The organism is Nocardioides sp. Z24_21 (genome assembly GCF_058134345.1).
Genome location: NZ_JBYTTH010000006.1, coordinates 1 through 111227 on the forward strand (window position 1 = coordinate 1; position 111227 = coordinate 111227).

Sequence of the window (111227 nt, forward strand, 5' to 3'; positions counted from 1 at the left end):
GGGCAGACCGCAGCCCGGCCCCACCCGGAGCGACAACCTCGCCGCGCTGTGCCGGTCGCATCACCGCCTCAAGACCCGCACCGCCTGGCGCTACGAGACCACCGGCCCCGGCGCGTTCGAATGGACCAGCCCCCACGGCCACCACTACCGCCGCGACACATCCGGCACCACCCGGATCGACGAGCCGGACCCACACGGCCCACCCGGCATCCCACGCCCCCGCCGACCATGACCCCGCCCCACACCCCGCCACCCACCCGGTAGCGGGGCCACCTGCACGCACGGGGGCGCCGCACGCCCAGCGGCCCGAAGACTCACCCAGCCCTACGAAGCGTCCGCGCTCACAGCCGCCCGGCCGCGACGTCGATGGCGTGCAGGATGCTCGACAGGCTGCCCGGGTGGGCGAGCGTCAGGTCGGCGAGCTCGTCCGGTCGGAACCAGCGAAGGTCGTCGTGCTCCAGGGGAGCAGCGTTGACGGGTGCGCCTTCCCAGCGCGTGACGAGGAACGCGTGCACGTCGAGTGCGGGGTCGCTGACGGTCAGCGGTATGGGTCGGGGCTCGTGGACGTGGACCCCGAGCTCTTCGAGACACTCCCGCGTGACGGCCTCATGAGGCAGCTCGCCCGGCTCGACATGCCCGCCGGCGAGGTCCCAGCAGTTCGGATACCGCCGACGTGAGGGGTGGCGGTGCACCAGGAGCACCGAGCCGTCGCGCACGAGTGCAGCGAGCGAGATCGCGATCGGTGCGGCCATGGGCGGGACGCTAGCGGCGGGGGCCGACACGCCCGCGCACGGCGATTCTCGTGCCGGACGACATCGGTCCGCCGGGGAGCGGACCACGCGTCGCTCGACTAGGGTCGGCACATGGAACGACGCCACGATGGTCCCGGCGACGAGACCCTCTCACCCGGCGTGCGGCTCGACGAGACGGTCGCCAGCGTCGACACGGATCCGGTGCCGGGCCCGGACGCGGGGCGGAACGTCGACCAGCACCGAGCGCTGCGCGACGACTGACCCGTCCGGCTGACGCACGGACCCGGTGCACGCACTGCGGGGCTTCGCGGGAGACGGTCAGGTCATCCTCGACGGTGCGCCGATCGACGACGGCCGCGCGTCGCGCAACGTCGCGGCATGGCTGGTGGAGGAGTGGGTACGGCTGGACCATGGACGATCGCGAGCGCCCGACCACCAACCAGCCCCTCAACGCCCCCGGTCCACGACCCAAGGTGACGCCGATCCTGGCCGTCATCGGGGTGATCGCGCTGATCGCGCTGATCTTCGTCGTGATCACCCTGGTGCGCTACAACTCCTGACCCGACGCGGGCACGGCCTCAGGGGCCCTCGGGCGCCCAGCGGACGACCAGCAGGGCGATGTCGTCCTCCTGCTCGTCGCTCGCCATGGACTCCAGCAGCCGGTCGGACAGCTCGTCGAGGTCGGACGTGGTGGGGCAGACGTCGGCCAGCAGCCGCATGAGCGACTGGATGCCGTCGTCGATGTCGCGGTCGCGTCGCTCGACGAGGCCGTCGGTGTAGAGGACCAGCGTCGCCCCGGGCTGCAGGGCCACGGCCCCCTCGTGGCGGTCGGCCGCGGGGTCGAAGCCGAGCAGCAGGTCGTTGGCGTCGTCGTCGACCAGCCGGGTGACGGTCCCGTCGGGGTCGACCAGCAGGCCCGGCGGGTGCCCGGCGTGGGACCAGCGCAGCAGCGCGCGTCCCGTCCGGCCGCGCGTCGCCGGCGCCTGCTCGAAGCGCGCCACCACGGCGGTGGCCGTCGTCTCGAGCTGGAGGGACTCCATGACGGTGTCGAGGCCCGAGAGGATCGCGGCGGGAGCGTCGCCGCTGTGGACCGCGATGCCGCGGAGCAGCCCGCGGACCTGCCCCATCGCGGCGGCCGCCTCGACGTCGTGGCCGACCACGTCGCCGACCACGACCACCACGTCCTGCGCCCCGTCGCTCGCGTCGCCCTGGAGGAACGCGTCGTACCAGTCGCCACCGATGCGGGCCACGTCGCCGGCGGGCGTGTAGCGGGTGACCACCTGCAGGCCCTCGCGCCGGGGCGGCGCGGTCAGGATGCTGCGTTGCAGCGCCTCGGCGACGTCGCGCTGCGACTCGTAGAGGCGGGCGTTGTCCAGTGCCAGCGCGGCCCGGGCGCCGATGTCCTCGAGGAGGGACACGTCCTCCGCTGCGAACGCCGTGCGATGGATGCCGCGGAACGCGCTCACCACGCCGACCGTGCGCCCGCGGGCCCGCAACGGCACGATCACCGCGGAGAACGGGGCGAGCTCGCGCAGCCGGTCGCGCGCCACCCCGGGCACGAGGACGGCGGCGACGGCCTCGGTGGCCGAGGACCCCATCAGCACGGGCGTCATCTCGCGGATCGCCTCGGCGAGGTAGGACGAGTCGGTCATGGCCTGCAGCCGCCGCCCGGCGTAGTCACGCAGCGTCTGCGCCATGTCGGGGTCGCGGTGCGACCAGCCGACATCGCGCAGCCCGCGTCGCCAGTCGGTGGCGTTGGGGTCCTCGACCAGCGTGACCAGGCACCAGTCGGCCAGCTCGGGCACCAGCTGGGTGGCCAGCCTGCTGACCCCCTCGGTGGGGTCGAGCGTGGCCGTGAGCGCCTCGGACACCGAGGCCAGCAGCGCCAGGCGGTGCGCGGAGCGGTCGAGCTCGGCGCGCGCCTCCCGACGCGCGGTGATGTCGACGAAGTAGACGGCGAGGCCCTCCGGCGAGGGCCAGGCCCGCACCTCGTACCAGGCGCGCAGCGGCGCGGGGTGGTAGGCCTCGAAGGTCACCGGCTCACCCGACTCAACCGCGCTGCGGTAGTGCGTCTCGAAGCTGCTGCCGACCGACGAGGGGAAGGCCTCCCAGATGGCGGTGCCGATCAGGTGCACACGGCTCGAGCCCAGCAGCCTCTCGGCCTCGGAGTTGACGTAGGTGAAGTGCCAGTCGCGGTCGAGCTGGAAGAAGGCCGAGGGCATCGCCTCCAGCACGCGTCCGACCCGGGCGTCGCCCTCGCGCGCGTCGGTCGTGTCGTACGACGCGCCGACGAGCCGCACCGGCAGCCCGTCGGGCTCGTCGGCGAACGCATGACCGCGCGCCTCGATCCACCGGAGGCGGCCGTCGGGGAGCACCACGCGGTACTCCGCGGCGTAGTCGCCGCAGGTGGCGATGGCGCGCTGGAGGGCGTCGGAGACGCGGCCGAGGTCGTCGGGGTGCAGGCGGCGGTTGAACGCCTCGATGGTCCCGCCGAAGTCGTCCTCGGCGAGACCGAAGAGCTCGAACATCCGGTCGTCCCACCGCAGCTCACCGGTGACGAGGTCCCACACGAAGACACCGACACCCGCGGCGTCCACGGCGAGCCGCCACGCGAGGCGGTCGCTCTCGGCGTCGAGGGGGGACCGGGTCGTGGGCGGAGGGAAGTGGTCGTCGATCACAGGTCCTTCTCACGCACCGATGGCCCACGCTGCTCGAGGCCCCTCCACAGCGTGCCACAGGCCCGGACCGGGCGGCGGCGAACGGCGAAATGTCAGCGCTGACCGCCGGCACGAGCGGCGGGCGGCAGCTCGTGAACGGCGGCAGCCGACGCCGACGCGGGGTCGGCCGGCAGCTGGGCGACCTGCTCGCGACACCACACCGACACGGTCCGGCTGCCGTCGAGCACCGACCGGCGGAACGGCTGCCACGGCTCCCAGCGCGCCTCCGCGACCTCGTCGGGGTCGGGCCGGACGGGACCGACGAGCGACCCCACGAACACCGGGCACATCTCGTACTCCACCACGCCCTCCTGCTCGGCGCGGTAGCGGAAGCGCGGCAGCACCAGGCGCAGGCCGGCGACGGGGACGCCGAGCTCCTGCTCGACGCGCCGGCGCACCGCCTCCTCGATCGGCTCGCCGGGAGCGGGGTGCCCGCAGCAGCTGTTGGTCCACACCCCCGGGAACGTGCGCTTGTGCAGCGCCCGCCGGGTGATCAGCACGTTGCCGTCGTCGTCGAAGAGGTAGCACGAGAACGCGAGGTGCAGCGGCGTCTCGGCGTGGTGGACCCCGGCCTTGTCGGCGGTGCCGACGGCCCGCCCGTCCTCGTCGAGCAGCACCACGAGCTCGGCCGTGCCGGGGGCGCTGTCGGGGGTGTCGAACGTCGGGCTGTCGGTCGTCGGGCTGTCGGTCATGAGGGCCTCCCCACGGGTCGGGCGAGCTGGTTGACGGCGGTGTCGAAGAGCCAGGGCAGCCGCGACGCGGCGGGCACGAGGCGCCTGCGGACGGTGGCGTGCGCGGTGGCCCGCAGCAGGGCGTGGGTGAGGAGCTCGTGGCGGGCGCCGAGCCGGCGGGCCAGGCCGTCGTAGCGCCCGGCCCGGCCCGCGGCGAGGCACGCGACGGCCACGCGGGCCTGCGCGAGCCCGAGGGCGAGGCCCTCGCCGGTGAGGGCGTCGACGTAGCCGCCGGCGTCCCCGACGAGCAGCACGCGGCCCGCCGAGCGCGCCCGGGCCCGCTGGCGCAGCGGCCCCGCGCCCATCACCCGCGTGCGTGGGCCCACCAGGCGCTGCTGGAGGACCGGGAAGTCGTCGATCAGGTCCTCGAAGCGCGAGCCGGCGTCGCCCAGCACGGCGACCCCGACGAGGTCGTCGTCGACGGGCGTCACGTAGGCCTCGGCGCGCGGCGACCAGTGCACCTCGACGTACGACGTCCACGGCGCCTGCCGCACGTGGCAGCGCAGCCCGAACCGGCGGCGCCCGGCGACCGGGGCGTCGAGGCCCACGAGGCGGCGCACCGGGGAGTGCAGGCCGTCGGCGGCGACGAGGTGGCGCGCGGGCTCGCCGTCGACGAGGAGGTGGTCGCCGGCGTCGGCGACGGTCGTCACCGCGCTCGGCTCGACCGGGATGCCTGCCGCGGCGACCCGCTCGGCGAGCGCCTCGTGGAGCACCGTGCGGCGTACGCCCCGGCCGGGGCCGTGGGCGAACCGCGCGGTCGCGACGGGACCCCCCGCGCGGCCGTCGAGGTAGCGGATGCCGGTCAGCTCGCGTCCGTGCGGGTGCACGCCGAGGGCGGCGAGCTCGGCGACGGCGCCGGGCATCAGCCCCTCGCCGCACGCCTTGTCGATCGGGCCGGTGCGCGGCTCGCGCACCACGACGGACAGGCCGGCGCGGTGTGCGTGCAGGGCTGTGGCGAGACCCACCGGCCCGCCGCCGGCCACCACGAGGTCACGCACCTGCGGCCTCCGTGGAGCTCGTGGGGGAGCCGGCGGGTGGGGCCGGGAGGGTGGCGAGCGCGGCGTCCTCCACCCGGATGCGGACGACGAGCAGCGCGGCGTTGAGGACGGTGAAGACGAGCGCGGTGATCCAGGCGGCGTGGACCAGCGGCAGTGCGATGCCCTCGACCACCACGGCGACGTAGTTGGGGTGGCGCAGGAAGCGGTAGGGACCCGACGTCACGGGTGGCATGCCGGGCACCACGATCACGCGGGTGTTCCAGCGGGGGCCGAGGGTGGCGATGCACCACCAGCGCAGCGCCTGGGAGGCGACGACGAGGGCGAGCATCGACCACGCCAGCAGCGACGGCACCTGGGGCTGGCGGATCCATGCCTCTGCCAACGCGCCGACCAGCAGGGCGGTGTGCAGCACGACCATGAACGGGAAGTGGCCGAGCCCGTGCTCGACGCCGCCGCGCTCGCGGCTCCAGCGCGCGTTGCGGGTGGACACGACGAGCTCGGCGATCCGTTCGAGCCCGACGAGCGCCACCAGCACGGTGAACGCGACGAGCCCGGTCATGACGCGGCCCGCAGCAGCACGAGCTCGGAGCAGAAGCCCGGCCCCATCGCCATCAGCACCCCGGGCGAGCCCGGCACGGGCGGCCGCTCGCGCAGCGTGTCCTCCAGGACGTGCAGCACCGAGACCGAGGACAGGTTGCCGACCCGGGCCAGCGACTCCCAGGTGAGCCGGACGGCGTCGCGGGGCACCTCGAGCGCCTCCTCCAGCGCCTCGATGACCTTCGGCCCGCCGGGGTGGCACACCCACCACCCGATGTCGGCGCGGGTGAGCCCGTGGTCGGCGAGGAAGGCGTCGACGTCGCCGCGCACGAAGCGGCCCACCAGCGTCGGCACCTCGGCGTCGAGCACGATCCGCAGACCGTTGCCGGTGACGTCGAAGCCCATGGTGCGCTCGCTGTCGGGATAGAGGCGGCTGCGCGAGTCGAGCACCTCGACCGGCCCCGTACGCCCGGCGCGTCCGGTCGCGACCACCGCAGCGGCGCCGTCGCCGAAGAGCCCGCTCGCCACCAGGTTGGGCACCGACGCGTCGTCGCGCTGCACGGTGAGCGAGCACAGCTCCACCGCCACCAGGACGGCCGTGTGGTCGGGGTGGCCGAGCAGGTAGTCGTGCACGCGGCCGATCCCGGCGGCGCCCGCCACGCAGCCCAGCCCCACCAGCGGCATCCTGCGGACGTCCTCGCGCAGGCCGACCTGCGCCGCGATCCGGGCGTCGAGCGAGGGCACGGCCAGGCCGGTGACGGTCGCGGTGACCACCAGGTCGACGTCGGACGGCGTCAGGTCGGCGGCCTTGAGCGCGTCGACCAGTGCCCGCGAGCCCAGCTCGACGGCGTGCTCGATGAAGAGGTCGTTGGCGTGCCCGAAGTCCCCGATGCCGGCGTACTCCTCGAGCGGCAGGACGGTGTGGCGCCGCTCGACGCCGGCGTTGGCGTGGAGGCGCCGCATCAGCGAGCGGTCGAGGCTGCGCTCGGAGATGAACTCGCCGAAGGCCTCGGTGATGTCAGCCTGCGGATGTGAGTGGGGCGGCAGCGCGCCTCGGACGGAGAGGATCCTCATGTCAGCCACCTCGGGTCTGTGTGGAGGGTTCGGGGGACGGGTCGGGCGGGCGGAGAAGGGCCCGGAGCAGCCCTCCCGCCAGGCGGGTGTCGATGCGGCCGTCGCCGAGACCGAGCTCGACGAGGGTGTCGAAGGCGTGGCGCTCGCGACCCGCGGCGCGGATCCCGGCGTCGACGATCCGCGGCGACTGCGCGAGCCGGGAGGCCGCCCAGGTGTGGCGCAGGTGGGTGCCGAGCAGGTCGCGGACCACCCGTCGGTGCCGGGCGCCGGCCGCGTGCGGCCGCCCGGCGCGCACCGCCTGGGCCGCGGTGCGCCCCGCCGCGATGCCGGTGGCGACGGCGTAGTAGATCCCCTCGCCGGTCATCGGGTTGACCAGCCCCGCGGCGTCGCCGGCGAGCAGCACCGGGCCGTCGGGCTGGTCCCAGCGCCAGCTGCTCAGCGGCAGGTGGTGGCCGCGCCAGTCGTCGCCCGTGCGGGCGGCGCCCGGCACGAGCTCCTCGAGCTGCTCGAGCAGCAGCCGGCGGCTCGGCGCGCGGTCGCCGGTGCGCTCGCCGGGGAGGAGCTCGCCGTAGCCGACGTTGGCCAGCCCGTCACCCCGGTCGAAGGCCCAGGCGTACGACGGCTGGCGGCGGCTGCCGTAGCGGATGACCTGGCGCCCGGCCATCTCGGGCGTGGTGGGCGCGTAGCCGCGGATCGCGATGGCTCGCGGATCGCGCCGCTTGCCCAGCAGCGTCGTGCGCACGACCGAGTGCGCCCCGTCGGCTCCGACCACGACGTCGGCGGAGACGGTGCCCGACACCACGGGGGTGCCGGTGGAGGTGAGGGAGGTGACGCGGTGGGTGCGCAGGACGGCTCCGGCCGCGACGGCGCGCTCGACGAGCCGGGCGTCGAGGACCCGGCGCGGCACGACGTGGACCTCCCGGCGCATCGGCCCGGAGACCGACACGTCGCCGTGGGCGAGCTCGAGGTGGCGCAGCGGGGTCCAGTCGTCCACGACGTCGGCGGCGCCGACGGGCGCCAGCGCGTCGAGGACGTGCGGCGCGATGCCGTCGCCGCACGACTTGTCGCGGGGGAAGTCGCTGCGGTCGACGAGGAGGACCCGCAGCCCGGGCTGCTCGGCGAGCGCGCCGAGGGCCGTGGCCGAGCCCGCCGGTCCGGCGCCGACCACGACGAGGTCCCAGTGCTCAGTGGCGGGTGCGCGGCTCATCGGGCCACCACCAGGAGGAGGGCGTCGACCAGCGCGATGGCGACCGCTGCGGCGAAGGGCGCCCGGCCGGTGCGCGACACGACGACCGCGGCGAGGCCCAGCACGACGACCGCGACGGTGAGCGAGGCGGGGACCGGGGGAGCGGACCCGGCGAGCACGACGCCGGTCGCGACCACCAGGACCGCGGCGGCGACGGGCGCGATGAGCCGAGGCCCGAGCCGGTGGGGCAGCCCGCGTACCCCCGTCGCGGCGTCGTCGGCCAGGTCGGGCAGCACGTTGAGCAGGTGCGCCCCGACGCCGAGGAGGGCCGCGCCCACGGGCCACCACCACGGCGGCGCCTCACCGTCGGCCAGCGTGACCACGGCCGTGAGGCCGCCGAACGACAGGGCGTAGGGCAGCCACGACCACACGGTCGCCTTCAGGCCGAGGTTGTAGCACCACGCCGAGGCCACGCAGCCCAGGTGGACCAGCCCGGCTGCCGGGCCGAGGGACAGCGACAGCGCCACACACACCACGACCGCGGCGGCGCACGCGGCACGGACGAGCGCGACCGCGCCGTCGTCGGCGGCCAGCGGCTTGTCGGCGCGTCCGGCCGCGCGGTCGCGCGTGCGGTCGAGCAGGTCGTTGCTCCAGCCCACGCTCAGCTGGCCGGTCAGCACCGCGGCCACGAGCAGCGCCGTCGTCCCGGGCCTGAGCCCCTGCGCGAGCGCGAGCAGCCCCAGGAGGACGGTGACCGCCAGCGTGGGCCCCGCGTGGGCGGCGTGCAGCAGCACACGAGCGGACGAGCCGACCGTCGCCTCGCTGGGACCGGGGAGGTGTGCCGGGCGCGTGCTCATCGGGCGTCCCCCGGCGCCGCGGCGGTGCCCGACCGGCGCCGGGCCAGGCGCGCCGCACCCACCCCGAGCACCGCGACCAGCCATCCAGCGAGCACGTCGACGACGTAGTGCTCGCCGGTGTAGACGAGCGTGACGGCCATGGCGAGGGGGTAGACGACGAGCAGCATCCGGGACACGCGCGACACCGACGGCCAGAGGAACAGCGCCGCCAGGAGCGCGGCCGCCGCGTGCAGCGACGGCATCGCGGCGACCGGGTTGCTGCCCGACTGGCCGAGCTCCACCAGCCGGCCGACCGGGTCGAGGCCCAGCACCTGCCAGCCCACGTGCGAGATCCGCTCGACGGCACCGATGTCGCCGCGCTCGGCGGCGAGCCACGGCGGGGCGGCGGGGTAGGCCAGGTAGCCCACGATGCCGAGCAGCGACAGGGACAGGACGGCGGTGAGCCACTCACCGAACCGGTCGCGCAGGCGGAACCAGACGACCGCGGTGATGAGCGGGATCGTGAGGAAGTGGGTGACGTAGACCGACGCGGCGAGGGCGTCGTACCAGTGGGCGGACCCGTCGACCAGCCGGGCCTGCAGCCAGACGGTGGGCATCGTGCCCAGCAGCGCCTCGTCGGCGCGGGCCGGGCCGAGCACGTGCAGGCCGGCGCCGAGCCGGTTGGTGTCGTCGCCGTCGCCCACCCCGAGCGGCGCGGTGATCCACTGCGCCAGCCAGTAGGTCAGCAGGATCGCGCTGAGAGGCGAACAGGCGATCAGCAGCTGGGCGATCGGGCCGTGGCGCGACTCCTGGCCCGGCGCGGCCGCGCGGGCCTCCGGCTCGGCGACCGGGGTGCCGAGACGCGAGCGCGAGGCCGCGGGACTCGTCATGTCGCGCTCGTCCTGCGCGACAGGCGCGCGAGGAGCGCCTGCGTCCGGAAGCGGTTGTAGCGCTGGATCGCGATGAACGGCAGGTTGACCAGCACCCCGTAGGCGCCCAGCAGGGCGGCCGCGAGGGGCGGGTTCCACAGCATGAAGAGCGGGCTGCAGCACAGCGCCCACCAGTGCGCCAGCTCGGCGCGACGGGTCTCGCGCACGAAGATCGCCAGCCCGTCGGCGTCCAACGCGGGCAGCTCGCGCTTGCTGACCCCGCCCTCGAAGAGCGCGCCGGCCTCCGGCACGCGGTCCTTCCAGCGGTGGATGCGCAACCGGCGGCGATACCAGCGCCCGCCGTCCTCGAACGCCCGCGCCCGCAGCAGCCATCCGTCGCGGGCGAGCCGGTCGTCGCCCAGGCGGTGGGCCGCGTAGCCGGTCGCGGCGTGGAAGACGCCCCACGCGATCACGTCGACCACGATCGTGAGGCCCTGCGGCATGACGAGGCGCAGCATCAGGCGACCCCCTGCCTCGACCCGCGGTCGGCGAGGGACACCTCGCGGCCGCGCCACGGCACGGAGCGGCGGACGACGGTGAGCGCGAGGGAGCGGGCGAAGACGAGGTCGAAGGCGAGCAGCGTCGCGGGGAACAGCGCCCACGCCCACCACCGGAAGGAGCCCGCGCGGCGCAGCACCCAGCGCAGCTGCAGCGCCGCGCCGACGTAGGCGAGCGCCCAGAGCACGGGGCTGCCCGTGAGCAGGGACGCCCCCTGCCCGGTCGTGGCGGTCACCAGGGACAGCACGGCCCCCACGGCGACGGCGTGGTGCGCGCTGATCCACGCCACTGTCGTCGCGCCGGCCGACGGCGCGGCGGCCGTCGCACCCGAGGCGATGTTCTTGGTCCAGCCGGCCACGAGCTGGCGCACCCCGCCGGGATAGCTGCGCATCCGCACCTCGTCGCCGCCGACCGCGCACCACACGGGCAGCCCGGCTCGCGCGTAGGCGGCCGCCAGCGCGGCGTCGTCGAGGATCGCGGACCTGACCGCCTCGTGCCCGCCCGCGGCGGCGAGGTCGGCGCGCGAGGTCAGCAGGCACGGTCCGAAGGCCATCGGCGGATGGGCCGGGCGCGCCTGACGCCTCCGGCCCGCCCGGGTCGGGGTGAAGGCGCCGCTGGCCATGAGCGCCACGGCGTTGAAGTAGGCCGACAGCTGCTCGTAGGGGCGCACGACGTCGTGGTGCGGCTGCACCGAGACCAGGCCGCCGTGGCGTCGGTGCGCCGTCAGCAGGCCCGCGAGGGCCCCCGGAGCCAGCACCGTGTCGGCGTCGAGGAAGAGGATCAGGTCGCCCGTGGTGGCCGCGGCACCGGTGTGGCAGGCCCAGGCCTTGCCGGTCCACCCGGTGGGCGGGGCTCCGGCGGGAACGACGCGGGCGCCGCCGGCGCGGGCGACCTCGGCGGTCGAGTCGCGGGAGGCGTCGTCGACCACGACGACCTCCGCCACCGCGGGGACCTGCGCGTGCACGGACCGCAGCAGCGCGGGCAGCGTGTGCTCCTCGTCGCGCGCGGGCACGATCACCGACACGGACGCCGCCGGTCGGTCGGCCGGGGGAGCGGTGGGCGAGGGCAGCGTCCGGAGGTCGGCGACCAGGCGCTGCGCGCACAGCGCCGCCGCCAGCAGCAGCACGGCGAGGACGAGGTCGAGCGGGCCGAGGCCCAGGGCGCTCACGGGGCGCGCACGCGTCGTACGACGAGCGGCATGCCGCCGCGGGGGTGGACGGCGGCCTTCGCCTCGGCGACGGGGCGCGACCACGCGCGCGGGTCGCCGGGGAGCTCGAGGCGGTGCTCGGCCAGCAGCTCGGCGAGCACGACGACCATCTCGCCCAGCGCGAACTCGCGCCCGATGCACAGCCGCGGCCCGAGGCCGAAGGGGAGGTAGCCGGTGCGGGCGGTGCCGTCGAGGAAGCGCTCGGGCCGGAATGCCTCGGGGTCGGGCCAGAGGTCGGGGCGCCGGTGGACCAGCCACGGGCTGATGATCGCCAGGGTGCCCACGGGGACGGTGCGCCCGGCCACCTCGTCCTCGCGGACCGAGCGGCGCGAGATGGCCCAGGCCGGCGGGAAGAGGCGCAGCGCCTCGTCGACCACGGCACGCGTCCAGGGCAGCCGGTCGCGGTGCCCGACCAGCGCGACCGGCCCGGGGTGGGCCGCGAGCTCGGCCCGGGCGCGGTCCTGCGCCTCGGGGTGCTCGGCGAGCAGCATCAGGGTCCAGGCGAGCGCGGCAGCGACCGTCTCGTGCCCGGCGATGACCATCGTGACGAGCTCGTCGCGGATCTCCTCGTCGCGCATGCCGCTGTCGAGCAGCAGGCCGAGGAGGTCGTCGCCGTGCGCGGCGGGCGCCCCTGCCGGCGGGTGCGCATTGCGGGCGCGCCGCTCGGCGATGATCGCCGCGGTGGCCTCGTCGAGGCGCCGGCGGGCCGCCCGGAGCCGGAGGTTGGTGCGCGTCGGGGTCCACTCGGCCCGCGGGAGGATCGAGCGCCCGAGCCGCACCACGAGGTCGGCCGACTCGCTCGTCGCGGCCAGCAGGTCGTGGGCGTGGCCGGACAGGTCGGTGCTGAAGAGCGCCCGGCCGACCGCGTCGAGGCCGATCGTGTGCGTGAGCGCTGCCACGTCGACGACCTCGCCGTCGTCGCCCACGCGCCCCAGCCGGGCGGAGATGGCGGTGCGGGCGGCCGCGCGGACCTCGTCGCCGACGGCCCCGAGACGCTGGTGGTGGAACGCCGGGGCGGCCAGGCGGCGGTGCTCGATCCAGTTGGGCTCGGCCGAGGCGAGCAGGCCCGGACCGGTGACGCGCGCGAGCGCGGCGTACTGCACGGTGTCCTTGGTCCAGCTGCGTGCCGAGGTCTGCAGCACGTGCTTGACGTCGGCGGGGTCGGTGAGCAGCAGCGCCGGCGGGCCGGGCACCGGGAACGACACGGTGTCGCCGAAGCGCTGTGACACCTGGCCGAGGAAGCTCAGCGGGTCGGCGCGCACGGAGCGGAAGACCCGCGCCATGTCGAGCGAGGAGGGTCCGGGCACGCCGATGTCGGTGGGCTGCATCGCCTGCAGGCGGGTCGCGACGCTCATGCGCTCGCCTCCCCACGCCGGCGTCCCAGCCAGGTCCAGGCCACGCAGCTGCACAGCACCAGCCCGAAGCCGAACATCAGGTCCTCGACCGGGGCGTAGACCAGCCGCCCGTCGCCCAGGAAGGTGACCTCGCCGCTGCCGAGGATGGCGTCGCCGGAGTAGCGCACGATGCCGCGGCCGGTGAGCCAGCCGTTGGAGAGCAGCTGGAAGAACACGATGATCGCGTAGGCGAGCCACCAGTCGCGGGTCGAGGTGACGCGGGTGCGGACGACCCAGCGGTCGAGCGCCACGGCGAGCACCACGCAGGCGACGGCGATGGTGGTGTAGGTCATCGGGCCTCCTCCCGACGGCGCCCCGACCCGGGTCGTACGCCGCGCCGGGCGGCGCGCACGCCCTCAAGCGTCAGGACCGAGACGAGGGGGATGACGACGAAGAACGCGATCTCCTCCAGCGGCAGGCCCTTGATGCGCCACGGCAGCGTCTGGCCCTCGTCGAACCACCAGTGGCCGGTGTGCGTGGCCCACAGGTCCCACAGCAGGAACGGGGTGCCGGCGAGGCCGATGGTGAGCAGCAGGCGCCCCGGCTGCCGCAGCACGGTCAGCCGGAACGCCGGCACCAGGGGCAGCGTGCCGGCGAGGCAGAACGCGAGCATGGCGACGTAGGCCCAGTGGGGCAGGCTCATGCGCGCACCGGCTGGCTCGAACGGTCGCCGGAGAGCCGCTTGAGGACGAGCTCGGCGCTGATCAGGCACATCGGCAGGCCGACGCCGGGCACGGTGCTGGCGCCGGCGTAGAGCAGCCCGTCGACCTTGGCCGAGGCGTTGCCGGGGCGCAGGAACGCGCTCTGGCGCAGGGTGTGCTCGAGGCCGAGGGCGCCTCCGCGCCAGGCGTGGTAGCGCGTGGCGAAGTCGTCTGGACCGACCGTGTGGCGCACCCGGATCCGCTCGCGCAGGTCGGGCACGCCCGCCCACGACGCGATCTGCTCGATCGCCGCATCGGCGGTGCGCTCGACCGTCTCGGAGCCCGCGCCGTCGTCGCCGCCCCCGCCGATGGCCGTGTCGGCAGGGACGGGGACCAGCACGAACAGGTTCTCCGACCCCTCGGGCGCCACCGTGGGGTCGCTCTCGGACGGTTTGCAGACGTAGATCGAGGCGGGGTCGGGCACCTTGGCATTCTCCCCGAAGATGTCGCGGAAGTTCTGCCCCCAGTCGCGGGTGAAGAAGAGCGAGTGGTGCGGCAGTTGCGGCAGCCGGCCCTCGACGCCCAGCATCGCGAGCACCGCGCCGGTGCCGGGGGAGCGGCCGCGCCACGCGGGCTCGGGGTGGGTCTGCAGCGCGGGCGGGAGCAGCGCGGTCTCGAGGTGGTGCAGGTCGGCGGCGCCCACGACGACGTCGGCGTCGACGGTGCGCAGGCCGTCGGCCGAGTCGTGCTCGACGCCGGTGACGGCGGGTCGGCCGGTGCCGGGGCGGGAGGTGAGGATGCGGGTGACGGGGGCGCCGGTGTGCAGCCGTGCGCCGTGCTTCTCCGCCAGCCCGGCGACGACCCGCACCAGCTCGGTGAAGCCGCCCTGCGGGTAGAGCACCCGGTCGCCGAGGTCGAGGCGGCTCATCAGGTGGTACATGCTCGGCGCGCGGCTCGGGGAGGAGCCCAGGAAGACCGCGGGGTAGCCGAGCACCTGGCGCAGCCTGGTGTCGGTGAACGACCCGGCGACGTGGCTCTCCAGCGACCGCGTGAGGAGCCGGCCCAGGGCAGGCGTGCGGCGTACGACGTCGGGGTGCGCGAACGCGCCGGGGGAGTCGAAGCTGGTGTAGAGGAAGCGCCGCAGCGCCATGTCGTAGGTGTCCTCGGCCGAGCGGAGGTAGGCGTCGAACCGCTCACCGGCCCCCGGCTCCAGCGACTCGAACAGGGCGCGGTTGTGGGCGCGGTCGGGGCGCAGGTCCATCGGCTCGGGGTGCCCCTCGAAGAACACCCGGTAGCTCGGGTCGAGCACGGTGAGGTCGAGCTCGGCGTCGGCCGAGGTGCCGAGGAGGGCGAAGAAGTGCTCGAAGACCTCGGGCATGAGGTACCACGAGGCCCCGGTGTCGAACCGGAAGCCGTCGCGCTCGAGGCTGCCGACCCGGCCGCCGAGGTCGTCGTTCTTCTCCAGCAGGTCGACCGAGTGGCCACGGGAGGCGAGCAGGGCGGCGGTGGCCAGCCCGGCGATCCCGCCGCCGACGACGACCACGCGCCGTGGCGTGCCGTCGGTGTGGCGAGACGTCGGGACCAACCGGCTGAGGCGTTCGGGCAGGCGCAGCGTCACGAGCGGCCTCCGCGCAGCGCGCCGACGGCGAGCCGCAGCTTGACCGGCGCCGGGACTTGGACCCGGGTGGCGCGGATCTCTTCGGCGGAGGCGGCGTGCAGGCGCTCCGCGAGCTCGGCGAAGGTGGCGTGGGCCGCCCACACGGCGCGCCGGCTGCTGGGCGGAAGGTCGGGCACGACCGCCGCGGCGGCGCGCAGGTCGGCGTCGACGTCGTCGAGGATCCGGTCGCGGTCGGCGTCGCAGAACGAGTCGGCCTCGACCCCGGGGAAGTAGTCGCGCCGCAGCAGGTCGTGGTCGTCGGACAGGTCGCGCAGGAAGTTGAGCTTCTGGAAGGCGGCCCCGAGGCAGCGGGCGCCCGCGGCGAGCCGGTCGTACTGCGCGTCGCGGTCCGCGCGGGCGTCGGGCGCGGCGAGGAAGGCGCGCAGGCACATCAGCCCCACGACCTCCGCCGAGCCGTAGACGTAGCGGTCGAAGCTCTCCTGGGTGTGGGTGGCGGTGTCGAGGTCGGTGCGCATCGAGGAGAAGAACGGGGTCACGATGTCGTGCTGGATGCCCACGGCGACGGCCGTGCGCGCGAACGCGTGCACCACCAGGTTGCCGCTGTAGCCGGCCCGCAGCGCGTGGGTCACGTCGGCCTCGAGCCAGTCGAGCATCGTGGCGCGGGCGTCGCGGCCGAGTGCGGGGTCGGGGTTGTCGACGATCTCGTCGGCGACCCGCACGAGCGCGTAGATGTTGCGGACCTGGGTGCGCACCGGCTCGGCCAGCAGCCGCGAGGCGAGCCCGAACGAGCTGGAGTACTCGCGGATGACGACCGCGGCGCTGGCCTCGGCGACCGCGTCGTAGAGGCTGCGGGGGGTGCCGCGCCCGACGAACATCGTCATGCCGCGACCTCGCTGTCGTCGATCAGCACGGGCGGCATCACGGTGACGCCGTCGAGCAGGTCGCCGGGGATGCCCAGGCCGTCGAGCACGGTGCGGGCCTGGGCGAGGTGACGCTCGGCGAGGTCGGCCACGAACCGGCGCGACCCCGACTCGACCAGCAGTGCGCGGGCCTCGTCGAGCTCGGCGTCGGTGAGGTCGTGGCCGACGTAGCCGCTCACCTGCTTCCACTGCGGCGTCGTGCGGGCGTGGACGAGGAGGGGCGTCTGCTTGCGGGTGCGCAGGTCGCCCGTCGAGCTCTTGCCGGAGCGGGCCGGGTCGCCGAACACGCCGATGAGGTCGTCGACGAGCTGGAACGCGATGCCGAGCGCGCGCCCGGCGTCGTCGAGCCGGGCGGTGGTCGCGGCGTCGGCGCCGGCCAGGACCGCGCCGGCCTGGAGGGGCAGCGAGAACGAGTACGCGCTGGTCTTCTGCGCCTCCATCTCCAGGCTCTGCGCGAGGGTGGCGGGGGCGAGGCCCAGGGCGAGGCGGACGTCGGCGAGCTCGCCCGATGCGGTGCGGTGGAGCGCACCGTCGAAGAGGTCGAGCAGGCGCCCCACGACCGGGGCCGGGGCGCCGCTCAGCGCGACCGTCCGGACGGCGGCGGCCAGGGCGAGGTCACCGGCCAGGATCGCGGCGGTCAGGCCGTAGCCGGCGGCGACGTCGGACGTGGCGCCGTCGACACCGGCGAGGGCGCGGAAGGTGCCGCTGACGTTGGGCCGGCCGCGGCGCACGTGGTCGTCGTCGATCACGTCGTCGTGGATGACCAACGCGGTGTGGAGGAGCTCGACGGCGGCGCCGACCTCGACGGCGGCGTCGTGGCACTCACCGCCCAGCGCGTCGTGGGCGGCGACGACCAGCGCGGGACGGAAGCGCTTGCCGCCCTCGGTCGAGGCGCACAGCGCCTCCCAGAGCAGCGCGTGGTGGGCGTCGATGGCGCTCGCGCGACGGCGGCCGTCGTCGAGGACCCGTGCCAGTGCCTCGTCCGTGCCTGTGCCGGTCATCTGGTGCCTCCCGCGGTTGGACAATCCTTACCCAGCAAAATCTATGCAACACTTCCAAGTAGATCTAGGCACGGTGCGAAGGAGTGCAGGACGTGGACGCCAGCCCTCGCGATTCCCTCTCCATCGGGGACCTGGCCCACAGGAGTGGAGTACCCATTTCCACGCTCCGCAGCTGGGAGAAGCGCTACGGATTTCCCCGGCCGAGCCGGCAGGGCGGTGGGCACCGCCGCTACACCGAGGCCGACGTCGACGCCGTCCTCGACGTCCTGGCCCGTCGGCGCGGAGGGCTCTCGCTCGCGGCCGCCATCCGGCGCGCGGAGGTCCCGCCCCTGCGCTCGGGCTCCGTCTTCGCCGAGCTGCGCCGCCTGCACCCGGCGCTCGCGCCGCAGGTGCTCACGCGGCGCACGCTCGTGTCGATGAGCCGCGCCATCGAGGACGAGTGCTGCGCCCGTGCCGCCGACCCGGTCCTCTTCGGCTCGTTCCAGCGCGAGCAGTTCCTGCGCCCCTCCTACGACCGGTGGCGCGAGCTGGCGCGCACGGCCCTGTGCACGGTCGTGTTCGCCGACTTCGCCGAGCCGGCGCCGCCGCGCCCCGGCGAGCCCGTCGAGGTGGCCGTCCCGCCCGACTCCCCGCTCACCCGGGAGTGGCTGGTGGTGTGCGACGCCGTCGACCTGCCGGCGTGTCTGGCGGCCGTCCAGCGTCCGGGCCAGCTCGCCCACCCGCCGAAGGAGCGCACCTTCGAGGCCTTCTGGTCGGTCGACCCGCAGGTCGTGCGCGACGCCGGCCGCATCGCCGCGTCGCTGGCCGACGAGCTGCGCCCCGGCTGGCGCGAACTGGTCGACCTGGCCCCCCAGCCCGACCCCCGCGGCGCGTCGGAGGACCTGCACCGGGCCTCGCTGCTCTTCGACCGGATGGTCGGTTACATCGACGCCGCCCGATGAACCCCGGACACGACCGAAGGACCCGGTCGCCGTGGGGCGACCGGGTCCTTCTCGGGGTCCTTCTCGGGGTCCTTCTCGGGGTGCGGGGGAGTCAGACGGTGACCGTCTGCCGCTCCGTCGCGGTGCCCTCCTCGGCGGTGCGCTTCGCGTGCCGCAGGCCGAGCAGTGCGAGCGCCAGGAGGGCGATGCCCCCGGCGAAGGCGGCGATCGCGGCGTATCCGGCGATGGTGCCGATGGTGGCGAACGCGTAGCCGTAGAGGAGCAGGCCGCGGAGCGTGTTGCCCATGAAGAGCGACTGGCGCAGGCCGCCGAGCGCCTGGCCCTCGGCGCTGGCCTTGCCCTCGTCGTCGAGCGCGAGGTACTCGCCGCTCACCTCCTGGTAGGTGCGACCGTCGCTCGAGGAGTTCATGTGCGCCAGGATGTAGTGGTCGGCGTAGGCGCGGGCCTCCGGGCCGGTGTCCATCACGCTGCCGGCGTACTTCTCGAGGGCGCTCACGTCCTCGTCGGACAGGCCGCCGAGGGCGTCGCCTTCCGGCATCACGATGTCCTGCATCGTGAGCTGGTCGTTGACCTGGTCGCCGATGAACGAGCTGGCCCACGTCAGGAGACCGCCAGCGACAAGGAGAACGACGGCGAGGGCCACGCCCGTCCAGGAGACGAGCCGGTCGAGAAACGCGCGCATGTTGTGCCTTCCGTCAGGGCGGGTACTGGGTCGTCCCCGCCTCGTGTCCGAGGTTAGGGACGAGCGAGGTGCGCCCGCATGGGGCGAAGGCACCCAACCCGGGAGGACCTAGGTCCCGTCGGGTCCTGCGGATGTCGTCCTGAAGTCGGGGTCGTGCCTCTCCGGCGCCGTTGCTCGCGCGCCGACGGGGGTACCTGCTGGCATGCCCGCACGCCCCCGCGCCCCCCGCGTCGTCATGGTCACCGGTGCCTCCAGCGGCATCGGCGAGGCGGCCGCGCGCCAGGCCGCGCGCCGTGGCGACCACCTCGTCCTGCTGGCCCGCGGCCGCGAGGCGCTCGAGCGGGTGGCGCTTGACTGCGACGGGCTCGGCGCGGCGTCCACGATGGTCGCGCCGGCCGACATCAGCGACGACGCGCAGGTCGAGGCCGCCGTCGCCGCCGCGCTCGCGCGGCACCTCGCCGTCGATGTCGTGATCGGCAGTGCGGGCGTGGTCGCCTACGGCCGGGTGGACGAGGTGCCGGCCGAGGTCTTCGACCAGGTGGTGGCGACCAACCTGCTCGGCTCGGTCAACCTCGCGCGCCACGTGCTGCCGGTGCTGCGCGCCCAGGGCACCGGCGACCTGGTGTTCGTCGGGTCCGTCATCGGCCACATCGCGGTGCCCGACATGGCCGCCTACGTCCTCAGCAAGTGGGGGGTGCGCGCCCTGGTGCGCCAGCTCCGCGTCGACAACCGCGACCGCCCCGGGGTGCGCATCGGCTACGTCGCCCCCGGCGGCGTCGACACGCCGATCTACGGGCAGGCGGCGACGTACGGCCGGGCGGCCGGGAGGCCACCCTTCCCGGTCACGACCCCCGAGCGCGTCGCCGCGCGCGCCCTCGGCGTGGTCGACGGAGGCCGCGGCGGCCAGGTCGGCCTCGCCAACCAGGTGATCCGCCTCGGCTTCACGGCCGTGCCGTGGGCCTACGACCGGCTCGTCGGCCCGTTGTTCGCCCTCGCGGCCCAGGACCAGACGGTCGACGTGACGCCCGGTCCGGGCAACGTGCTGGGCTCGCGCCAGGAGCACAACCGCCTGCGCGGCGGTCACGGCAGCGCGCTGCTCGCCATCGGCGCCAACGCGGTGGCGCTGGCCCGCCGGCGGATCAAGGGCGGCTGATCGCGGTCGGGTCGTGATCGGACCGCGGTCGGGCGCATGGACCCCCACCTCGGGGGAACAGGAAGCACCAGCCCCACCGACCCCAGGAGAGTGCATGAACGCCAGCAAGCCCGTGGCCGCCGCGAAGAAGGCGGCAGGTGAGGTCGTCGACGCCGTCGCCGAGGCCGTCTCGCTCACCGACAAGCCCGTCCCCGGTGCCCCCGGCAGCGAGCCGCCGACGCTTGAGGAGCCCACCGAGCCGCGCGAGGTCCCGCCGCCGAAGCCGGACCAGCAGCAGCCCACGCCCCTCTCGCCCACCGGCGCCCCGAGCGCGGACCCGGCCACCGCCAGCGCGCAGCAGGGTGCCTACCTCACCACCGCGACCGGCGTGCGGATCGGCGACAGCGACCACTCGCTCAAGGCCGGACCGCGCGGCCCGACCCTCCTCTCGGACCACCACCTCCGCGAGAAGATCATGCACTTCGACCACGAGCGCATCCCCGAGCGCGTCGTCCACGCCCGCGGCGCGGGAGCCCACGGCGTCTTCGTCGCGAACGGCGCGGCGTCGCAGGTCTCGCGTGCGGGCGTCTTCGAGAAGGGTGAGGAGACCCGCGTCTTCGTGCGCTTCTCGACGGTCCTCGGGTCCCGCGGGTCGGCCGACACCGTGCGCGACACCCGCGGCTTCGCGACGAAGTTCTACACCCGCGAGGGCAACTGGGACCTGGTCGCCAACAACATCCCGGTCTTCTTCATCCAGGACGGGATCAAGTTCCCCGACGTCATCCACGCGGGCAAGCCGCACCCCGACCGGGAGATCCCGCAGGCGCAGAGCGCCCACGACACGTTCTGGGACTTCGTGTCGCTGCACACCGAGGCCCAGCACCACGCGCTCTGGAACATGTCGGACCGCGGCATCCCGCGCAGCTACCGGATGATGGAGGGCTTCGGCGTCCATACGTTCCGGCTCGTCGACGCCGAGGGCGGCACGACGCTCGTGAAGTTCCACTGGAAGCCCCGGCTCGGGGTGCACTCCCTCACGTGGGAGGAGGCGCAGCTCGCGGGCGGGGTCGACCCCGACTTCCACCGCCGCGACCTCTATGACGCCATCGAGGCGGGCGCGTTCCCCTCGTGGGACCTCGGCATCCAGACCTTCCCGGACACCCCCGACCAGATGTTCGAGGGGATCGACCTGCTCGACTCGACCAAGCTCGTGCCCGAGGAGCTGGCGCCCGTGCAGGTCATCGGCACCCTGACCCTCAACGGGAACCCGACGAACTTCTTCGCCGAGACCGAGCAGGTCGCCTTCCACACCGGCCACCTCGTGCCGGGCATCGACGGCACGGACGACCCGCTGCTGATGGCCCGCAACTTCTCCTACCTCGACACCCAGCTCACCCGGCTGGCGGGGCCGAACTTCAACCAGATCCCGATCAACCGCCCGCACGCGCCGGTCAACGACAACCACCGCGACGGCTTCCACCAGCAGGCGGTGCACGGCGGGGTCGCGCCCTACAAGCCCAACTCGCTCGACGCGGGCTGCCCGTTCTTCGCGGGTGCCGACGAGGGGGCGTTCGTCGACGTGCCGGTGACGGTGCCCGAGGGCTCGAAGGTCCGCGAGAACCCGGCGTCGTACGACGACCACTTCAGCCAGGCGCGACTGTTCTGGCTGAGCATGAGCGCGGTCGAGCAGGAGCACATCGTCAACGCCTACTCCTTCGAGCTGGGCAAGTGCTACGAGCAGGCGATCAAGGAGCGCCAGCTGCTGGCCCTGGCCAACATCGACGCCGGGCTGTGCGCCCGCGTCGCGCAGTCCCTCGGCCTGCCCGCTCCCGAGCCCACCGTGCAGTACGACGAGCCCCGGCCCAGCCCCGCGCTGTCGCAGCTCGGCGAGACCTGGCCGGCCGACGGCCGCCTCGTGGGGATCGTCGTCGACCCGGACGGCGACCTGTCGGGCGTCGCGGCGCTGCGTGAGGAGCTGATGGCAGCCGGCGTGCTGCCGCTGCTCATCGCGCCCCGTGGCGGCGAGCTGGGGGAGGGCCTGGTGGCCCAGCGCACCTTCGCGACCGCGCGGTCCATCGAGTTCGACGCACTCGTGGTCGCCGGCGCCGCCCCGCCGGCCGCCGACGCGTTGACCAGCCGGGACAGCAAGGCCGGGGCCGCCGCCACCGTCGCCACCGACCCGCGCGTGGGCCTGCTGGTGGAGGAGTGCTTCCGCCACTGCAAGGCCGTCGTGGCCTTCGGCGAGGGGCGCGCCGTGGTGGACGAGCTCGGCCTCGCCGGCGCCGGTGTGCTGACCGGCGACGGGGCGGGTGACGTCCAGGGCGACCTGATGACGCTGCTCGCCGGGCACCGGTCGTGGGAGCGCTTCGCGACCAGCGTCTGACCGCGTCGAGGTGGGACGCCGAAACCGGGGTGAGCCGGCCGCAGCCCGGCCGATAGGCTCGCATCGACATCCCGTCCCACCTCTTCCAGGAGCTCTCGTGCCCGACATCAAGGTCGTCCGCGTCCACGCCGATCAGCGTGCGGAGACCACGGTCACGACCGGCACCAAGGCGTGGGAGCTGTTCCGCGACGACGCCGACGTCATCGCCGCGCGCGTCGACGGCACGCTCAAGGACCTCGCCTACGAGCTCGTCGACGGCGACCAGGTCGAGGGCGTGGCGATCGACAGCCCCGACGGTCGCGACATCCTGCGCCACTCGACCGCCCACGTGCTGGCGCAGGCGGTGCAGCAGATCTGGCCCGAGGCCCGGCTCGGGATCGGCCCGCCGATCACCAACGGCTTCTACTACGACTTCGACGTCGAGACCCCGTTCGTGCCCGAGGACCTCGCCGAGATCGAGACCGCGATGCGCAAGATCATCAAGGAGGGCCAGCGGTTCGAGCGCCGGGTGACCACCGACGCCGAGGCGCTCGACGAGCTCAAGGACGAGCCCTACAAGATCGAGCTGATCGGGCTCAAGGGCGGCGCGGGCGCCGAGGACCCGGAGTCGATCGGCGAGGGCGCCAGCGTCGAGGTCGGCGGCGGCGAGCTCACCATCTACGACAACGTCCGGCGCAACGGCGACGTCGCGTGGTCCGACCTGTGCCGCGGCCCGCACCTGCCGACGACCAAGCGGATCCCGGCGTTCAAGCTGATGCGCTCAGCGGCGGCCTACTGGCGCGGCGACGAGAAGAACAAGCAGCTCCAGCGCATCTACGGCACCGCCTGGGAGACCAAGGAGGCGCTCGAGGAGCACCTGCACCGCCTCGAGGAGGCCGAGCGCCGCGACCACCGCAAGCTCGGTCGCGAGCTCGACCTCTACTCGTTCCCCGACGAGATCGGGTCGGGCATGGCGGTGTTCCACCCCAAGGGTGGCGTCATCAAGCGGGAGATGGAGGACTACGTCCGCCGCCGGCACCTCGAGGAGGGCTTCGACTACGTCGGCACCCCGCACATCAGCAAGGACGGGCTGTTCCACACCTCCGGGCACCTGCCCTACTACGCGGACACCATGTTCCCGCCGATGGAGATGGAGCACGCCGAATACCGCCTCAAGGCGATGAACTGCCCCATGCACAACCTCATCTACCGCTCCCGGCAGCGCTCCTACCGCGAGCTGCCGCTGCGGTTCTTCGAGTTCGGGTCGGTCTACCGCTACGAGAAGTCCGGCGTGGTGCACGGCCTGACCCGCGTGCGGGCGATGACCCAGGACGACTCGCACTCCTACGTCACCCCGGAGCAGGCTCCCGCCGAGGTCGAGCACCTGCTGACCTTCGTCACCGGCCTGCTGCGCGACTTCGGGCTCGACGACTACTACTTCGAGCTGTCGACGCGCGACGACTCCAAGCCCGACAAGTTCATCGGCTCCGACGACCAGTGGGAGACCGCGACGTCGGTGCTCGAGACCGCCGCGCGCAAGTTCGGCGTCGACCTCGTGCCCGACCCGGGTGGTGCCGCCTTCTACGGCCCCAAGATCTCGGTGCAGGCCAAGGACGCGATCGGGCGCACCTGGCAGATGTCCACGATCCAGTACGACTTCAACCAGCCGGCCGTCGACCGCTTCAACCTCGAGTACGTCGCCGCCGACGGCACCCGGCAGCAGCCGGTGATGATCCACTCGGCGAAGTTCGGCTCGATCGAGCGGTTCATCGGCGTCCTCGTCGAGCACTACGCCGGCGCGTTCCCGCCCTGGCTGGCTCCCGTCCAGGTGCAGGGCATCCCGATCGCCGAGCGGCACAACGACTACCTGTTCGACATCGCGCGGCAGATGAAGGCGCAGGGGCTGCGGGTCGAGGTCGACGACTCCGACGACCGGATGCAGAAGAAGATCCGCAACGCCCAGCTGGCCAAGGTGCCGTTCATGATGATCGCCGGCGACAACGACGTCGAGGCGGGCGCCGTGTCGTTCCGCTACCGCGACGGCCGCCAGGACAACGGCGTGCCGTTGGCCGAGGCGATCGAGCGGGTGGCGGCCGCGGTGGCCTCGCGCGAGCAGGTCTGAGCCCGGGGTGGGGGACGCGGGGGAGCGGCGCCCGGTCGTCGACCTGACCGACGAGCAGGCGCGCCGCGCGCTGCCGCTCAAGTGGGGCGTGCCCGACGACGTGCTCCCGGCGTGGGTCGCCGAGATGGACTACGCCGTCGACCCTGTGGTGCTCGGCGCGGTGCAGCAGGCGCTCGCCGACGGCATCACCGGCTACCCGCTCTACGGCTTCGACCACGCCCTCGCCGAGGCGTACGCCGGCTGGTCGGCGCGGCACGTCGGCTGGGCGCCGGAGCCCGAGGCGGTGATCCCGGTGGTCGACGTGACGGCGGGCGTGCGGCTCGCGCTCGACGTGCTCAGCGGGCCCGGCGGCGTCGTCTTCCCGACGCCGGGCTACAACGCGCAGTTCGGGCTGGCGAGCGTCACGGGCCGCGAGGAGGTGCGCCTCGACGTGCCCGCGTCCGCCGAGCGGGCCGAGATCGACCTCGATCGGCTCGACCGCCTCTTCGCCGAGGGGGCCCGGACGCTGCTGCTGACCCAGCCCCACAACCCGTGGGGCCGCGTCTTCACCCGCGCCGAGCTCGAGGGCATCCGCGACGTGGTCGTGCGCCACGGGGCGCGGGTGGTGAGCGACGAGATCCACGCGCCGCTCGTCCTGCCCGGCGCCGAGCACGTCTCCTACCTGTCGGTCGAGGGCACCCACGACCACGCAGTGGCCGTGGTGGCCGCGTCGAAGGCGTTCAACACCGCCGGGCTGCGGTGCGCGCAGCTCGTCGTGCCGTCCGCGGCCGACCGTTCCCTGCTCGCGGACCAGCCGATGGCGCGCAACGACTCGCACTCGCCGCTCGGGGCGATCGCCGCCCGGGCGGCCTACGGCCTGGGCGACCCGTGGCTCGCCTCGCTCGTCGATCGCCTCGACCAGCAGCGCGCCCTGCTCGGCGAGCTGCTCGCCACCCACCTGCCCGAGGTGCGGATGCGCCCCGTCGAGGCGACCTACCTCGCCTGGCTCGACGCGTCCGCCTACGGCCACACGGACGCCGCCGCCGTCGCCCTCGAGCGTGGCCGTGTGCAGGTCAGCGCAGGGGAGTCCTACGCCCCCGGCACCACCGGCCACGTGCGGCTCAACTTCGCCACCTCGCCCGACCGGCTCACCGAGATCGTGGCGCGGCTGGCGAAGGCCTGGACGTAGCTCGCGTAGGTCACGGCTCGTCGCCCCGCCCCACGCCACGGTCTACGAGGGGTGCTCAAGCGGTCACGTCCCCGCTCAACCACCCGGATCCGGGTGTCCCAGCGGGGACGGGACTGTCCTAGTGGCGCTGCTCGGGTGGAGGACGGGCGGCGGCCGGTCCCGCTCGACCACGTCCGCGCCTGGTGTGCCGACTCCAGCACCACGGTCACCATCAAGGCGGTCGTCGACCTCAACACCACCGGATCGACGACCCCGTCCCACACCCGGCCACCGGCCCGGTGGCGGGGCCACCGGTACGTCCGGTCCCCTAGGGTCCGACCATGCCTCCCTTCCGGACCGGCCAGGTCATCGAGCGACGCGAAGTGCTGCACGGCCGAGCGTGGCTCACCTCGCCGGTGACCGTGGTGCACGACGACGGGGACCGGCTGGCCGTCCGGCTCGACCCGGGCTCGGCGTTCACCTTCCCGGCTCACCCGTTCGGGGTGCACCCGTGGGCGATGCACTCGGAGTGGCGTGGTGCGATCGTGCTCCAGCTCTACCGAGCCGGTGACCTCTACAGCGTGTGGAAGTTCTTCGATCCCGACGGCTCGTTCCGTCACTGGTACATCAACTTCGAGGCACCGCTGAAACGCGGCCCCGGGCACATCGACACCGACGACTACGGGCTGGACCTCGTCGTGGACGCCTCGGGCCAGCGGCGCTGGAAGGACGTGGCGGACCTGCACCACCAGCGGGTCGAGGGGCGCATCTCTCCGCAGACGGTCCTCGATGTCCTCGCCGAGGCGGCGCACGTCGAAGCGTCGCTCGACCGCGACGAGCACTGGTGGTCCGCCTGGACCGACTGGTCGCCCACCGCCCCCAGCAGCGGCACGGACGGCCCGTCGTGACCGGACGCCGCGGGACGAGCCCGAGCGACCTGCTGGAGACCTTCTGGGGCATGAGCGGCGCCGCGGTCACGTCGTTGGGGGGTGGGATGAACTCGGAGACCTGGCTCGTCGAGCACGAGGGCTCGACGTACGTCGCCAAGGCGGTGTCACGAGCAGCCGCAGCGGATCTGGCCACCGGGGGAGAGGTCGCGACGACGCTCGCCCGGTCGGGCTTCGTCACCGGGCATCCGGTCCCCACCCGTGACGGCCGGATGATCCTGACCGACCCGCCGCTCGCGCTGCTCCGGCACGTGCCCGGCCGGGAGCTGGACGGAGAGGCCGACGAGGAGCAGGAGTGGATCGCGAGCACGCTCGCCGGTGTCCACGCGGCCTCGGACCCGGCGCCGGGGCCCAGCCCCGCCGCCTTCGCGACGGACTGGCTCGACCCACGGATGCCCGGCGTGACCGCTCATCCGTGGCTCGTGGCAGCCATCGAGGCGGTGCGGGCCGAGACCGACGCCCTGACCGTGACCTGGGCGACTCTGCACACCGACCCCGCACCCGAGGCGTTCCTCCACGACGACCGCTCGGGCGTCACGGGCCTGGTCGACTGGGCGGGGGCGCGGCGGGGGCCTGTCCTCTACGACGTCGCGTCCGCCGTCATGTACCTCGGAGGCCGGGAGCACGCCTCGCGCTTCCTGCGCACCTACCTGGCGAGCGGCCCACTCCGCGCCGAGGAGATGCGCCACCTCGACGCGTTCAGCCGCTTCCGAGAGGCCGTGCAGGGCGTCTACTTCGCCGGCCGGCTGGCGTCCGACGACCGCACCGGGGGAGTCGACCGCGCCGACAACGAAAAGGGCCTCACCGACGCCCGGCGACGCCTCGCCGCGCTCGGCGTCGCTACCTAGCCATCACCGTGCCCGACAGGTCGGTCCAGGTCAGAGCCGCCAGCGGAACGGCCTGCGGTCCTTGGCCGTCAGCGAGTCCACCACGGGTGTGCCGGCGCTGAAGTCCATCGACCCTGCCGTCCACTGCAGCACCTTGGCGCCCTTCTTGACCTGCCTGAGCTCGACGACGGTGCGATAGGTCGTGGCATCGACCTGGGTGACCGGCAGCGTGCTGCAGTCGTAGGGCTCGATGACCTCCCCGCTCCTGGCATAGCTGCACACGTCACTGCCCAGGACCCCGTCCGTCGTGGCGATCCGCACGATGCGCCAGATCCGCTTGTTCTTGATGAACTCCACTGCCACGCCGCCCGGCTTCATCAGGGTGGCGGCGGAGGACACCGGCGAGTGCAGCTTGAAGGTGACGCGGATGCTCTTCTTGCGGTGCTGGGTCTTGAGCTGCACGGCCGCCAGGTCGAGGCCGCGGTTCGCGTCGCCGAGGACGACGTCGTTCCGGGGATCCTGCTTGGTGGTGCTCGAGGCGGACGCCGGCGCGGTGGTGCCCAGGGCGATCGCGAGCACGCAGGCGATCGGCGCGGTCAGCAGCCTGGTGGTCCGGGACGTGGTCATGGTGGTGTTCCCCCGGTTCGGTCAGCGGTGAGTGCGAGGCACTATCCCACTGTTGGAGTCCGCACCGCTGGGCGTTCGGCGCACGGGCTTCTCGTACCTCCGGCACGGCGAGACGAACGTCTGGTCGCCGGCCGCCACCTCGTAGGGCAGGTCGCCGCGGTCCGCCCACCCGCAGCGCTCGTAGAACCGGCGCGCCCGCACGTTGCCGACCACCACCGCCAGCCAGGCGGTCTCGTGCCCGGTGGCGGCCACCTGGCGCTCGGCCTCGGCGAGGAGGTCCTCCGCGACCCCGGCGCCGCGCGCCGACCGGGCGACGAAGAGCTGCTCCACCTCGTCGTCCACGACCATCACGAACCCCTGCAGCGACCCGTCGTCGGCGACCGCGACCGTCGTGTCCGCCACCCTGGGCGGCGTGCGCTCGTGGAAGGCCGCGAGGGTGCGCGCGGCAGTCAGCCCGCCGGGCACGTGCCCCGCGTGTCCGTCGTGCCACCCTTCGTGCCACAGGTCCGCGACGGCACCCATGTCGGCGTCGCGTGCCGGTCGGATCGACGTCATGGGCCCACCCTAGGATCGCTGCCATGACTGGTGGGACGAGTGGCGGCGGGCTCGAGCGGATCTGGACGCCCCACCGGATGGCGTACGTCCGCACGGCGGTCGACGACGACGGCTGCCCGTTCTGCGCGATCCCGTCGCACCCCGACGACGAGTCGCTGGTCGTCGCGCGCGGCGCGTCGACGTACGTCGTGCTCAACCTGCACCCCTACAACCCCGGCCACCTGATGGTGCTGCCCTACCGCCACGTCGCCGACCTCACGGACCTCACGACCGAGGAGGCGACCGAGCTGATGACGATGACGCAGCAGGCGCTGCGCACCCTGCGCGCGGTGAGCCGGCCCGACTCGTTCAACGTCGGACTCAACCTCGGCCGGTCCGCGGGCGGCTCGCTGTCGGAGCACCTGCACCAGCACGTGGTGCCGCGGTGGACCGGCGACGCCAACTTCATCACCGTCGTCGGGGGCACCAAGATGCTCCCCCAGCTGCTCGAGGACACCCGCGCACTGCTCGCCGACGCCTGGCCCGGAGCCTGAGCGCGGCCCCGCATCGCTCGGTAGTGTCGCTCGGGTGACCACCCGCCTGCGCGCCGACGCCGCTCTCGCTGCCGACCTGGTCCGCGAGGCGGCGCTGCTCGCCGCGCGCATCCGCTCAGAGGGCCTCGACGTCGAGCGCAAGACCAGCGGGTCCGACATCGTCACCCAGGCCGACACCGCGGCCGAGCGGCTGATCGTGCAGCAGCTCGCCGCCGAGCGCCCCGACGACGCGATCGTGGGGGAGGAGGGCGCCTCGCGAGCGGGCACCTCGGGCCGGACCTGGGTGATCGACCCGGTCGACGGCACCTACAACTTCTCCCGGGGCAGCGACTGGTGGTGCTCCGCGATCGCGCTGCACGACGAGGACGACGTGCTGCTCGGCGCGGTCCACCACGCCGCCACGCTCCGCACCTGGGTCGGCGGTCCGGCCCTGCCCAGCACCTGCGACGGCACGGCCCTCGCCCCGCTCCCGGACACGCCGCCCGAGGCGCGGTGTGCCGCGAGCTACCTCCACCCGCCCTACTTCGGCACCGAGGTGGGGGAGGCGTTCACCCGGGCGCTCGGGCAGGTCGGCACCCTGCGGATGTTCGGCTCCGGGACGATGGACATGGTCGCGATCGCGTCCGGCCAGTGGGACGTGCTCTTCCAGCACTCGGTCCCGGCCTGGGACCGGCTGCCCGGCGCGGCGATCATCCGCGGTGCGGGCGGGGACGCGGTCGTCCTACGCGCCGGGGGGGTCGACTGGACGGTGACGGGTGCACCCGCCGCGGTTGCGGACGTCCGCGCCGCGCTGCTCAGTCCAGCGTGATGGCCACTAGGGTCACCCCATGACACAGCGCCCGACCCGCCCTGATGACGCGCGTCCTGTCGCGCGCACCTTCCAGGGCGTTGATTCGCCCTACTGGTCGGAGTCGCGCGCCCACGTCGCCGACCTGGTGCCCGACTCCGCCCGCCGGGTCCTCGACGTCGGGTGCAACGACGGCACCTTCGGTGCCGGGCTGAAAGCGCGCGTCCCTGGTCGGGAGGTCTGGGGCATCGAACCGCACGACCTCGACGCAGCGGCGGCAGCCCAGAAGCTGACCGGCGTGGCGTGCGGCTTCTACCCGGACGCGCTCAAGGAGGTGCCCGGTGCCTTCGACTGTGTCAGCTTCAACCACGTGCTCGAGCACATGGCCGACCCGTGGCACGCCCTTCGGGTCACCCGCGAGCGGCTCCACCCGGGCGGCGTGATCGTGGGAGAGCTTCCCAACATCCGCCACCTGCCGTTCCTCTTCGACCTCGCCGTACGCGGGAGGTTCGACTATGTCGACTCCGGGCTGCTCGACCGCACGCACCTGCGCTTCTTCACCCGGTCGAGCGCTCACGACCTCTTTGCCACGGCCGGCTACGAGGTCGAGGAGTTCTTCCCCGTCGTCGCCATGGGCAACGCTCGTTTTCCTCGCGCGTCGCGGGTCGTGGCAAAGGCGGTCGGCGACCTCTCGTACCTGGCTTTCGCGTTCCGCGCGCGGCCCGTATGAGGCGGTACCGGTAGCCTGCGGCCACCATGCTCGAACACATCCGCGGCCTCGTCACCGCGATCATCTCGCCGATCGCCCGCCTGCTGCTGCGCCTGGGGGTGAGCCCCGACGCGGTCACGCTGGTCGGCACCGTCGCGACCTGCACCGCCGCGCTGTGGTTCGCGCCGCGCGGCGAGCTGGTCGTCGCCGCGCTCGTCGTGACGGTCTTCGCGCTCTTCGACCTGCTCGACGGCACGATGGCCAGGATGAGCGAGCGGGCGAGCGCGTTCGGGGCGTTCCTCGACTCGACGCTCGACCGCATCGCCGACGCCGTGGTCTTCGGCGCGGTGATCCTCTACTTCGCCGGACCCGGCGACTCGATGTTCGGGGCCGCCATGGCCCTCTTCTGCCTCGTCACGGGCGTCTCGACCTCCTACGCCCGGGCCAGGGCCGAGTCGCTCGGCTTCACCGCCCGCGTGGGCATCATGGAGCGCGCCGACCGGCTCGTGGTCCTGGGCATCGCCGCCATCGCCGCCGAGCTGAGCGACCAGCCGCTGGTGCTCGCGTGGGGCCTCGCGCTGCTCGGGGCGCTGAGCTCGGTGACGGTCGCCCAGCGCATCTGGGTGGTGCGCCGCCAGGCCCTCGACCGGGCGGCCTCCCAGGCCTGAGCGCGGTGTGATCCAGGTCTCACGCCGATGCCCCCGTCCGGGCGGTGCGGCACTACGATCGAGGCATGGCTGAGCACACCTCGTCCCAGACCCCCATCGAGCACGGCACCAGCCGCGTCAAGCGCGGCATGGCCGAGATGCTCAAGGGCGGCGTGATCATGGACGTCGTGACCGCCGAGCAGGCCCGGATCGCCGAGGACGCCGGCGCCGTCGCGGTGATGGCGCTGGAGCGGGTGCCCGCCGACATCCGCGCCCAGGGCGGGGTGTCGCGGATGAGCGACCCCGACATGATCGACTCCATCATCGAGACCGTCTCGATCCCCGTGATGGCCAAGGCCCGCATCGGCCACTTCGCCGAGGCCCAGGTGCTGCAGTCGCTCGGCGTCGACTACGTCGACGAGTCCGAGGTGCTCACCCCGGCCGACTACGCCAACCACATCGACAAGTGGGCCTTCACCGTCCCGTTCGTGTGCGGCGCGACCAACCTGGGCGAGGCGCTGCGCCGCATCACCGAGGGCGCGGCGATGATCCGCTCCAAGGGCGAGGCGGGCACGGGCGACGTGTCCAACGCGGTCATGCACATGCGCACGATCGGCGGGGAGCTCCGCCGGCTGCACGGCATGTCCGAGGACGAGCTCTACGTCGCGGCCAAGGAGCTGCAGGCGCCCTACGACCTGGTCAAGGAGGTCGCGGCGGCGGGCAAGCTGCCGGTCGTGCTCTTCACCGCCGGCGGCATCGCCACCCCGGCGGACGCGGCGATGATGATGCAGCTCGGCGCCGAGGGCGTGTTCGTGGGCTCGGGCATCTTCAAGTCCGGCAACCCGGCCCAGCGCGCCGAGGCGATCGTCAAGGCCACCACGTTCCACGACGACCCCGACGTCGTCGCCAAGGTCTCGCGCGGGCTCGGCGAGGCGATGGTCGGCATCAACGTCGACGAGATCCCGCAGCCGCATCGCCTGGCCGAGCGTGGCTGGTGACGCGGGACCGCGGCGGGCTCAGCCTCGCCGCGGCTCGCCGGCGTAGGTGCCGAACGACCACTGGTTGCCCTCCGCGTCGGTGACCCGGAACTCACGGCTGCCGTAGTCCTGCTCGACGATCTCGCCGGGCTCGAGGCCCGCCTCGGCGGCGCGCCGGTGCACGGCGTCGACGTCCGGCGCGACGACGTACGCCGCGCTGGTGCCGGGCTGCTGCGTGAACGGGCCGTCCGGCTTGTGGCAGCCGAGCATCACGCCGCCTCCCTCGGGCCAGTCGAGCTGGGCGTGCTGGACGACGCCCGCCTCGTCGCGGTAGGCCGCGGTCTCCTCGAACCCGAGGGCGACGAGGGCGCGGATGACGGCATCGGGGTCGTGGGCCTGCAGGGCGGGCCACACGGTCGGTGGGTGCTGTTCGCTCATGACGGCGATGCTGCCGCGACCCCGGGTGGTGCGCCTTGGACATTTGGGAACTCCGCGGCGAGCCACGCCGACGGCCCGAGGCCCGCGAACTCCCTGAAGTCGCGGACCAGGTGCGACTGGTCGTAGTAGCCGGTGCGGGCAGCGACCTGGGCGAGCGAGGAGCCCGACGCCCCGGCCGCGACCACCGCGCGCCGGGCGGCGTCGAAGCGGGCCAGCCGCTGCACGGTCTTCGGGCCGTGGCCCGTCTCGGCCGTGATCAGCTGGTGGAGCCGCCGGCGGCTGTAGCCGACGGCGTCGGCCACGTCGGCCACCGCGAGGTGGCGCCGCCGGGTGAGCAGCCGCCACGCCTCGCGGACCTCCGCGGACGCGTCGCGCGGCTCCGCGCCGCGCTGCGTGCGGCGGATGCGGCGCGACAGGAAGCCGGCGACCGCGGCATACCGCCCGTTCCAGTCGGGCGCCGCGTGCATCTCCTCGACCACCCGGTCGACCTCGGCGCCGAACAGGTCGCGCGCGTCCCAGCTGCCCACGGGCAGCTCGGCCGCGGGGACGCCCAGCAGCCGCCGCACACCCACGGGATCGAGGGTGAGCTGGACCCCGGCCCACCGGCCGGGCTGCTCGACCATCGCCGGACGGGTGTGCAGCCCGCCGAGGCTGACCCACTGCGCGTCGCGCACCCCGGCGCCCCAGTCCTTCGCCGTGGGTGCGGTGCGCAGCGGCTCGTCGAGGCTCAGCACCATCGTGAGCGCGGCCGATGGGAGTCCGCGGTGCACGCCCGGCGCCAGCCCGCTGGCCGCGTAGCCGTACATCGACGTGACGTGTGGGAGCAGGGGCGCGGGGACTCGCGCCTCCGGAACCTGCTCCCACCCGCCGCCCATGGGGCGAGTGTGCCCCAACCGGCGGGCGGCGTCACCGCGACCTAGGATCGGCGCTCGTGGACCCGACCATCGGCGTGCTGGCCCTGCAGGGCGACGTGCGCGAGCACCTCGAGGTGCTGCGGGCCGCGGGCGCGGACCCGGTCGCCGTACGCCGTCGGGTCGAGCTCGCCGCCTGCGACGGCCTCGTGATCCCGGGCGGGGAGTCCACGACGATGGTCAAGCTCGCGAGGATCTTCGAGCTGCTCGAGCCGCTGCGCGACGCCGTCCGCGGAGGGCTGCCCACCTTCGGGACCTGCGCCGGGATGATCCTGCTCGCCGACCGCATCGAGGACGGGGCAGCGGGCCAGGAGAGCGTCGGCGGGCTGCACATCACCGTGCGCCGCAACGCCTTCGGTCGCCAGGTCGACTCCTTCGAGGAGGACCTCCACCTCGACGGGCTGGCGGACCCGGTGCGGGCGATCTTCATCCGCGCGCCGTGGGTCGAGGCGGTCGACGAGGACGTCGAGGTGCTGGGGCGGGTGGAGGACGGCCCGGCCGCGGGTAGGATCGTCGCGGTCCGTCAAGGCCCCCTGATGGCGACCTCGTTCCACCCAGAGGTCGGCGGCGACGGCCGGGTGCACGGCATGTTCGTGGACCTGGTGCGCTCGGCCTGACGACCGCCCAGGCTCGAGCGACGGATAGAGGGACTCATGTCAGGCCACTCCAAGTGGGCAACGACCAAGCACAAGAAGGCCGCGATCGACGCCAAGCGCGGCAAGCTCTTCGCCAAGCTGATCAAGAACATCGAGGTCGCGGCGAAGCAGGGCGGCGGCGACCCCGCCGGCAACCCGACCCTCTACGACGCCATCCAGAAGGCGAAGAAGAGCTCGGTCCCCAACAAGAACATCGACTCCGCGGTCAAGCGCGGCTCGGGCGCCGAGTCGGGCGGGGTCGACTACCAGGGCATCTCCTACGAGGTCTACGGCCCGCAGGGCGTCGCGTTCCTCGTCGAGTGCCTCACCGACAACAAGAACCGCGCCGCGATGGAGGTCCGCACCGCGGTCACCCGCAACGGCGGCACCATGGCCGACCCCGGGTCGGTCTCGCGGCTGTTCACCCGCAAGGGCGTCGTGACGGTGCCCAAGTCGCAGGACGACCGCGAGGTGAGCGAGGACGACGTCCTCGAGGCGACCCTCGACGCGGGCGCGGAGGAGGTCAACGACCTCGACGAGGCGTTCCAGGTGCAGAGCGAGGCGACCGACGTCGTCGCGGTCCGCACGGCGCTGCAGGACGCCGGCATCGACTACGACTCCGCCGACGTGGAGTTCGTGCCCAGCCTCGAGATCCCCGTCGACGCCGACGGGGCGACCAAGGTGCTGCGGCTCGTCGACGCGCTCGAGGACCTCGACGACGTGCAGGACGTCTTCACCAACGTCGACATCCCCGCCGAGGTGATGGCCGAGCTCGAGACCGCCGACGCCTGAGCCCCGCGCCGTGCCGCGTGTCGTACGACGACCCGCGGCCGCCGCGGGTTAGCGTGGTCGCACGAACACATGTTCGGACGACGTGGCCGGACCGACGGCGGAAGGGGAGCTTCGTGCGCGTGCTCGGCATCGACCCCGGCCTCACCCGCTGCGGCGTCGGGGTGGTCGACGGCAGCGTCGGCCGGCCGCTGACGCTGGTCGACGTCGGGGTGGTCCGCACCAGCTCCTCCCTGCCGATCGCCGAGCGGCTGGTCACCATCGAGAAGGGCCTCGACGCCTGGATCGAGGAGCACCGGCCCGACGCCGTCGCCGTGGAGCGGGTCTTCGCCCGCTCCGACTCCAGCACCATCATGGGCACCGCCCAGGCCAGCGGCATCGCGCTCGTCGTCGCCGCCCGGCGCGGCCTGCCCATCGCGATGCACACCCCGAGCGAGGTCAAGGCGGCCGTCTCCGGCAACGGCCGAGCCGACAAGGCCCAGGTGGGCGCGATGGTGGTGCGGATCCTCCGGCTGGCCGAGCTGCCCAAGCCGGCCGATGCCGCCGACGCGCTCGCGCTGGCCATCACCCACGTCTGGCGGGGCTCGGCCAGCACCCGGCTCGAGGCCGCCGCCGCCCAGGCCCGAGCGCAGCAACGAGCCCCGCGGCGCCCCAGCCCGACCAGCACCCCACCGAGCACCACCCACGTGAGGACCCGATGATCGCCTTCGTCCGCGGCGAGGTCGCCGCCGTCACCTTGTCCAGCGCCGTCCTCGAGGTCGGTGGCGTGGGGCTCGAGCTGATGTGCACCCCCGGCACGCTGGCGACGCTGCGGGTCGGGCGCCCCGCGACGCTGCCCACGAGCATGGTCGTCCGCGAGGACAGCCTGACGATCTTCGGCTTCCTCGACGACGACGAGAAGCAGGTCTTCGAGATCGTCCAGACCGCCTCGGGGGTCGGGCCCAAGGTCGCCCAGGCCATCGTGGCCGTGATGAGCCCCGACGAGGTGCGCCGGGCCGTGACCACCGAGGACGTCAAGGCGCTCACCCGGGTCCCCGGCATCGGGCAGAAGGGCGCCCAGCGCATCATCCTCGAGCTCAAGGACCGCATCGGTCCTCCCGTCGGGGCCCACCACCCGGCCGCGGCGTCCCCGCCCACGGAGGCCTGGCGCGACCAGGTCCAGCAGGGCCTCGTCGGCCTCGGCTGGTCGGCCAAGGAGTCGGAGAAGGCGGTCGACGCCGTGGCTCCCGAGGCCGGCGACCAGCCCGACGTCGGCGCGCTGCTGCGCGCCGCGCTCCGCACGCTGAGCAAGGCCTGAGCCGATGAACTGGGACGACACCGACGAGGACCTCCACGGCGACCTCAACGACGAGCTCCGGCTCACCGACGCCGAGCTGGGCCACCTCCAGCGGCTCACCGACGCCGACGCCGACGGCGACGAGCGCGCGGTGGAGGCGGCGTTGCGGCCCCGCACGCTCGACGAGGTCGTCGGGCAGGCGCGGGTGCGCGACCAGCTCGGGCTGGTCCTCGAGGCCGCCCGCCGCCGCGGCCGGGCGCCCGACCACGTGCTGCTGTCCGGCCCGCCGGGGCTCGGCAAGACCACGCTCGCGATGATCATCGCCGCCGAGATGAGCACGCCGCTGCGGCTCACCAGCGGGCCGGCGATCACCCACGCCGGCGACCTCGCGGCGATCCTCTCGGGGCTCAACGAGGGCGACGTGCTCTTCGTCGACGAGATCCACCGGATGTCGCGCCCGGCCGAGGAGATGCTCTACATGGCGATGGAGGACTTCCGGGTCGACGTCGTCATCGGCAAGGGGCCGGGTGCGACCGCGATCCCGCTCGAGATCCCGCCGTTCACCCTCGTCGGCGCCACCACCCGCGCCGGCCTGCTGCCGGGGCCCCTGCGCGACCGGTTCGGCTTCACCGCCCACCTCGAGTTCTACGAGCCCCACGAGCTCGACCGGATCGTGCACCGCTCCGCGGGGCTGCTCGGCGTGCACGTCACACCCGAGGGCTCCAGCGAGATCGCGTCACGCTCGCGCGGCACCCCCCGCATCGCCAACCGCCTGCTGCGCCGGGTCCGCGACTACGCCCAGGTGCGGGCCGACGGGGTGCTGAGCCTGCCCGTCGCCCACGCGGCCCTCGACCTCTTCGAGGTCGACGAGTCCGGCCTCGACCGGCTCGACCGGGCCGTGCTCGACGTGCTCTGCCGCCGGTTCGGCGGGGGACCGGTGGGGGTCTCCACCCTCGCGGTCGCGGTCGGCGAGGAGCGCGAGACCGTCGAGGAGGTGGCCGAGCCCTTCCTCGTCCGGCTGGGCATGCTCGCCCGCACCCCCCGAGGGCGGGTCGCGACGCCCGCCGCGTGGCAGCACCTCGGCCTCACCCCGCCCGCCGTCCCGACCGTCGTCTCCGGCCTCGACTCCGGCCTCTTCGACGACGTGTGAGCTCGCCGGGCGACCCGCGTAGACTCCCACGCGCTCACGCACCCGACCCCCCGAGGAGACCCCCACCGTGAACGATGTCGCTGCCCTTCTGCCCCTGGTCGCCATCGTGGCCCTCTTCTGGTTCATGGTGATCCGCCCGCAGCAGCGCCGCCAGAAGGAGGTCCTGCGCCTGCAGCAGAGCATCGAGGTCGGCCAGCGCGTGATGACGTCCTCCGGCATCTTCGGCACCGTGGTCTCGCTCACCGACGACCGCGCCCGGCTCGAGATCGCCCCGGGCACCCAGATCGAGGTCGTGCGCGCGGCGATCGCCAAGGTCGACGAGCCGCTGCAGCAGCCCGACGCCGACCCCCGCGACGATGCCTGATCGTCGTACGGCGAAGGAGGCGCTCGAGCGCCTCGTCGTCGACGTCGCGGACTGGCCCGAGGAAGGGGTGACCTTCAAGGACATCACCCCCGTCCTGGCCGACCACGAGGCGTTCTCCGCGGTCATCGCCGCGCTGGCGGCCGCCGGTCGTGACGAGCGCGGCCGCGTGGTCGTCGACAAGGTCGTCGGCATGGAGGCCCGCGGCTTCATCCTCGCGGCCCCGGTGGCGCTGGCGCTCGGCGTCGGCTTCGTCCCGGTGCGCAAGGCGGGCAAGCTGCCGCGCGAGGCCCACGCCGTCTCCTACTCGCTCGAGTACGGCGAGGCCACCCTCGAGCTGCACAAGGACGCCATCGCGCCGGGGGAGCGCGTGCTCCTCGTCGACGACGTGCTCGCCACCGGCGGCACCGCGCGCGCGACGCGCGAGCTCGTCGAGACCGCCGGCGGCGTGGTGACCGGTGTGTCGGTGCTGATGGAGCTCTCCTTCCTCGACCCGCGCGCGGTCACCGGCGACCTTCCGATCGCCACGCTGCTCACGATCTGACCGTGCCCGTCCCGTCCCCGCGCATCGCTCGCCGACACCCTCACTAGACTGGGCCAATGGCAGAGGAGCAGGCACCGGCGCACGACGCGAAGGCGTCCCCGAGCGCGCGCGGCATGCGCGCCCGCCTGGCCCGCGTCGGCACCCGGCCGCCGTCCTCCAACCCGGTGCTCGAGCCGTTGTTCCGGGCCGTGCGGGCCAACCATCCCAAGGCAGACCTGGCGCTCCTCGAGCGCGCCTACGCGGTGGCCGACAAGTGGCACACCGGCCAGATGCGCAAGAGCGGCGACCCCTACATCACCCACCCGCTCGCGGTGACCACCATCCTCGCCGACATCGGCATGACCGAGCCGACGCTGGTCGCGGCGCTGCTCCACGACACGGTCGAGGACACGCCCTACACCCTCGACGCGCTGCGCGCCGACTTCGGCGACGAGGTGGCGCTGCTCGTCGACGGTGTCACCAAGCTCGACAAGGTGCAGTACGGCGACTCGGCGCAGGCCGAGACCATCCGGAAGATGATCGTGGCGATGTCGCGCGACATCCGCGTGCTGGTCATCAAGCTGGCCGACCGGCTGCACAACATGCGCACCCTGCGCTACGTCCCGGCGGCCTCGCAGGAGCGCTCGAGCCGCGAGACCCTCGACATCTACGCCCCGCTGGCCCACCGGCTCGGCATGAACACCCTCAAGTGGGAGCTGGAGGACCTGGCGTTCGCCACGCTCCACCCGAAGATCTACGACGAGATCGTCCGGATGGTGGCCGAGCGGGCCCCCTCGCGCGACCAGTTCCTCGCCGAGGTGGTCGCGGAGATCGAGCAGGACCTCAAGGCCGCGCGGATCAACGCCAAGGTGACCGGCCGGCCCAAGCACTACTACTCGATCTACCAGAAGATGATCGTCGGCGGCCGCGACTTCTCCGACATCTACGACCTCGTCGGCATCCGGATCCTCGTCGACGAGGACCGCGACTGCTACAGCGCGCTCGGCGTCATCCACTCGCGCTGGAACCCGGTGCTGGGGCGGTTCAAGGACTACGTCGCGATGCCGAAGTTCAACATGTACCAGTCGCTCCACACGACGGTCATCGGCCCGCAGGGCAAGCCGGTCGAGGTGCAGATCCGCACGTTCGCGCAGCACCGCCGCGCCGAGTACGGCGTCGCCGCGCACTGGAAGTACAAGGAGAACTCCAAGGCGGGCGTCGACACCGACCGCCTCGGCGACAAGGACGACCTCACCTGGCTGCGCCAGCTCCTCGACTGGCAGAGCGAGGTGGAGGATCCGGGCGAGTTCCTGGAGTCGCTGCGCTTCGAGATGAACCAGCAGCAGGTCTACGTCTTCACCCCCCGCGGCGACGTGATCGCGCTGCCGATGGGCGCCACGCCGGTCGACTTCGCCTACGCCGTGCACACCGAGGTCGGCCACCACACGATCGGCTCGCGGGTCAACGGTCGCCTCGTGCCGCTGGAGTCGACCCTCGACAACGGCGACGTGGTCGAGGTGTTCACGTCCAAGTCGCCCACGTCCGGGCCCTCGCGCGACTGGCTCAACTTCGTGCAGTCGCCGCGCGCCCGCTCCAAGATCCGCCAGTGGTTCACCAAGGAGCGGCGCGACGAGGCGATCGAGCGCGGCAAGGACCAGATCGCCAAGCTCATGCGCAAGGAGGGCCTGCCCCTCAACCGGCTGATGACCCACGACGTGCTGGCGCTCGTGGCCGAGCACTTCCACCACGCCGACGTGTCGGCCCTCTACGCCGCGGTGGGGGAGGGCAACCTCAGCGCCCAGGCCGTCGTACGCCGCGTCATCGACCTGCACGGTGGCGACGAGGGTGCCCAGGAGGACCTCGCCGAGGGCGTCACCATCACCGGCCGATCCCGCACCGCCACCAAGCGCGGACCCGCCGACTCCGGGGTCATCGTCAAGGGCGTCGACGACCTGTGGGTCAAGCTGGCCAAGTGCTGCACCCCGGTGCCACCCGACCCGATCCTCGGCTTCGTCACCAAAGGCGGGGGAGTCTCGGTGCACCGCAAGGACTGCACCAACGCCGCCAGCCTGCTCGGCCAGCCCGAGCGGGTGCTCGAGGTGGAGTGGGCGCCGACGTCGCAGTCGACGTTCCTGGTCAACATCCAGGTCGAGGCGCTCGACCGGGCCCGGCTGCTGTCGGACATCACCATGGCGCTCTCCGACGCGCACGTGAACATCCTCAGCGCCACGCTGTCCACCACGCGCGACCGGGTCGCCAAGAGCCGGTTCTCCTTCGAGATGGCCGACGCCGCCCACCTCGACGGCGTGCTGCGGGCCGTGCGCGCCGTGCCGGGCGTGTTCGACGCCTACCGCGTCACGGCCTGACCCGGCGCCCCTCGGGGACGCCGGGCGAAGCCGCGGCGGGCCGGGCTCAGCTGAAGTCGGCCGCCGCCCGGCGGGCCATCTCGAGGAACGCCTGCTTGCTCTCGAGCTCGCCCTGGAGGTCCTTGACCTTGCGATCGTCGCCGGCGGCGGCAGCCTTGTCGAGGCGCGCCTGCGCCTCGGCGATCCCGGCCTCGAGCTTGCCGATCATGTCGTCGGCGCGGGCGGACTTCTCCGGGTCGCTGCGGCTCCACTGCTCGTCCTCGACGGCCCGGATCGCCTGCTCGACCTTGCGCATGCGCCCCTCGAGCTCCTTCATCCGGTCGCGGGGGACCTTGCCGGCGGCGTCCCACCGGTCGGCGAGCTCACGGAACGTCTTCTTGGTCGCCTCGAGGTCGGTGACGGGCACCAGGGCCTCGGCCTCGACGAGGATGGCCTCCTTGACCTCGGCGTTGGCCGCGAACTCCTGGTCGAGAGCGGCGTTGGCGGCGTCGCGGGCGCCGAAGAAGGTGTCCTGGGCCCCGCGGAAGCGCTGCCAGAGCTTGTCGTCGACGTCGCGCGGCGCCGGTCCGGCGGCCTTCCACTCGCGCATCAGGTCGCGGTACTTGCCGGCGGTCGGGCCCCACTCCGTCGACGACGCGAGGGCCTCGGCCTCCTTGACGAGCCGCTCCTTCACGACGCGGGCGGAGTCGCGGCGCTCGTGCTCCTCGGCGAAGTGCGCCTTGCGGTGGCGGGTGTAGGTGGTGCGGGCGGTGGAGAAGCGCCGCCACAGCGCGTCGTCGGTGGCGCGATCGAGCCGCGGGAGCTCCTTCCACGTCGCCAGCAGGTCGCGCAACCGGTTGGCGCCGTTGCGCCAGTCGGTGCCCTCGGCGAGCCGCTCGGCCTCGGCGACGAGCTCCTCCTTGGCGGCCTTCGACTCGGCGGCCTTCTGCGCGCGCTCCTCCTTGCGGGCCGAGCGCTGAACGGCGATGACCGGCGCCAGCGCGTCGAGCCGGGCCGCGAGCGCGACCAGGTCCCCGACCGCGTGGGCGTCGACCACCTGCTCGCGCAGGGCCTTCACCGACGAGCTCGCCTCCTCGGGGGCCAGCCGGCCCGTGGCGACCCGCTGCTCGAGCAGGTGCACCTTGCCCTCGAGCTCGTCGAAGCGCTTGGTGAAGAACTCCAGCGCCTCCTCGGCCGTGCCGGCCTCGTAGGACCCCACGGGGCGCTCGCCATCGGCGGTGCGGACATAGACGGTGCCGTCCTCGGCCACCCGACCCCAGGGCATGTCAACCGGGGCCGAGTCGTCTCGGGACTGCTTGTCGGAGCTCATGGTCGCCCATCGTAGTCATGGCCCCGAGGGCCCTCGGTAGGCTTCCACCGACAAGCAGACGACTGGCAAGACGACTAGCAAGGACTGACGCCCGTGTTCATCGCCGGCTTCCCCGCCGGACCCTGGGGGACCAACTGCTACGTCGTGGCAGCCGGTCCCGGGTCGGAGTGCGTGGTCATCGATCCGGGCAAGGACTCCGCGGCAGGGGTCGACCAGGTCGTCCGCGAGCACCGGCTCAAGCCGGTCAGCGTGCTCGTCACGCACGGCCACGTCGACCACATGTGGTGCGTCGCTCCCGTGGCCGGCAGCTACGACGCGACGGCGTGGATCCACCCGGCCGACCGCCACCTGCTCTCCGACCCGATGGCCGGGATGAGCCCCGAGACCACCCAGATGCTCCTCGGCGGCGACTACTCGTGGGCCGAGCCCGACGACGTGCGCGAGCTCACCGACCTGGCCGAGCTCGAGCTCGCGGGACTGCGGTTCGTCGTCGACCACACGCCGGGGCACACCGAGGGGTCGGTCACGTTCCGCACCCCCTACGCGCAGCAGGACGTCTCGGAGCTGATGTTCTCCGGCGACCTGCTCTTCGCCGGCTCGATCGGGCGCACCGACCTGCCCGGCGGCGACCACGCGACGATGCTGCGCAGCCTCACCGACAAGGTGCTCCCGCTGGCCGACGACATCGTGGTGCTGCCCGGGCACGGCGAGCAGACGTCGATCGGGCGCGAGCGCGCCACCAACCCCTTCCTCCGAGACCTGGTCCAGGACGTGCGATGAGCAAGATCGCCCCGCTGAGCGGGTTCCCCGAGCTGCTGCCTGCGCAGCGCGCCGTCGAGCGCGAGGTGGTCGCCTCGGTGTCGCGCACCTTCGAGCTGCACGGCTTCGCCAACATCGAGACGCGGGTCGTCGAGCCGATCGACCGGCTGGCCAAGGGCGGCGAGGTGGACAAGGAGATCTACGTCCTCCAACGCCTCGCCGCCGAGCCCGGCGCCAAGGCCGACCTCGGCCTCCACTTCGACCTGACCGTGCCTTTCGCGCGCTACGTGCTCGAGCACGCCGGCCACCTCGAGTTCCCCTTCCGGCGCTACCAGGTGCAGCCGGCCTGGCGGGGCGAGCGACCCCAGGAGGGCCGCTACCGCCAGTTCACCCAGGCCGACGTCGACATCGTCGGCCGCGACGAGCTGCCGTTCCACCACGACGTCGAGGTGATGGCGGTGATGGTCGACGCCCTCGGCCGGCTGCCCATCCCGCGGGTGTCGTTCCAGTTCAACAACCGCAAGCTGATCCAGGGCTTCTACCGCGGTCTCGGCATCGACGACGTGACGGACGCCATCCGGGTGATCGACAAGCTCGACAAGCTCCCCGCCGACGAGGTGGCCACCCTCCTCGTCGAGCGCGTCGGGGCCACCCCCGAGCAGGCGCGGCGCTGCCTCGAGCTGGCCACGATCCGCGTCGAGGACACCTCGTTCGTCGAGCGGGTCCGGTCCCTCGGCGTCACCGACGACCTGCTCGACCAGGGCCTCGAGGAGCTCGCGGCGGTCGTCGAGGGCTGCCGCGCGGTTGCCGGCGACCGGGTCGGGGTGGAGGCCAACCTGCGCATCGCCCGCGGCCTCGACTACTACACCGGCACCGTCGTGGAGATCTTCATGGCGGGCTACGAGCGGCTCAAGTCCGTCGGCGGGGGAGGGCGCTACGACGCGCTCGCCAGCGACGGCCGCACGACCTACCCCGGCGTCGGCGTCTCGTTCGGCGTCTCGCGCACCCTCGTCCCGCTCATCGCCGACGGCGTGCTGTCCGGGAGCCGACCGGTGCCCAGCGCGGTGCTCGTCGCCCTCAACACCGAGGACGAGCGTGGCGCCAGCACGGCGGTCGCGGCCGCTCTCCGGGCGCGCGACATCGCCTGTGAGGTCGCCCCGGCTCCGGCCCGGTTCGGCAAGCAGATCCGCTTCGCCGAGCGCCGCGGCATCCCCTACGTGTGGTTCGTCCAGGCCGACGGGACCCACCAGGTCAAGGACATCCGCAGCGGTGAGCAGGTCGAGGCCGATCCCGCGGCCTGGAGCCCGCCCGAGGCCGACCTGCGGCCCGCCGTCGTCAGCACCATCGTTCCCAGCAACACCCCCGGCAGCACCACCAGTGAGTCATCAGAGGAGATCCAGTGATCCGCACCCATGACGCCGGCGCCCTGCGCGCCGACAACGTCGGCCAGACCGTCACCCTCGCCGGATGGGTGGCGCGGCGGCGCGATCACGGCGGCGTCGCGTTCCTCGACCTGCGCGAGCGCAGCGGAGTCGTGCAGGTGGTCGTGCGCGACGAGGAGGTCGCCCACAGCCTCCGCAGCGAGTACTGCATCAAGGTGGTCGGCGAGGTCGTGGCCCGCAAGGAGGGCAACCAGAACCCCAACCTCGCGACCGGCGAGATCGAGGTCGTCGCGACCGAGGTCGAGGTGCTCTCCGCCTCCGACCCGCTGCCGTTCCCCGTCGACGACGCGTCCGGTCACAAGGGCGGCGAGGTCGGCGAGGAGGCCCGCCTCAAGCACCGCTACCTCGACCTGCGCCGCTCTGGCCCCAACGCCGCGCTGCGGCTGCGCAGCAAGATCAACAAGGCGGCGCGCGACGTGCTCGACGCGCGCGACTTCGTGGAGGTGGAGACGCCCACGCTGACGCGGTCCACCCCCGAGGGCGCTCGCGACTTCCTGGTGCCCGCGCGCCTGGCGCCCGGCAGTTGGTACGCCCTGCCGCAGAGCCCGCAGCTGTTCAAGCAGCTGCTCATGGTCGGCGGCATGGAGCGCTACTACCAGATCGCGCGCTGCTACCGCGACGAGGACTTCCGCGCCGACCGCCAGCCCGAGTTCACCCAGCTCGACATCGAGATGAGCTTCGTGGACCAGGAGGACGTCATCACGCTGATGGAGGACGTCCTGGAGGCGATGTGGGCGCAGGCCGGCCACACCATCGAGCGGCCGCTGCCCCGGATGACGTACGCCGAGGCGATGGCCCGCTACGGCTCCGACAAGCCCGACCTCCGGATGGGCCTCGAGCTCGTCGACTGCACCGACTACTTCTCCGACACCCAGTTCCGGGTGTTCCAGGCGCCCTACGTCGGCGCGGTCGTGATGCCGGGCGGCGGCAGCCAGCCGCGTCGGCAGTTCGACGCGTGGCAGGAGTGGGCCAAGCAGCGCGGCGCCAAGGGCCTGGCCTACGTCACGATCGGGGAGGACGGCACCCTCGGCGGCCCGGTGGCCAAGAACCTCACCGACGCCGAGCGCGACGGCCTCGCGGCCCACGTCGGCGCCGAGCCGGGCGACTGCGTCTTCTTCGCCGCCGGCCCGGCCAAGAGCAGCCGCGCGCTGCTCGGTGCCGCCCGCCTCGAGATCGGGCGCCGCGCCGGCATGCTCGACGACTCCACGTTCGCGTTCACGTGGGTCGTCGACGCCCCGCTGTTCGAGCCCAGCTCGGAGGCGGTGGCCAGCGGCGACGTGGCCGTGGGCGCGGGCGCGTGGACGGCCGTGCACCACGCGTTCACGAGCCCCAAGCCGGAGTTCATGGACACCTTCGACACCGACCCCGGCAATGCCCTGGCCTACGCCTACGACGTCGTCTGCAACGGCAACGAGCTCGGCGGCGGGTCGATCCGTATCCACCGCGGCGACGTGCAGAGGCGCGTCTTCGCCGTGATGGGCCTCACCGACGACGAGGCGCAGGAGAAGTTCGGGTTCCTGCTCGACGCGTTCAAGTACGGCGCACCCCCGCACGGCGGCATCGCCGTCGGGATGGACCGGATCGTGGCGCTGCTCGCGGGCACCGACTCCATCCGCGACGTGATCGCCTTCCCCAAGTCAGGCGGCGGCTTCGACCCCCTCACCGCCGCGCCCGCTCCGATCACCCCGGAGCAGCGCAAGGAAGCCGGTGTGGACGCCGTCCCCGCGAAGGACGTCCCGCCCGCCGGTTGATCCTTCGAAGGGTTTGCCGTGTCCTGGCGGCGACCCCGGTGCACCGCGTCGTAACGGGATCGTTACCCGTCGGTGACCGTGCCCACCACGGACGTCACATAGAGTCGCGCTCGGCGCAGCCCTCGGGAGACCCCGGGCTGCGCCGGCCAGTCCCGAACCAGATGGGGAGAGCATGTCGGCAGAGATCGCAGGGCCCGAGACGCTGGGCATCCTGAACTCCGATCCGGAGCACCAGGACCCCAACAGCCCCAAGGCCAAGGAGATCTCCGGGAAGTCGCCCCTGCGCATCGCGCTCGGTCGGTTGGCTCGCGACAAGATCGCCGTCGTGTGCGCGGTGGTGGTGCTGTTCTTCATCATCTGCGCCGTGTTCGCCGGCACGATCACCAACATCTTCGGCGTCGACCTCGTCACGCCGCTGGCCAGCGAGCGCGTCGACGGCCTCAACAACGGCATGCCCAAGCCGGAGATGGGCCCGCCCAACGGTCCGTTCACCTGGGACCACCCGATGGGCGTGGCCCCCCGCACCGGCGAGGACAACCTCGCCTACTGGCTGCACGGGTGCCGGATCTCGCTGATGATCGCGACGGTCGCGACGCTGATCGCCAGCACGCTCGGCGTGATCGTCGGGCTCGTGGCCGGCTTCCTCGGCGGCACGGTCGACAAGGTCCTGTCGTTCTTCATCGACATGTTCCTGACGGTCCCGTTCCTGCTCGCCGCGCTGACCCTCGCCCCGATCCTCAACGACCGGTTCAACACCTCCGAGGACTACGCGACGATCCAGAAGTTCAGCCTGGTGTGCGTGCTGGCCATGTTCGGCTGGATGGGCACGGCTCGCCTGATCCGCGGTGAGGTCCTCGCGCTCCGTGAGCGCGAGTTCGTGCAGGCCGCCCGGGTGGTGGGCATGCCGACCTCGCGGGTGCTGTTCAAGGAGCTGCTGCCCAACCTGGCGGCGCCCATCATCATCAGCGTGTCGCTGATGCTGCCGTCCTTCGTGGCGCTCGAAGCCGGACTGGCGTTCCTCGGCATCGGCGTCACCGACGGTGTCTCGTGGGGCCAGACGATCCTCAAGGCGGCCACGCCGACCTACTTCCGGGAGTACCCGCAGTACCTGTGGCAGCCGCTGCTCGGCATCGTCGCGCTGGTGCTCTCCCTCAATCTCTTGGGCGACGCGGTCCGCGACGCCCTCGACCCCAAGACCCGTCGTTGAGCCACGGCTCGACCCCAGGTTGTGCACGTCGCCGATGACGCCGTCCTCGGTGAGAACAAGAAAGAAAGGCTGGACAGCATGAAGCGGAACAAGCCGCTCGCGCTCGTTGCCGGTGCTGCCCTACTGACGCTCGCCGCCTGCGGTGGCGGGTCGTCGGACGAGGGCGAGACCGGGAGCGGGACGACTCGAGAGTTCGGCGACCAGGGAGGGGGCACCAAGGACGCTGAGCGTCAGGCCCCCGCTGCCGAGGTGGAGGGTGCCACCCCGGGCGGGACCATCACGGTCTACCTGCCCGGAGACCCCGGTCCGGACACGCTCGACCCGACCGCTGGTTGGTCGGTGACCGGCAACTCGATCCAGCAGGCGCTCACGAGCCGCTCGCTGACCCAGTACATCCGTGACGAGAACGGCCAGCCGGTGCTGGTGCCCGACCTCGCCACCGACCTGGGCACCCCCAACGACGACTACACGGAGTGGACCTTCACCATCCGTGACAACGCGACGTGGGAGGACGGCAAGCCCGTCACGGCCGAAGAGGTCGCGTTCGGCATCTGCCGCTCGCTCGACTCCGAGGCGTTCCCGTCCGGTGCCGGCACCGAGTACTCCAAGCACTACTTCGCGGGTGCCGAGGACTACGAGGGCCCCTACACCGCCAAGGACCCCAAGTGCGAGAACTGGGACGGCATCGCGGTCGACGGCCAGGACGTCACCATCTCGATGTCCACGCCCTTCCCGGACATGGACTACTGGGGCGCGTTCATGGCGATGGGCCCCGCGCCCCTCGGCAACGCCTCCAAGCCGCCGAACTACGGCACCAAGCCGCTGTCCAACGGCCCCTACAAGGTCGAGAGCTACAAGCCCAACGAGGAGCTCGTCCTCGTGAAGAACGACCAGTGGGCCGCTGACTCCGACCCGGGTCGTCACCAGTACGCCGACGAGTTCGTCTTCAAGTTCAACCAGGACCAGGCCAAGGTCGACGAGATCATGCTCTCCGACAACGCCGACAGCCAGACGGCCGTGTCCACCTCGCTCGGCTCGGACAAGTACAACGACGCCAACGGCCAGCTGGGTGACCGCCTGGTCCAGCAGACCTCGCAGTGCGTCTCCACGCTGACCCCGGACTACAACAAGATCCCCGAGATCGAGGTCCGCAAGGCGCTCGCCTACGCGTACCCCTACGAGGACGTGTGGATCGCCGGCGGCGAGGTGCCCGGTGTCACCCGCATCCCCGCCAACTCGGTGATGCCCCCCGGCATGGCCGGCAAGAAGGACTTCCAGGTCGACGGTGAGCAGATCACCTACGACCCGGAGAAGGCCAAGGCCCTCCTGGAGGAGGCCGGCGTCGAGACCCCGTACCCGATCACCATGGTCTACTACGAGGTCGACCCGCTGGCGAAGGCCACCCAGGACCAGATCACCAAGGGCTACGAGGCCGCCGGCTTCTCGGTCAAGGCGATCCCGGTGCAGGAGTCGCCGTACAACATCTGGCTCGACCCCGACAACAAGGTCAACAAGAAGCTCAACCTCCGTGGCGTCAACTGGTGCTCGGACTGGCCGTCGGGCTCGACCATGCTCCCGCCGCTGCTCAAGGGTGGTGCCGTCTACAACACCGCTCTGTTCGACGAGGCTTCGGTCAACGACGAGATGGACCGCATCAGCACGCTGCCGCTCGACGAGCAGGCTGCTGCCTGGGGCGACCTGGACGAGAAGATCATGACGGAGTACTTCCCGATCATCCCGACCGCGTTCCGCAACGACCTGTTCGTCTTCGGCACCAAGGTCGGCAACCCCTCGGGCGATGGCTCGATCGGTGCGCCGAACTACAAGGACCTGTACGTGATGCAGTGATCCTGGCGCTCATCAGGTCCTCGACCTGGAGCACCATGTAGTCCCCAGCACGACCCAGCACCACACTGACGGGTGGGGGCTCCCGGACCGGGAGCCCCCACTCGCCAGCCCGGACCCCGATAGGCTGTCTCCTCGGGGGCCGACTCATCCACCATCCCCGGAGAGTGACCAGCGATGCTTGCCTATGTCGTGAAGCGCCTGATCTCGGGAGTCCTCGTCGTGGCCCTGGTCTCGATGGCGATCTTCCTGCTGTTCTGGTACGGCCCTTCGAGCCCGGCGCAGCCGATCTGTGACCGCGAGACCAGCAACAGGTGCACCCAGCAGAAGCTCGCGGTCTACGAGAAGACCCTGGGTTACAACAACCCGGTCTACGAGGAGTACGCCAAGTACGTCGAGGGCATCTTCGTCGGTCGCACGCTCACCATCGCGTCCAACGAGTACGAGTGCTCCGCCCCGTGCCTCGGCGTCAGCTTCCGCACCAAGCAGCCGGTCAAGGAGGAGCTCGTCTCGCGCATGCCCGCGACCTTCTCCGTGGCGATCGGCGGTGCGTTCCTCTACCTGCTCTTCGGGGTGCCCATCGGTGTCGCCGCCGCGAGACGGCGCGGCACCGTGGCTGACAAGGCCCTGGTGTCGAGCTTCCTGTTCATCAGCTCGATCCCCTACTACCTCTTCGCCCTGCTGACCTGGCTCTACCTCACGATCACGTTCGAGGTGCCGCTCTTCAGCGACACGGGCTACTTCTCGATAGGCGCCAACGGGCCATGGAAGTGGTTCAGCGGCCTGTTCCTCGCCTGGGTGGCACTCGGCATCTTCGGGTGCACCCAGTACACCCGATTCACCCGCGGCGCGATGGTCGAGGCCCTCAGCGAGGACTACATCCGCACCGCCAAGGCCAAGGGCCTCCCGGCTCGCACGATCGTCTACAAGCACGGACTGCGCGCCGCGCTGGTGCCGGTCGTGACGATCTTCGGCATCGACTTCGGCACGCTCCTCGCGGGCACCATCTTCACCGAGCGGATCTTCGAGATCCAGGGCATCGGGTGGTGGAGCCTGCAGGCGGTCCAGGGCCGTGACCTGCCAGTGGTGCAGGCGACCGCCCTGTTCAGCGCCGTCGTCCTGATCATCTCCAACCTGCTCGTGGACATCGTCTACAGCGTCCTCGACCCGAGGGTGAGGCTCTCGTGACCAGCGTTCCCATGACCCAGTCGAGTGCCCCCGCCTCCGCGGAGGCCGAAGGCCCCTTCCTCCAGGTCGAGGACCTGAAGGTCACCTTCCCGACCGAGGACGGCCCCGTCACCGCGGTGCAGGGACTGTCCTACTCGGTCGAGAAGGGCAAGACGCTCGGCATCGTCGGCGAGTCGGGCTCCGGCAAGTCGGTCTCGAGCATGGCCGTGATGGGCCTGCACGACACCAAGTCGGCGCAGATCTCCGGCTCGATCCGCGTCGGCGGCACCGAGGTCGTCGGCCTCAGCGAGTCGCGCATGCGCAGCCTGCGCGGCAACGAGATGGCGATGATCTTCCAGGACGCGCTCGCGGCCCTGCACCCGTTCTACAAGATCGGCTCGCAGCTGGCGGAGGCCTACCTGGTGCACCACTCCGGTGCCTCCAAGCGCGACGCGCGCCGCAAGGCGATCGAGATGCTCGACCGCGTGGGCATCCCGCAGCCCGACCGGCGCGTCGACGACTACCCCCACCAGTTCTCCGGGGGCATGCGCCAGCGCGCGATGATCGCGATGGGCCTGATCAACGACCCGTCGCTCCTGATCGCCGACGAGCCGACCACCGCGCTCGACGTGACGGTGCAGGCGCAGATCCTCGACCTGCTCCAGGACCTCCAGCGCGAGTTCAACTCCGCGGTCATCATCATCACCCACGACCTCGGCGTCATCGCCGAGATGGCCGACGACGTCCTGGTGATGTACGCCGGGCGGTGCGTGGAGTTCGGCACGACCAAGCAGATCCTGACCACGCCGGAGATGCCCTACACCTGGGGGCTGCTCTCCAGCGTGCCCGAGGTGTCGGCGTCCACCGACGCGCGCCTGATCCCGATCCCGGGCAACCCGCCCAGCCTGCTGCGCCCGCCGCCGGGATGCTCCTTCCACCCCCGGTGCGTGCACTCCGACAAGGTCCCCGGCGACCTGTGCTCGACCCAGCTCCCCGACCTGCTGCCGGCCAGCACGGGCACGGCCCATCTCAAGCGCTGCCACCTGGCCGACCCCATCGCGGTCTACCACGCGGAAGTGCTGCCCGAGATCGCCCCCGACCTCGTCGAGGAGACCCGATGACCCAGGATCCCAACGCCCGCGCCGAGATCGAACCGACCGAGATCGGAGCCAACGCGGCGGAGACCGGGGAGCGTGAGCTCACCAACCCGGTGAGCGAGGCCTACGGCGACGACGACATCCCCGTCGACCTCGACTTCGCGACGCTGGCCGAGCAGGGCCACGTGGCCGCCGAGCTCGACCCCGACGCCCCGGCCGTGCTGACGGTCGACAACCTCAAGATGTACTTCCCGGTGAGGTCCTCGGGCATCGTCCGACGCACCATCGGGCACGTGCAGGCCGTCGACGGGATCTCGTTCGAGGTCCCCAAGGGAGGCTCGCTGGGCCTGGTGGGGGAGTCGGGCTGCGGCAAGTCGACGACCGGACGCCTGATCACCCGGCTCTACAAGCCGACCGGCGGCTCGATGATGTTCGCCGACAAGGACCTGGCCAAGCTCTCCAACAAGGAGATGAAGCCGCTGCGCCGCGACGTGCAGATGATCTTCCAGGACCCCTACACCTCGCTCAACCCGCGGCACACCGTCGGCACGATCGTCGGAGCGCCGCTCGAGGTGCACAAGATCGTGCCCAAGAACAAGATCCTGCCGCGCGTGCAGGAGCTGCTCGAGATCGTGGGCCTCAACCCCGAGCACTACAACCGCTACCCCAACGAGTTCTCCGGTGGCCAGCGCCAGCGCATCGGCATCGCCCGGGCGCTCACGCTCAACCCCAAGGTCCTCGTGGCCGACGAGCCTGTCTCCGCGCTCGACGTGTCGATCCAGGCGCAGGTGGTCAACCTGCTCCAGGACATCCAGACCGAGTTCGACGTGGCGTTCCTCTTCATCGCCCACGACCTCGCCATCGTGCGCCACTTCTGCCCCGAGATCGCCGTGATGTACCTCGGCAAGATCGTGGAGATCGGCGACCGGGAGACGATCTACGCCAAGCCGCACCACCCCTACACCCAGGCGCTGCTGTCCGCGGTGCCCGACGTGAAGCAGGCCGCGATCGGCGGCCGGCGCGAGCGCATCCGGCTCGAGGGTGACGTGCCGAGCCCGATCAACCCGCCGTCGGGCTGCCGGTTCCGCACCCGCTGCCAGTTCGCGCAGGAGATCTGCGCGAAGGTCGAGCCGCCGCTGCTGCAGATCGGCAAGCGCCACAAGGTGGCCTGCCACTTCGCGGGCGAGCTGGGCGCGCATCCCGCCACTCCGGTGACGACCGAGCTGCTCGGCGTCGACGACCAGGGCACGCCGGTGCCGGGCGCCACGCCCAGCAACACCCAGCTCACGATCCCGGGCTACGAGAAGACCTGGTACGACCTCCGGACCAAGCAGACGACGGGGGCCTGAGTCGAGCGCCGTCGGCGCCCGGGGGATACTTCCCGGCGTGGACGGCCTCTTCGAGATCTCGGGCGCGGGGCAACCCGCGCCCGGCTCCGTGCCCAGCGCCGGCTCGCTGGGCGCCAACACGCACGCGTCCGCGCCCCTGGCCGTGCGCATGCGGCCGCGCACGATCGACGAGCTCGTCGGCCAGCAGCAGCTGCGGGCGGCCGGCTCTCCGCTTCGCCGGCTGATCGAGGGCGACCAGTCGATGTCGCTGCTGCTGTGGGGCCCGCCCGGCACCGGCAAGACCACGATCGCGGCGATCGTGAGCCAGCAGACCCGACGCCGGTTCGTGGAGGTCTCGGCGGTCGCCGCCGGGGTGAAGGAGGTGCGCGCCGCCATCGACGGCGCCCGGGCCGAGCTGGCCAGGGGCGGTCAGGAGACCGTCCTGTTCGTCGACGAGGTGCACCGTTTCACCAAGGCTCAGCAGGACGCGCTGCTGCCGGGCGTGGAGAACCGGTGGGTCACCCTGATCGCCGCCACCACGGAGAACCCGTTCTTCTCGGTGATCAGCCCGCTCCTCTCGCGCAGCCTGCTGCTGCGGCTGCAGTCGCTGACCGACGAGGACGTCGCCGAGGTGATCGACCAGGCGCTCCTCGACGAGCGAGGGCTGGCCGGCAGCACGGTCCTCGAGGACGACGCCCGCGACCACCTCGTCCGCCTCGCCGGCGGTGACGCCCGGCGCGCCCTCACCTACCTCGAGGCCGCCGCCGGCGCCGCGAGCAGCAACGGCGTGACCACGATCGACCTCGCCACCGCCGAGACCGCGGTCGACCAGGCCGCCGTGCGCTACGACCGGCAGGGCGACCAGCACTACGACGTGATCTCCGCCTTCATCAAGTCGATCCGCGGGTCAGACCCCGACGCGGCGCTGCACTACCTCGCCCGGATGATCGAGGCGGGCGAGGACCCGCGCTTCATCGCCCGCCGCCTCGTGGTGCACGCGAGCGAGGACGTCGGGCTGGCCGACCCGACTGCGCTGCAGGCGGCCGTCGCGGCCGCCCAGGCGGTGCAGCTCATCGGGATGCCGGAGGCGAGGATCAACCTCGCCCAGGCCACCATCCACCTCGCCGTCGCCCCCAAGTCCAACGCCGTGATCACCGCGATCGACGCGGCCCTCTCCGACGTACGGGCCGGGAAGATCGGGCAGGTGCCCTCCCACCTGCGCGACGCCCACTACGGCGGCGCCACGGACCTCGGGCACGGCAAGGGCTACGCCTACCCCCACGACAAGCCCTTCGGTGTGGCCGAGCAGCAGTACCTTCCCGACGTCCTCGCCGACGCGAGCTACTACCGTCCGACGTCGCTCGGCGCCGAGGCCGGCGTCAAGGAGCGCTGGGAGCGGGTCCGGCGGATCGTCCGCGGCGGCTGACCCGCCGTCGCGTGAGGCTTGTAGGCTCGGCGCCGTGACGACGGAGCAGGCGTGGCTGGGTGCAGCGGTCGTGGTGGCGCTGGTGGCGCTCGCCGTGGCGCTGCTCGCGCATCGTCGCGCTCGCCGCGCCGAGGCGCGTGCGGAGTCGCTCGCCGAGTCCCTCACGGCGTCGCTGTCCGAGCGTGCCCCAGCGCCGCACGCCGAGGCCGGCGCGTCCGCGTTCGTGATCACCGGGCTCGACGACCCCGCACGTGGGACGGCGCCACACCGTGGGCCCGAGGTCGACCCGCCCGTGGCCCGGCCCATCGACGGTCGCCTGTTCACCGACCTCGTCGTCCGCGAGACCGTGGTCCGGGCGGCCGGCTGGTCCCACGGCCTGCGGCGGGCCATGTCGGCCGAGAGCCGCAACCGGATCCGCTTCGCGGTGCGGCAGGAGTCGCGCCGTGCGGGCCGCGAGCGCCGCGCCGAGGTGAAGCAGGCCATGCGCGAGTTCCGTGCCCGCGAGCGCGCCGACGCCCGCGCCGACCTCGGCGAGGACGTCGCCTGATGGGTCGCCCACTCTGGTTCGTCGCCGGAGCGGGGGTCGGGGTCTACGCCGCTGCCCGCGCCCGCCGCGTCGCCGACTCACTCACCGCCGACGGCGTACGCGACCGCGTACGCGGGTGGCAGGCCGGCGCCCGGCTCTTCGCCGAGGAGGTCCAGCAGGGCCGTGCCGAGCGCGAGACCGAGCTGCGCGAGCAGCTCGGGCTGCGGCCCATGGGGACCGGGCATCCTCCCGAGCTGACCACGAGCACCACCGAGACGAAGGACCACTGATGGACACCGCCGAGATCCGCCGCCGCTTCCTCGCGCACTTCGAGGCCGTTGGACACGCCGTGGTGCCGTCCGCCTCGCTGCTCGCCGACGACCCCAACCTGCTGTTCGTCCCGGCGGGCATGGTGCCGTTCAAGCCCTACTTCCTCGGCCAGGAGACGCCGCCGTTCGTGCGCGCGACCAGCATCCAGAAGTGCGTGCGCACCCCCGACATCGAGGACGTCGGCAAGACCACCCGCCACGGCACGTTCTTCGAGATGTGCGGCAACTTCTCCTTCGGCGACTACTTCAAGTCCGGTGCCATCGAGCTGGCCTGGGACCTGATCACCAAGCCGGTCGCCGACGGTGGCTACGGACTCGAGCAGGACCGCCTCTACCCGTCGGTGCTGGTCGGCGACGAGGAGGCCATCGGCATCTGGATGAAGGTCACCGGACTGCCGCGCGAGCGGATCGTCCAGCTCGGCCCGAAGGAGAACTACTGGTCGATGGGCGTCCCGGGCCCCGGCGGCCCCTGCTCGGAGATCCTCTACGACCGCGGTCCCGAGTGGGGTCCCGACTTCGACCCCGCCGCGCTCGGCCCGGACATGCCGGTCGAGCTCGAGGACCGGCTGCTGGAGATCTGGAACCTCGTCTTCATGCAGGACGAGCTCAGCGCCGTGCGGTCCAAGTCGGACTTCGACATCGCCGGCTCGCTGCCGAAGAAGAACATCGACACCGGCATGGGCCTCGACCGGGTCGCGCTGCTGCTGCAGGGCAAGAAGAACATGTACGAGATCGACGTCGTCTACCCCGTCATCGCCAAGGCCGAGGAGATGACCGGCAAGACCTACGGTGCCGACCCCCAGGACGACGTCCGCTTCCGCGTGGTCGCCGACCACGTCCGGTCCTCGATGATGCTGATCGGTGACGGCGTGACGCCCGGCAACGACGGTCGGGGCTACGTGCTGCGCCGGCTGCTGCGCCGCGCGGTGCGGTCGATGCGGCTGCTGGGCTGCGACGCCCCCGTGCTTCCCGAGCTGATGCCGATCTCCCGCGACAGGATGGGGGAGACCTACGACAACCTCCTGACCGACTGGCCGCGCATCTCGCAGGTCGCCTTCGCCGAGGAGGACGCGTTCCGCAAGACGCTCCAGGCCGGCACGCAGATCTTCGACACCGCTGCCTCCGAGGTGAAGTCCACCGGCGGCACCACGCTCTCCGGAGAGCGCGCCTTCGCGCTGCACGACACCTACGGCTTCCCCATCGACCTGACCCTCGAGATGGCGGCCGAGCAGGGCCTCACCGTCGACGAGCAGGGGTTCCGCGGGCTGATGGCCGAGCAGCGAGAGCGTGCCAAGGCCGACGCTCGTGCCAAGAAGGGCGCCCACGGCGACACGGCCGTCTACCGCGGCGTGTTCGACGAGTTCGGCCCGACCGAGTGGCTGGCCTACGAGACGCTCGAGACCGAGTCGAAGCCGCTGGCCCTGCTCAGCGGCGGAGCCCCGGTGCAGCGCCTGGTCGAGGGGGAGGTCGGCGAGCTCGTGCTCGACCGCACGCCGTTCTACGCCGAGTCCGGCGGACAGGCGGCCGACGCCGGGACGATCGTCTTCGACGGCGGCCGCATCGAGGTGCTCGACGTCCAGCGCCCCATCAAGGGCCTGGTCGTCCACCAGGTGCGCGTGCTCGAGGGCGAGCTCGACCCCGGCCGTGAGGTCCACGCCCGCGTCGACCCCGAGTGGCGCACCGGCGCCCGCCAGGCGCACTCCGGCACCCACGTCGTGCACGCCGCGCTGCGCGAGGTGCTCGGCCCCACGGCGCTGCAGTCCGGCTCCTACAACCGCCCCGGCTACCTCCGGCTCGACTTCGGCTGGACCCAGGCGCTGACCCCCGAGCAGGTGCGCGACATCGAGTCCGTCTCGCAGCAGGCGCTGCGGGCCGACCTGCCCGTGCACTGGGACTACATGACGCTCGAGCAGGCCAAGGAGTGGGGCGCGATCGCGCTCTTCGGCGAGACCTACGACAACACCAAGGTGCGCGTCGTCGAGATCGGCGGACCGTGGTCGCGCGAGCTCTGCGGCGGCACGCACGTCGACCACTCCTCGCAGATCGGCACGGTCGTGGTGACCGGCGAGACGAGCGTCGGCTCGGGCAACCGCCGCATCGAGGCGCTCACCGGCGTGGAGGGCTTCGGCTACCTCGCCCGCGAGCGCGACGTCGTCGCCCAGCTCACCGGCCTGCTCAAGACCCAGCCCGACGACCTCGTCAGCCGGGTCCAGGGCCTCACCGAGCGGCTCCGCGCCGCCGAGAAGGAGCTCGAGAAGGCGCGCCTGGCCCAGCTCCTCGGCGCCAGCGCCGACCTCGCCGCCGGGGCGTCGCAGGTCGGGCCGGTCAAGCTGGTCGCCCACCGCGCCGACGGGGCCGGTGCCGGCGACGTGCGCAACCTCGCGCTCGACGTCCGCGGCCGGCTGCCGCAGGGTGAGCCCGGCGTCGTGGTCATCATCGGTCAGGCCGGCGGCAAGGTCTCGGTCGTGGCCGCCACCAACGACCAGGCCCGCGCCCGCGGGCTCTCCGCCGGTGACCTCGTCCGCGCCGTCGGGCCGCTGCTCGGTGGCAAGGGCGGCGGCAAGGACGACGTGGCCCAGGGCGGTGGCACCGACGCCTCACGCATCGACGAGGCCCTCGACCTGGTCGGTCGCGAGGTCGCGCAGCGCGCGACCCAGGTCTGAGAGGACGAGCGTGAGGCGAGGAGTGCGGCTCGGCGTCGACCCGGGGGACGCCCGGATCGGCGTGGCGAGCAGCGACCCCTCCGGGGTCCTCGCCACCCCCGTGGAGACGGTGCGCAGCGGCGGGGGCGACGTACGCCGGCTCGCCCAGCTCGTCGCCGAGCTCGACGCGGTCGAGGTGGTGGTCGGGCTGCCCCGCTCGCTCAACGGGACGGAGGGCCCGGCGGCCCAGAAGGCACGCGCACTTGCCCTCAGGCTGGCGCGGAGGGTTGCCCCCGTGCCCGTGAGGCTGTGTGATGAACGACTGACCACGGTGTCCGCCGAGTCGATCCTGCGCGAGCAGGGCCGGCACGGCGCCAAGCGGCGCGCGGTCGTGGATCAGGCGGCAGCCGTGCTGATCCTGCAGACTGCACTCGACACGGAACGGTCGAGTGGGCAGGCACCGGGAGAGATCGTCGAGGTGGCGGAGACAGATGAGTGAGCACGAGACCCGTTCGGACGCCCCCGTGCGCCCGGAGGAGCGGGAGGAGCACGAGGACCGCGCCTACGTCCCGGGCGGCAAGCGGCGCAAGAGCCGCGGGTTCAAGGGCTGCTTCGCCGTGCTGATCGCGCTCGTCGTGCTGCTCGGCGGCTTCTACGTCGCGCTGACGCAGGGCGTCTCCTGGGTCGCCGACCAGTTCCAAGGCCCCGAGGACTACCCCGGGCCGGGCACGGGCTCGGTCGAGTTCACCGTCAACGAGGGCGACACCACCGCCCAGATCGGCCGCAACCTCAAGGACGACGGCGTCATCAAGTCGGTCCAGGCCTTCATCGACGCCGCCGCCGGCGAGCCCGCCGCCGCGGGCATCCAGGTCGGCGCGTACGAGCTCCAGGAGGAGATGCGTGCCGCCGACGCCCTCGAGGTGCTGATCGACCCCGCCAACCTCATCGGCTTCCCGACCGTCACCATCCCCGAGGGCCTGCGCCTCACCGAGATCGTCGCGACGCTCGCCGACAGCACCGAGTTCTCCGAGCAGGCCTGGAACCGGGCCCTCCAGAAGCCCGACAAGCTCGGGCTGCCCGACTACGCCGAGGGCAACGCCGAGGGCTACCTCTTCCCGGCGACCTACGAGATCAAGCCCGGCATGAAGCCGGTGCGCATCCTCACGATGATGGTCGACCGCTGGCGCGCCGCCGCCGACGCCGCCGGCCTCGAGGAGCGGGCCGCCGAGCTCGGCAAGACGCCCGGCGAGCTGATGATCATCGCCTCCCTGATCGAGGCCGAGGGCCGCGGCGACGACATGCCCAAGATCGCCCGCGTGATCTACAACCGGCTCGACGGCCCCGGCGACAAGGGCGGCACCAACGGCACGCTGGGCATCGACGCCTCGATCGCCTACGGGCTCGGCCTCTCGCCCGGCTCGACCGAGCTCACGCCCGAGCAGCTGGCCGAGGACACCCCCTACAACACGCGAATCAACCCGGGGCTCCCGCCCACGCCCATCGAGGCGCCCGGCGACGACGCCATCGCGGCGGCGGCCAACCCCGCTGAGGGCAACTGGTACTACTACGTCACGGTCGACCTCGCGACGGGCGAGACCAAGTTCTACGAGACCTACGACGGCTTCCTCGAGGGTCGCAACGAGTACAAGACCTACTGCGAGACGTCCGACCGGTGCTGAGCCGGTGCTGAGCCGGCGCTGCGGCGTGCTCGGCGACCCGATCGCGCACTCGCTCTCACCGACGCTGCACCGCACGGCCTACGCCGAGCTCGGGCTCGACTGGGCCTACGACGCCCACCGGGTGCCCGCCGGTGGGCTCGAGGAGTTCGTGTCCGGGCTCGGTCCGCAGTGGCGCGGGCTGTCGCTCACCATGCCGCTCAAGCGTGAGGCGCTCGCGCTGGTCGACCGCTCCACCGACCGCGCGCGCCTGGCGGGAGCCGTCAACACGGTCGTGCTCGAGGACGACGGGACGCGCGTCGGCGACAACACCGACCTGCCGGGAGCAGCGGCCGCGATCCGCGAGCGCACGTCCGCCCCGCTCGCCACGGCTGTCGTGCTGGGGGGTGGCGCGACCGCGACGTCGACCGGGCTGGCGCTGGCCGAGCTCGGGGTGGGCTCGGTCGAGCTGCTGGTGCGCGACGCGTCGCGAGCCGCCGAGACCGTGGCGGCGCTCCGCTCGCACCCGGCCGGCATCGACGTCCGCACCGGCTCGCTCGACGCCCCCGACGCCCTCGTCGCCGACATCGTGGTGTCCACCGTCCCGGCTGGCGCGCAGACGTCCGCCCTGGTGGAGCGCTGCGCGGCGGTGCCGGTGGTCTTCGAGGCGGTCTACGACCCGTGGCCGACCCCGCTGGCCGCCTCGGCGTCAGGCCGCACCCTCGTCGGCGGGCTCGACCTGCTCGTCCACCAGGCCGCCCTGCAGGTCGAGCTGTTCACCGGCCGCCCGGTCGCGGTCGAGCTGCTGCGCGATGCGGGCGAACGTGCCCTCGCGGCGCGGAATCCCGGTTGAATGGGCTCGTGAACGACACCGTCCTCGCCGTCCTCGTGGCGGCGGTGCTCGCCGGCCTCGGCGGTCTCCTCGTCCCGCGCCTCGTCGCGCGCGTGCCGGAGCCCGTGCCCAAGCCCGTCGGGTCCCCGGACGGGGCCGGCCCCGACGCCGGCGAGCCGGGCTCCGTCGCCACGCAGGTCGAGCCGCCCAAGACGCGCTACGCCGACATCGCCGGGCGACCGGGGCTGGGCTGGCGCAGTGCGGTGGTGTCGGCCGTCTCCGGCGCGCTGCTGGGGGCGGCGACGGGCCTCGACTGGTCGCTGCTGTGGCTGGTGCCGCTGACCCCGGTCGCGGTCGCCCTGTCCGTCATCGACTGGCACACCCGCCTGCTCCCGCGGGTCGTCGTCGTGCCGGCGACCCTCGCCGCGATCGTCGCGGTGACGGCGGTGGGCCTGGCGACGGGCGAGCGGGAGTCCCTCGTACGCGCCCTCGTCGCGATGGTCCTCGCGCGGTCCTTCTTCTGGGTGCTGTGGTTCGTGCGCTCGGCGGGGATGGGCTTCGGCGACGTGCGGCTGGCGGCACCCGTCGGGCTCGTGCTCGGCTGGGCCGGCTGGGGCGAGCTGGCGATCGGGGTGTGGGCGAGCTTCGTGCTGTTCGTCGTTCCCGTGCTGGTCGTCCTCGTGGTCAGGCGCGACCGCAGCCTGCTGAAGCGCGCGGTGCCGTTCGGCCCCTTCATGTGCGCCGGTGCGCTGGTGGGTCTCGTCTGGGGGACTGCGCTCGCTGGGCGCATCTGGGGCTGAGAGACTGCACGCATGCTCCGATGGCTCACAGCAGGCGAGTCCCACGGTCCCTCGCTGGTCGCGATCCTCGAGGGGCTGCCCGCCCATGTCCGCGTCACCACCGACGACCTCGCCGACTCACTGGCGCGCCGCCGGCTCGGCTACGGCCGTGGGGCGCGGATGAAGTTCGAGCAGGACGAGGTCCGCCTGCTGGGCGGGGTGCGCCACGGCGAGACCCAGGGCGGACCGGTGGCCATCGAGATCGGCAACACCGAGTGGCCCAAGTGGGAGAAGGTCATGTCGGCCGACCCGGTCGACCCGGTCGAGCTCGAGGCACTGGCCCGCAACGCTCCGCTCACCCGGCCGCGGCCCGGCCACGCCGACCTGGTCGGCATGCAGAAGTACGCCTTCGACGAGGCCCGCCCCATCCTGGAGCGCGCCTCGGCGCGCGAGACCGCGGCCCGCGTGGCGCTCGGCCGGGTGGCGTCCAACTTCCTCGAGCAGACCGTCGGCGCGCGCATCGTCTCCCACGTCGTCTCGCTCGGTGGCGTCGCGGCACCCGCCGGCGTGGTCCCGGGTCCCGACGACGTCGAGCGGCTCGACGCCGACGAGGTGCGCTGCCTCGACCCCGAGGCGAGCGCCGCGATGGTCGCGCGCATCGACCAGGCCCACAAGGACGGCGACACGCTCGGCGGCGTCGTCGAGGTCGTCGTCCACGGACTCCCGCCCGGCCTCGGGTCGCACGTGCACTGGGACCGCCGGCTCGACGCCAGGCTGGCCGGTGCGCTGATGGGCATCCAGGCGATCAAGGGCGTCGAGGTCGGTGACGGGTTCGAGCTGGCCGACACCCCGGGCTCGCAGGCGCACGACGAGATCGTTCCCACCGACGATGGCCTGCGACGCACCTCGGGCCGCTCCGGCGGCACCGAGGGCGGCATGTCGACCGGCGAGGTCCTACGGGTGCGCGCGGCGATGAAGCCGATCGCCACCGTCCCCAAGGCCCTGCGCACCGTCGACGTGGCGACCGGGGAGGCCACCGTGGCCCACCACCAGCGTTCCGACGTGTGCGCGGTCCCCGCCGCGGGCATCGTGGCCGAGGCGATGGTCGCGCTCGTGCTCGCCGACGCGGTCGTGGAGAAGTTCGGCGGTGACTCGGTGCAGGAGACGCGCCGCAACGCCCAGTCCTACCTCGACACCATCCGGTACCGCTGATGGCGCCCCGGGTGGTGCTCGTCGGGCCGATGGGCGCGGGCAAGACGACCGTCGCGGAGCTGCTGGGCGAGGCCTGGGGGCTGCCGGTGCGCGACACCGACGCCGACATCGAGGCGAGCACCGGCAGGGAGATCTCCGACATCTTCGTCGAGTCGGGCGAGGACCACTTCCGCGAGCTCGAGGCGGCTGCGGTCGCCGCGGCGCTGCGTGAGCACGACGGCGTCCTGGCGCTCGGCGGGGGCGCGGTGCTGAGCGCCGCCACGCGCGAGCTGCTCGCCGGCCTGCCGGTGGTCTTCCTGCGCGTCGGACTGTCCGACGCCGTGAAGCGCGTCGGCCTGGGTGTCGGGCGCCCGCTGCTGCTCGGCAACGTCCGCAGTCGCATCAAGACGCTGCTCGACGAGCGGACGCCCCTCTACGAGTCGGTGGCCGTCCACACGGTCGACACCGATGGCCGCACCGCCGACGAGGTCGCCGCCGAGATCAGGAGCCTGCTCCGATGACCGAGCGCACCACCCGGAGCCACCAGCGGCCCGCCGACACGGTCCTGCACGTCGGCGGCTCCTCGCCCTACGACGTGGTGGTCGGTCACGGCCTCGCCTCCCTGCTCCCGGCCGTGCTGGGCGAGTCGGTCGAGCGCGTGGCGGTGCTCTACGCCGGCACGCTGGGCGCGCTCGCCGACCCCCTCGTCGACGCGCTCGTCGAGCACTACGACGTCCTCGCCCTCGGGCTGCCCGACGGGGAGCGCGCCAAGACCGCCCCCGTCGCGGCCGACTGCTGGGAGGCGCTCGGCGAGGCCGGCTTCACCCGCTCCGACGCCGTCGTGACCATCGGCGGGGGAGCGACCACCGACCTCGGCGGCTTCGTCGCCGCGACCTGGCTGCGCGGCGTACGCGTCGTGCACGTGCCGACCACCCTGCTCGCCATGGTCGACGCCGCGGTCGGCGGCAAGACCGGCATCAACACGGGCGCGGGCAAGAACCTGGTCGGCTCCTTCCACGAGCCCGCCGGGGTCCTCTGCGACCTGTCGCTGCTGGAGACGCTGCCCCACGAGGAGCTCGTCGCCGGGCTGGGCGAGGTGGTCAAGTGCGGCTTCATCGCCGATCCCGCCATCCTCGACCTGGTCGAACGCACGGACCCGGCCGCCCTGACGTGGGACTCGGCCGAGCTGCGCGAGCTCGTCGAGCGCGCGATCAGGGTCAAGGTCGACGTCGTGGTCGACGACCTCCGCGAGACCGGCGGCGCCGACGGGCATCCCGGCCGCGAGGTGCTCAACTACGGCCACACCCTCGCCCACGCGATCGAGCGCACGAGCGACTATGCCGTGCGCCACGGCGAGGCCGTCGCCATCGGGTGCGTCTACGTCGCCGAGCTGGCCGCGCGTGCCGCCGGCCTCGACCCGGCGCTGGTCGAGCGGCACCGCACCGTCCTGTCGCGCGTCGGGCTGCCGACGACCTACGACGCAGCCTCCTTCGACGACCTCCACGCCGCGATGAAGGTGGACAAGAAGGCGCGGGGCTCGCGGCTACGGTTCGTCGTGCTCGACGACCTCGCGGTCCCGCGGATCCTCGCCGGGCCCAGCGAGGACGACCTGCGGGCGGCCCACGCCGCGATCGGGGGCCGGGCGTGACGCGCGTGCTCGTCCTCAACGGCCCCAACATCGGACGGCTCGGTCGCCGGCAGCCGGAGATCTACGGCTCGACGACCCACGCCGAGCTGGCGCACCTGTGCGTGGAGTGGGGACGCGACCTCGGTCTGGAGGTCGAGGTGCGCCAGACCAACCACGAGGGCGACCTGCTCGACTGGCTCAACGCCGCCGCCGACGACGTCACCCCGGTCGTGCTCAACGCCGGCGCCTGGACCCACTACTCGCTCGCGCTCTGGGACGCCTGCGCCCAGCTCACCGCACCGCTGGTCGAGGTGCACATCTCCGACCCCAGGGAGCGTGCCGAGGAGTTCCGCCACACCTCGGTCGTCGAGCCGCACGCGGTCGCCACGATCGCCGGTCAGGGGATCGACGGCTACCGCCGGGCGCTCGAGGTGCTGGCCGGCGCCATGTCGTGACCTCCGCGGGGCGTGGCCGCGGGGCGCTGCTCGTCGCGGGCCTGCTCGGCAGCCTGCACGCGGCGTTCAGCCTCTACTGGGGTGCCGGCGGCCACTGGCTGGTCGAGACGCTCGGGCAGCGGATGGCGGACGCGTTCACCGGGTGGGAGTGGCTGCTGCTCCCGATCGGACTCCTCAAGCTGGTCGCGGCGTGGGTGCCGCTGCTCGCTGCGCGCGCCGGGTGGCCGGTGCGACGCCTGTCCAGGGGCGCCTGCTGGGTCGGTGCCACCGTGCTCGTGGCCTGGGGAGGGCTCAACACCGTGGTCGGCCAGCTCGTGCTGGCCGGCGCCGTCGTGCCGGACGGCGGCGTCGACCGGGCCGGCATGGTGGGCCACGCCTACCTCTGGGACCCGTTGTTCCTCCTCTGGGGCCTCGCCCTCGCCGCAGGGCTCGCCCGGTCCCGCGCCTGACGGCCGCGGCGGCGTCCGGTGCCGGACCTGTGCTTGGATCGCGAGGTGCTCCCCTTCCGCCAGGTCGACGTCTTCAGTGCCGAGCCGTGGCTCGGCAACCCGCTCGCGGTCGTGCACGACGCCGATGGCGTCTCCGACGAGGAGATGGCCAGGTTCGCGCGGTGGACCAACCTCTCGGAGACCACGTTCCTGTGCGCGCCGACCGACCCCGGCGCCGACTACCGGGTGCGGATCTGGACGATCGGCGGTGAGCTGCCGTTCGCCGGACACCCCACCATCGGCAGCGCGCACGCGTGGCTCGAGGCCGGGGGAGTGCCGCGCGGCGACGTGGTCGTGCAGGAGTGCGGCGCCGGGCTCGTCGACGTACGCCGCTCGCCGCGGCTCGGCTTCTCGGCGCCGCCGCTCCGGCGCTCCGGCCCCGTCGACGCCGACCTGCGGGCGCGCATCGTGCGCGCCCTCGGCATCGACGACGCGGCCGTGGAGGACATGGCGTGGATCGACAACGGACCCGGCTGGGTCGGCGTCGACCTCGGGTCGGCCGACGCGGTGGTGGCCGTCGCGCCGGACGTCCCCGCCTTCACCGACCTCAAGGTGACCGTCCTCGGCCGCTGGGACCCCGCCTCCGCCGCCGCGCTCGGCGCGGACGTCGAGGTGCGCGCCTTCTACGCCGACGGGAGGGACTTCGGGGAGGACCCGGTGACCGGCAGCGCCAACGCCGGACTCGCGCAGTGGCTGATCGGCACCGGCGCCCTCCCGGCGTCCTACACCGCCCGGCAGGGCAGCGTCATCGGCCGCGAGGGACGGGTCCGCCTCGAGGCGACGGACGGGGCCGTGTGGGTCTCCGGCGAGGCCGTCACCCGGATCGTCGGCCAGGTCGACGTCGGGGCGTCCGGCTCCGGTGCATGACGTGCGCGCATCGAGGCGGCGGCACCGGGGTAAGGGGGACCACGACTGATCGGCACGACGACCGATCGGCACGACGAACGAGGAGGCGGCGGTGGGCCTGACGGCTGTGCTGCACGGACGACGCGGACCGGTGGAGCTGGTGCTGGTGCGCCATGGGCAGAGTGCGGGCAACATCGCCGACTCCCAGGCGCGCGACGCCGACGCCGAGCGGCTCGAGCTGACGGCCCGCGACGCCGACGTCGAGCTGTCGGCCAACGGCGAGGAGCAGGCCCGCACGCTGGGGCGCTGGGTCGCGGACCTGCCTGCGTCCGAGCGCCCGGACCTCGTGGTCAGCTCGCCCTACCGGCGCGCCGCCGACACGGCGCGGGCGGCGCTCGAGGGCCTCGACCTCGACCTGCTGCTCGACGAGCGCCTGCGCGAGCGTGACCTCGGCCTGCTCGACGGCCTCACCGGCAAGGGCATCCGGGCACGCCACCCGGGAGAGGCCGAGCGCCGCTCCCACGTCGGCAAGTTCTACTACCAGCCCCCGTCGGGTGAGAGCTGGGCCGACGTGGTGCTGCGGATCCGCAGCCTGCTGGGCGACCTGCGCGAGGCGTACGACGGCAAGCGGGTGTGGCTGTTCACCCACCAGGCGGTGATCATGTCGTTCCGCTACGCCCTGGAGGGTCTCGACGAGGCCGAGCTGCTCGAGATCGACCGCACCACGCCGATCCCCAACGCCTCCATCACCCGCTACTGCCGGCGCGACGGTGGGCTGGTGCTCGACACCTTCGCCGACGACTCCCACCTCGAGCCCGGTCCCGCCGCCAGGACCGCCGAGGAGGGCCGGGCGGAGGAGGCGCCCGATGCCTGACGCCACTCCGGACCACGCGACCCAGGTCGACGCGACGCCGGTCGACGCCGACCTGCTGCGCCGGTGGCCGCTGCCCGAGCTCGGGGCCGACAAGGAGGAGCGCGGCCGGTTGACCGTGGTCGCCGGGAGCCGCGAGACCCCCGGGGCGGGGCTGCTCGCGGTCGAGGGCGCCTTCCGCGTGGGCGCGGGGAAGGTCCACCTCGCCACCGCCGACTCGTGCGCGCGCTCGCTCGCGGTCGCGGTGCCCGAGCTGATGGTGAGCGGGCTGGCCGAGGACGACGGCGGGGCCATCGCCCCCGACGAGGCCGACCGGCTGGTCGACTGCGCGGAGGGGAGCGGCGCGGTGCTGCTCGGCCCCGGCTTCGTGGCCCCCGACGTCTCCGACTCGCTCGTGCGCCGCGTCGCTCCCCGGCTCGCCGGCACCATCGTGCTCGACGCCCTCGCGACGGCCTACGTCACCGACAACCACGAGGAGGTCGCCTCGCTCGAGGCGACCGTCGTCCTGACCGTCAACCCCGGGGAGCTGGCGCACTGCCTCGGGGTCCCCGAGGACGAGGTGTCCGCCGACCTCGTCGCGCACACCGTGCGACTGGCCGCCCGCACCCAGGCCGTCGTCCTGTGCGGCGGGCCCGTCAAGGTGATCGCCCACGGCGACGACCTGTGGCTCGTCGAGGCCGGCAACCCCGGACTGGGGACGGCCGGCTCGGGCGACGTGCAGGCCGGCATCGTGGCGGGTCTGATCGCCCGCGGGACCGAGCCGGCGCAGGCCGCGGTGTGGGGCGCGTTCCTCCACGCGACCGCGGGCGACCGGCTGGCCGAGCGGGTCGGGCCCGTCGGCTACCTCGCCCGCGAGCTGCCCGGTGAGGTCCCCGGCCTGCTGGCGGAGCTGGTGGACTGACGCGTCCGTCGTGGGCCACCGGTCCAGACATGCGTAGTAATGCCGATGCGACGGCAGGTGCCCCCCGGCCACACTGGTGCCGGACAGGGGAGGAACGATGCGAAGCGTCCTGAGCAGGAGCGCCCACGCCGACCAGCTCGAGGCCGAGGTGCGCGAGGCCATGTGCTGCGTCCCGACCGACCGGTGCTGGGAGTGCCAGGTCAAGCTGGGCGAGGTGCGGGCCGCGCGGCGCGACGCCGTGCTGCACTCGATGAGCATGGCCCGACCGCGGCGGCCGGCCTGGTGATGGTCCGCGACGACGGGCTGCTCATGAGAAGTCGACCGCGTCGCGCACGATCGGGCAGGTCATGCAGTGACCGCCGCCGCGGCCCCGGCCGAGCTCGGCACCCACGATCGTGATCACCTCGATGCCGGCCCGGCGCAGCAGCGTGTTGGTGAGCGTGTTGCGGTCGTAGGTGAACACCACCCCCGGCTCGAGCGCGACGGCGTTGTTGCCGCTGTCCCACTGCTGGCGCTCGGACTGGTAGACGTCACCGCCCGTGGCGATGACGCGCAACGACGCCAGGCCGAGCTCGCGCGCCACCACGTCGACGAACGGCGTCGTGCCCTCGTCGCGCACCTCGAGTCCGGGGGCCGCGTCAGCGGGCAGCAGGGTGAAGGTGTGCACCGCGTCCATGATGGTGGGGTAGAGCGTCACCACGTCGCGGTCGACGAACGTGAACACGGTGTCGAGGTGCATCGCCGCGCGCAGCTTGGGCATGCCCGCGACCACCACGCGGGTGGCCGCGCCCCGGTCGAAGAGCGCCTTGGCGACCTGGGTGATCGCCTGGCGCGAGGTCCGCTCGCTCATCCCCATCAGGACCACGCCGTTGCCCACCGGCATGATGTCGCCGCCCTCGAACGTCGCCTGCCCGCTGTCGCGCTCGGGGTCGCCCCACCACACGGTCGAGTCGACGTAGTCGGGGTGGAACCCGTAGATCGCCTTGTAGATCAGCGTCTCGTCCTTGCGGGCGCCCCAGTAGAGCGGGTTCATCGTCAGCCCGCCGTAGAGCCAGCACGTCGTGTCGCGCGTGTAGAGGGTGTTGGGCAGCGGGGGCATCAGGTACTCCCGCACACCGGTGGACTCGCGTGCGAGCGCGAGGTAGGGCGAGCGGTGCTCCTCGGGGAGGTCGCTCGTGGCCATCCCCCCGATGAGCAGCTCGGCGAGCCGGCGCCCGTCGAGCGAGTCGAGGTGGGCGCGGGTGGCGTCGACCAGGCCGAGGCCCACGCGGTCGGCGACGACCTTGCGGTCCAGCAGCCAGTCGCGCGCTCCGGGGACGTCCATCGTCTGCGCGAGGAGGTCGTGGAGCTCGACGACCTCGACGCCTCGCTGGGCGAGCTTGTTGACGAAGTCGGCGTGGTCACGCTGGGCGTTCTCCACCCACATCACGTCGTCGAAGAGCAGCTCGTCGCTGTTGGTCGGGGTGAGCCGTCGGTGCGCGAGGCCCGGCGCGCAGACCAGCACCTTGTGCAACCGGCCGACCTCGGAGTGCACGCCGTACGTCGCGGACTGGCTCATGATGCTTCCTCTCGATGGGTGCTCAGACGGTGATGCGACCGGTCCACAGGCTCACGACGCCCACGGCGCTGGCGACGACGATGACCGCGCAGAGCACCATCTCGGTGGGGGTGAAGATGCGACGCCCGTGCTCGCTGCGCGCCTTGACGTCGAGGACCGTCGCCGGGGCGAGGACGACCGTCATCAGCAGCACGAACTCGAGGCCCGCGGCGTCGAAGAGGAACAGCGTGTAGGCCGTGGCGACGCCTGCCACGACCGTCTCCCTGCGGCGCACCCCGGCGGGGACGCCCTCGTAGGCCTCGCCCGTGAGGCCGAGCTTGAGCGCGTACGCCGCGGCGAGGAAGTAGGGCAGCAGGGCCAGACTGGTGCACAGGTCGAGCATGAAGTTGAGTGCGTCGTCGAGCACCAGGGTGAGCGCGATCAGGCTCTGCACGGCCAGCGAGGTCACCACCAGCGCCGCGATCGGGGCACCGGCCGCGTTCTCCTGGCCGAGGAGCCGCGGGAGGTCCTCGTTGTGGGCCGGGATGTACATCACCTCCGCCGCCATCAGCGTCCAGGCCAGGTAGGCCCCCAGCACCGAGACGATCACCCCGGCGCTGATGAACACCTCGCCCCAGTCGCCCACCACCGACTCGAACACCCCGATCATCGAGGGCTGCCGGGTCGCGGCGAGCTCGGGCTGCGGGACGACGGCATAGCTCGACAGCGTGACGAGGGCGAAGATCGCGAGCACGCTCAGGAAGCCCAGCACGGTCGCGCGCCCGACGTCCTCGCGGCGCCGGGCGTAGCGCGAGTAGACGCTGGCGCCCTCGATGCCGAGGAAGACGAACGTCGTGACCAGCATCGTGTTGCGGACCTGCTCGTCCAGACCGCCGAGGTCGCCGTAGCCGTAGGCGGTCCAGTTGTCGGCGAACACCCCCGCGTCGAAGTAGAACAGCAGCACGACGACGAAGGTGAGGATCGGCAGGATCTTGAAGACGGTGACGATGCGGTTGATCACCGCGGCGTCGCGCACGCCGCGGGCGATCAGGTAGTGGAAGAACCACACCCCGGCGCTGCCGAGCGCGGCCGCCAGCAGGGTGTCGCCGTCGCCGAAGCCGTCGAAGAAGGCGCCCAGCGTCGCGGTGATGAAGACCCAGTAGAACGCGTTGCCGGCTGCGGTGCTGGCCCAGAAGCCGATCGCGGAGTTGAAGCCGGCGTAGTCGCCGAACCCCGCCTTGGCATAGATGAACACGCCAGAGTCGAGGTCGGGCTTGCGGATCGCGAGGGTCTGGAACACGAAGGCGAGCATCAGCATCCCGACGCCCGCGACCGCCCAGGCGATGAGCGAGCCGAGGATCCCGGTCGCCACGCCGAACCGCGCCGGCAGGGAGAAGACGCCGGCCCCGACCATGCCGCCGACCACCATCGCGGTCAGCGTCGGCAGGCTCATCGTCGCGACCGCGCCCGCGGGGGGCGCCTCGCTCGGCGCGCTCATGGCGCCGGCGCACCGGCCGGCGACGGCCGGCCGGCGTCTGGGGCTGTTCCAGCGCGCACGAGGACCCCCGAACGGTCACCACCCGTACGGGTGACCTAGGTCCTGCTCAGGCTAGGGTCCGCGACTGCCCGTGTAAATGTCCGCGCGCGAGTGGTCGCGGGGGGAGGTGCCTCAGAGCGACGCGAGCCAGTCGTCGATCGGGACCGCGCCGTCGCCGAGGACGAGGGTCCTGCCGTGGGCCCGCGGGTCGTCCAGCACGGCGAGGATGACCTGCGCCACCAGCTCGCGCGAGGTGGTGTCGCCGTCGCCGGGGCGGGCGTCGGGGTTGACCGAGCGGCGACCGGGCTCGAGGGTGAGGGGACCGGGCCCGAGGACGGTCCAGTCGAGCCCCGAGGCGCGCAGGTGCTCGTCGGCGGCGATCTTGGCGTCCTGGTAGACCCGGAACGGGTCGTCCTCCGCCACGAGCGAGTCGCGGTCGGCGCCGGAGAACGACACCATCACGTAGCGCCGCACGCCCGCCGCCTGCGCGGCGTCCATCGAGCGGATCGCGGCGTCGCGGTCGACGGCGTACGTCCGCTGCGGGTCGCCGCCGCCGGCGCCCGCCGACCAGACCACCGCGTCCTGGCCCGAGAGCAGGTCGGTCATGGCGCCGGTGTCGGCGTCCTCGACCGACGCGACCAGCGCGGTGGCGCCCGTGGCCTCGACGTCCGCGACGTGGTCGGGGTTGCGGATCACCGAGGTGACCTCGTGACCGGCCTCGACCAGCAGGGGGGCGAGGAGCAGCGCGATCTTGCCGTGTCCGCCGATGATGGTGACTCGCATGGTCTCGACGCTACACACCGCGGGGTCGGATCCCCGTGTCCGTCGCGCATTTCCGGGCTCCGGCGGCCCCCGACTAGACTGGTCCGTCGGCACGGGCTCGCCCCGGGGCCGAGAGACGTTGACAACTCGACGAAGGCGGACACACACCACATGGCAACCACCAACGACCTCAAGAACGGCATGGTCCTCAAGATCGAGGGTCAGCTCTGGTCCGTCGTCGAGTTCCAGCACGTCAAGCCCGGCAAGGGCCCGGCCTTCGTGCGCACCAAGCTCCGCAACGTCGAGTCCGGCAAGAACGTCGACAAGACCTTCAACGCCGGCACCAAGGTCGAGACGGCCAACGTCGACAAGCGCACCATGCAGTACCTCTACAACGACGGCTCGTCCTACGTCTTCATGGACACCAGCACCTTCGAGCAGCTCGAGGTCGCCCCCGAGGTCGTCGGCGACGCGAAGAACTTCATGCTGGAGAACCAGGAGGCCATCGTGGCCACCAATGAGGGTCGCGTGCTGTTCATCGAGCTCCCCGCCTCCGTCGAGCTGCTGATCGCCGAGACCGAGCCGGGCCTTCAGGGCGACCGCTCCACCGGCGGCACCAAGCCCGCCACGCTCGAGACCGGCCACACCATCGCGGTGCCGCTCTTCATCACCACCGGCGAGAAGGTCAAGGTCGACACCCGCGACTCGTCCTACCTCGGCCGCGTCAAGGCCTGACGCCAGGTGTCTGCCCGCTCCAAGGCCCGCAAGCGCGCGCTCGACATCCTCTTCGCCTCCGAGCTCCGCTCGGAGGACCCCGTGACGGCGCTCGATCGCGCCATCGCGGAGGGGGAGGGGCCGACCAACGCCTACACCGCCACGCTGGTGCGGGGGGTGGTCGAGCACCAGGCGCGCATCGACGAGGTGCTGACGACCTACAGCAAGGGCTGGACGCTCAGCCGGATGCCCGCCGTCGACCGCAACGTCCTCCGCATCGGCGTCTACGAGCTGCTGTGGGGTGACGACGACGTCCCCGACACGGTCGCGGTGAGCGAGGCGCTCCACCTCGTGCAGGACCTCTCCACCGACGACTCGCCGGCCTTCGTCAACGGGCTGCTCGGCTCGATCCAGCGCGACCGGGCCAGCCTGGTCTGACCCCGGCCGGCGCGACGCCCCGCGCCGGCCTCACCCGCAGGGGTCAGCGCGTTCGCGGCGGGTCGTCGCGAGGTCCTAGGTTGAGCCCATGAGCGCTCCTTCCGACACCGCTGCGCAGGCCCACGAGAGCGACTGGCTCGACCACGCGATCCGGGCGGGGCTGGTCGCCTACGGGGTCGTGCACCTGCTCGTCGGGTGGCTCGCGCTCCAGCTCGCCTTCGGCGAGAAGGAGGACAGCGCGTCCAACGCCGGCGCCCTCCACTACCTGGCCCAGCAGCCGCTCGGCGAGGCGCTGGTGTGGATGGTCGCGGTCGGCATGGCCCTGCTCGTCCTGTGGCGCCTGCTGGAGTTCGGCTTCGGCTATCGCGAGGAGTCCGACGACGCCAAGCGCTGGCGCAAGCGCGCCACCTCGCTGGGCAAGGCCGTGCTCTACGGGGCCATCGGCTGGAGCGCCGTCCAGACCGCGACCGGCTCCGGGGGTGGCAAGGGCGGCACCGACTCCACCACCGCCAAGCTGATGGACCTCCCCGGCGGCCAGCTGATCGTGGGCGTCGTCGGTCTGGCGGTCATCGCGTACGGTGGCCTGCTGGTGTGGCGCGGGTGGACCGAGAAGTTCCGCGAGCACCTCGACGCCGAGGGGCAGGCCGGCAAGGACGGCTCGGTCTACGTCACGCTCGGCAAGGTCGGCTACATCGCCAAGGGCATCGCCATCGCCATCGTCGGCGGACTGTTCGTCTATGCGGCCCTCACCCACGACCCGGAGAAGTCGGGCGGGCTCGACCAGGCGCTGCAGACGGTGCTCGAGCAGCCGTTCGGGCAGGTGCTGCTGACGATCATCGCCCTCGGCATCGCGTGCTACGGAGCGTTCTGCTTCGCGCGCGCCAAGCACCTCTCCCGCTAGCGCCTGCGGCCCGCCCCCGTGGGCGTGCCGGACGCGACTGCCAGGGCGGTGGCGACCATATGGTCGCGCACCTGCTCGGCGGTGACCCGGCTGATCCGGGGCACCCCCGGCTCCTCCTCGGAGACGAGCATCGCCACCCGACCGAGCTGGAGCGTGCCGAGCCCGCTGGCGTAGAGCATGTTGGCCAGCAGCCCCGGGTCGTCGACCTGGAAGTCGCCGCTGTCCGCCCCCGCGGTGATGGTGCGGGTCAGCACCGAGAGACAGCCGCTGATCGCCTGCCCGAGGCGGTACAGCGCCCCCTTGCCGACCTCCTCCAGCAGGTCGCCGCCAGGGCGTCGCATGATCGCCTGTGCGCAGTCGACGAACGCCGGGTGGGCCAGGCCGTAGTCGACGAAGGCCTCGACCAGGCGCACGAGCTGGTCGCGCGGGTCGGACGTCGTCGCCGCGGCCCGCTCCAGCGCCACCCGCAGCTCGTCGAGGTACTGCACCAGGGTGAGGCCGAAGAGCTCCTCCTTGCCGGTGAAGTGGCGGTAGATGATGGCGCGGTTGATGCCGACCGCCCGGGCGATGTCCTCGATCTGCGCGTCGCGCACGCCCCGCTCGTCGAAGAGTCGACGGGTGGCGCCGATGATCTCCGCCTCGCGCTGCCGCCGACGGTCGGCCGCGGTGCCACCCCGCTCGGTGCCGGTGCCGGTGCCGGTGCCGGTGCCTGGCGTCGGCTCGGTGGTCATGATGGTCAGTCTAGGTAGGTCGCGCCGCGGCGCCGTTGTGGTTCGATGGACGGGTGCTGGTCGTCGCCGCTCGTCGTCCCGTCCGCCGTGCGGTCGTCCTGGTCGTCACAGTGCTCGTCGCCGCGCTCGCCGTCACCGCAGTCACCGCGCTCGGCGCGCTGGCGGCGCCCGTCGGGGCCTCGGTCGCCGTCGACGGTGGCCGCTTCGCCGGCACCGCGCGGTTGCCGGGCTGCTCCGGTGCGGTCGTGAGGTGGCCCGCGGCCCTCGACACCGACCCGGCCGTGGTGCTCACCAACGGTCACTGCGTCCGCCGTCCCTTCCTCGGCGCCCGTGAGGTGCTCGTCGACGAGCACCGCCGCACCCCGGTCGACCTGCTCGACGGGCGCGGCGAGGTGGCGCTGTCGACGCGCGCGGTACGCCTGCAGTACGCCTCGATGTACCGCACCGACGTCGCCCTGCTGACGCTGCGCCGGACCTACGCCGACCTCGCCGCGGCGGGCGTCACCCCGCTCTCCCTCGCCGAGGCCGGGCCGGCGCGGGGTGACCGCGTCCGCATCCCGTCGGGCTACTGGCGCGAGCAGCGTGCCTGCAGGACCGCCGGGACGGCGTACCGCCTGCACGAGCAGAGGTGGGACTGGTGGGACTCGATCCGGTTGCCGGCCCGCGGCGGCTGTGCCATCCGCGGTGGCTACTCCGGGTCGCCGATCGTGTCGCGCGCCACGGGGCTCGTGGTCGGGATCGCGAACACCGCCTGGGTCGGCGGTCGCCGCTGCGTCGACTCCGCCTGCGAGGAGAGCCGCCGGGGACGCGTCGTCCTGCGCGAGCACATGAACTACGGACAGCAGACGTGGTGGCTGCTCACCTGCCTCGATGCCGGGCGCACGTTCGACCTGGACGTGCCGGGGTGCCGGCTGCCCCGCCCGGCCGCGACGGCCACCGGGGCGGTCACCGCGAGCTAGACCACCTGCCGCCGCGAGTGTGATCCGCGTCATCCTTCGGCACGCGTGTCGTCCGTTTCGCGGACGGCGCCGGCTGGGCGCTCCTATCTTCTGTGGCGCGTGGGCGCGATGGTGCCCTGCGCGCCCATGACCCCCAGCGAAAAGACAGCGCATGCGTGCCCTCCCGACGTCTCGTCGAAGCCCCCACAGTCGTACTTCCACCAGGAGGCTCGGGATCGCACTGGCCACCAGCGTGGCCCTGACCGGCCTGACCGCCTCGGTCGGCACGACCTCGGCGCTCGCCGCCCCCGCGCCGGACCCGGTCACGTTCTCCGCGGGCGTCGGGCCCTACTCCGGCGTCGTACCCAACGGTGCCTGCTTCGTCGACGTCCGGGTGACCGGTGGCGCCGGTGGGCACAACATGGTCGGCGGCATGAGCCAGCCCGGCGCCAACGGTGCGGCCGCGCGGATCAGCGCCCGATTCGCCGTCGTGCCCGGTGAGTCGTTCGGCGGCGTCGTGGGTGGCGGCGGCGCGCAGGTCCGCACGGCTGGCAGCAACGGCGGCGGCAACGGCGGCCAGCTCACCGGCTCGAACCAGATCCACCCGGGCGCCGGCGGCGGCGGCTGGACCTCGCTGCAGCTCGACGGCGACGACGTCGTGGTGGCCGGCGGTGGCGGCGGCTCCGGCGGCGGGCACTCGCTCACCCAGGGTGGCGGCGGCGACGCCGGTCTCCCCTCCGCACCCGGCGTCACCGCTGGTGGGAACGGCGTCGACGGTCGCGACGAGCCGGCGCAGACCGTCGTCGGCGCCGGCGCCGGTGGTGGTACGGCCGGTCCGGGGGCAGGCGGCGCGAGCAGCGCCGACGCCGTGCGGAGCGGGACCCCGGGCGTCGGACGCACGGGCGGCAACGCCGGTCCCGACAACACCCCCGACACCGGCGGTGGTGGTGGCGGCGGCTGGTTCGGCGGCGGCGGCGCCGCCTCGACCGTCGGCAACGGCAACGGCGGCCTCACCAACGGCGGGGTCACCGGCGCGGGAGGCGGCGGCGGCGCGAGCTTCGTCGCCGTCGAGAGCCCGGGCCTGACCGGGTTCCCGGTCGCGAGCGTGAGCTCGGTGGCCGTGGGTGAGCGGGCGACCGCGGGCGACGGCCAGGCGGGCGACGTGGTCCTCGACTGGGTCCCCTGCGACTACGACCTCGCGGTGACCAAGTCGGTCGACGACCCGACTCCGGCGCCGGGCGACACGGTGACCTGGACGGTCTCCGTGACCAACAACGGTCCCGACCCGATGACCCGCGGTGATCTCGTCACCCTCGAGGACACCCTCCCCGGTCCCGGCGACAAGACGATCACGTCGGTCGACGTCACCGGCGGCAGCAACGACCGCGCCCTCGCCCGCGGTGCGGTCACGTGCGGCGTGGCCGTGGGCGACCCGATGCCGGGCTCGATGACGTGCGGACGCCCGTACGTCGATGGTGTGGCCAGCTCTCCCGACTCGGGGTTCCGGGGCATCGACCAGGGGGAGACCATCACGGTCACCTACACGCACGAGATCCCGACGGGCACGCCCGGCGGCACCATCATCGAGAACGTCGTCAGCACCACCGATCGTGGGGCGGCGGCCGACAACAGCGCCGAGGCGGAGCTGACCGTGACCGCCGGACCGCCGGTCGCGACCGACGACACCCGCAACACCCCGTTCAACACCCCGGTGACGCTGCCCGGTGCGGCCAACGACGACCCGAGCGACCCCGGCACGCCCATCGTGCCGACGTCGACCGTCTTCACCAGCCCGGCGGCGACCAACGGTGGCAAGACCCTCGTCACCGCTGAGGGCACCTGGCAGGTCAACGCCGACGGCACGGTCACCTTCACGCCGGCGGCCGGCTACGTGGGCACCACCCCGCCGGTCGAGTACCGGATCACCGACGCCGCAGGTGGCACCGACACCGCCGACCTGGTCGTCACCGTGCGGCCCGGCCCCGTCGCCGCGCCCGACACCCGGACCACCCCGCAGAACATCGACGTGACGCTCGACCCGCTCCCCAGCGACACCCCGGGGCTGCTCGCCGACGGATCCGCGGGCAGCTGGGACGAGACCTCGGTGGTCTTCCCCGCCGGCCCGAACCCCGGCACCGTGTCCGGCGGTGGCAGGACGCTGACGGTGCCCGGTGAGGGCGTCTACACGATCGACCCGGTCACCGGTCAGGTCACCTTCGACCCCGAGCCGCAGTTCACCGGACAGGCCGCCTCGGTGACCTACACGGTCACGGACACCGTCGGCAACGACGCGACGTCGACGCTGACGATCACGGTGGAGCCCATCGTGCCGGTGGCGAACGACGACACCGCCACCACGCCGTACGGCACGCCGGTGACCCTGCCGGCCGTGACGGACGACGCGGCGGGTGCCTCGTCGGCGCCGCTGGTGCCCGGCGCGACGGTCCTCACCAGCCCGGCGGCCACCAACGGCGGCAAGACCCTCGTGACCCCGCAGGGCACCTGGCAGGTGAACCCCGACGGCTCGGTGACCTTCACCCCGGCGCAGGGATTCACCGGGACCACCGCGGCGGTGGAGTACGAGATCCGCGACAGCAACGGCACGACCGACACGGCGCTGCTGACCGTGACCGTGCGTCCGGCGCCGACGGCCCAGCCCGACACCGGCACGACCCCGCACGGCACCCTTGTCACGGTGACCGTGCTGCCGAACGACACCCCCAGCCCGCACGCTGACGGGACACCTGGCGCCTGGGACCCCACGACGGTGGTCTTCACCTCGCCCCACGCCACCAACGGTGGCAAGACGCTGACCGTCCCCGGTGAGGGTGTCTACACGATCGACCCGGTGACGGGCGCGATCACGTTCGTCCCCGAGCCGGACTTCGCCGGCCAGGCGACCTCGGTGGACTACCGGGTGAGCGACACCAACGGCAACCCCGTGCGCTCCACCGTGACGATCACCGTGGCCCCGGCCGTGCCGGCCGCCCCGCGTGACGACGTCGACCTCGTGCTCGCCAAGCGCGCGGTCGGTGGGTCGCAGGTGAAGGTCGGCGACTCGGTGCGCTACCGGCTCACGGTGCGCAACAAGGGCACCGACGCCGCGTCGGGTCCGATCACGCTGCGCGACCCGCTGCCCGAGGGGCTCGAGCTGGTCTCGGCCAAGGGCAAGGGGTGGACGTGCAAGGTCCGCCTCCGCGCCGACACGGTCACCTGCGTGCGTCAGAAGGGCCTGGGAGCCGGCAAGAAGGCGGCGCCGGTGTTCGTGGTCGCGACGACGACGGGGGTTGCCGTGGGCCGGGTGGTCAACGTCGCCACGGTGCGCGTCGCCGGCGAGTCGGTGCGCTCCAACAACAAGGGCCGGGCAGGCATCACCGTGGTGCCGGCCCAGCTGCCCGCGACCGGGTTCCGGCTCCGGCCGCCCGGGGCGTGATCGGGTGAGGCTCGCGAGGCGACTCCACCTGGCCCCGCGAGCCGTCCTCGTCCACGGGGTCGTGCTGGGCGTCGCACTCGCGGCGTCCGGCGCGGCCCCGTGGGGCGTCCCGGCGCACGCCGATCCGGCGCGCGTCGAGGCGCAACGAGCGCAGCACCCGTGCGCGGCGGTCGACCGGGCGTTCCGTCCGACCGGCCTGGCGGTCGACGGCGTCGTGGGTCCGACCCGGGTGCTCGCCCGCGGGCAGGACAGGTACGGCGTGCCCACGCCCCCGCCCCTCACCGCGCGCGGCCGGTGGCAGCTCGCCTGGGACAAGCGCGCCGGGGTGCGACCCGGCGACGACACCGGCGTGGTGCGGCTGACCGCGCACACCTACCCCCGCGACCGCGCGCGACAGGACGCCCCGGCGCTGGGCAACCTGCTGCTCGAGCGGCTGCGCCCCGGTGCCCGGCTGCGGGTCTCGGGGCCTGCCGGGACGGTCCTGTGCTACCGGGTGACGCGGCGCCAGCAGGTCAGGGCCGACGCGACGCTCTCCGGCTTCTACGACACCGCCGGCAGCCCGCGCCTGGCGATCCTCGTGTGCTCCGGCACCCGGCGTGGTCCTGGCGACTGGACGCACCGCACCATCTGGTACGCCACGCCCGAGGTCACGAGCTGACCGACGCCGGCGAGCCGTAGGCCCTGACCATGTCGATGGTGTCGGCCTCGTCGGGCCGCTTGTCGTCGCGGTAGCGCAGCACCCGGGCGAACCGGAGCGCGACGCCGCCGGGGTAGCGCGTCGAGCGCTGCACCCCGTCGAAGGCGATCTCGACCACCTGCTCGGGGCGCACATGGACGACGTGGCCCTCGCGGTGGGTCTCCAGCTCCAGGAAGCGCTCGGTCTGCCACGCCAGGAGCTCGTCGGTGAGGCCCTTGAACGTCTTGCCGAGCATCACGAACCCAGTGGGTGACGACTCGTCGCGGGCGCCGAGGTGGAGGTTGGACAGCCAGCCCTCGCGCCGGCCCGAGCCCCACTCCACGGCGAGCACGACCAGGTCGAGGGTGTGCCGCGGCTTGACCTTGACCCATGCCGAGCCGCGGCGGCCCGCGGCGTAGGGGGCGGACAGGTCCTTGAGCACGACGCCCTCGTGGCCGGCTGCGAGCGTCTCGGCGGCGAAGGCGGCGGCCGCCTCGGGGTCGGCGGTCACGAGGCGGCGGACGCGGTGCTGCTCGGGGACCAGCGCGTCGAGGGCGGCGAGGCGCTCGCGGCCGGGGGAGTCGAGCAGGTCCTGACCGTCGACGTGGAGGACGTCGAAGAAGTGTGGCGTGACGGCGACGCCGGTGTCCTGCGCGGTGCGGCTCGCGGTGTCCTGGAAGGCCAGGGGTCGTCCGTCGTCGGAGAGCGCGAGCGCCTCGCCGTCGAGGACGAAGCGCTCCGCGGGGAGGGAGCGGGCCACGTCGACGACCTCCGGCAGTCGGCCGGTGATGTCGTCGAGGCTGCGGGTCACCACCAGCACGACGTCGCCGTCGCGGTGGACCTGGATCCGGATGCCGTCGAGCTTGGCGTCGATCGCGACCTCGGTCTCGCCGTCGGGGGACAGGGCGGCCATCGCTGCGGCGACGTCGGGTGCGCTGGAGGCGAGCATGGGCATGACCGGGCGGCCGACCTCGAGCCCGATCGCGGCCAGCGCCTGCGCGCCGTCGAACGCCGCCCGCGCGGCCGCGACCGTGGAGCCGGCGAGCATGGCGGCGCGGCGCACGGCGGTCAGGGGCACGCCGGCCACCTGGGCCACCGCCTCCTGCGTGATGGCGTCGAGGGCGCCCTGGCGGACGTTGCCGGTGACGATGGCGCGCAGCCACCGCTGCTCGGCGGCGGTGGCGCGCCCGAAGAGGTCGCCCACCGCGGCACTGCGGGCGAGCTGCGACCCCGCGCCCGACAGGTGCGACATCGCCTCGAAGGCGGCGTCGACCTCCAGCACCGTCAGCGACGGCTCGTCGGCGGGGGAGGGGAGGTCACTGACCCCGCGCCAGCCCAGGCCCGTACGACGCTGCCGCAGCGTGCCGCCCAGGTAGGACACCACCACCTCGAGCTCGGCCGGCTCCACCCGCGCGAGCAGCTCGGCGAGCGCGGCCACCTTGGCCTTGCGGGACCGGGTGGCGGCCACGGCGGCGGAGGTGGCGACGAGCTCGGCGAGCAGCATGCGTCCATCCTGCCGCCCGGCACCGACAGCGAGTGCCACCCGAACGGGCAGGATGGGCATCATGAGCAGCACACCCGCGACCGCCTCCCTCTACGTGCCGCGCGCCAACGCGATGGGCCCGGACGACGTACGCCCGTTCGTCGCCGCCGTCGGCACCGCGCAGCTGGTCACGGTGGGGGTGGACGGCGTGCCCTACGCGACCTTCCTGCCCGTGCTCTGGGAGGGCGACCGGCTCGTCGGGCACCTCGCGCGGGCCAACGCCCACTGGCGGCGGATCGTCACAGGGTCGCCGGCGCTGGTGATCGTGACGGGGCCGGACGCCTACGTCTCGCCGTCCTGGTATGCCTCGAAGGCCGAGCACGGCAGGGTCGTCCCGACGTGGAACTACTCGGTGGTCCACCTCCGCGGGTCGGTCACGGTGCACGACGACGCCGGCTGGGTGCGGGGGCTGGTCACCCGCCTGACCGATCACCACGAGCAGCAGCGCGCCGAGCCGTGGGCCGTCGCCGACGCCCCGGACGACTATGTGGACAAGAACCTCCGCCCCATCGTGGGCGTCGAGGTGGTCGTCTCGTCGGTGGAGGCGAAGGCCAAGCTCAGCCAGAACCGCTCCGCCGCCGACCGAGCGGGCGTGGCGGCCGGGCTGGCCGCGGACGGGCGCGACCCCGGCGGGCTCGTGGCCCCGTGAGCCGGACCCGGGAGCGCTTCACCGGCCGCATCGCCGGCGTGGGCAGCACCAGCGGCGTGCGCGTCGTCGTCGGCCGCTGGGACGACTCGCCGTGGGGCGCCTTCGCCGACGTCATGGTGGAGGCCGCCTCCGGGCACCGGGTGCTCCTCGCCCCCGACGACCGGGTGCGCGAGTTCGTGGCCGCGACCTACACCTTCGACGAGCACGTCATCGAGCCGGTGGGTGTCGAGGACACAGCCGACGGATGGCAGGTGTCGACGCCCTCGCTCTCGCTCCGGCTGGTCACCGGAGGGCGTACGCCGCTGGGCCGGCTGCTCGGCCTGGTCCCCGCCCGCGTCGCCACCTCGCCGGCGTGGTGCTCGGCCGTCGACCCGGTGGCGCGTGTCGTGCTGAGCGGGGTGCGCACGCGCGGGACGGCCGGCAACGACCGACGGGAGTGGTACGGCGCGACGTCGGTCGTCGCGGTGACGGCGATCGCCGGTCACTGGCGCGGCGCCGCGCTGGGGGAGCTGGCCCCGGTCGACCCGCCCTGCCGCTTCGGGTTCTCCAGCACCCCCGAGCGGCCGTCGGTGACGAGCGTGGTGACGACCGTCGAGCGGTCGCTGTAGCCGGGCGCTGCTGGACGGCGGCCGAGACCTCCCACAGCGTGCTGGCGCCGCTCGGCGTCGAAGGACACGCCCGCCCGAGGTCCGGTGCGGGTCGTGCGCGTCATGCGTCATCCGCCGTGGACGGTGCCGCGTTGTAGAGCAGGTCGCGGTAGTCGGGGTGTCGCCGCAGCCACCTGGTGACGTAGGGGCAGATCACGAGGGCCCGCAGTCGTCGAGCGCGGATGTCGTCGAGCGCGGCCCGGGCGAGGGCGCTGCCCACTCCCTGGCCCTCGAAGGACGGGGCGACCTCGGTGTGGGTGAGTGCGACGAGCTCGCTGGTCTCCTGGTAGTCGAGGAACCCGGCGACCGTCGAGTCGCCGAGGACGGCCTCGTAGCGCTGGCGGTCGGGGTTGCGGGTCACCGTGACGTCGATGGGCATGGTGGGTGGAGCCTCCTGGTCTCGGAACGGGTGCGACGTCCACACGATCGCCCATCAGGCCGCCTGCTCGCGTCGGGGAGAACTGCCTAGACCGGTCGAGGTCCCTCCCTGTCTCAGGGAAGCGGCAGCTGCCTGAGCTGCCGGCGGGAGGTGATCTCCAGCTTGCGGAAGATGCTCCGCAGGTGGGCCTCGATCGTGCGCGGGCTGAGGAACAGCTCGGCGGCGACCTCGCGACTGGTTGCCCCGGTGGCCACCAGTCGCGCGATGTTCAGCTCCTGGGCGGTGAGCTCGTGGGTCGGCTGCGCGGCTCGGGCGCGTGGGTGCTCGCCCGTGGCGCGGAGCTCCCGTGCGGCGCGTGCGGCGAACGCCTCCGCGCCCATGTCGGCGAGCAGCCGGTGGGCGGTGCGGAGCTGTTCGCGGGCGTCCCTGCGGCGGCCCTCACGGCGTAGCCACTCGCCGTAGACGAGGTGCGTGCGAGCGAGGTAGCCGCCCATCCGGCTGCGCCCGAGCTGTCCGATCGCCTCGAGGTAGTGCTCCTCGGCCGCGGCTCCGGTGCTCGTGAGCGCCCGGGCGCACGACGCCACTCCGAGCGCCCAGGGCGCGCCGCTGGCACGCGCCCGGGCGTCGAGCTGCTCCATCGCCGAGGCGGCGCTCTCGGGGTGGTCGGTACGGACGCAGGCCTCGACGAGCTCGGGGAGGCCGGCGCTGCTCAGCGCGAGCTCGGGTGACCGGCAGGCGCGTGACGCGGCCTCCCGCGCAGCGGCGTAGTCGCCCAGCCCGTTGTGGAGCACTGCCAGCGCGTACAGGGCCTGAGCGGCGTCCGTGCTCCCCTCGGGGTAGGCGTCGTCCTCGGCGGTGCCGGCATGGAGCGCGGTGGTCGCGGCGCGGTCGCCACACCAGCCACTGAGGATGACCTGGGCGTGCCGGAGCTCGACGCCGCCGGTGGCCTGGGTGATGGCCGTCGCCTCGGCGGCCAGCTCGCCGGCGCGGGCGAGCTCACCCATCAGGGTCGAGGTGATCGACATGAGGCCGAGGGCGGCGGGCAGCGTCGCCAACGCGCCGGACTCGCGGGCCAGCGCGACGTTGCGGCTGGCCAGTGCGTGGAGCAGCTCGTCGTCGAGGAGCGCCACCGCGTTGCGGCCGGCCAGCCACAGCCACCCGGCGCTCTCCCGCTCGCGGCCGGGATCGGTGAGGGTGCCGTCGCAGAACGACTCGAGGGCGCGTCGCAGCCGGGGGGCTCCTGCCATGTATCCGATCGTCAACGTCGTCGCGAGGCCGTCGAGGAGCAGGTCCACCGGTCGGGCCGGTGTCGGCGGCGGGGGAGCGGCCGCAGCGGCTGCGGCAATGTGCGTCACGTCGTCGCTGCCGATGAGGATCGCCGCGTCGAGGGCGCGCAGGTAGGTCTCGCGAGAGAGCGCGGGGTCGAGCGGGGCGAGCATCCTGGCCGCGTCCAGCAGCATGCCGGGCACGTCCTGGTCCCGTGTCAGGTGGAACGCGATCTGGGCGCGCAGCAGCTGGAGGCAGGCGCGTGCCAGGTCGTCCAGCGGCCCCGCGGCGGCGGCCGCCACCAGGGCCGACGCGGCCTCGATCGCACCCGCGTCGTGCTTGGCCTGGGCGGCCGCCAGCGACCGCCGCGTGCGGGCGGCGGGCTCCGGCGTCAGCTCGGCTGCGCGCTGCAGGAACGCGGCCGCGGCGGCCACACCGCCGCGGAGGCGCGCTCGGTCGGCCGAGAGCTCCAGCTCTGCGGCCGCGTGCTCGTCGGTGCCCAGCACGGCCTGCGCCCGGTGCCAGGCGCGCCGGTCGGGGTCGCCCCGCGGGTCGGTGGCGCCGGCCAGGGCTCCGTGCACCCGACGCCGGTCGGGTGCGGTGGCCGACTGGTAGACCGCGGAGCGCACCAGCGGGTGCCGGAACCGTACGCGGGTGCCGATCTCGACCAGATCGCTCGCCTCGGCGGGCGCGGCCGCCTCGGGGACGATCCCCAGGTGGGAGGCCGCGCGCCAGAGCAGCGCCGGGTCGCCGGTCGGGTCGGCCGCCGCCACCAGCAACAGCAGCTGGGTCTCGGATGGCAAGGTCGCCGAGCGGCGGCGGAAGCCGTCCTCGATGCGGTGGGGCACGCTGAGCGTGTCCGGCAGCTCGAAGCCGCCCGCCCGGACGGTCGCGGGTGCGGCCCGGGGCAGCTCCAGCAGCGCCAACGGGTTGCCGCGGGCCTCTGCGGCGATCCGCTCGCGCACGGCGTCGTCGAGAGGCGCGGCGACACCCGTCGCCAGCAACGTCCGCGCGTCTGCCTCGCCGAGCCCGGCCACCCGCAGCTCCGGCAACCCGGCCAGCGGGTCGTCGGTGGCTGTGCTGCTGTCGCGGCGCGCGAACAGCAGCGCCACGCGTTCGGCCGAGACGCGTCGCGCGACGAACGCCATCACCTGCGCGGACGCCTCGTCCAGCCACTGGGCGTCGTCGACGACGCACAGCAGCGGAGCCGCCTCGGCGACCTCGGCCAGCAGGTTGAGCGTCGCCAGGCCGACCAGGAACCGGTCCGGTGCAGGCCCGCTCCGCAGTCCGAACGCCACGCCGAGAGCGGCCTGCTGCGGGTCCGGCAGCGCGCCGAGGTGGCCCAGCAGCGGGCCGCACAGCTGGTGCAGACCGGCGAACGCGAACTGCGCCTCGGCCTCCACCCCCACCGACGTCTCCACCCGGAACCCCGATGACGCGGCGCCAAGGGCGGCCTGCTCCACCAGGACCGTCTTCCCGATGCCCGCCTCGCCGCGCACCACGAGGGCGCCGCTGCTGCCGGCGCGTGCCCGGTCCAGCAGGCGCTCGATCTCCGCTCGTTCGGCGTCCCTGCCCACGAGGTCCACGGCGGCGGCTCCCCCCAGTCTCTGCGCGTGAGGACGTGAGTCTCACGGACGCCACGCACACCCGCAAGGCCGGGTCTCGCCGCTGATAGACGTCCGGCGATCACCCCTCACACGAGCCCGAGGGCCTCCGCGTGGCGGCGTACGGCGTCGGTGTCCGCCGCCAGCACGAACGGGACCTCCGACCCCCACGCGTCCGCGACCCTCTCCACCCGGCCGTCGCCGGGGTCGAGCCGCACCTCGCGGATGTAGACCGCGATCACCCGGTCGGGGTGCTCGCGGACGATGTCGGCGTAGATCTCCGGGTCGTGCTCCCCGGAGTCGCCCAGCAGCACGACCCTCAGGTCGGGGTGGAGGTCGAGCACCTCGCGGATGCGGTCGTGCTTCTGCTCACGCCCGGCGGAGGTGCCGAGCAGGTCGCGCAGCAGCACCGGGCCGAGGGGGAACCCGTGGTGGCGCAGGAACGCCACGAGGAACGAGTGCAGGTTCCACGGGCTCGAGGAGACGTAGAAGACCGGGTTCACGCCCGCAGCCAGGTCGCGGTAGAGCCCCGCAGCGCCGGGGAACGGCGCCCGCGTGAGCTCGGAGCCGGTGAGCGTGTGCAGCACCATCCGGACCACCCGCTGGACACCGGTCTGGAGGATGGTGTCGTCGATGTCGGAGATCACCCCGAACCGCGCGCCGGCAGCCGGGACCCGCACGTCCACCGACGCCGACGGCTGGCCGGTGAGTCCCCGGTAGTCTCCGGCGAGCTCGACCGTCCCGCGGGTCCACGGGCTGGTGAGCGCCCCGGGTGCCGGTGACAGCCGGGCCAGGAAGTAGCCCTCGTCGTCGGTGACGGCGTCGACCTGCTCACCCGCGACCGTCACGCGGAGCGGGACACCCGGCAGCTCGTCGGTCAGGAAGTTCCCCACCGTGCGGCGGACCGCGGCGGCGACGCCCTCCCCGTCCGCCGCCTCGGGCGACCGGGGGTTGTCGAGCACCCGGCCCCGCACGACCACGCCCTCGGTCCCGCCGTGGCCGAGGTAGGGATCGATCCTGAAGTGCTCGGGCGCCCGCGACCGTCGGCGCCGCACGCGCGCACCGTCCCACGCCCGCTCCGCGGCGACGACCCACCGGCGTACGTCCATGGCGCAACCGTAGGCACGGCGAGCCGTCGCGGCCGAGCGGGGGCACCACTCCCAATTGGACATGCTCCCGCGATCGTGTTCTGGTGGACGAGCCGCAGGTAGTGCCCTCGCCGTGAGCGGGGCGCCTCCCATCGTGAGGTGATGCGCACCGTGGCCTCGACGCCCGACTCGACGGTGTCGCGTCCGAGCGCCCCGGAGAGGGCGCACACAACACCCCCGTGAGGTCCGAAGCACGTGCGTGCCACCACCACACCTGTCCTGTCCGTCCGCCTGCGAGGCGCCGCTGCCGGCGTCGCCGCGGCAGCCCTCGCCCTGACCCTGGCGCCCGGCAGCGCCTACGCCCAGCCGGCGGACGACGAGGCCGTCGCCGTCCGCCTCAAGGTCGCCGACCAGCCGCCCGTCGAGGTCGCCACCACGCCCCGCGCGTGGCCCGGTGCGCTCCTGGAGGCGCAGGGCGTCTCCGTCGACGGCAACGACCTGGTCGACGTCGTCCGCGACGGCCGCGAGGTCTCCGGCAAGCGCAAGCGGCTGCGCCAGGGCGACGTCGTCCGCCTGACCGACGTGGTCAAGAAGCGCAAGACCAAGCGCGAGAAGGTCCGCCCGCGCACGGTCGAGGTCGCCACCACCAAGCTCAAGCCCGGTCGCCGCAAGGTCGTGGCCACCGGTCGGCCCGGCGTCCGCGAGATCGTCGCCGTGAAGACGCTGCACAACGGCGAGCCGGAGACCTACCGCGTCGTCAGGCGCACCCTGGTCAAGGAGCCGCGCCCGCGCCGCGTGCTCGTCGGCCGCAAGGCCAGCTCGGTCGCCGGCGCAGACGGCCTCAACTGGGCCGCGCTGGCCAGCTGCGAGTCCGGCGGCAACCCGCGTGCGGTCAACCCGGCCGGCTACTACGGGCTCTACCAGTTCGACCTCGGCACGTGGCGCAGCGTCGGCGGCTCCGGCCTCCCGACGTCCGCGTCGCCCGGCGAGCAGACCTACCGCGCCAAGCTGCTCTACAAGCAGCGCGGCCGCTCGCCGTGGCCCACCTGCGGCCGGCTGCTCTGAGCCGACCGCCCGGTCGGGCAGTGGCCGCGGTCACTGCCCGATGCGGGTGCGCACCTCGTAGAGCTCGGGGAAGAACGTCAGGTCCAGCGCCCGGCGCAGGAAGTCGACGCCCGACGACCCGCCGGTCCCCGTCTTGTGGCCGATGACGCGCTGGACGACCTGGAGGTGGCGGAAGCGCCACTGCTGGAAGGCGTCCTCGACGTCGACGAGCTCCTCGCAGGTCTCGTAGACGCCCCAGTGCTCGTCGGGTGAGGCGTAGACCGACGCGAAGACGTCGACCAGCTCGGGGTCGGTGGTGTGCGGCCGTGTCCAGTCGCGGTCCAGCAGCCGCTGCGGGACGGCGTAGCCCTGGCGCGCGAGGTGGGCGAGGAACTCGTCGTAGAGCGACGGCTCGTGCAGCAGCTCGTCGAGGGCGTCCCGCGCGGCCTCGTCGTGGGAGAAGACCTTGACCATCTCGGCGTTCTTGTTGCCGAGGAGGAACTCGACCTCGCGGTACTGCGCGGACTGGAAGCCCGAGCTGGTGGCCAGGAACGGTCGGATCTCGGCGTACTCCGACGGCGTCAGCGTCGCCAGCACCGACCACTGGTCGGTCAGGGTGTGCTGGATGTGCTTGACCCGGGCCAGCCGCTTGAGGGCGGGGGAGAGGTCGTCGGTGCGCAGGAGCGCGCGGGCCGAGCGCAGCTCGTGGACCAGCAGCTTGAGCCACAGCTCGCTGGTCTGGTGCTGGACGATGAAGAGCAGCTCGTCGTGCTGCGGAGGGTCGGAGAGCGGCTGCTGGGCCGACAGCAGCACGTCGAGGCGCAGGTAGTCGCCGTAGGACATCGCGCGGGAGAAGTCGCGCTGGATGCCCTCCTCGAGGTCGCGCTGGTTGGGGGTGACCGGTGTCTCGCCCGTTCCTGGAGCCATGGACTGCAAGGTAGTCGGTGCCCTCGTCTACCGTCGCACCATGGCCCCCGCGACCGCCGAGCGCACCCGCACCTGGGTGCCCGACTGGCCGTGCGTGCCCGCCCAGGTGCTGCGCCCGCAGCGTCGTGGCGCGGGCGACCCGACGCAGCGCCACGAGGAGTCCGGACGCGTCTGGCGCGCCATGCGTACGCCGCTGGGCCCGGCGTCGCTCTGCGTGCACCCCCGGCCGGCGGCCGGCGAGGTCGTCGGCCGCGCCTGGGGTCCGGGGGCCGACTGGGCGCTCGACGCGATGCCCGCGCTCCTCGGCGCGGACGACGACCCCACCGGCTTCGAGACGCACCACCCGGAGGTCGCCGCCGGCTGGCGCGCCCACCGCCACTGGCGCATCGGGCGCACCGGGCTCGTGATGGAGTCGCTGGTGCCGTCGATCCTCGAGCAGAAGGTGACCGGCAAGGAGGCGTTCGGCTCGTTCCGCGAGCTCGTCCGGCGCCACGGCGAGCCCGCGCCCGGCCCGGTCGCGTCCCTGCGGCTGATGCTGCAGCCGACGCCCGAGACGATCGCGGCGATCCCGTCGTGGGAGTGGCTGCGCCTCGGCGTCCAGCCGGCCCAGTCGCGCACGGTGGTGACGGCGTGCCGGCTGGCGTCGTCGCTCGAGCGACTCACCGAGGTGGGCGCCGAGGAGGCCGACCGCCGGCTGCGGTCGGTCCGCGGCATTGGCGTGTGGACCAGCGCCGAGGTGCGCCAGCGCGCCCTGGGCGACCCCGACGCGGTGAGCTTCGGCGACTACCACCTCGCCCACTGGATCGGCTGGGCCCTCCTCGGCCACGACATCACCGACGAGGAGATGGGCGAGCTGCTCGAGCCCTACCGTCCCCAGCGCGGCCGCGCGGCCGCGATGGCCATCGCCGGTGGCCGGACCCGGCCGCGGCGCGGACCGAGGATGAGCGTCCCGACCCACCTGCCCACCCGCTGAGCGCGCTCAGAGGAACGGACGCAGCGGCGCGAGGAAGCTCTCGGTGAACTTCCGGTTGAGGTCGCGCGCCTCCCACTCCGCCAGGGTCAGCTCGAGGCAGTTGGACTCGTCGGCGGCGAACACCTTCTCCATCACCGCGGCGAAGTCCCGGTCGATCACCTCGACGTTGATCTCGTAGTTGCCCTGGAGGCTGAGCCGGTCGATGTTGGCGGTGCCGACGGTCGACCAGTTGCCGTCGATGGTGGCCGTCTTGGCGTGCACCATCGCGTCCTTGAAGCGGAGGATGCGCACCCCGGCGGCGAGCAGCTGGCCGTAGTAGCCCCGCGAGATCCAGTCCGCCACGATGTGGTTGGACTTCAGCGGCAGCAGGATGCGTACGTCGACCCCGCGCCGCGCCGCGTCGGCCACCGAGTCCACGAAGTCCTGGTCGGGCAGGAAGTAGGCGGTGGTGAGCCAGATGTTGCGGCTCGCCCGGGCGATCGCCTCGAGGTACATGCTGCGGATCGGGAACGTCCACTGCCGGGGGACGTTCTGGTGCGTGCGGATGTGGGGGTCCCACTCCGACGCGGTCTCGAGCAGCAGGGGCCGGTCGTCGCGCCGCAGCCGGTGGTGCCGGTTGACGTTCCAGAGGTCGGCGAACGCCCTCTTGAGGTCCCACACGCCGGGGCCGGCGATCCGCACGTGCGTGTCGCGCCACTCGGTGGCGTACGCCGAGCCGATGTTGTAGCCGCCGACGAAGGCGACCTCGTCGTCGACGACGAGGATCTTGCGGTGGTCGCGGCCGTAGCGGCGCAGGTCCCAGACCCGGAAGCCGGCGGTCCACATGGGGTAGCGCAGCACCTTCAGCGACGACGGGAACCGCTTGAAGGCGGGCGACACGACCAGGTTGGCGAAGCCGTCGTAGATGCAGTGCACGTCTACCCCGCGGTCGGCGGCGGCGGCGAGGGCGGTCTTGAACTTCCACCCGATCTCGTCGCCCTTCCAGATGTAGGTCTCGAAGAGGATCTGCTTCTTGGCCCCGTCGATGGCGGCCAGCATGTCGTCGTAGAGGTCGCGGCCGAAGGTGTAGGTCGTGATCTCGCTGTCGCCGACCGGCACGGTCTCGGGCCCCGTCACCGGGAACGGCTTGGGCTTCTTGCCACGGCGCCGGTAGGAGTCGACGAGCGAGAGCGCGACGGCGACGGCGAGCTGGAGCCCGACCAGTGTGAGCAGGGTGCGCCGTACGGCGGTCAGCGTGCGGGCGACGGTCACAGGGGTCAATCTAGCGAGGTGTCCCTCCAGCCGGGCCGCCGGCACGAGGGGCCGGAGGCGGTCAGTCGGGACGCGCGTCGGCGTACGCCGGGAAGCGGGCCAGCTCGTGGGCCGGGAGCAGGGCGGCGGGCACGACGGAGGTCGTCGGCGACCCCACGAGCCGGACGTGGACCCACTCGCCGTCGTGCCGCAGCGACTCGAGGCTGGCATAGGGCAGCGTCTGCGTCCCCTCGCGGCTGCTCAGCTCGAGACCGTCCTCGGTGAACCGCGAGGTGACCACCAGCCCGGGCACGAGCTGGCGACGGAAGGCGTGGCGCCACCGGAAGCGGCCGACCAGCACGATGGCCCCGAACAGCACGGCGACGGTGCCGGTGCCGAGCCCGAGCGCGGGGCCGATCCGCGACGGGTCGGGGTCGAGGGCGAAGAAGACGGCGCAGTAGAGCACCCACGCGAGCAGGGCGAACGTCACCGTGCGCCGGCTGCGCCGCTGCGCGCGCAGGAAGGAGTCGGCCGCCCGGGCGGCGGAGTCGGGGGCGGCGGTCCAGCGGTAGGTCGGTGCGTCGTCCACGGGGAGATCCCATCACGCGCGCCCGCTGTCGGTGGCCCCGCGTACGCTCGAGTCATGCGTCCAGTCACCGATCTGCAGCGCCGGGTGGCCCCCTTCAAGGTGGTGTCCGACTACGAGCCCTCGGGCGACCAGCCGGCCGCGATCAAGGAGATCGTCGGCCGCATCCAGGGCGGCGAGAAGGACGTCGTGCTCCTCGGCGCGACCGGCACCGGCAAGACGGCCACCGTCGCCTGGGTCACCGAGCAGCTCCAGCGGCCGGTCCTGGTGCTCCAGCCCAACAAGACGCTGGCCGCGCAGTTCGCCAACGAGCTGCGCCAGCTCTTCCCCCACAACGCGGTGGAGTACTTCGTCTCCTACTACGACTACTACCAGCCCGAGGCCTACGTCCCCCAGACCGACACCTACATCGAGAAGGACTCCTCGATCAACGAGGAGGTCGAGCGGCTGCGCCACAGCGCGACCAACAGCCTGCTCACCCGCCGCGACACGATCGTGGTCTCCACGGTGTCGTGCATCTACGGCCTCGGCACCCCCCAGGAGTACGTCGACCGGATGCTGCGGCTCAAGGTCGGCGAGGAGCACGACCGCGACTCGGTGCTGCGCCGGCTCGTGGAGATCCAGTACACCCGCAACGACATGTCGTTCACCCGCGGCACGTTCCGGGTGCGGGGCGACACGCTCGAGATCTTCCCGGTCTACGAGGAGCTCGCCATCCGCGTGGAGTTCTTCGGCGACGAGGTCGAGCGGCTGATGACGCTCCACCCGATCACCGGCGAGGTGATCTCCGACGACACCGAGCTCCACGTCTTCCCCGCCACCCACTACGTCGCCGGTCCCGAGCGGATGGAGCGGGCGATCCGGGGCATCGAGCTCGAGCTCGACGACCAGCTCGCGGCGTTCGAGAAGCAGGGCAAGCTGCTCGAGGCGCAGCGGCTGCGGATGCGCACGACCTACGACGTGGAGATGATGCGCCAGGTCGGCTCGTGCTCGGGCATCGAGAACTACTCGATGCACATGGACGGCCGCGCTCCGGGCAGCGCCCCCAACACGCTCCTCGACTACTTCCCCGAGGACTTCGTCCTCGTCATCGACGAGTCCCACGTCGCGGTGCCGCAGGTCGGCGGCATGTACGAGGGCGACATGTCCCGCAAGCGCAACCTCGTCGACCACGGGTTCCGGCTGCCGAGCGCGATGGACAACCGCCCGCTCAAGTGGGAGGAGTTCGTCGACCGGATCGGCCAGACCATCTACCTCTCGGCCACCCCGGGCAACTACGAGCTCGACCGCGTCGGCGGCGTCGACAACACCGTCCAGCAGATCATCCGGCCCACCGGCCTCATCGATCCCGAGGTCGTGGTCAAGCCCACCAAGGGCCAGATCGACGACCTCATCCACGAGATCCGCGAGCGCGCCGACAAGGGCGAGCGCGTCCTCGTCACCACGCTCACCAAGAAGATGTCCGAGGACCTCACCGACTACCTCCTCGACGCCGGCATCCGCACCCGCTACCTCCACTCCGAGGTCGACACCCTGCGCCGCATCGAGCTGCTGCGTGAGCTCCGGATGGGTGAGTACGACGTGCTCGTCGGCATCAACCTGCTGCGCGAGGGCCTCGACCTGCCGGAGGTGTCGCTGGTCGCGATCCTCGACGCCGACAAGGAGGGGTTCCTGCGCTCCGACAAGTCGCTGATCCAGACCATCGGTCGCGCGGCTCGCAACGTGTCCGGCCAGGTCCACATGTACGCCGACAAGATCACGCCCTCGATGGAGAACGCGATCAGCGAGACCAACCGTCGTCGCGCGATCCAGGTCGCCTACAACACCGAGCGCGGGATCGACCCCCAGCCGCTGCGCAAGAAGATCGCCGACATCACCGAGATGCTCGCCCGCGAGGACGAGACCACCCAGGAGCTGCTCAAGACCTGGGCCGACGTCGGCCAGAAGGGCCGCGCCGGAGGGGTCAAGGCCGGCAAGTCGCCCACGCCCGCCCTGTCGAGGATCCACAACGAGGCGCCCGACACCGCCGGCATCCCGAGCAGCGACCTCGCCGAGCTCATCCAGGAGCTGACCGGCCAGATGAGGCACGCGGCCGCCGAGCTGCAGTTCGAGGTGGCGGCGCGGCTGCGCGACGAGATCTCCGACCTCAAGAAGGAGCTCCGCCAGATGATGGAGGCGACGAAGTGAGGAGGGCGCGCGCGGGCCGAGGAACGAGGCCTGTGGCGCGCCCGACGAGCGAGGAGCAGCGTGCGAGCGAAGCGAGCGCGCCGGCGACGAAGTGAGGAGAGGGCCCCGAGCGAGGAACGAGCTCGGTGGGTCCTCGACGAGGGAGCTCAGCCCTCCTCCCACTTCCTGAGCTCCTTGCGCTGCTTCTTCTCCAGCCGCTGGGTCTCGGACTCGATGATGTCGTCCTTCTGCCAGACCACGCGCCCGGCGTTGAGCCCGGTGCCGAGCATCACGAACAGCGGCCACGGGAACTCCTGGCCGGTGGCGAACCAGATCACCCAGCAGATCAGCGAGGCCGACAGGAAGCCCCACACGGCCTGGCGCCGCTCGGCGAGGTAGGCCCTCGTCGCCTGCTCGGGGATCGACGAGCGCGGGGCGGGCGCGGCGGTGGGCAGATCGGCCACGAGCGGCACCAGATCGCCCAGCGTGCGGCTGGCGAGCAGCGCGTCGGCGCGCTCGTCGTACTCCGCGCGGGTGAGCCGGCCCTCGGCGAAGGCATCGGCGAGCACGGTCTCGATCACCGCGCGGTCGCGGTCCGACGCGCGCATCGCCGCGTTGGCGGAGCTGCGCGGATCGTGGTCGAACTGGCTCCACACCTCGATGCCTGGCACGACGCCCATCGTAGGCACGCGCGCCGACGGACGAGGACGTCGTCCGGACCCGGAGGGGTGAGGTCGCGCGCCTGAGGCATGGCTAGCCTCCGCTCCATGAGCACCCCCATCGACCTCGGACGCCCCGTCTCCGGCGACGTCATCGACCTGATCCTCGAGGACCACCGCCGCTTCGAGACCCTCCTCCGGCAGCTGCGCGACAGCTCCTCCGACCGTGACGCCGTGCGCAAGGCGCTCTCGGCGCTGCACGTCGCCCACGCCGAGGCCGAGGAGAAGCACGTCTACCCCAAGCTGGAGCGCAAGAACGCGATCACCGAGCACGAGGCCGAGCACGGCGAGGAGGAGCACGCCGAGGGCCACGAGGCGATGCTGAAGGTCCTCGAGCTCAAGGGCACCGACACGCAAGCCTTCGACGACGCCGTGGAGGAGCTGGCCGCGGCGCTCAACCACCACCTCACCGAGGAGGAGCTCACGATCCTCAACCCGGCGCGTGAGGAGGTCAGCGAGAGGATCCGCGTCGAGCTCGGCACGGCCTTCGCCACCGAGCGCAACGCCCAGCTCGACGCCGACTGCGGCTCCCTCGACAACGTGCGCCGCATCGTGGCGGCTGCCGAGCGCGAGGGTCTCCTCGACGACGACGAGGACGACGACGAGGAGTGAGTCCTCAGCGGCGGTGGCGCATCATCGTGAGCCCGACCATCCGGGCCACGACCATCGCGACGTAGAAGACCCCGACCATCATCTCCACCATGACCACCGAGCGGGCCTGCTCGCCGACGGCGACGATGTCGGACAGGCCGACGCTGGTGAGCGTCGAGAACGACAGGTAGAGCAGCTCGAACCACGTGTGCTCGAAGCCGGACGCGTTGGTGAACGAGTTGGGCCACACGATCTGCACGACCGAGAAGACGTAGGCGAAGCCCCACGCCACGACGGTGAACGCGGCGCCGGTCGCGTAGTACTCGTCGGTGGTGACCTCGTCGTCGTGGAACAGGTAGCGCAGCATCGCGTAGGAGACGTAGAAGTAGAACGGCGCGTGCAGCATCCCCGAGATCAGCAGGATCGCGTCGGTGTCGGGGAAGACCGCCTCGAGCAGGGTGAAGACGATCGTCGGGGCGCCCAGGAAGAACACGACCCGGCTCACGTTGGGCGTACGCCGGACCGCGAGCACCGCCGAGCCGACCGCGAGCATCGCGATGACGCCGAGGAAGCCCCCGCCCAGTCGCGAGCCGCCCAGGAAGGGCCACGCGAGCACCTGCAGCAGCTGGGCGGCGAGCAGCATCGCGGACGGGTGCGCCGTCACCTGCGGGAGAGGTCTGCTCACGAGGATGCAGTCTAGGGACGCGACGCTGCGGCGCCCGGAGGCTCGGCTGGGCTAGGTTCGCCCCGTGGGAGTGCGAGCGGGGCGATGGACGGCCGGTGGCCTCGCCGTCGTGCTCGTCGCCCTGCTGGTCGCCATCGGCCTGGTCGTCACCTCGCAGGACGAGGTCGACGCCGAGCTGACGGCCGCCCACCAGGGCGTCGCCGCGGCGGCGCGCGCCGAGGCGATGGCGTTCCTCACCGTCGACCACCGCGACATGGACCCGCTCGTCGAGGCGGTGCTCGACGGTGCCACCGGCGACTTCGCCGAGCAGTACGCCTCGCAGCGCGACACGCTCACCAGCGAGGCGGTCCGCACGGAGGCCGTCTCGACGCCCGAGGTCGTCTCGCTCGGGGTGGGCGACCAGTCCGGCGACGCCGCGACGGTCCTGGTCGCGGCCAACAGCACCGTCACCAACACGGGCACCGACGGCGAGGGTCAGGTCCGCTACTACCGGCTGCGCCTGCGGCTCGTGCACGAGGGCGGGCGCTGGCTGACCAGCGACCTGCAGTTCGTGAGGTGACGACCCGTGACCCCGACTCCCGTCCCGACCCCGATCGCGCGGCGCTGGCTGGTGGTGCTGGGCGCACTGGTCTGCCTGGCCGCCGGCGCGCTGGCCTGGGCCGTGACCGAGGCCGGCGACGATCCGGCCCCGACGGTCGCGACCGCCGACTCCTCCGCGGCGACGCTCGTGTCGGCCGCGGTCAAGGACGCGGTGCGCGAGCGTGCCGGCGAGGCTGCCGCCGCGGCCTACAGCTACTCCTGGGAGACCCTCGCGGCGGACAAGGCCGACGCCCGCGCCCTGATGACGAGCGCGATGCAGGACCGCTACGACCGCACGATGGCCGGCGTCGCGACCGCGAGCCGCCGCGACCGCACGGTGGTGCGCGCCGAGGTCGTCGACACGGCGCTGGTGTCCGCCTCCGCGTCGTACGCCCGCGTGCTCGTCTTCGTCAACCAGCACACCTCGGGCCGCGGGCTCGACCCGCCGACGCTCGACCTCGACCGGGTGCTGGTGACGCTGCGCCGCACGGGCGGGGAGTGGCGGGTCGACGAGCTCGACGCCCTGTGATGGACCGGCCCTTGTGGCCGGGACGCCCCGAAGGAAGGATCCGCGACGTGGACGACGTGACGACCGACCTGCTGATCATCGGAGCCGGCCCGACCGGCCTGTTCTCGGCCTACTACGCCGGGTTCCGCGGGATGAGCGTCGCGGTGGTCGACTCGCTGCCCGAGCTCGGCGGCCAGATCACCGCGATGTATCCCGAGAAGGCCATCCTCGACGTCGCGGGCTTCCCGAGCGTGAAGGGTCGCGACCTCGTCGAGGGGCTGGTGACGCAGGCCGCCACCGCCGACCCGACCTACCTGCTCGACCGCACGGCCATCACGCTCGACCACGGCGAGGACCAGGTCGTCGTCACGCTCGACGACGGCACCCGCGTCACTGCCGGCGCCGTGCTCATCACCTCCGGCATCGGCAAGTTCAGCCCGCGACCGCTGCCTGCCGGCGACGGCTGGGTGGGCCGAGGCATGGAGTTCTTCGTGCCCAGCTTCGCCCCCTACGCCGGCAAGGACGTGGTCGTGGTCGGGGGAGGCGACAGTGCGTTCGACTGGGCGCAGCACCTCGAGCCCATCGCCGCGTCGGTCACCCTGGTCCACCGCCGCGACGCGTTCCGGGCGCACGAGCGCACGGTCGCCGCCGTCCGGGACTCCAGCGTGGAGATCGTCACCAACGCGCAGGTCACCGAGCTGCGGGGTGCGGCCCACCTCGAGGAGGTCGTGATCACGGTCGACGGCCAGGACCCCCACGTACGTCCGGCGCAGGCGCTGGTCGCGGCCCTCGGCTTCATCGCCGACCTGGGCGCGATCCAGCAGTGGGGGCTGGAGACCAACAAGCGCCACGTGGTGGTCGACTCGTCCATGCGCACCAACCTGCCGCGCGTCTTCGCCGCCGGCGACATCACCGACTATCCCGGCAAGGTCCGGCTCATCGCGGTCGGGTTCGGAGAGGCCGCGACGGCCGTCAACAACGCCGCCGTCGTCCTCGACCCGGCCGCCCACGTGTTCCCCGGCCACTCCAGCGAGGGGTGAGGGCGCGGGCTGCTACTTGTCGGTAGGCATAATGGCCCGGTGCGCATCGCCATGCTGTCCTACCGGAGCAAGCCCCACTGCGGAGGGCAGGGCGTCTACATCCGACACCTGAGCCGCGAGCTCGTCCGCCTCGGCCACGAGGTGGAGGTGTTCTCCGGCCAGCCCTACCCCGACCTCGACGAGGGTGTCGGGCTCACGAAGGTGCCGAGCCTCGACCTCTACCGCGAGCCCGACCCGTTCCGGGTGCCGCGGCCGAGTGAGTTCCGCGACCGCATCGACGTCGAGGAGTTCCTCACGATGTGCACGGCCGGGTTCCCCGAGCCGAAGACGTTCAGCTCGCGCATCGCCCGGCTGATGAAGGAGCGCGCCGGCGACTTCGACATCGCCCACGACAACCAGGTGCTCGGCACCGGCATCATGGCGCTGGAGTCCTACGGGCTCCCCGTGATCGCGACGATCCACCACCCGATCACCATGGACCGGCAGATCGACCTCCAGACCGCGCCCACCTGGCGCAAGCGGCTCACGCTGCGCCGCTGGTACGGCTTCCTGCGGATGCAGGCCCGCGTCGCCAAGCGCTACCGCACGATCCTCACGCCCTCGGAGTCCTCGCGGCGCGACGTCGCGCGCGACTTCGGCGTCGACCCGGACCGCATGCGGACGATCCTGCTGGGCGTCGACGACGTCTTCGCCCCGCCGACCGCCCCGCGGGTGCCGGGCCGCATCCTCGCCATGGCCAGCGCCGACGCACCGATGAAGGGCATCGCGACCCTCCTCGAGGCGTTCGCCAAGCTCGCGGTCGAGCGCGACGTGTCCCTGGTGCTGGTGACCCGTCCCGAGCCGGGCGGGCGCACCGAGCAGCTCATCGACCAGCTCGGCATCGCCGACAAGGTGCAGTTCGTCAACGGCGTCAGCGACGCCGAGCTCGTGGAGGTCATGGGCTCCGCCGAGGTGGCGTGCGTGCCCTCGCTCTACGAGGGGTTCTCGCTGCCGACGGCCGAGCTGATGGCGTGCGCGACCCCGCTGGTGGTCTCGCGCGCCGGCGCGATCCCGGAGGTCGTCGGGCCCGACGGCGAGTGCGCCGACCTGGTGACCCCCGGCGACGTCGGCGAGCTCGAGCAGGCGCTCGCCGCGCTGCTCGACGACCCCGAGCGGCGTACGGCCATGGGCACGGCCGGCCGGGCCCGGGTCGAGGAGCTGTTCAGCTGGCGTGCCGTGGCCGAGGCCACCGCCGCCGCCTACGAGGAGACCATCGCCGACTTCCGGCGTGAGCGAGGCCTGCCCGAGCAGGACCAGGAGGAGAGCATCCGTGCTGACCGTTGACTTCGACCGGCTCGGGCTGCGCCCGGGCGACCGCGTGCTCGACATGGGCTGCGGTGCCGGTCGGCACGCGTTCGAGATGTACCGGCGCGGCGCGGACGTGATCGCCTTCGACCAGGACGCCGACGAGCTGGCCACTGTGCGCGAGTGGTTCACCGCGATGCGCGCGGCCGGTGAGGTGCCCGCGGCCGCCGAGGCGGACGTCAAGGAGGGCGATGCGCTCGCGCTGCCCTTCGCCGACGGTGAGTTCGACCGCGTCGTGGCCGCCGAGGTGCTCGAGCACATCCACGCCGACGTCGACGCCATCAAGGAGCTCGTCCGGGTGCTGCGCCCGGGTGGCACGCTGGCCATCTCCGTGCCCCGGTGGCTGCCCGAGCTCGTCAACTGGAAGCTCTCCGACGACTACCACAACGCCGAGGGCGGGCACGTCCGGATCTACACCGCCGAGGAGCTCGTCGACAAGGTCACCAAGGCCGGCCGGTCCAACGACGGCACGCCCGGCGACGCGATGGTCTTCCTCGGCAAGGACCACGCCCACGGGCTGCACACGCCCTACTGGTGGATCAAGTGCGCCGTCGGCGTGACCAACGACGACCACCCCCTCGCCAAGGCCTACCACCGGCTCCTGGTGTGGGAGATCATGAAGAACCCCAAGGCGCTCCAGTACGCCGGCAAGGTGCTCGACCCGCTCATCGGGAAGAGCATGGTGCTCTACTTCCGCAAGCCCGCATGAGCCGAGCCCTGGGGGTCGAGGAGATCCTCACCCGCGCCCAGGTCGAGCAGACCGCGGCGACGATCGCGGCGACCCAGGAGCCGTCGGGTGCCATCCCGTGGACGGCGGGGGAGCACACCGACGTGTGGAACCACCTCGAGGCGGCGATGGCCCTGATGGTCGGCGGCCGGCGCGAGGAGGCCGAGCGGGCCCTGGCCTGGGTGCGGGACACGCAGCGCGCGGACGGGTCGTGGCCGATGAAGATCGTCGGTGGCGAGGTCGAGGACCACTCCGGCGAGTCCAACATGTCGGCCTACCTCGCCGTCGCGACGTGGCACCACTGGCTGGTCGCCCGCGACGAGGAGCTCGTGCGCCGGACCTGGCCGACGGTGCGCCGTGCGCTCGACTTCGTGGTGGGCCTGCAGCTGCCGTTCGGCGGGATCGCGTGGTCGCAGGAGTGGCGCGACGACCGTCCCGGTCCGGTCAACGAGCAGGCGCTGCTCGCCGGCTCGTCGAGCATCTACCACTCGCTGCGCGCGGGGGTGGCGCTCGCCGGGCTGGTGGGGGAGCCGCAGGTCGAGTGGGAGCTCGCCGGCGGCCGGCTCGGCCACGCCCTCCGCGAGCACCGCGACCTGTTCCTCGACAAGTCCGACTTCTCGATGGACTGGTACTACCCGGTCCTCGGCGGTGCGGTCCGCGGGCCCGCGGCGCACACCCTCCTCGCCGAGCGGTGGGACACCTTCGTCGAGCCGGGGCTGGGCATCCGGTGCGTCTCGGAGAACCCGTGGGTGACCGGCGCCGAGACGTGTGAGCTGGTGCTGGCCCTGGAGGCCCTCGGCGACCGGGAGCGCGCGCTCGAGCTGCTCGCGGCGATGCAGCACCTGCGCACCGACGACGGGTCCTACTGGACCGGCTACGTGTTCCCCGACGACGTCAACTGGCCGGTCGAGCACACCACCTACACCGCCGCGGCCGTCGTGCTGGCGGCCGATGCGCTGGGCGACTGGACGCCCGGCGCCGACATCATGCGCGGCACCACGCTCGCGCCCGACTTCGCCGAGGTCGGCCTGGAGTGCGGCTGTCGGCCCGGCGAGGACTCAGCCGAGCGGGTCGCCGGCGTCGCCCGCCGTACGACGTAGCACCCGCATCGAGCCGACCGCGTCGACCTCGGTGAAGGCGCCGCTGGCGATCGCGGGCAGGTAGATGTCCTCGTAGGGCGGCCGGCCGCCGTCGGCGGGGTCGGGGAAGACGTCGTGGATCACGAGCACCCCGCCCGCCTCGACCCAGCGCGGCCAGGTGCGGAAGTCGGTGCGGGCCGGCTCGACGCCGTGGCCGCCGTCGATGAAGAGCAGCGACAGCGGGGTGCGCCACCACCTGCCGACCGTCTCGGAGCGACCCACGACGGCCACCACCTGCTCCTCCAGCCCGGCCGCGGCGATCGTGCGGCGGAAGGTGGGCAGCGTGTCCATCAGCCCGAGGTCGTGGTCGACGAGGCTGTCGTCGTGGTGCTCCCAGCCGGCTTGGTTCTCCTCCGAGCCGCGGTGGTGGTCGACGGTGAGGACGGTGCCGCCGACCTCCCGTGCCGCGCCGCCGAGCCAGACCGCGGACTTCCCGCAGTAGGTGCCGACCTCGAGGGCGGGGCCGTGCGGCAGCCGCTCCCGTGCCCACCGGTGCAGCAGCGCGCCCTCGTCGTCGGGCATGAAGCCCTTCGCCGCGCGGGCGTGCTCGAGCAGGTCGGGCGGGAGCGGGTCGGAGGACGGCACGGGTGGAGAGACTAGTGCGTGTCACGTCGGCGGCCGCGGGGCCGTCAGGAGGGTGAGAGCAACCACCACACACGGGAGCAGCCATGAGCAACCACACCATCGTCATCCCCGCCGCCGACCTCGCGCCCGCCACGGCGTTCTACCGCACGGCGTGGGGGACCGAGCCGCACACCGAGACGCCCTACTACGTCGGGTTCAACCTCGACGGGCAGGAGATCGGGCTCAACCCGCAGGGCGAGCGGGACGGGATGACCGGACCCGTCGTCTACTGGAGCACCGACGACCTCGCCGCCAAGGTGGCCGAGGTGGAGGCCGCCGGCGGGACCGTCGTACGCCCGGTGACCGAGGTGGGCGGCGGCACGTCCCTGGCCCTGCTGACCGACCCGGCCGGCAACCAGGTCGGCTTCATCACCCAGGCGGACGGCTAGCCTGCGTCGGCGTCCACGTCCTGGCGCATCTCGTCGGGCTCGACGCCGCTGTCCGCCGCGAGGCCGTGGCGCCAGGTGTTCCAGTGCCAGGTCAGGTAGCGGTCGACGGCCCGCACGGCGTGCGCGCTGCGGATCGAGTGGAACATGTCGAAGGCGTGCTGGGCGCCCGGCAGCTCGGCGTAGACCACCGACTTCTTGGAGGTGCGCCGCAGCTCGGCGACGAACAGGCGGGCCTGGTCGACGGCGACCAGCGAGTCGAGCTCGCCGTGGATGACGAAGAAGTCGGGGGCGTCGGGCGTGATGCGGAGGATCGGTGAGGCCGCCTCGTAGACGTCGGGCGCGTCCTGCCACGTCGTCTGGACCACGCGCGGGCCGAGGAAGGCGTCGCGCATGCCGATCGCGTTGGCCAGGCCGGTGGAGCCGGCGAAGTCGTAGACGCCGTAGAACGGGACCGCCGCCTGCACCGAGGTGTCGGCGTCCTCGAACCCGGGCTGGAACGCCGGGTCGCCGGGCGTCAGCGCTGCGAGTGCGGCGAGGTGGCCGCCCGCGGAGCCGCCCGTGACCACGAGGTAGTCGGGGTCGCCGCCGTAGTCGGCGATGTTGTCCCTGACCCAGGAGATGGCGCGCTTGACGTCGACGATGTGGGCGGGCCACGCGTCGCGGGGGGCGAGGCGGTAGTTGATCGCGACGCAGACCCAGCCCTTGGCGGCCATCCGGTTCATCAGGGGGCGTCCCTGGTGCTCCTTGGCGCCCAGCGTCCAGGCGCCGCCGTGCACCTGCAGGAGCACGGGGGCGTCCGTGATCGCGTCCTGGTCCGCCGGCAGGTAGATGTCGAGGTGGCCGCGCCTGCCGGCCTCGGAGTAGGGCAGGTCGCTGATCACCCGGACGGCGTCGTCGCGGAAGTCGAAGGGCCGCGCGAGCCGTCGCCAGGGGGTCGCGAGGTCGGCCGGGTCGGGAGCCTCGTCGAGCTGCTCGACGTAGTCGACGCCGAGCCCGTCGACCAGGGCATCCTCGAAGCGGTCCTCGGCGCGTTGGCTCTGCCGGATCACGTGGGCCAGGCCGAGCGCGCTGGCCCCGGCGAGCGCGAGCCCTGCCTTGGCGCGGATCGTGCCGCGACGGCTCTTGGTGAGGTGGCTCGCCGCGTCGAGCGCGGTGAGGGCCAGCATCTGCGGTGCGGTCTCGCCGAAGAGCCACCCGGCGACGAACGCGGGCAGCCCGGCACGTCGGCCGCGCGGCGGGCGGAGGGCGTTCGCGGTGAGAGCGGCGATCACGGCCTGGCGGGTCAGGAAGCTCACGTGCCATACGTTACTCGTCGGTACCACTCCCTGTCCGGCGAGCCGACCGAACCCTGCGTCAGGCGAGCCCGTTGAGCACGGCGTAGCCGGCGCCCAGCACGCCGGTGGCTGCGACGGCGGTGCCGGCGAGCGTCGTGAGCGCCACCCGGCTGCGCAGCCGCACGACCACCACGCCGAGCAGGACGACGCCGAGGGCCAGGCAGAGCAGCCAGTAGACCGGGCTGGTCGTGTCGCCGACGACCGTCAGCCCGTAGATCGCGTCGGCGACCAGCACACCCGCCAGCGCGCCGGCGCCGAGCGCCGCACGGACGGCGTGGCCTCCGACGACCGCGGCCGCGGCGGCGCCGACGAACGGGCCGGCGACCACACCCACCAGGCTCCAGAACAGCGGGTCGTAGGCGAGCCCGCGCAGCTCGGAGGCGACCGTGTAGCCCAGGACGAGGCTGACGAAGGACACCACCCCGAGCACCGCGCCCGCGGCCACGGTCGGTCGGACCGCGACGATCATCGACGCGGTCAGCACCGTCCAGCCGGACGGCGAGTTGGCGAACGACGACAACGCGTCGGGCAGGAAGCCTTGCGCCCACGACGTCAGCCCGCCCAGCACCAGGCTGCCGGCCACGACGACGAGTGCGGACAGGGGCCATCGGGCCATGGGGTTCATGGCTCCATCCTCGACGGGGCGGGGCGCCCGCTCCACCGATCCGGGCGACCCCGGCACCTGGGTACCGAAAGTCGGTACCGGAGGACGAGCTCGCGCACTACGTTCGTCACCGATGACGGGGATGCACGCCGATGAGCACGTGGCCGACGACGAGACCGTACGGCGACTCGTCGCCGAGCAGCTACCGCAGTGGTCCGGGCTGCCGGTGCGGCGGCTGCCGCCCGTCGGCACCGACAACCAGCTCTTCCGCCTCGGCGAGGACCTGCTCGTCCGGATGCCCCGGATCCCCGGACCGGCCGCGACGGTGGCGTTCGAGCACACGTGGCTGCCGCGACTGGCGCCGCACCTGCCGGTGGCGATCCCGGCGCCCGTCGCGCTGGGGGAGCCGGGTGAGGGCTTCCCGTGGCCGTGGACCGTCGTGCCATGGATCGAGGGCACGACGCCGACGGAGGCCACCTACGACCCGGAGCGGTGGGCGGTCGAGCTCGGCACGTTCGTGCGAGCCTGTCGCGCCGTCCCGGGCATGGACGCCCCGGTCAAGACCGAGGGACGCGGTGCCCCGCTGGCAGCCCTCGACGCCTGGGTGCGGGAGTGGACCGCCCGGGCCGACGCCGGTGCGGTCTCCCGCGACGCGGTGCTCGCCGTCTGGGAGGACGCGCTGGCGGCGCCGGCGCACGACGGCGAGCCGTGCTGGTTCCACGCCGACCTGCACGACGGCAACCTGCTGGTGCGCGACGGCCGCCTGGTCGCGGTGATCGACTGGGGCGCCGCCGGGCGCGGTGACCCCGCGATCGAGCTCAACGCGATGTGGGGCTACGTCCCGTCGTCGGCCGCCGGGCTCTACCGCGAGAGCGTCGGGCTCGACGAGGCCGCCTACCGCCGTGCCCGTGGCTTCGCGCTCGCCCCCGCCATCAGCGCCTGGACCTACTACCGCGACACCGCCCCCGAGACCTCGCGCGGCGCGCTGCAGACCGTGCGGCGGCTCATCGCCTCGCTCGACGGGTGAGCCGGGCCCGGCCTCGGTCGCGGCGCCTCAGAGCTGCTTGCGCAGGTGCACGTCGTCCCTGCCGGGCGTCGGCACCGACTCCCAGCGGAAGATCTCCTCGTAGCCGAGCCGCTGGTAGAACGCCGGAGCCTGGAAGGTGAACGACGTGACGAAGACGTGCGTGCAGCCTCGCTCGACGGCCTCGTGCTCGAACGCCGCCAGCGCCCTGGCGCCGACACCGGTTCCCCGCTGGTCCTCGTGCACCCACGTCAGACCGATCCCGGCGGCCTGTCCCCAGGTCCAGCCCGAGACCCCCGCCATCAGCTCGCCGTCCTGCTCCACCTTGACGGTGAGCTCGACGGCGGGAGCAACGTCCGCGGTCGCGGCAGCGTTGTAGCGGTCCAGCTCGTCGTTGAGTCGCTGGTCGAGGGCCGGGTCCTCCTTGCCGATCAGGATCTGTGCGTCTCGCATGGCCGGAGCGTAGCGGCGCGCGGGGGACTCGCGCCGTGGTTGTCGGGCAGGGGGCGTCGCCGGGGGAGGGGCGTGCGTGGCCTCCTCGAGCGCAACTGGAGCCGCGGGTCCCCTCCGGCGAGGACGGCAGGGCGCCGCTCGCTCGCACCGAGACGTGCCGGTGGCCCCGCTACCGGGTGGGTGGCGGGGTGTGGGGCGGGGTCATGGTCGGCGGGGGTGTGGGATGCCCGGCGGTGCGGCCGTCGCTGCCTCGTCGATCCGGGTGGTGCCGGTGGGGTCGCGGCGGTAGCGGTGGCCGTGGGGGCTGGTCCACTCGAATGCGCCCGGCCCGACCGTCGCGTAGCGCCAGGCGGTGTGGGTCTTGAGCCGGTGGTGCGACCGGCACAGGGCGGCGAGATTCTGCGTAGCCGTCGGCCCGGGCTGCGGTCTCCCGTCCGCGGCGGCGTCGTGGTCGAACTCGGTGACGTGGTCGATGTCGCAGCCGCGGGCGGGGCGGGTGCACCACGGGAACACGCAGGTGCGGTCCCGCAGGACGACTTGCTCGCGGAGCTTGTCGGAGATCGCGTACGTGTCGGTGTGGAGCTGGATGTTGAGGTCGATGACCGGCTTGATCGTGACCTTCGTGCGCGAGTCGGCGCACCAGTCCTTGACCTGGTCGAGCAGGACGAGCCGCTGGCCCTCCTCCAGCCGGCCGGTCGGACCGAACACGGTGGTGTCGCAGATCGTGGCGTCGAGGTGAGCGTGGAGCACGACCTCCCGCGCGACCGGCAGGCCGTCATCGGTCCGCGCCGCCGCCGTGCCTTGGTGGTGGAGGTCGAGGGCGGTCTGGGTGCGGGCGAGGTCACCGAGGGCTGCGGCCCGTCGCGCGTCGAGCGGCTCGAGTGAGCCGAGCGCGGCCAGCGTCGCAGCGCCGTGCGCGAGCGCGCGGTCGAGGTCGAGGGCGTCGGCGAGGTCGAGCTCGGCCTCGAACCGCATCGTGCCGGCGAAGTGCACGTGCTGGTCATGCAGCGTCGCGTGACGGGGGTCGACGTCGAGGTAGGCGTCCTCCGGATCGGAGGCCGGGTCGGGGACGGCGAGGTCGAAGCGCTTGATCGTCTCCGCGACCAGCCGGTCGAGCTGGGCCGGCCCGATGCGTCCGGCGACGGCGGCCACCTGCGCGTCCACGAACGCCGCCGCCTCGATGCTCAGCGACGGTGCCGCGTGGATCGTGACCTCCGCGCCCGCCCGCGCCCGCCACGCCGGCACCCTGCCGGCGTGGACCTGCGCCCACAACCGCGGCAGCCGGTGGCGCAGCTCCAAAGCGTGGCCGATGAGCCGCTTCGCCGACACCGTCGAGATCCCGAGCACGCCCCCGAGCTCGGCCACGCAGAACTCCGCGACCTGCGGCGTGCCCTCGCCCGCGATGGGCTCCTCGTGCTCGCAGCCGGGCACGGTGAAGGACGCTGCGTGGTGGATCGACTCCGGCGGGTGCAGGTCGGCCCACCGCGCAGCCACCTCGAGCAGATCGGCCGCGGCGCGCTCCTCGGCAGCCTTGCGCTCCCGCGCGAGCGCGAGCAGGCCACCGGCGGTGAGGTCCACGACCCCGCCCACCTCCGGTCCCGTCAGCGTCTCGATCATGTGTTCGATTCTACGGCGAACCACCGACAGCCGCTCTACGTCTCCACAGGCGCTGAGGCGCGCCCGACCGTGTCCACCGGCCCACGACAGCCCGCTCCGCGAAGAGCTCCAGCACAGCTCCTACGGCGACCCCCCGGAACCGATGCCCACAAGCGTGACGCTGCCGGGCGCGGTCACTCGCCGGTGGCACCGTCGATCGACTCGCGGATGAGATCGGCGTGTCCGTTGTGCCGGGCGTACTCCTCGAGCATGTGCAGCATGATCCAGCGCAGGGTGAACTGCCCGCCCTCATGACGGCTCGGGGTCACGGCCGGCTGGCCGAGCCCGCCCAGCCGGAGGGCGTCATCGATGTCACGACGCGCCTGGGCGACTGCGTCATCCATGAGTCGACGCAGCTCCTCGGGACTGTCGTCCCTCGCCGAGCGCAGCTCCCAGTCGGGGTCGGCATCCCAGTCCGCGGAGTCCCACGGCTGTCCCAGCGGCCGCCCGTGCAGCACGAAGCCGAACCAGTGCGCCTCGTTGAGGGCCACGTGCTTGAGCAGTCCACCCAGTGTGAGCGTCGACGGCGGATGGGTCCGTCGCAGCTGGTCGGCGGTCAGGCCGTCGACCTTCATCCGGAGGGTGTCTCGGTGGTAGTCGAGGTAGGCCACCAGCATGTCGGCCTCGTCGGCGGCCAGGGGCGGATCGGGGCGCTCGATCGTCATGGGTGCGACCGTACTGTCCGAGCGAGACGTGGCATGCCATTTGTCGCGCCCGCACTCGCCGTCGGTGAACCCAGGACGCCGCAGCGAACGCGCGGGTCCGTCGCCTGAGCGCGGAGCGCGGAGAGGTGTCAGAACGTGTAGCCGAACGCCTCGAGGTCGGGGGCGTAGACCTCGGCGACCTTCGCCCGGGTCGCGTCGGTGTAGTAGTCGCGGTAGCTGCCGTGCGGGGACTTGTTGCGGTGCGGCACGTGCACCGGCTCGCCGCCGAGGCGCCGCTCGACCTCGGCGAGGTCGTCGGCGAAGGACTCGGTGCGACCCACGAAGTCGACCTCGCGGCCGGGCGCGCGCAGGTAGTCGACCTGCGGCCGGCCGACGCGGGGCAGCTCGGCGGTGCCCCGCAGCACGAACTCGTCGAAGCCGGAGTAGGCCGCGGCCGCGCGCCACATGTCGTTGCCGCGCATCCGGGTCGCGTCGGGCCCCTGCGGCCGACCGCTCGACGGACCCCACTCGCGGCCCCAGTCCTGGATCATCGACCACCACGAGACCATCCGCGCCCACGGGTTGCGCACGAACGCGAACGACCAGTAGTCGGCCGTCTGCGGCTCGGCGCGGAGGATCCGCGCGTACGGCGCGTGCCGGCCGAGTGGCGGGCGTACGCCGGGCGTCTTGCTCCGGGCGTCGGGACAGCAGCGCTCGAACACGACCCCGACCGACACCCCGCCGGTCTTCGGCACGTGCACGAACAGGGCGCGCCTGGTGTCGGAGATCAGCACGGGCGCGAGGCTAGCCGACGCACCTGTGGCAGCCCGCGCCTGCATCCGGGCCACCCGGCCGCGGCGCTTCGGGATGCGCGATGATCGACGCGTGATGACGTTCCTCGAGCTCGGGCCGGGCCGGGACTTCGTGCTCCTCGCCCTGCCCAAGACCGCGAGCACGTCGCTCGAGCGGACGCTGTCGCCGTACGCCACCGAGGTCGTCGGCTCGCCGCCGGGCCGCAAGCACCTCCCGGCCCGCGGCTTCGTCCACACCAAGGCGCACGAGCTCGCCGCGCAGGGGCACCCGCGCGAGTCCTACGACCTGGTCACCATGTTCCGCGAGCCGGTCGCCTGGCTGGAGTCGTGGTGGCGCTACCGGGCCCGCGAGGACAGCCGGCAGTCGACGGCCGAGATGACCTTCGAGGAGTTCGCGCTCCACTACCTCGCCGGCGACGACGAGGCGCCCGTGCCGAAGGGCCGCCCTGCGCGGTTCATCCACGCCCAGGGCAGCGTCGCGGTCGACCACGTGCTCGCGGTCGAGCGTCCCGACGTCTGGACGTCGTGGTTCGCCGAGCGGATCGGCCGACCGCTGGAGTTCGAGCGGCGCAACGCCTCGTCCGCCGAGCACGGCGCGCTCGGGTTCGCCACCCGCGAGGCGCTGGTGGCCCACTTCGCCCCGGAGTACGAGGTGTGGCGGCGCCTGGCCGACACCGGCGTGTGGTCGGGCGCCCGCGGCACCCGCCTGGAGTCGCTGGGCCAGCAGCGAGATCAGTAGGTGTAGCCGAAGAGCTCGATGTCCTCGGCGTAGACCTCGGCGACCCGCTGACGCGTCTCGTCGGTGTAGTAGTCGTGGTAGGTGCCGTGCTTGGACTTGTTCTTGTGCGGCGGCGTCGTCGGCTCGAGGCCGAGCTGCACCTGCACGCGCTGGAGGTCCTGCACGAAGTTCTCGGTGCGGCCGATGAAGTCGACCTCGCGCCCGTGCTTGGGGGCGCGGAGGTACTTGATCTGCGGCGTGCCGACGCGGGGCAGCTCCTCGGTGCCGCGCATCACGAACTCGTCGAAGCCGGAGTACGCGGCCGCGGCCCGCCACATGTCGTTGCCGTCGCGCATCGAGTGGTGCTTGACGTCCTGCGGCTTGCCGCTGCGGGGGCCGTGCCGACGGTCCCAGGCGGAGATCATCGAGTACCACGAGACCATCCGCGCCCACGGGTTGCGCACGAAGCCGAACGTCCAGTAGTCGATCACCTGCGGCTCGTGCTTGATGATCTTGCCGAGCGTCGCGTGGCGGCCGATGGGGACGCGCGCCTTGCGGGCGTCGGGGCAGGCCTCCTTGACGGTCTCCTCGACCGACACGCCGCCCGTCTTGGGGACGTGGACGAAGAGCACCTTGCGCGAGTCGCTGATCAGCACGCGGCGAGGCTATCCCACCGCGGCAGGGCTCCCACGCGCCGCCGAGCACCTAGCATCGCGACGTGACGACGACCGCACCGGCGCGCGGCTACCGGGCCTCCCAGAAGGTGCTGCACTGGCTGACGGTGCTGGCCGTGGCGGCGCAGTTCGCCGTCGGCTACGCCCTCGACCTCGACGGCGACTGCGACCCGCCGGGGGAGGACCGCAGCGGCGGCGACACCACCGACGCGGAGGAGGAGCGGTTCGACCGGCTCGAGGAGGCGTGCGAGGCGCGCGCCGACGACTACGACCTGCTCGGCGGCGGGCTCGACCTGGCGGAGCTGCACCTCGGCCTCGGGATGACCGTCCTGCTGCTCGGTGTCGTACGCCCGCTGTGGCGACGGGTGGCCGGTCTCCCGCCGTGGTCGGACCACCTCTCCACGCGCCAGCGGCGCCTGGTCCACTGGACCGAGCGCGCCCTCCTGGTGCTGCTGGTCCTCGTGCCGCTGAGCGGGCTGTTGCTCGTCGGCACCGGAGACGACGCCTGGCTGCCCCTCCACATCGGGGCGCATGTGGCGTTCTTCACCGCCCTGGCGGCGCACCTGTCCACCAACCTGCGCCCGGTGATCCTGCGCCGGATGCTCTGAGCCCGGCGCCCGCACCCCCGAGCGGGCGCGTCAGCGCTCGAGCGGCCAGCCGCGCTGCGCCCAGCCGCCGGTGCCGCCCGCCACGTTGATCGCCGGGACGCCCTGGGCTCGCAGGTGGTCGACCACCTGGCGGCTCCGGCCGCCGGACTGGCAGATCACGAAGACGGGCCGGTCGCGCGGCAGCTCGGCGACGTGGGCGGGGACGTCGTTCATCGCGGTGTGCGTGGCCCCGGGCACGTGACCGCCGGCGTACTCGTCGTCCTCGCGGACGTCGAGGACGAACGCCCCCTGGCTGTGGGCGGCGGCGAACTCGTCGAGACCCACCTCGTCCTGCGGTCCGTCGGCGGCGGCCTCCTGCGCGGCGGCGACCTCCTGGCGTACGGCGTCCATGTCGAGGCCGCGGGCCTGCTCGATCACCCCGGCGAGGGCCTGCGGCGGCAGCGCGCCGGCCTGGTTGAAGAGCAGGATCCCGTCGCGGAACAGCATCAGGGTCGGGATCGAGGTGATCGCGGCCATCTGCGCCAGCTGCTGCTCGGCCTCGGTGTCGACCTTGCCGAAGACGATGTCGGGGTTGTCCTCCGACGCCTTCTCGTAGACGGGGGCGAACTGCCGGCACGGTCCGCACCAGGCGGCCCAGAAGTCGACGAGGACGATGCCCTCACCGCTCACGGTCTGCTCGAAGTCGGCCAGGGTCAGCTCTCGCGTGCTCATGCCTCCACAGTGCCACGGAGGTCGGAGCAGGGCCTCACCAGCCGCGTTCGCGCCACTCAGCGAGGTGGGGGCGCTCGTCGCCCAGCCGGCCGTCGTTGCCGTGGCCGGGGTAGAACCAGGTGTCGTCGGGGAGCCGGTCGAACAGCTTGGTCTCCACCTCGCCGATCAGCTGGGCGAACGCCTCGGCGTCGCCGAAGGTCGAGCCCACGCCGCCGGGGAAGAGCGAGTCGCCGGTGAACAGCTGCGGGCTGGGGGAGACGGCCTCGTCGTCGAGGAGCAGGCAGATCGAGCCCGGCGTGTGGCCGGCGACCGGAACGACCACCAGGTCGCACGTGCCCACGGCGACCGTGTCGCCCTCGCCGACCCGGCGCTCCACGGTGACGCCGGTCTGCTCCTCGATCGCGTCGGCGTCGGGGGCGCCGGCGACCACCGTCGCGCCCGGGTGGGCCGCCTTCACCGCGGCCAGCGCCCGGTGGTGGTCCCAGTGCTGGTGGGTCGTGACGATCGCGGTCAGGGACCGGTCACCGATGAGCTCCAGCAGCCGCTCCGGCTCCGCCGCCGCGTCGACGAGCACCAGCTCGTCGGTCTCGGTGCAGTGCAGCAGGTAGCAGTTGTTGGACATCTCCGGGTCGACGGCCACCTTCGTCAGGGTCAGGCACCCGAGCGGGCGCACGCCCGGCTCGCCGCCGGGGGACACCTCGCCGGTGTAGGACTCGTTCACCATGGATCAACCTTCGGTAGCTCGTCGGAATCGGATGTGAGGCCCTCGCCGGAGCCACGGCCGGTGAGCCACCAGCCGAGGGCACCCGACGTGCCACTGACCACGGGCACCTGGTCGGCGGCCTCGCCGGGCGAACCGTAGCGCCAGGTGTGCCCGAGGTCGGTGGGCCGGACGGCGAACGGCTGAGGATAGGCGCGC

116 protein-coding genes and 1 pseudogene (1 of these 117 running past the window's edge) are annotated in these 111227 nt (G+C 73.0%); 70 read left to right on the top strand and 47 right to left on the bottom strand.

The genetic code is table 11. The features are described from left to right. Positions 1 to 232 (top strand): annotated as a pseudogene (locus tag AC3X7Z_RS17315) (hypothetical protein); the annotation flags it as partial. A gap of 109 nt (positions 233 to 341) precedes the next feature. Here the strand turns inward: AC3X7Z_RS17315 and AC3X7Z_RS17320 are convergent. Further along, positions 342 to 752 (bottom strand): NUDIX domain-containing protein, encoded by a 411-nt coding sequence (locus AC3X7Z_RS17320; RefSeq protein ID WP_489976716.1) that lies wholly within the window; start codon positions 750 to 752, stop codon positions 342 to 344. A gap of 111 nt (positions 753 to 863) precedes the next feature. Here AC3X7Z_RS17320 and AC3X7Z_RS17325 point away from each other — a divergent pair, with 111 nt between their 5' ends. Together AC3X7Z_RS17325 and AC3X7Z_RS17330 are read left to right on the top strand one after the other, a co-directional pair. After that, the gene (locus tag AC3X7Z_RS17325) at positions 864 to 1013 is read left to right on the top strand and encodes a hypothetical protein (protein ID WP_489976717.1); all 150 of its coding nucleotides are present in this window, start codon (positions 864 to 866) and stop codon (positions 1011 to 1013) included. Positions 1014 to 1162: 149 nt separating this feature from the next. Continuing rightward, entirely contained in the window at positions 1163 to 1312 is a 150-nt protein-coding gene (locus tag AC3X7Z_RS17330; RefSeq protein ID WP_186341106.1) for a hypothetical protein, read from the top strand. A gap of 18 nt (positions 1313 to 1330) precedes the next feature. Here the strand turns inward: AC3X7Z_RS17330 and AC3X7Z_RS17335 are convergent, their stop codons facing one another. From AC3X7Z_RS17335 to AC3X7Z_RS17410, 16 genes are all read right to left on the bottom strand, one after another. Then, a complete protein-coding gene (locus tag AC3X7Z_RS17335; RefSeq protein WP_186341107.1) occupies positions 1331 to 3430 on the bottom strand; it encodes a SpoIIE family protein phosphatase in 2100 nt (699 codons plus the stop codon). A 92-nt stretch (positions 3431 to 3522) separates the two neighbouring features. After that, positions 3523 to 4161 (bottom strand): isopentenyl-diphosphate Delta-isomerase, encoded by a 639-nt coding sequence (gene idi, locus AC3X7Z_RS17340; protein WP_489976718.1) that lies wholly within the window; start codon positions 4159 to 4161, stop codon positions 3523 to 3525. Next, the gene (locus AC3X7Z_RS17345) at positions 4158 to 5198 is read right to left on the bottom strand and encodes an NAD(P)/FAD-dependent oxidoreductase (RefSeq protein ID WP_489976719.1); all 1041 of its coding nucleotides are present in this window, start codon (positions 5196 to 5198) and stop codon (positions 4158 to 4160) included. The genes idi and AC3X7Z_RS17345 overlap by 4 nt, the downstream gene beginning before the upstream one ends. Then, positions 5191 to 5757 carry an isoprenylcysteine carboxyl methyltransferase family protein gene (locus tag AC3X7Z_RS17350; RefSeq protein ID WP_489976720.1) on the bottom strand — a complete coding sequence of 189 codons (567 nt, stop codon included), beginning with the start codon at positions 5755 to 5757 and terminating at the stop codon, positions 5191 to 5193. Before AC3X7Z_RS17350 ends, AC3X7Z_RS17345 begins: the two co-directional genes overlap by 8 nt. After that, the gene (locus AC3X7Z_RS17355) at positions 5754 to 6809 is read right to left on the bottom strand and encodes a type III polyketide synthase (protein ID WP_489976721.1); all 1056 of its coding nucleotides are present in this window, start codon (positions 6807 to 6809) and stop codon (positions 5754 to 5756) included. Before AC3X7Z_RS17355 ends, AC3X7Z_RS17350 begins: the two co-directional genes overlap by 4 nt. Before the next feature lies 1 nt (position 6810). Next, a complete protein-coding gene (locus AC3X7Z_RS17360) occupies positions 6811 to 8016 on the bottom strand; it encodes an NAD(P)/FAD-dependent oxidoreductase (RefSeq protein WP_186341112.1) in 1206 nt (401 codons plus the stop codon). After that, positions 8013 to 8852, bottom strand: coding sequence for a UbiA family prenyltransferase (locus AC3X7Z_RS17365; protein WP_489976722.1), 840 nt, complete (start codon positions 8850 to 8852; stop codon positions 8013 to 8015). Before AC3X7Z_RS17365 ends, AC3X7Z_RS17360 begins: the two co-directional genes overlap by 4 nt. Then, complete coding sequence (locus AC3X7Z_RS17370; RefSeq protein WP_489976723.1) at positions 8849 to 9721, bottom strand: phosphatase PAP2 family protein; 873 nt, start codon at positions 9719 to 9721, stop codon at positions 8849 to 8851. Before AC3X7Z_RS17370 ends, AC3X7Z_RS17365 begins: the two co-directional genes overlap by 4 nt. Further along, positions 9718 to 10218, bottom strand: a complete 501-nt coding sequence (locus AC3X7Z_RS17375) for a glycosyl-4,4'-diaponeurosporenoate acyltransferase CrtO family protein (RefSeq protein WP_489976724.1) — start codon at positions 10216 to 10218, stop codon at positions 9718 to 9720. Before AC3X7Z_RS17375 ends, AC3X7Z_RS17370 begins: the two co-directional genes overlap by 4 nt. Continuing rightward, positions 10218 to 11426 carry a glycosyltransferase family 2 protein gene (locus tag AC3X7Z_RS17380; RefSeq protein ID WP_489976725.1) on the bottom strand — a complete coding sequence of 403 codons (1209 nt, stop codon included), beginning with the start codon at positions 11424 to 11426 and terminating at the stop codon, positions 10218 to 10220. The genes AC3X7Z_RS17375 and AC3X7Z_RS17380 overlap by 1 nt, the downstream gene beginning before the upstream one ends. Further along, positions 11423 to 12820 (bottom strand): cytochrome P450, encoded by a 1398-nt coding sequence (locus AC3X7Z_RS17385; protein WP_489976726.1) that lies wholly within the window; start codon positions 12818 to 12820, stop codon positions 11423 to 11425. Before AC3X7Z_RS17385 ends, AC3X7Z_RS17380 begins: the two co-directional genes overlap by 4 nt. Continuing rightward, complete coding sequence (locus AC3X7Z_RS17390; RefSeq protein WP_186341118.1) at positions 12817 to 13152, bottom strand: lycopene cyclase domain-containing protein; 336 nt, start codon at positions 13150 to 13152, stop codon at positions 12817 to 12819. The genes AC3X7Z_RS17385 and AC3X7Z_RS17390 overlap by 4 nt, the downstream gene beginning before the upstream one ends. Then, positions 13149 to 13502, bottom strand: coding sequence for a lycopene cyclase domain-containing protein (locus AC3X7Z_RS17395; protein ID WP_489976727.1), 354 nt, complete (start codon positions 13500 to 13502; stop codon positions 13149 to 13151). Before AC3X7Z_RS17395 ends, AC3X7Z_RS17390 begins: the two co-directional genes overlap by 4 nt. After that, positions 13499 to 15118 (bottom strand): phytoene desaturase family protein, encoded by a 1620-nt coding sequence (crtI, locus tag AC3X7Z_RS17400; RefSeq protein ID WP_489976728.1) that lies wholly within the window; start codon positions 15116 to 15118, stop codon positions 13499 to 13501. Before crtI ends, AC3X7Z_RS17395 begins: the two co-directional genes overlap by 4 nt. Then, positions 15115 to 15999 (bottom strand): phytoene/squalene synthase family protein, encoded by an 885-nt coding sequence (locus AC3X7Z_RS17405; protein ID WP_186341119.1) that lies wholly within the window; start codon positions 15997 to 15999, stop codon positions 15115 to 15117. Before AC3X7Z_RS17405 ends, crtI begins: the two co-directional genes overlap by 4 nt. Then, positions 15996 to 17039: a polyprenyl synthetase family protein gene (locus AC3X7Z_RS17410; protein WP_489976729.1), complete on the bottom strand. Its 1044-nt coding sequence runs from the start codon at positions 17037 to 17039 to the stop codon at positions 15996 to 15998. Before AC3X7Z_RS17410 ends, AC3X7Z_RS17405 begins: the two co-directional genes overlap by 4 nt. A gap of 92 nt (positions 17040 to 17131) precedes the next feature. On the opposite strand from AC3X7Z_RS17410, the gene AC3X7Z_RS17415 reads away from it, so the two are divergent. After that, the gene (locus AC3X7Z_RS17415; RefSeq protein WP_186341121.1) at positions 17132 to 17980 is read left to right on the top strand and encodes a DICT sensory domain-containing protein; all 849 of its coding nucleotides are present in this window, start codon (positions 17132 to 17134) and stop codon (positions 17978 to 17980) included. A gap of 91 nt (positions 17981 to 18071) precedes the next feature. On the opposite strand, the gene AC3X7Z_RS17420 is transcribed toward AC3X7Z_RS17415, so the two are convergent. Further along, on the bottom strand, positions 18072 to 18662 hold the full coding sequence (locus AC3X7Z_RS17420; RefSeq protein ID WP_489976730.1) for a hypothetical protein: 591 nt from the start codon (positions 18660 to 18662) through the stop codon (positions 18072 to 18074). A 202-nt stretch (positions 18663 to 18864) separates the two neighbouring features. Here AC3X7Z_RS17420 and AC3X7Z_RS17425 point away from each other — a divergent pair, with 202 nt between their 5' ends. The 6 genes from AC3X7Z_RS17425 (at position 18865) to AC3X7Z_RS17450 (ending at position 27220) form a co-directional block, all read left to right on the top strand. Next, a complete protein-coding gene (locus AC3X7Z_RS17425; protein WP_186341123.1) occupies positions 18865 to 19815 on the top strand; it encodes an SDR family NAD(P)-dependent oxidoreductase in 951 nt (316 codons plus the stop codon). A gap of 94 nt (positions 19816 to 19909) precedes the next feature. Then, on the top strand, positions 19910 to 22177 hold the full coding sequence (locus AC3X7Z_RS17430; protein ID WP_186341124.1) for a catalase: 2268 nt from the start codon (positions 19910 to 19912) through the stop codon (positions 22175 to 22177). 97 nt (positions 22178 to 22274) lie between these two features. After that, entirely contained in the window at positions 22275 to 24278 is a 2004-nt protein-coding gene (gene thrS / locus AC3X7Z_RS17435; RefSeq protein WP_489976731.1) for a threonine--tRNA ligase, read from the top strand. Positions 24279 to 24285: 7 nt separating this feature from the next. Beyond that, positions 24286 to 25446 carry a MalY/PatB family protein gene (locus AC3X7Z_RS17440; protein ID WP_489976732.1) on the top strand — a complete coding sequence of 387 codons (1161 nt, stop codon included), beginning with the start codon at positions 24286 to 24288 and terminating at the stop codon, positions 25444 to 25446. 320 nt (positions 25447 to 25766) lie between these two features. Next, entirely contained in the window at positions 25767 to 26333 is a 567-nt protein-coding gene (locus AC3X7Z_RS17445) for a ribonuclease FAU-1 family protein (protein ID WP_489976733.1), read from the top strand. Further along, positions 26270 to 27220 (top strand): phosphotransferase enzyme family protein, encoded by a 951-nt coding sequence (locus tag AC3X7Z_RS17450; RefSeq protein ID WP_489976734.1) that lies wholly within the window; start codon positions 26270 to 26272, stop codon positions 27218 to 27220. The genes AC3X7Z_RS17445 and AC3X7Z_RS17450 overlap by 64 nt, the downstream gene beginning before the upstream one ends. Before the next feature lie 30 nt (positions 27221 to 27250). On the opposite strand, the gene AC3X7Z_RS17455 is transcribed toward AC3X7Z_RS17450, so the two are convergent. Both AC3X7Z_RS17455 and AC3X7Z_RS17460 read right to left on the bottom strand, forming a co-directional pair. Continuing rightward, positions 27251 to 27826 carry a hypothetical protein gene (locus AC3X7Z_RS17455; protein WP_186341129.1) on the bottom strand — a complete coding sequence of 192 codons (576 nt, stop codon included), beginning with the start codon at positions 27824 to 27826 and terminating at the stop codon, positions 27251 to 27253. A gap of 21 nt (positions 27827 to 27847) precedes the next feature. Next, positions 27848 to 28381 (bottom strand): GNAT family N-acetyltransferase, encoded by a 534-nt coding sequence (locus tag AC3X7Z_RS17460; RefSeq protein WP_186341130.1) that lies wholly within the window; start codon positions 28379 to 28381, stop codon positions 27848 to 27850. A 23-nt stretch (positions 28382 to 28404) separates the two neighbouring features. Here AC3X7Z_RS17460 and AC3X7Z_RS17465 point away from each other — a divergent pair, with 23 nt between their 5' ends. From AC3X7Z_RS17465 to pdxS, 5 genes are all read left to right on the top strand, one after another. Beyond that, the gene (locus AC3X7Z_RS17465; RefSeq protein ID WP_489976735.1) at positions 28405 to 28914 is read left to right on the top strand and encodes an HIT family protein; all 510 of its coding nucleotides are present in this window, start codon (positions 28405 to 28407) and stop codon (positions 28912 to 28914) included. A 34-nt stretch (positions 28915 to 28948) separates the two neighbouring features. Continuing rightward, positions 28949 to 29722 (top strand): inositol monophosphatase family protein, encoded by a 774-nt coding sequence (locus AC3X7Z_RS17470; protein ID WP_186341132.1) that lies wholly within the window; start codon positions 28949 to 28951, stop codon positions 29720 to 29722. A 19-nt stretch (positions 29723 to 29741) separates the two neighbouring features. Next, the gene (locus AC3X7Z_RS17475; RefSeq protein ID WP_489976736.1) at positions 29742 to 30431 is read left to right on the top strand and encodes a class I SAM-dependent methyltransferase; all 690 of its coding nucleotides are present in this window, start codon (positions 29742 to 29744) and stop codon (positions 30429 to 30431) included. Between the two features lie 26 nt (positions 30432 to 30457). Continuing rightward, entirely contained in the window at positions 30458 to 31078 is a 621-nt protein-coding gene (gene pgsA / locus AC3X7Z_RS17480; protein ID WP_186341134.1) for a phosphatidylinositol phosphate synthase, read from the top strand. Between the two features lie 65 nt (positions 31079 to 31143). After that, positions 31144 to 32055 (top strand): pyridoxal 5'-phosphate synthase lyase subunit PdxS, encoded by a 912-nt coding sequence (gene pdxS / locus AC3X7Z_RS17485; protein ID WP_489976737.1) that lies wholly within the window; start codon positions 31144 to 31146, stop codon positions 32053 to 32055. Positions 32056 to 32073: 18 nt separating this feature from the next. Here pdxS and AC3X7Z_RS17490 read toward each other — a convergent pair whose 3' ends face one another. Together AC3X7Z_RS17490 and AC3X7Z_RS17495 are read right to left on the bottom strand one after the other, a co-directional pair. Beyond that, entirely contained in the window at positions 32074 to 32472 is a 399-nt protein-coding gene (locus AC3X7Z_RS17490; RefSeq protein WP_489976738.1) for a VOC family protein, read from the bottom strand. Next, entirely contained in the window at positions 32469 to 33347 is an 879-nt protein-coding gene (locus AC3X7Z_RS17495; protein WP_489976739.1) for a helix-turn-helix domain-containing protein, read from the bottom strand. Before AC3X7Z_RS17495 ends, AC3X7Z_RS17490 begins: the two co-directional genes overlap by 4 nt. Positions 33348 to 33403: 56 nt before the next feature. Here AC3X7Z_RS17495 and pdxT point away from each other — a divergent pair, with 56 nt between their 5' ends. The 8 genes from pdxT to AC3X7Z_RS17535 all read left to right on the top strand — a co-directional run bounded on the left by pdxT (position 33404) and on the right by AC3X7Z_RS17535 (position 40483). Beyond that, the gene (gene pdxT / locus AC3X7Z_RS17500) at positions 33404 to 34000 is read left to right on the top strand and encodes a pyridoxal 5'-phosphate synthase glutaminase subunit PdxT (RefSeq protein ID WP_489976740.1); all 597 of its coding nucleotides are present in this window, start codon (positions 33404 to 33406) and stop codon (positions 33998 to 34000) included. A gap of 36 nt (positions 34001 to 34036) precedes the next feature. After that, entirely contained in the window at positions 34037 to 34810 is a 774-nt protein-coding gene (locus AC3X7Z_RS17505; RefSeq protein ID WP_186341139.1) for a YebC/PmpR family DNA-binding transcriptional regulator, read from the top strand. A gap of 113 nt (positions 34811 to 34923) precedes the next feature. Then, positions 34924 to 35508: a crossover junction endodeoxyribonuclease RuvC gene (gene ruvC, locus AC3X7Z_RS17510; RefSeq protein WP_186341140.1), complete on the top strand. Its 585-nt coding sequence runs from the start codon at positions 34924 to 34926 to the stop codon at positions 35506 to 35508. Then, entirely contained in the window at positions 35505 to 36104 is a 600-nt protein-coding gene (ruvA, locus tag AC3X7Z_RS17515) for a Holliday junction branch migration protein RuvA (RefSeq protein WP_186341141.1), read from the top strand. The genes ruvC and ruvA overlap by 4 nt, the downstream gene beginning before the upstream one ends. Before the next feature lie 4 nt (positions 36105 to 36108). Then, on the top strand, positions 36109 to 37233 hold the full coding sequence (gene ruvB / locus AC3X7Z_RS17520) for a Holliday junction branch migration DNA helicase RuvB (RefSeq protein ID WP_489976741.1): 1125 nt from the start codon (positions 36109 to 36111) through the stop codon (positions 37231 to 37233). A gap of 67 nt (positions 37234 to 37300) precedes the next feature. Then, complete coding sequence (gene yajC, locus AC3X7Z_RS17525) at positions 37301 to 37597, top strand: preprotein translocase subunit YajC (RefSeq protein WP_241005115.1); 297 nt, start codon at positions 37301 to 37303, stop codon at positions 37595 to 37597. Continuing rightward, entirely contained in the window at positions 37590 to 38138 is a 549-nt protein-coding gene (locus tag AC3X7Z_RS17530) for an adenine phosphoribosyltransferase (protein WP_186341142.1), read from the top strand. The genes yajC and AC3X7Z_RS17530 overlap by 8 nt, the downstream gene beginning before the upstream one ends. Positions 38139 to 38194: 56 nt before the next feature. Continuing rightward, a complete protein-coding gene (locus AC3X7Z_RS17535) occupies positions 38195 to 40483 on the top strand; it encodes a RelA/SpoT family protein (protein ID WP_241005114.1) in 2289 nt (762 codons plus the stop codon). A gap of 46 nt (positions 40484 to 40529) precedes the next feature. Here the strand turns inward: AC3X7Z_RS17535 and AC3X7Z_RS17540 are convergent, their stop codons facing one another. Next, on the bottom strand, positions 40530 to 41792 hold the full coding sequence (locus AC3X7Z_RS17540; protein WP_206054376.1) for a DUF349 domain-containing protein: 1263 nt from the start codon (positions 41790 to 41792) through the stop codon (positions 40530 to 40532). Between the two features lie 93 nt (positions 41793 to 41885). Between AC3X7Z_RS17540 and AC3X7Z_RS17545 the strand changes: the two genes are divergently transcribed. The 25 genes from AC3X7Z_RS17545 (at position 41886) to AC3X7Z_RS17665 (ending at position 67242) form a co-directional block, all read left to right on the top strand. Then, complete coding sequence (locus tag AC3X7Z_RS17545) at positions 41886 to 42572, top strand: MBL fold metallo-hydrolase (protein ID WP_186341143.1); 687 nt, start codon at positions 41886 to 41888, stop codon at positions 42570 to 42572. Further along, a complete protein-coding gene (gene hisS / locus AC3X7Z_RS17550; RefSeq protein ID WP_489976742.1) occupies positions 42569 to 43954 on the top strand; it encodes a histidine--tRNA ligase in 1386 nt (461 codons plus the stop codon). Before AC3X7Z_RS17545 ends, hisS begins: the two co-directional genes overlap by 4 nt. Beyond that, positions 43951 to 45744 carry an aspartate--tRNA ligase gene (gene aspS / locus AC3X7Z_RS17555; protein ID WP_186341145.1) on the top strand — a complete coding sequence of 598 codons (1794 nt, stop codon included), beginning with the start codon at positions 43951 to 43953 and terminating at the stop codon, positions 45742 to 45744. The genes hisS and aspS overlap by 4 nt, the downstream gene beginning before the upstream one ends. Positions 45745 to 45916: 172 nt before the next feature. Beyond that, on the top strand, positions 45917 to 46951 hold the full coding sequence (locus AC3X7Z_RS17560; protein ID WP_489976743.1) for an ABC transporter permease: 1035 nt from the start codon (positions 45917 to 45919) through the stop codon (positions 46949 to 46951). A gap of 78 nt (positions 46952 to 47029) precedes the next feature. Continuing rightward, a complete protein-coding gene (locus AC3X7Z_RS17565; protein ID WP_186341147.1) occupies positions 47030 to 48799 on the top strand; it encodes an ABC transporter substrate-binding protein in 1770 nt (589 codons plus the stop codon). A 174-nt stretch (positions 48800 to 48973) separates the two neighbouring features. Next, entirely contained in the window at positions 48974 to 49984 is a 1011-nt protein-coding gene (locus AC3X7Z_RS17570) for an ABC transporter permease (RefSeq protein WP_186341148.1), read from the top strand. An 11-nt stretch (positions 49985 to 49995) separates the two neighbouring features. Then, positions 49996 to 51084 (top strand): ABC transporter ATP-binding protein, encoded by a 1089-nt coding sequence (locus AC3X7Z_RS17575; protein ID WP_186341283.1) that lies wholly within the window; start codon positions 49996 to 49998, stop codon positions 51082 to 51084. Further along, positions 51081 to 52409 (top strand): ABC transporter ATP-binding protein, encoded by a 1329-nt coding sequence (locus AC3X7Z_RS17580; RefSeq protein ID WP_186341149.1) that lies wholly within the window; start codon positions 51081 to 51083, stop codon positions 52407 to 52409. The genes AC3X7Z_RS17575 and AC3X7Z_RS17580 overlap by 4 nt, the downstream gene beginning before the upstream one ends. Positions 52410 to 52446: 37 nt before the next feature. After that, the gene (locus AC3X7Z_RS17585) at positions 52447 to 53814 is read left to right on the top strand and encodes a replication-associated recombination protein A (RefSeq protein ID WP_489976744.1); all 1368 of its coding nucleotides are present in this window, start codon (positions 52447 to 52449) and stop codon (positions 53812 to 53814) included. Positions 53815 to 53848: 34 nt separating this feature from the next. Continuing rightward, complete coding sequence (locus AC3X7Z_RS17590; protein WP_186341150.1) at positions 53849 to 54361, top strand: hypothetical protein; 513 nt, start codon at positions 53849 to 53851, stop codon at positions 54359 to 54361. Then, entirely contained in the window at positions 54361 to 54630 is a 270-nt protein-coding gene (locus AC3X7Z_RS17595) for a DUF6167 family protein (RefSeq protein WP_489976745.1), read from the top strand. Before AC3X7Z_RS17590 ends, AC3X7Z_RS17595 begins: the two co-directional genes overlap by 1 nt. After that, positions 54630 to 57332: an alanine--tRNA ligase gene (alaS, locus tag AC3X7Z_RS17600; RefSeq protein WP_489976746.1), complete on the top strand. Its 2703-nt coding sequence runs from the start codon at positions 54630 to 54632 to the stop codon at positions 57330 to 57332. The genes AC3X7Z_RS17595 and alaS overlap by 1 nt, the downstream gene beginning before the upstream one ends. A gap of 10 nt (positions 57333 to 57342) precedes the next feature. Further along, positions 57343 to 57810, top strand: a complete 468-nt coding sequence (ruvX, locus tag AC3X7Z_RS17605) for a Holliday junction resolvase RuvX (RefSeq protein WP_186341153.1) — start codon at positions 57343 to 57345, stop codon at positions 57808 to 57810. Then, entirely contained in the window at positions 57803 to 58990 is a 1188-nt protein-coding gene (gene mltG / locus AC3X7Z_RS17610; RefSeq protein ID WP_489976747.1) for an endolytic transglycosylase MltG, read from the top strand. The genes ruvX and mltG overlap by 8 nt, the downstream gene beginning before the upstream one ends. 4 nt (positions 58991 to 58994) lie before the next feature. After that, entirely contained in the window at positions 58995 to 59819 is an 825-nt protein-coding gene (locus AC3X7Z_RS17615; protein ID WP_206054375.1) for a shikimate dehydrogenase, read from the top strand. Between the two features lie 8 nt (positions 59820 to 59827). Then, a complete protein-coding gene (locus AC3X7Z_RS17620) occupies positions 59828 to 60598 on the top strand; it encodes a prepilin peptidase (RefSeq protein WP_186341155.1) in 771 nt (256 codons plus the stop codon). 12 nt (positions 60599 to 60610) lie between these two features. Next, a complete protein-coding gene (gene aroC, locus AC3X7Z_RS17625) occupies positions 60611 to 61789 on the top strand; it encodes a chorismate synthase (protein ID WP_186341156.1) in 1179 nt (392 codons plus the stop codon). Further along, on the top strand, positions 61789 to 62289 hold the full coding sequence (locus AC3X7Z_RS17630) for a shikimate kinase (protein WP_186341157.1): 501 nt from the start codon (positions 61789 to 61791) through the stop codon (positions 62287 to 62289). The genes aroC and AC3X7Z_RS17630 overlap by 1 nt, the downstream gene beginning before the upstream one ends. Further along, the gene (gene aroB / locus AC3X7Z_RS17635; RefSeq protein WP_489976748.1) at positions 62286 to 63416 is read left to right on the top strand and encodes a 3-dehydroquinate synthase; all 1131 of its coding nucleotides are present in this window, start codon (positions 62286 to 62288) and stop codon (positions 63414 to 63416) included. The genes AC3X7Z_RS17630 and aroB overlap by 4 nt, the downstream gene beginning before the upstream one ends. Continuing rightward, on the top strand, positions 63413 to 63850 hold the full coding sequence (locus AC3X7Z_RS17640) for a type II 3-dehydroquinate dehydratase (protein ID WP_489976749.1): 438 nt from the start codon (positions 63413 to 63415) through the stop codon (positions 63848 to 63850). The genes aroB and AC3X7Z_RS17640 overlap by 4 nt, the downstream gene beginning before the upstream one ends. Then, positions 63847 to 64299, top strand: coding sequence for a DUF3995 domain-containing protein (locus AC3X7Z_RS17645; RefSeq protein WP_489976750.1), 453 nt, complete (start codon positions 63847 to 63849; stop codon positions 64297 to 64299). The genes AC3X7Z_RS17640 and AC3X7Z_RS17645 overlap by 4 nt, the downstream gene beginning before the upstream one ends. A 45-nt stretch (positions 64300 to 64344) precedes the next feature. Continuing rightward, positions 64345 to 65205, top strand: a complete 861-nt coding sequence (locus tag AC3X7Z_RS17650; RefSeq protein ID WP_489976751.1) for a PhzF family phenazine biosynthesis protein — start codon at positions 64345 to 64347, stop codon at positions 65203 to 65205. Positions 65206 to 65296: 91 nt separating this feature from the next. Next, complete coding sequence (locus tag AC3X7Z_RS17655) at positions 65297 to 66058, top strand: histidine phosphatase family protein (RefSeq protein WP_206054374.1); 762 nt, start codon at positions 65297 to 65299, stop codon at positions 66056 to 66058. Continuing rightward, on the top strand, positions 66051 to 66956 hold the full coding sequence (locus AC3X7Z_RS17660; RefSeq protein ID WP_186341163.1) for an NAD(P)H-hydrate dehydratase: 906 nt from the start codon (positions 66051 to 66053) through the stop codon (positions 66954 to 66956). The genes AC3X7Z_RS17655 and AC3X7Z_RS17660 overlap by 8 nt, the downstream gene beginning before the upstream one ends. Positions 66957 to 67053: 97 nt before the next feature. Next, complete coding sequence (locus AC3X7Z_RS17665) at positions 67054 to 67242, top strand: hypothetical protein (RefSeq protein ID WP_186341164.1); 189 nt, start codon at positions 67054 to 67056, stop codon at positions 67240 to 67242. Positions 67243 to 67263: 21 nt separating this feature from the next. Here AC3X7Z_RS17665 and AC3X7Z_RS17670 read toward each other — a convergent pair whose 3' ends face one another. The 3 genes from AC3X7Z_RS17670 to AC3X7Z_RS17680 all read right to left on the bottom strand — a co-directional run bounded on the left by AC3X7Z_RS17670 (position 67264) and on the right by AC3X7Z_RS17680 (position 70813). Beyond that, positions 67264 to 68514, bottom strand: a complete 1251-nt coding sequence (locus AC3X7Z_RS17670) for an arginine deiminase (protein WP_489976752.1) — start codon at positions 68512 to 68514, stop codon at positions 67264 to 67266. A 22-nt stretch (positions 68515 to 68536) separates the two neighbouring features. After that, entirely contained in the window at positions 68537 to 69991 is a 1455-nt protein-coding gene (locus AC3X7Z_RS17675) for a basic amino acid/polyamine antiporter (RefSeq protein WP_489976753.1), read from the bottom strand. 171 nt (positions 69992 to 70162) lie between these two features. Continuing rightward, positions 70163 to 70813, bottom strand: coding sequence for an SDR family oxidoreductase (locus AC3X7Z_RS17680; protein WP_489976754.1), 651 nt, complete (start codon positions 70811 to 70813; stop codon positions 70163 to 70165). Between the two features lie 150 nt (positions 70814 to 70963). On the opposite strand from AC3X7Z_RS17680, the gene efp reads away from it, so the two are divergent. From efp to AC3X7Z_RS17695, 3 genes are all read left to right on the top strand, one after another. Beyond that, on the top strand, positions 70964 to 71527 hold the full coding sequence (gene efp / locus AC3X7Z_RS17685) for an elongation factor P (protein ID WP_489976755.1): 564 nt from the start codon (positions 70964 to 70966) through the stop codon (positions 71525 to 71527). Between the two features lie 6 nt (positions 71528 to 71533). Then, complete coding sequence (nusB, locus tag AC3X7Z_RS17690) at positions 71534 to 71944, top strand: transcription antitermination factor NusB (RefSeq protein ID WP_489976756.1); 411 nt, start codon at positions 71534 to 71536, stop codon at positions 71942 to 71944. 88 nt (positions 71945 to 72032) lie between these two features. After that, positions 72033 to 72845 carry a DUF1206 domain-containing protein gene (locus AC3X7Z_RS17695; RefSeq protein WP_489976757.1) on the top strand — a complete coding sequence of 271 codons (813 nt, stop codon included), beginning with the start codon at positions 72033 to 72035 and terminating at the stop codon, positions 72843 to 72845. Here the strand turns inward: AC3X7Z_RS17695 and AC3X7Z_RS17700 are convergent. Continuing rightward, entirely contained in the window at positions 72842 to 73576 is a 735-nt protein-coding gene (locus AC3X7Z_RS17700) for a TetR/AcrR family transcriptional regulator (RefSeq protein WP_489976758.1), read from the bottom strand. The two genes, AC3X7Z_RS17695 and AC3X7Z_RS17700, sit on opposite strands and share 4 nt — an antisense overlap. A gap of 53 nt (positions 73577 to 73629) precedes the next feature. Between AC3X7Z_RS17700 and AC3X7Z_RS17705 the strand changes: the two genes are divergently transcribed. The 3 genes from AC3X7Z_RS17705 to AC3X7Z_RS17715 all read left to right on the top strand — a co-directional run bounded on the left by AC3X7Z_RS17705 (position 73630) and on the right by AC3X7Z_RS17715 (position 78605). Continuing rightward, entirely contained in the window at positions 73630 to 74535 is a 906-nt protein-coding gene (locus AC3X7Z_RS17705) for a S1 family peptidase (protein WP_489976759.1), read from the top strand. Between the two features lie 232 nt (positions 74536 to 74767). Next, entirely contained in the window at positions 74768 to 77947 is a 3180-nt protein-coding gene (locus AC3X7Z_RS17710; protein ID WP_489976760.1) for an Ig-like domain-containing protein, read from the top strand. A 4-nt stretch (positions 77948 to 77951) separates the two neighbouring features. Then, positions 77952 to 78605, top strand: a complete 654-nt coding sequence (locus tag AC3X7Z_RS17715; RefSeq protein WP_489976761.1) for a class F sortase — start codon at positions 77952 to 77954, stop codon at positions 78603 to 78605. On the opposite strand, the gene AC3X7Z_RS17720 is transcribed toward AC3X7Z_RS17715, so the two are convergent. Next, positions 78595 to 80127, bottom strand: a complete 1533-nt coding sequence (locus AC3X7Z_RS17720) for an ATP-dependent DNA ligase (protein ID WP_489976762.1) — start codon at positions 80125 to 80127, stop codon at positions 78595 to 78597. The two genes, AC3X7Z_RS17715 and AC3X7Z_RS17720, sit on opposite strands and share 11 nt — an antisense overlap. Positions 80128 to 80188: 61 nt before the next feature. Here AC3X7Z_RS17720 and AC3X7Z_RS17725 point away from each other — a divergent pair, with 61 nt between their 5' ends. Together AC3X7Z_RS17725 and AC3X7Z_RS17730 are read left to right on the top strand one after the other, a co-directional pair. Then, positions 80189 to 80815: an FMN-binding negative transcriptional regulator gene (locus tag AC3X7Z_RS17725; RefSeq protein ID WP_489976763.1), complete on the top strand. Its 627-nt coding sequence runs from the start codon at positions 80189 to 80191 to the stop codon at positions 80813 to 80815. After that, complete coding sequence (locus tag AC3X7Z_RS17730) at positions 80812 to 81423, top strand: hypothetical protein (protein WP_489976764.1); 612 nt, start codon at positions 80812 to 80814, stop codon at positions 81421 to 81423. The genes AC3X7Z_RS17725 and AC3X7Z_RS17730 overlap by 4 nt, the downstream gene beginning before the upstream one ends. Before the next feature lie 100 nt (positions 81424 to 81523). On the opposite strand, the gene AC3X7Z_RS17735 is transcribed toward AC3X7Z_RS17730, so the two are convergent. From AC3X7Z_RS17735 to AC3X7Z_RS17745, 3 genes are all read right to left on the bottom strand, one after another. Then, complete coding sequence (locus tag AC3X7Z_RS17735) at positions 81524 to 81886, bottom strand: GNAT family N-acetyltransferase (RefSeq protein ID WP_346776140.1); 363 nt, start codon at positions 81884 to 81886, stop codon at positions 81524 to 81526. A 68-nt stretch (positions 81887 to 81954) separates the two neighbouring features. After that, entirely contained in the window at positions 81955 to 84693 is a 2739-nt protein-coding gene (locus AC3X7Z_RS17740) for an ATP-binding protein (protein WP_206054373.1), read from the bottom strand. A 107-nt stretch (positions 84694 to 84800) separates the two neighbouring features. After that, positions 84801 to 85820 carry an App1 family protein phosphatidate phosphatase gene (locus AC3X7Z_RS17745; protein ID WP_489976765.1) on the bottom strand — a complete coding sequence of 340 codons (1020 nt, stop codon included), beginning with the start codon at positions 85818 to 85820 and terminating at the stop codon, positions 84801 to 84803. Positions 85821 to 86054: 234 nt separating this feature from the next. On the opposite strand from AC3X7Z_RS17745, the gene AC3X7Z_RS17750 reads away from it, so the two are divergent. After that, positions 86055 to 86864: a resuscitation-promoting factor gene (locus tag AC3X7Z_RS17750; protein ID WP_186341176.1), complete on the top strand. Its 810-nt coding sequence runs from the start codon at positions 86055 to 86057 to the stop codon at positions 86862 to 86864. 30 nt (positions 86865 to 86894) lie between these two features. Here the strand turns inward: AC3X7Z_RS17750 and kynA are convergent, their stop codons facing one another. Next, positions 86895 to 87770, bottom strand: coding sequence for a tryptophan 2,3-dioxygenase (gene kynA, locus AC3X7Z_RS17755; RefSeq protein ID WP_186341177.1), 876 nt, complete (start codon positions 87768 to 87770; stop codon positions 86895 to 86897). A 40-nt stretch (positions 87771 to 87810) separates the two neighbouring features. Between kynA and AC3X7Z_RS17760 the strand changes: the two genes are divergently transcribed. Continuing rightward, positions 87811 to 88743: a DNA-3-methyladenine glycosylase family protein gene (locus tag AC3X7Z_RS17760; RefSeq protein WP_489976766.1), complete on the top strand. Its 933-nt coding sequence runs from the start codon at positions 87811 to 87813 to the stop codon at positions 88741 to 88743. Positions 88744 to 88749: 6 nt separating this feature from the next. On the opposite strand, the gene AC3X7Z_RS17765 is transcribed toward AC3X7Z_RS17760, so the two are convergent. Then, the gene (locus tag AC3X7Z_RS17765) at positions 88750 to 89994 is read right to left on the bottom strand and encodes a phospholipase D-like domain-containing protein (RefSeq protein ID WP_241005112.1); all 1245 of its coding nucleotides are present in this window, start codon (positions 89992 to 89994) and stop codon (positions 88750 to 88752) included. A gap of 61 nt (positions 89995 to 90055) precedes the next feature. Continuing rightward, entirely contained in the window at positions 90056 to 90562 is a 507-nt protein-coding gene (locus AC3X7Z_RS17770; RefSeq protein ID WP_489976767.1) for a hypothetical protein, read from the bottom strand. Between the two features lie 54 nt (positions 90563 to 90616). On the opposite strand from AC3X7Z_RS17770, the gene uvrB reads away from it, so the two are divergent. Next, on the top strand, positions 90617 to 92746 hold the full coding sequence (uvrB, locus tag AC3X7Z_RS17775; protein WP_489976768.1) for an excinuclease ABC subunit UvrB: 2130 nt from the start codon (positions 90617 to 90619) through the stop codon (positions 92744 to 92746). A 146-nt stretch (positions 92747 to 92892) separates the two neighbouring features. On the opposite strand, the gene AC3X7Z_RS17780 is transcribed toward uvrB, so the two are convergent. Then, entirely contained in the window at positions 92893 to 93396 is a 504-nt protein-coding gene (locus AC3X7Z_RS17780) for a DUF1707 SHOCT-like domain-containing protein (protein WP_489976769.1), read from the bottom strand. A 96-nt stretch (positions 93397 to 93492) separates the two neighbouring features. Here AC3X7Z_RS17780 and AC3X7Z_RS17785 point away from each other — a divergent pair, with 96 nt between their 5' ends. Next, positions 93493 to 94056: a hemerythrin domain-containing protein gene (locus AC3X7Z_RS17785; protein ID WP_186341181.1), complete on the top strand. Its 564-nt coding sequence runs from the start codon at positions 93493 to 93495 to the stop codon at positions 94054 to 94056. A gap of 4 nt (positions 94057 to 94060) precedes the next feature. On the opposite strand, the gene AC3X7Z_RS17790 is transcribed toward AC3X7Z_RS17785, so the two are convergent. Continuing rightward, the gene (locus AC3X7Z_RS17790) at positions 94061 to 94720 is read right to left on the bottom strand and encodes an ion channel (RefSeq protein ID WP_489976770.1); all 660 of its coding nucleotides are present in this window, start codon (positions 94718 to 94720) and stop codon (positions 94061 to 94063) included. 64 nt (positions 94721 to 94784) lie between these two features. Here AC3X7Z_RS17790 and AC3X7Z_RS17795 point away from each other — a divergent pair, with 64 nt between their 5' ends. From AC3X7Z_RS17795 to AC3X7Z_RS17820, 6 genes are read left to right on the top strand one after another with little or no spacing between them, the layout of a single operon-like run. After that, a complete protein-coding gene (locus AC3X7Z_RS17795) occupies positions 94785 to 95279 on the top strand; it encodes an Rv1363c family protein (protein WP_489976771.1) in 495 nt (164 codons plus the stop codon). A gap of 6 nt (positions 95280 to 95285) precedes the next feature. Continuing rightward, the gene (locus AC3X7Z_RS17800; RefSeq protein ID WP_186341183.1) at positions 95286 to 95828 is read left to right on the top strand and encodes a hypothetical protein; all 543 of its coding nucleotides are present in this window, start codon (positions 95286 to 95288) and stop codon (positions 95826 to 95828) included. A 47-nt stretch (positions 95829 to 95875) separates the two neighbouring features. Continuing rightward, complete coding sequence (locus AC3X7Z_RS17805; protein ID WP_241005109.1) at positions 95876 to 96847, top strand: NAD(P)/FAD-dependent oxidoreductase; 972 nt, start codon at positions 95876 to 95878, stop codon at positions 96845 to 96847. A gap of 39 nt (positions 96848 to 96886) precedes the next feature. Then, on the top strand, positions 96887 to 98170 hold the full coding sequence (locus AC3X7Z_RS17810) for a glycosyltransferase family 4 protein (protein WP_186341185.1): 1284 nt from the start codon (positions 96887 to 96889) through the stop codon (positions 98168 to 98170). Beyond that, complete coding sequence (locus AC3X7Z_RS17815; RefSeq protein ID WP_186341186.1) at positions 98157 to 98900, top strand: class I SAM-dependent methyltransferase; 744 nt, start codon at positions 98157 to 98159, stop codon at positions 98898 to 98900. The genes AC3X7Z_RS17810 and AC3X7Z_RS17815 overlap by 14 nt, the downstream gene beginning before the upstream one ends. Further along, a complete protein-coding gene (locus tag AC3X7Z_RS17820; protein WP_186341187.1) occupies positions 98897 to 100018 on the top strand; it encodes a prenyltransferase in 1122 nt (373 codons plus the stop codon). Before AC3X7Z_RS17815 ends, AC3X7Z_RS17820 begins: the two co-directional genes overlap by 4 nt. Here AC3X7Z_RS17820 and AC3X7Z_RS17825 read toward each other — a convergent pair. Beyond that, the gene (locus tag AC3X7Z_RS17825; RefSeq protein WP_241005108.1) at positions 99977 to 100642 is read right to left on the bottom strand and encodes a class I SAM-dependent methyltransferase; all 666 of its coding nucleotides are present in this window, start codon (positions 100640 to 100642) and stop codon (positions 99977 to 99979) included. The genes AC3X7Z_RS17820 and AC3X7Z_RS17825 overlap by 42 nt on opposite strands. A gap of 83 nt (positions 100643 to 100725) precedes the next feature. On the opposite strand from AC3X7Z_RS17825, the gene AC3X7Z_RS17830 reads away from it, so the two are divergent. Continuing rightward, the gene (locus tag AC3X7Z_RS17830) at positions 100726 to 101070 is read left to right on the top strand and encodes a VOC family protein (RefSeq protein ID WP_186341188.1); all 345 of its coding nucleotides are present in this window, start codon (positions 100726 to 100728) and stop codon (positions 101068 to 101070) included. Here AC3X7Z_RS17830 and AC3X7Z_RS17835 read toward each other — a convergent pair. Further along, positions 101067 to 102365 carry an alpha/beta hydrolase fold domain-containing protein gene (locus AC3X7Z_RS17835; protein ID WP_489976772.1) on the bottom strand — a complete coding sequence of 433 codons (1299 nt, stop codon included), beginning with the start codon at positions 102363 to 102365 and terminating at the stop codon, positions 101067 to 101069. The genes AC3X7Z_RS17830 and AC3X7Z_RS17835 overlap by 4 nt on opposite strands. Positions 102366 to 102423: 58 nt before the next feature. Further along, positions 102424 to 103029 carry a DUF6518 family protein gene (locus AC3X7Z_RS17840; RefSeq protein ID WP_489976773.1) on the bottom strand — a complete coding sequence of 202 codons (606 nt, stop codon included), beginning with the start codon at positions 103027 to 103029 and terminating at the stop codon, positions 102424 to 102426. Between the two features lie 112 nt (positions 103030 to 103141). Here AC3X7Z_RS17840 and AC3X7Z_RS17845 point away from each other — a divergent pair, with 112 nt between their 5' ends. Then, positions 103142 to 104035, top strand: coding sequence for an aminoglycoside phosphotransferase family protein (locus AC3X7Z_RS17845; RefSeq protein ID WP_206054371.1), 894 nt, complete (start codon positions 103142 to 103144; stop codon positions 104033 to 104035). A 27-nt stretch (positions 104036 to 104062) separates the two neighbouring features. On the opposite strand, the gene AC3X7Z_RS17850 is transcribed toward AC3X7Z_RS17845, so the two are convergent. The 4 genes from AC3X7Z_RS17850 to AC3X7Z_RS17865 all read right to left on the bottom strand — a co-directional run bounded on the left by AC3X7Z_RS17850 (position 104063) and on the right by AC3X7Z_RS17865 (position 107579). Continuing rightward, positions 104063 to 104485, bottom strand: a complete 423-nt coding sequence (locus AC3X7Z_RS17850) for a GNAT family N-acetyltransferase (protein WP_186341191.1) — start codon at positions 104483 to 104485, stop codon at positions 104063 to 104065. 201 nt (positions 104486 to 104686) lie between these two features. Continuing rightward, positions 104687 to 106102 carry an HNH endonuclease signature motif containing protein gene (locus AC3X7Z_RS17855; protein WP_489976774.1) on the bottom strand — a complete coding sequence of 472 codons (1416 nt, stop codon included), beginning with the start codon at positions 106100 to 106102 and terminating at the stop codon, positions 104687 to 104689. A gap of 173 nt (positions 106103 to 106275) precedes the next feature. Then, on the bottom strand, positions 106276 to 106806 hold the full coding sequence (locus AC3X7Z_RS17860) for a DinB family protein (RefSeq protein WP_489976775.1): 531 nt from the start codon (positions 106804 to 106806) through the stop codon (positions 106276 to 106278). A 128-nt stretch (positions 106807 to 106934) separates the two neighbouring features. Next, positions 106935 to 107579: a sulfotransferase family 2 domain-containing protein gene (locus AC3X7Z_RS17865; protein WP_489976776.1), complete on the bottom strand. Its 645-nt coding sequence runs from the start codon at positions 107577 to 107579 to the stop codon at positions 106935 to 106937. Between the two features lie 91 nt (positions 107580 to 107670). Between AC3X7Z_RS17865 and AC3X7Z_RS17870 the strand changes: the two genes are divergently transcribed. After that, the gene (locus AC3X7Z_RS17870; RefSeq protein ID WP_489976777.1) at positions 107671 to 108336 is read left to right on the top strand and encodes a hypothetical protein; all 666 of its coding nucleotides are present in this window, start codon (positions 107671 to 107673) and stop codon (positions 108334 to 108336) included. Here AC3X7Z_RS17870 and AC3X7Z_RS17875 read toward each other — a convergent pair. Then, positions 108330 to 108971, bottom strand: a complete 642-nt coding sequence (locus tag AC3X7Z_RS17875; protein ID WP_186342610.1) for a sulfotransferase family 2 domain-containing protein — start codon at positions 108969 to 108971, stop codon at positions 108330 to 108332. The genes AC3X7Z_RS17870 and AC3X7Z_RS17875 overlap by 7 nt on opposite strands. A 62-nt stretch (positions 108972 to 109033) precedes the next feature. On the opposite strand from AC3X7Z_RS17875, the gene AC3X7Z_RS17880 reads away from it, so the two are divergent. Further along, positions 109034 to 109597 (top strand): cytochrome b, encoded by a 564-nt coding sequence (locus AC3X7Z_RS17880; protein WP_489976778.1) that lies wholly within the window; start codon positions 109034 to 109036, stop codon positions 109595 to 109597. Between the two features lie 30 nt (positions 109598 to 109627). Here the strand turns inward: AC3X7Z_RS17880 and AC3X7Z_RS17885 are convergent, their stop codons facing one another. The 3 genes in view from AC3X7Z_RS17885 to AC3X7Z_RS17895 are tightly spaced (at most 34 nt apart) and all read right to left on the bottom strand, a layout consistent with a single transcriptional unit that may run on beyond the window. Next, positions 109628 to 110308, bottom strand: coding sequence for a thioredoxin domain-containing protein (locus AC3X7Z_RS17885; RefSeq protein ID WP_186342608.1), 681 nt, complete (start codon positions 110306 to 110308; stop codon positions 109628 to 109630). Positions 110309 to 110342: 34 nt separating this feature from the next. Next, positions 110343 to 111032: an MBL fold metallo-hydrolase gene (locus AC3X7Z_RS17890; protein WP_489976779.1), complete on the bottom strand. Its 690-nt coding sequence runs from the start codon at positions 111030 to 111032 to the stop codon at positions 110343 to 110345. Beyond that, on the bottom strand, positions 111026 to 111227 hold the 3' end of the coding sequence (locus tag AC3X7Z_RS17895) for a maleylpyruvate isomerase family mycothiol-dependent enzyme (RefSeq protein ID WP_489976780.1). It continues 515 nt past the right edge of the window; 202 of the gene's 717 nt are visible here — the last part of the coding sequence; its start codon lies off the right edge, out of view — the gene reads right to left on this strand; it ends in the stop codon at positions 111026 to 111028. Before AC3X7Z_RS17895 ends, AC3X7Z_RS17890 begins: the two co-directional genes overlap by 7 nt.

Coding starts and splice junctions, on each gene's coding strand:
- AC3X7Z_RS17855 (WP_489976774.1), bottom strand. CDS start 106,102: ATGATCGAGACGCTGACGGGACCGGAGGTGGGCGGGGTCGTGGACCTC.
- idi (WP_489976718.1), bottom strand. CDS start 4,161: ATGACCGACAGCCCGACGACCGACAGCCCGACGTTCGACACCCCCGAC.
- AC3X7Z_RS17460 (WP_186341130.1), bottom strand. CDS start 28,381: ATGACGTCGATCCGACCGGCACGCGACGCCGACATGGGTGCCGTCGCG.
- AC3X7Z_RS17885 (WP_186342608.1), bottom strand. CDS start 110,308: ATGAGCACGCGAGAGCTGACCCTGGCCGACTTCGAGCAGACCGTGAGC.
- AC3X7Z_RS17325 (WP_489976717.1), top strand. CDS start 864: ATGGAACGACGCCACGATGGTCCCGGCGACGAGACCCTCTCACCCGGC.
- AC3X7Z_RS17840 (WP_489976773.1), bottom strand. CDS start 103,029: ATGAACCCCATGGCCCGATGGCCCCTGTCCGCACTCGTCGTCGTGGCC.
- AC3X7Z_RS17330 (WP_186341106.1), top strand. CDS start 1,163: ATGGACGATCGCGAGCGCCCGACCACCAACCAGCCCCTCAACGCCCCC.
- AC3X7Z_RS17475 (WP_489976736.1), top strand. CDS start 29,742: ATGACACAGCGCCCGACCCGCCCTGATGACGCGCGTCCTGTCGCGCGC.
- AC3X7Z_RS17830 (WP_186341188.1), top strand. CDS start 100,726: ATGAGCAACCACACCATCGTCATCCCCGCCGCCGACCTCGCGCCCGCC.
- AC3X7Z_RS17375 (WP_489976724.1), bottom strand. CDS start 10,218: ATGCTGCGCCTCGTCATGCCGCAGGGCCTCACGATCGTGGTCGACGTG.
- AC3X7Z_RS17390 (WP_186341118.1), bottom strand. CDS start 13,152: ATGACCTACACCACCATCGCCGTCGCCTGCGTGGTGCTCGCCGTGGCG.
- AC3X7Z_RS17695 (WP_489976757.1), top strand. CDS start 72,033: ATGAGCGCTCCTTCCGACACCGCTGCGCAGGCCCACGAGAGCGACTGG.
- AC3X7Z_RS17420 (WP_489976730.1), bottom strand. CDS start 18,662: ATGCGCGCGTTTCTCGACCGGCTCGTCTCCTGGACGGGCGTGGCCCTC.
- AC3X7Z_RS17700 (WP_489976758.1), bottom strand. CDS start 73,576: ATGACCACCGAGCCGACGCCAGGCACCGGCACCGGCACCGGCACCGGC.
- AC3X7Z_RS17595 (WP_489976745.1), top strand. CDS start 54,361: ATGGGTCGCCCACTCTGGTTCGTCGCCGGAGCGGGGGTCGGGGTCTAC.
- kynA (WP_186341177.1), bottom strand. CDS start 87,770: ATGGCTCCAGGAACGGGCGAGACACCGGTCACCCCCAACCAGCGCGAC.
- AC3X7Z_RS17860 (WP_489976775.1), bottom strand. CDS start 106,806: ATGACGATCGAGCGCCCCGATCCGCCCCTGGCCGCCGACGAGGCCGAC.
- AC3X7Z_RS17725 (WP_489976763.1), top strand. CDS start 80,189: ATGAGCAGCACACCCGCGACCGCCTCCCTCTACGTGCCGCGCGCCAAC.
- mltG (WP_489976747.1), top strand. CDS start 57,803: ATGAGTGAGCACGAGACCCGTTCGGACGCCCCCGTGCGCCCGGAGGAG.
- AC3X7Z_RS17430 (WP_186341124.1), top strand. CDS start 19,910: ATGAACGCCAGCAAGCCCGTGGCCGCCGCGAAGAAGGCGGCAGGTGAG.
- pdxS (WP_489976737.1), top strand. CDS start 31,144: ATGGCTGAGCACACCTCGTCCCAGACCCCCATCGAGCACGGCACCAGC.
- ruvB (WP_489976741.1), top strand. CDS start 36,109: ATGAACTGGGACGACACCGACGAGGACCTCCACGGCGACCTCAACGAC.
- AC3X7Z_RS17505 (WP_186341139.1), top strand. CDS start 34,037: ATGTCAGGCCACTCCAAGTGGGCAACGACCAAGCACAAGAAGGCCGCG.
- AC3X7Z_RS17370 (WP_489976723.1), bottom strand. CDS start 9,721: ATGACGAGTCCCGCGGCCTCGCGCTCGCGTCTCGGCACCCCGGTCGCC.
- AC3X7Z_RS17580 (WP_186341149.1), top strand. CDS start 51,081: ATGACCCAGGATCCCAACGCCCGCGCCGAGATCGAACCGACCGAGATC.
- AC3X7Z_RS17820 (WP_186341187.1), top strand. CDS start 98,897: ATGAGCCGAGCCCTGGGGGTCGAGGAGATCCTCACCCGCGCCCAGGTC.
- AC3X7Z_RS17405 (WP_186341119.1), bottom strand. CDS start 15,999: ATGACGATGTTCGTCGGGCGCGGCACCCCCCGCAGCCTCTACGACGCG.
- AC3X7Z_RS17760 (WP_489976766.1), top strand. CDS start 87,811: ATGGCCCCCGCGACCGCCGAGCGCACCCGCACCTGGGTGCCCGACTGG.
- aroB (WP_489976748.1), top strand. CDS start 62,286: ATGACCGAGCGCACCACCCGGAGCCACCAGCGGCCCGCCGACACGGTC.
- AC3X7Z_RS17320 (WP_489976716.1), bottom strand. CDS start 752: ATGGCCGCACCGATCGCGATCTCGCTCGCTGCACTCGTGCGCGACGGC.
- AC3X7Z_RS17355 (WP_489976721.1), bottom strand. CDS start 6,809: ATGAGGATCCTCTCCGTCCGAGGCGCGCTGCCGCCCCACTCACATCCG.
- AC3X7Z_RS17660 (WP_186341163.1), top strand. CDS start 66,051: ATGCCTGACGCCACTCCGGACCACGCGACCCAGGTCGACGCGACGCCG.
- alaS (WP_489976746.1), top strand. CDS start 54,630: ATGGACACCGCCGAGATCCGCCGCCGCTTCCTCGCGCACTTCGAGGCC.
- AC3X7Z_RS17530 (WP_186341142.1), top strand. CDS start 37,590: ATGCCTGATCGTCGTACGGCGAAGGAGGCGCTCGAGCGCCTCGTCGTC.
- AC3X7Z_RS17365 (WP_489976722.1), bottom strand. CDS start 8,852: ATGAGCACGCGCCCGGCACACCTCCCCGGTCCCAGCGAGGCGACGGTC.
- AC3X7Z_RS17665 (WP_186341164.1), top strand. CDS start 67,054: ATGCGAAGCGTCCTGAGCAGGAGCGCCCACGCCGACCAGCTCGAGGCC.
- AC3X7Z_RS17785 (WP_186341181.1), top strand. CDS start 93,493: ATGAGCACCCCCATCGACCTCGGACGCCCCGTCTCCGGCGACGTCATC.
- AC3X7Z_RS17425 (WP_186341123.1), top strand. CDS start 18,865: ATGCCCGCACGCCCCCGCGCCCCCCGCGTCGTCATGGTCACCGGTGCC.
- AC3X7Z_RS17540 (WP_206054376.1), bottom strand. CDS start 41,792: ATGAGCTCCGACAAGCAGTCCCGAGACGACTCGGCCCCGGTTGACATG.
- AC3X7Z_RS17570 (WP_186341148.1), top strand. CDS start 48,974: ATGCTTGCCTATGTCGTGAAGCGCCTGATCTCGGGAGTCCTCGTCGTG.
- AC3X7Z_RS17395 (WP_489976727.1), bottom strand. CDS start 13,502: ATGAGCCTGCCCCACTGGGCCTACGTCGCCATGCTCGCGTTCTGCCTC.
- AC3X7Z_RS17675 (WP_489976753.1), bottom strand. CDS start 69,991: ATGAGCGCGCCGAGCGAGGCGCCCCCCGCGGGCGCGGTCGCGACGATG.
- AC3X7Z_RS17410 (WP_489976729.1), bottom strand. CDS start 17,039: ATGACCGGCACAGGCACGGACGAGGCACTGGCACGGGTCCTCGACGAC.
- AC3X7Z_RS17670 (WP_489976752.1), bottom strand. CDS start 68,514: ATGAGCCAGTCCGCGACGTACGGCGTGCACTCCGAGGTCGGCCGGTTG.
- AC3X7Z_RS17385 (WP_489976726.1), bottom strand. CDS start 12,820: ATGAGCGTCGCGACCCGCCTGCAGGCGATGCAGCCCACCGACATCGGC.
- AC3X7Z_RS17845 (WP_206054371.1), top strand. CDS start 103,142: ATGACGGGGATGCACGCCGATGAGCACGTGGCCGACGACGAGACCGTA.
- AC3X7Z_RS17745 (WP_489976765.1), bottom strand. CDS start 85,820: ATGGACGTACGCCGGTGGGTCGTCGCCGCGGAGCGGGCGTGGGACGGT.
- AC3X7Z_RS17495 (WP_489976739.1), bottom strand. CDS start 33,347: ATGGGCGGCGGGTGGGAGCAGGTTCCGGAGGCGCGAGTCCCCGCGCCC.
- aroC (WP_186341156.1), top strand. CDS start 60,611: ATGCTCCGATGGCTCACAGCAGGCGAGTCCCACGGTCCCTCGCTGGTC.
- AC3X7Z_RS17490 (WP_489976738.1), bottom strand. CDS start 32,472: ATGAGCGAACAGCACCCACCGACCGTGTGGCCCGCCCTGCAGGCCCAC.
- AC3X7Z_RS17720 (WP_489976762.1), bottom strand. CDS start 80,127: ATGCTGCTCGCCGAGCTCGTCGCCACCTCCGCCGCCGTGGCCGCCACC.
- AC3X7Z_RS17890 (WP_489976779.1), bottom strand. CDS start 111,032: ATGGTGAACGAGTCCTACACCGGCGAGGTGTCCCCCGGCGGCGAGCCG.
- AC3X7Z_RS17575 (WP_186341283.1), top strand. CDS start 49,996: ATGACCCAGTCGAGTGCCCCCGCCTCCGCGGAGGCCGAAGGCCCCTTC.
- AC3X7Z_RS17445 (WP_489976733.1), top strand. CDS start 25,767: ATGCCTCCCTTCCGGACCGGCCAGGTCATCGAGCGACGCGAAGTGCTG.
- pgsA (WP_186341134.1), top strand. CDS start 30,458: ATGCTCGAACACATCCGCGGCCTCGTCACCGCGATCATCTCGCCGATC.
- AC3X7Z_RS17680 (WP_489976754.1), bottom strand. CDS start 70,813: ATGCGAGTCACCATCATCGGCGGACACGGCAAGATCGCGCTGCTCCTC.
- AC3X7Z_RS17565 (WP_186341147.1), top strand. CDS start 47,030: ATGAAGCGGAACAAGCCGCTCGCGCTCGTTGCCGGTGCTGCCCTACTG.
- AC3X7Z_RS17630 (WP_186341157.1), top strand. CDS start 61,789: ATGGCGCCCCGGGTGGTGCTCGTCGGGCCGATGGGCGCGGGCAAGACG.
- uvrB (WP_489976768.1), top strand. CDS start 90,617: ATGCGTCCAGTCACCGATCTGCAGCGCCGGGTGGCCCCCTTCAAGGTG.
- ruvA (WP_186341141.1), top strand. CDS start 35,505: ATGATCGCCTTCGTCCGCGGCGAGGTCGCCGCCGTCACCTTGTCCAGC.
- AC3X7Z_RS17560 (WP_489976743.1), top strand. CDS start 45,917: ATGTCGGCAGAGATCGCAGGGCCCGAGACGCTGGGCATCCTGAACTCC.
- efp (WP_489976755.1), top strand. CDS start 70,964: ATGGCAACCACCAACGACCTCAAGAACGGCATGGTCCTCAAGATCGAG.
- hisS (WP_489976742.1), top strand. CDS start 42,569: ATGAGCAAGATCGCCCCGCTGAGCGGGTTCCCCGAGCTGCTGCCTGCG.
- AC3X7Z_RS17350 (WP_489976720.1), bottom strand. CDS start 5,757: ATGACCGGGCTCGTCGCGTTCACCGTGCTGGTGGCGCTCGTCGGGCTC.
- AC3X7Z_RS17360 (WP_186341112.1), bottom strand. CDS start 8,016: ATGAGCCGCGCACCCGCCACTGAGCACTGGGACCTCGTCGTGGTCGGC.
- AC3X7Z_RS17535 (WP_241005114.1), top strand. CDS start 38,195: ATGGCAGAGGAGCAGGCACCGGCGCACGACGCGAAGGCGTCCCCGAGC.
- AC3X7Z_RS17465 (WP_489976735.1), top strand. CDS start 28,405: ATGACTGGTGGGACGAGTGGCGGCGGGCTCGAGCGGATCTGGACGCCC.
- AC3X7Z_RS17850 (WP_186341191.1), bottom strand. CDS start 104,485: ATGCGAGACGCACAGATCCTGATCGGCAAGGAGGACCCGGCCCTCGAC.
- AC3X7Z_RS17455 (WP_186341129.1), bottom strand. CDS start 27,826: ATGACCACGTCCCGGACCACCAGGCTGCTGACCGCGCCGATCGCCTGC.